Consider the following 115,343-nt stretch of genomic DNA (forward strand, 5'->3'; position numbering starts at 1 on the left):
TTTGAACGCTCGACCAGATCGACGTCGGACAAGTCGAAGATAGATTTGAGCAGCATCCGAACCGGATCCACCGCGGTGCGTCCGTTATCGTGGCAATAGTTGACGTGCAGCTCTTCGTAGACAAAGCCAAAGTCCACCAACTCGTCCATTCTGCGCAGTAGATTATCTTTGGGAACTACCAGATTGTAGAGTTCCATATATGGGCTCAAAATAAAGCTTTGTTGCTTCGGGAGCACAGAGATCACCAGCCTTTGATGAGATACTTTGATTATATCGAAAAAAAGAGACAGACTCTTCAAAAAAATGAAGAATGGTCTCTTTCAGGACTAAGGGACTTTTTCAGTGGCCTCATTATCTGCTTGCGTTATTTATACTTATGTTCACATTTTCTGACCGTTTTTTCATTGAAGACGAATCGATTAGGAATATAATAAGCATTGTCGGCTTTTTCCTTATGCTCTCTATATTTTTTAGAGTCAGACAAATTCAAAAAAGGGAAGACAATGCGAATAAACGCGATTAGGATAAAAGCAATTGCACAATGTACAGATATTGCAGCGCCATCCCCACCCTGCAGCGGCTAGTCCCAGATAGCCCATTGTATGGACATTCCTTCAAGGTGGACGGCAGCACTTTTTTGCCTCAGCCGTTGAAACTCCCGTAATAGGCTGTCCTCACACCTTCGTCTACTTGCTATCTTTAATTAGATTTCCCTTAAAAATGTAAAAAGCCCCCATATCGCCGAGGGCATGAACATAGCGTATCCGATTTACAAGGCGCTCTTCATTTGATATTTTTGGCCCGTGATTTCTTCAAACTGATCCGGAGAAATCTTGCCGAATTCGCAAAACTTGCCGATGTACAGCGGCTCTTTCGGTTCGATTTTGTAAATCCCCATATCATAGTAGCGTTTAATCGTTGCGAACCAATCCATGTTAAATCACTCCTTTTTCGGCTAGTTGCAACAGTAACGTTGCATGATCTTGCGTAAGCTGCTCGTTCTTGGAATCCAGTTCGGCATTCTGAGCATGCAGCGCAGTTGTATGTTCAGAATGTTGCTCGCTCTTCGCTTCGAGCTCGGCCACATGAAGCAACAGCTTGGCATTCTCCACTCGAAGCAAGTCAAGCTCGGATGGCACTGGCTTAGGCTGTAAAGCTTCGATTTCTTCTTGCGACAGGCCATTGCGCCAAAAGGAAGGGCCGTCTACCAGCAGCAGCGGCTTCGGTTGCGAGTCCTCTTCTTCCGGGTCGTACTCGGCCATGGCCGCGATATATTCGGCATATGCAGCCTCGTAGTCCGACATGGCTTGTCTGTAGCCTTGGACGTCGAATGTCGGTTCATAGAGACCGTCTGGAAATGGAATTGCAACGGTGTAACCGACAAGTACCGTTTCCGGTTCGGCTGGCTGCTCGTCGTTCGGCTGCTGCGCTTCTAGCACTTCTTCCTCATCTCGCTGGACAGGTTCCCGCCGATCAAAAACGCCCGTCACGGAGTCCGCAACGAGCGTTGGGTCGAGATATTTACCACTTAGGTCGGTTAAGATTGCTTCTTTCATTTTGCGTCCTCCTTATTATTTGGCTTGAAATGATACCCTATCTAGATAAATGACAGTTCCGGTAGAGTTCCATACTTTAACAGAACCGTCAATATTAATTTGTACATTACAGATTTCCTTAGTCCCTCCAAACGTCGCCACGCATTGTTCGCTCATAATTTCCGGTCTGTATCCGACAGGCAATTTAAACAACACTGTTTCATTTGGAATAGTTTCGAGACTTTTTACACGACCTCTAATGTGGACGAATCCTAGTGAGTCTTTCACGTACTGCGTACTAGCTAGTTCAGTCAGGCCGTTCAACAACGTCGGCTTAATCCACTGCGGAGCATCCTTCTCCGCCTTCTGCGACTCGACCACCGCTAGACGCCGTTCCATGTCCCCCGTATGCTGCACCAAGTCCGATACAGTAGCGCGCAGGTTCGCCGCTATGCTGCCTGATATAGGAGCCGCAAGCGTTGGTTCTAGCATCGTGTATGTTACGTGATAGACTGCGGTAGGGTCGTAGTAGGAGTTGCTTAGATAGGCCCTTTCGTTACCATAGGCGAGACTTATGTTTTCTACCGTCCACCTCGAATCCTTGGTTGCACCTTCGTAGATATTTATAATTTTGTTTGCTTTATGCTGAAAGCGCGTAGATTCCCAAGTAACAACCCCGTTATTTATAAACCAACTATCATTCTCCGAATAATACGAAGGGTTCGCCTTCTCCCGCAGCACAATACCGCTTCCCACCTCGACCATGTTCGCTCCCTTGCACAGTGTCGCGCCTGTTTCGTAGTTTGCCACTGGTTCGACGGTTGGCTTGGCTTTAAGGTATTGGAGACGGTAAGGCGTGTATACGTTACCTACTCCATCCGTTCCTGCAAGCTCGGTAGGTAGTACAGTTACAGTGCTCCACCCGGGATTTGCTATTACATTTACAGGGTCTGTAATTTTCCCCCAGCACCTTGTGCCAGTCCCGTTATAAAGCCCCGCCGTTTCCTGTTGACACATCCGCCAGCCCATGAAATACGCCTTAATCTCGTCTGCATCCGGTGTATAGTCTGGCCCCCATCCGCTGTCGGCGTTAGGTATTGTGACGTAAAGGTACCCTGTGGCTGGTTGTATCTGAAACTGATCCGGCCCATTCCCGGCACCGTCCATATAGACAGGATTTCCGTCATACTTTGTCATGTACTGTTGTATGCCCACCGAATTGACAGGTACTAAATTCGCAACATACACTCGTTTATGGGTTGACCAGCTCACATTGTACTTCCAATTCCAGTCTCCGCTGACAACCATCTTGCCCCACTTCCCCAACGTATATGGCAGCCCATCGTCCCCCACAAATAATGTATCGGGATTGCTGCCGTCTACCGGATGAGCTGCGAGCTGGCATTCTGCTGCCCATATGGAGCGTTGCTGTGGCGCGAATGGCTTCGCTTCGGTGTCGACGACCAGCATTGGATTTCGGAATGTGAAATCCCCTAGTTTCTCGCGATTGCTCAGGTATACACGTACCCTATTATATTCCCCCGTATTAAATGTTCTGCTCTTATTCGAATAGGGAGATATAACTTTTGTCCCAGTTACGTCATGGATACCAAACTCCCCATTCTGTGTCTCACAAGACAGGTAGTATGTTGTGTTTGGCAAAACGTCTATCTCCGAAAATAAAAGAGTGTGGGTTTTTGTTGCCGTATAAGTTATTGCATACGGGTCAAGTGATGGTCTCGCATCAAGTATCGTAATATTAAAGCTCCACTCCGTAAACGGCGGCAGCAGATTCGCCCCTGTAATCCCCACATATGGATTGTGGACGTTTGTCATACCGTCTACGTATGGGTAGCGTGTAGCGACTTGTTCAGGAGTCAGCGACACGCTCACGTCATACTCCGCCTGTGTGATCTCATAGCAACGCACGCCGTCAACGTTACACGTCACTGCACCGTCTCCCATTGTGCCGACTACAATTGACATTTCCGGACTATTAAGCTTGGACGCATCGAATGTCGCGTGAATCGTTTGCCACGTCCCTAATAGTTCCGCGTTCGCCGTGCCACTGCCAATTACTGCGCCTGCACCGCTTTGTTGTAGGTTCATAACAACCCTGCCGCCTGCCGACGAATGCGTAAGTAAGACGTCAACGGCAAACATATATTTCTTTGTCCGATCTACCGCGAAGGCTCCGTTTATGACGAATGACGTTTCTCCTGCCGTCTGCGTGATCTTAAACGTCGCGTCACCATAGCGCTTTATGGTGCTATCGACAATAACATTTCCCGCGCCGCCTGTCCCAAAAAAGCCGATTTTATCGCACCGACCGTTACGGCCTAGCAAGTTGACGAGTGTTCGTCCCCTGACACTTCCAAAATTAAACGGCGTCTCATTCTCCACCTCAACCACTTGCACGCCGGGGGAGAGCGTCAGCGCTTCGCGCTCCGCCACATGCGCATCCTTCAGCCCCTGCTCGATGCGGTTCAAATCCTTTTCCGTCACGGTATCGTCGTATTTCCAATCCGTCTTTGCCTCGTATGGCATTAGGCCACCTCCTTCACTGTAATCGGCTGCTTGATGATGGTATCGGACGTGAGCGGGATGTAGACGGCGTTCGATGTCAGCACCGCGCCATCGGCAGCCCGCAGCTCGATCAGCGATACGCTGTCAACCGAACCGATAGGTATCATGTATTCGAGGTTTACGATGCTCTTGGATACCTTTTTCACCGTAAATTCCGTAATTTCGTAGGTTTTATTGAGCACAACCTTGGCGATCCGCGTATTCACATGGTTTGCCAGTTCACTCAAAAGCGATGGTTCTATCATTTCATCTGCACCTCCGGTCCACGCTCGGCGAACGGCGATCGCCCCAGCTTCCACGTCGTCGAAAGCCGTGTCGTCCGTTTCAGGTCCGAGCGGAATATATTCTCTTGTACACCGACGCCCGATAGGAGCGCCGTCTCCTGCTGGTAGACTAGGTTCGCCGGCTTGATCGTCCTAACGGTGTGCCCCACTTCTTTAAATACGGCGGCATCCGTAATATTAGCTACAATCCGCAGCAGGAAGGCTTCTGTATCCACGACGGCACGCGCCTTATCTTTGCCCAGCAAGAAATCAAGCTTCTCCTGCAAGTACCGCACGGTAAACGGGGGCTTGGTCGTATAGCGGTTAATGATGCGTCTGCGCCGGAACTCCAGCGTCTCTGCATCACGGTCCGGAAGGATGCTCAACATCCGTTCCCGCCGCGCTATCGCCTCCTCGCTCGCCGTCATGACGAACTGATCGGCAAATAGCCTTTGCACCGCAGCCAAAAGCTCCTCTTTCTCCTCATCCTGCGCTTCCATCAACAGAACCATTTCTTTAATGTCATGGTAAAGGTCAGGCAGCAGCCCGATTAACTTGTCAGCCATTCAAGGTCACCGTCCCCAGCACCGGGATCTCCTCGGCATTCAACTCAACATTGGAAGCCATGCCATTCAGCTTGGTGTCAGCAATGTCCGCAATCCCTTTAATGGTCAAAATGCGCGCTTCCAGTTGGCTGACGCGTACGATTGTTCTTTCTTCCTCTTTCCATGCCGTCCGCAGCGTCCGCAAGTAATCAGAAATGACCTTCTCCACGTCGGACTTCACTTGCGGAACGGCAACTCCCGCATCGAGCGTGAGCGTCGTCGACACATTGATGCCGACAGAGGCAGCTCCTTTAATCGTAACTGCGTGACCGATAGGGGCAAATCCCAGTCCTTTGCCTTGATTCACTTCCGGATCGATCAGAGTCTGAACCTCCTTCACCAACTCAGCGGACGGGGAGTCAAAGCTGCCCGAAATGATGGTGCACTTTACAGTGCCTCCGCCTTTCCATACCGGAAATATTTTCACGCCGCCGACGCCGGTAATGGAGGTTACCTTTTTCTTATAATCAGCCACATTTCCCCCAAATGGCTGCTCATTCACAGCCTCGAAGAAGCGACGCCGGAGTGATTCATCCGATTCCTCGTCTTCTCCCGGTGCGATTACATCCGCAAGCTCGGCCCGTGCCAATTGATCCACATAATCCACCGGCATAAGCGAACCGTAATACTCGTTCCCTTTCGAGCCTTTCGCTTCGCTTTCGAGGACGAACACCCCCGCCGACAGCCGCTCGACGACTGCATAATTATGTACTGCCGTAGAAAAACGGGAACGCAAAGGAACGTCAAACGGTTCGCCCACGGCATCATAAAACAGCCCTTTCCGCCGTGCCGCAGTCGCTTGCTTCCGTTTCACCCCGTATTCAGCCGTCCGCCGCTCCAAGTATTCACCGCTCGACGTATCTGCATAAGAAAGCTCATTCTGCACATGTAGCTCCGTATAAGCCTGTGCAAGTTCAACGGCAATAGGAGCAAGCGCATCGTAAATAATGCTGCCTTCCCGCTTGTCCACATCGCCCGGAACGCGTTCCAGCATGCGCTCCATGATGTCTTCAAGACGAGGCACCGCCCATGCTCCTTGATCCAAATCAGCCATTCATCTTCACCTCCTTCGAAATTTGCAGCTTGCCTAAATTTGTCTCGACCGTAAACCGCACGTGCAGCGAATCCCCCTGTTGCTCAAAAGCGAACTCATCCACCCGCAATACACGGTCATCCTGCATCAGCGCTTCGGTAATGGTTCTCTGCAATTCGGACTGCACGAAGCCGAGGCTGTAGCCAATATGCGCCCGCAGTTCAGAGCCATAATCAGGGCTGTAAATGAGATGCGCAAACCGCTCCGTCAGCAGTATCTTCAATACCGCCTGCCTCAACGCTTCCAATCCATCCGTCATGCCAGCAATACGCCCTGATTCCGTATCCAAACGATATGTTCTGGTAGGCTGCTCCGCATAGTCCAGCACCATCGAAGCAGCCTCTGAGCCCGTACTGTATTTCGGAATCATGCTTTCACCACCCTATCGAGCGCGACATAGCTCTGTCCGCCCTGCATGCGTGCCAGCAGCAGACGGTCGCCGGCGCGCAGTCCTTGACGGACTGCAATCTCCTCCGTGCCAACGCGCACCTTATATTCCTGAAGCTGTTCCGTTATGACCAGAGCAGACGCTGGCAGCGTAAACCGCTGATCAATCTGGACCTGAAGCGGGGATACGCTCAGCACCTCGCCATACAGCAGCGCGACCGGACTCGAAGCCTCCACCGCGCCCGCGCCGGCTTTTTTAATAATGTCCAGCATCATTTTCATGTTCTATATCACCTTCAACGTTAATGACATCTTATGCCCTGACCCGCTCCATTCCTGAGAGCATTCGTCAACCAGCATGTACTGTTCCATGTCTTGTTCCGGCGCAAAAATAGGGATGTACATTCCGGCCCGAATGTGCACATCCCCTACAGCGTTTACTTTCATCGTTTTTTTCTCACGGTTGTACAGCTTCATCAACGCTTCCAAACGCTCCTTCATTTGAGCCTTGTTCAGATTTTCGTCGATTTTTTTATATAGCTGTAGTTGTCCCCATTTCGCAATATTTTTGCTGTCCTGCATAATGTATACCTCGCGCTTGCCTGTAGCCTCGTTATCACGGAACAGCTTTACGCGGTTATACGTTTCGTCATCGATGCTTGCCTTATAGGATATGCCAGTCATCTGGCTGCCCTCGCCCACGATGCGGTCCGTCGTCCAGCTTTTGGCGTCGCGCAGCGTCAGCTGCCCGAAATCGTCGTACAGCACAAATATGTTTTTCGTCGCTATCAGCGTCATGTCGAGCGCGCGGAGAATGATATCCAGCAGCTTCTTATTGTCCTGCAGCAGGCTCGGAATTTTATGCTTCGTGTCGGCAAGTTCACCAACCTCAAGTTGACAATCTTTGGCGATCCGCTGAATCACCTCCGTGGCGGTCACATTCTCAAGCACGTACGTATCGTTCGTCAGCAAGTAGCGGATTTGGTCAAATGCGGTCAGCTTTACTTTATCGCTCTCGTCCGTTTCCACGCTGAATACATACCCGTAAAAGATAGCCGCCCCATCCGCCCACACGCGCACGATGTCGCCATTGTTAATGGTAAATGAACGATCCTGAAACAGCGCTCCCTTGATATACGAAATCGACACGCTCGCCGGCTTGCCTGAGCGAGACGTCGACCACGACATATCGGTAATCAGCTGAGACATATCCCACAGGGTGCCATTGCGGTTATCGATGTGCACCTCCATCCAGTCCGTCACCTCCTAAAGTACCGTAGATACCACTCACTTTTTGGGAATGCGCAAAATGCGTCCCGGCTCCAGCTCGTTCATCATTTCATCGTTCCGTATGCCGTTCAGCCTTTGAATTTCAATAAGCTTGCTCTCATCGTTGCAGAGGCTTTTGGCTATGCTCCACAGCTTATCTCCCGCCTGAACTGTATATTCGGTTGGTCCTTGCCGTTCATCAGCGCGTGCTTGCGGCGCTTTTTGCACCTTGACTTCCGCTTGGCCATTGCCCAAAACCTTCACTTTTTGCGCAGAATAGAACTTATATTGCTTCAGCGACAGATCATACTCCAGATCGCCTACACTTCCTGCCGCTTCCCGCCAGGTGAACTTCTCAATCGCCATCGCCAGATTCATCTGATAAGTCGGTGTCGTCAGCACGAAGCGGATTGGACGCTTGCTCTCCATCCAACTGCGGATCTGGATAACGTAGTCGCTCGGAGGAAGCAGCTTGTCCGGCGGGACATGCACATACGGTGCGGGACCAACTGGAAAGATGCTATTGAACTGAATCGCCGCCGGCTTCGGCGTCTCGATGGCATTCACTTCCCCAAGGCCGATGATATCGAATGACTGCAGGTTCCCCGCTTCGCTGATATCAAGCTGCGCCGGGTTGACCGGCAATTCGATCACCTGCTCCTGATTATTGAAGCTCAAATACATATGGTATCCGCTCATCCGTACACCCCTTCCGCCGTCATCACGAATTCTTCCTCCAGCTTCTGCCCGATGCGGTTAATTAGCGTATCCATATCGAAGCCTTGATGAATGTCGCCCGTGCTGACCTGCACCGTCGGCGTCAGCGTTACGAAATTCTGAATGCTGTCCATTTCCGCCAAGTCGCGCATCATCATCAGATTCTCATCCGAGATGTCTACCTCGCCGCCGATAGCCCCTACTTTTCCAACCTCGCCTACTTTCGGAATTTCCGCAGCTCCACCATTCCACGGATCCACTTTACCTCCAGGCACAAGACCCGACGTGTCCGGAATCAATTTTTTAGTGAAGTCGAGATTGTCTTGAACAAGCTTTTGCCCGCTGAGGAAAGCATCCGTCAGATTGGTTTGATCCATACGGTACTTCGATAAATCCAATACATCTTTATCACTCTCAGGTTTCTCAGGCACAATTTGATCGGAACTCCATTTACCAATCAATTCAAATTTAGAGCCTGTTAAATCATTGACCTTCTCAATAATCCAATTAAAGGCATCAGCGAACGAGTTAATTAAATTTCCTATATAATCGGATACCGTTTTAACTACATCATAAATTAGTTTTTTCCATGCATAGGCTGGATCGATTAATAAATTGCCAAAGAATTCAGCAAAGGAAATCAGCAAATTCCACGCATGGGCAACAGAATTGCTGATAAACGCAAAAAGCACAGCAAAGATTCCAACGACGGCGCCGACAATGGTGCCAGTCGATATTCCAAATTCATTCAGTACACTCATGATCAGGACGAGCGCGCCAATGATGGCAAATAACGGCCAAGCGGCTATCACCCATTGGACAAGCCACGCTACCGCCATGGCTGCAGCAATGGCGCCAAGGACAATCAGTGTGTTCTGCACAAGATTCCAATTCTCGACGAGAAAGTTCACAACGGCAGCCGTTGCACCCGCCAGCATGGTCAACCCTGCTTGTATGCCCGCAAAAAATGGGTCGAACTTTCCTTCTTGAAATGCCTGATTGATGATGTCCAGCACCGGAGCGAACACTTGTATCGCAGTCTCGCCGGCCGCGGCCAACAAGCCATTGAACCGGTTTACCGCCGCTTCCCATTTTTGAATCGGGCTGTCCATCAACAACTCCAGCGACGCTTTGCTCATGTTCGCCTTCGTCATTAACGCATCGAAAGTTTGCAGAAAGCCATTCAAATCGCCGCTTTTGGAGAATGACTCCAATTTTTTTTGTTCTGCGGCGCTTGCCGGCATTTGGAGCTTCTGCAGCAAGCCTTCGCTCTTTCCGAAATAAGCATCCTTCATCAAGCCCGCTGTCTCTGCCGGGTCACCGCCATTCGCTTGAAAGGCAGATAAACGCTGCACCATTTCATTCATGCGGAGCACATCACTCGTATTTTTCGATACCGAGGTTAATGCAAGACCAGATTGCAATGATTTCGCTACATCCTTGCCATTCATCAGGGCCTGTCCCCGCAGCGCTTCGAAGACCGGCGAGCCTTTCTGAGCAGTTCCATATCGGGCATTGAAGCGCGCTCGCATATCTTCTGATTCGGCGGCTCCCTTCACGGCATTGACACCTATCATTTTCCATATGCCCAGCATTTTGGTACCCAATTCGCTGTAACTTTTACTAATGCTCTCTCGGAGCCCTTTAAATATTCCAGCAATGTTGTCCCGCATTTTTTCGTAAATTTTCCCACCATGCGAAATGCCCTTGCCATTGTCATTATCAGCAGGCGAAGGCTGGCGTAAAGGCGCTTCGGCTTTCAACGTTCGGAGGTATACAGAAACCGCTAACTGATTCATGGCATCAACCGTTTTTCGCCACGTATTCTTTGCAAGCTCCATCGTTTGTTCCAGTTCTTTCTTTATTCTCGTATCTGCTCGGGCAAAAGCGGCCGTAAACGATTGCATAGACAGGACCGGACCCGAAAACGCCAACGTTGCTTGTGCATTCATGTTCACTTCCCTCCTTCTGTCCGCTAAGATGAAGAGAGCGGTTCCCCATTTGCACCTGACAGCCTCATTCGATAGCTGCTCTTGTACGCGCCAATTGTGGAACCGCCGCCCTGTCTCCTGCGGTTCATCCATCGTGTTCTTTAGCGCTTCTTGCGCATGCTGCGCTGCGCCTTGCGCTCCTCTTCCACGCGGATGTCAATCATCGCGTAGACGGCGGCGCGTTCGCGCGCCGGGAGCGCCAGCAGCTCATGCGGCAAGATGCGAAGCTTATGGAGGGCGTAATAGGCATAGTTCGCCTCGCCGTCGCCCTCCCGGATTAGTTTTTTACTTCACCGACGAGGTCGTTCATGTCCTGGTTAAAGCCGTTCAGCGTCTGTACCTGCTGCAATAACGCCGTGTATTCTCCAGGCAGCAGCATTTTGCGCAGGAGCGATTCCGCACCCATAACGCCATACGACTGCTGCAGCTCCGAATTCTTCAAGTCAGGATAGACGACGCTCGCCACAATCAGCTTCGCTGTATATTCGTTGAAGTCGATTTCCGGCGTAACGACGCCGCCCTTGCCCTTCACCTGCTTCGTGGCCGCCTTGCGGCATTGCTCGTTCTCCACTTCGCTCATGCTGCGCAGCGTCCAAGCAACCGGTTCCCCCTCTTCGTTTTTGAAGCGGGTTGATACCGCAAACGACATCTCCGTATTTGGTTCGGCATTTTGGGCAAAGAAATAGCTTAATGTGCTCATAGTTGTTTCGCTCTCCTCATCTTTTTGTTATTTTAAATTACACAGAAGGGTTAGAAAAGTTATTTAAAATATCGACATCATCAAACGTAAATTCCACTTCTTCCTCCAGCACGTCACTTTCCGTATCGAGCTTCGCCATGACGACGCTGTTCAGGTTGACATTTTTCAACGTGACGGTCTGTGCTCCAATGGAAGAGGTCGGGTCCTCGTTCGTCACTTGAATCGTGAAATTCGTGTCTTTGCCGTTCTTAATATATTCCAGCATCATCTGACGGAACAGCGGTGTCATATAATAGATGGTCATGCTGCCCGTTCCTGACCAGCCCGCTGTCTTGTGTTGCGTAGCGCGGCTGCCCAGCGTCTTAATCTCCGCCTTCTGCTTCTCGATCTTCGCTTCAAGTGTTTTGATATAGAACATTTCTTCATTCTTGCCGTTGATTTGCGCAAATGCGCTGCCCTCGCGACCGGAAATCGTATCTTTTGCTTGTAAGAAACCCATCTTACTTCACCTTCACTTTCATATAAATTTTCTCTACTGCGTCCACCGGCTGCACCGTCAATTGAATGGCGATGCTGTCCGAAGCTTCACCTTGCACAACCAGCACGTCCGTCTGCGCGTCAAAAGGCTGAATGGCATTTAATCGCTGCAGTTGATCCAAATAAGCAATGCACTCCGCGCGGAACAATTGGCGTCCTTCTTCGTTGTTGTTCGTTTTTCCAACATATGTCGTTTCGAAAATACGCTTCAAATCGTTTGCAATGCCGTCCAAGACGCGAATGACACGGTTTTTGGAGAACGGCTGCCCTTTATCCGGCGAATAAGAAGTCAAGCTGTTGATATCCTGTTCCACTACCGCGCGTCCGCGCTGATGAACAAACACGAACTCGCCCTTGCGCAACGCATCTTCCACTTGGCTGTTCGTCATGCGGATATCGGCATCGACCGCATCCTCGTATGCGCTATACGTCAGCGACTCGTTCATTGCCGCCGCTGCCGTCGCCGCTGCGACCCATGCGGTTGCCTGCGCCGCGTTCAGGACGGTGCCGTCCGCGAGCTTGACTCCATTTTTGACGCTAATGACACCTTCGTTGTCTGCCGTCGGATACTGAGCCATAACCGCCTGCACCTTCTTGCCCTCGTCTTCGCGCATTCGCTTCACAAATGCCGCATATACGGAACACAACGCCGCGTCTGATGAAGTTAGCGCGACCGTATGGAAATCATGGACGGCAATCGCGTCGAGGAAGGACATATGCTCCGCATTCGTCACGCTGCCATCATCGCCTCCGGTGAGCGGAAGTCCCGCAATCGCCTCAATCGCTCCCGCGCCTTCGAATTCCACCCAAGCACTCGCCGTCAATTGTTCGGCTTGCGTGACAGTCTGGCTGTCCACCGTACGTCCGCCAACTTTCGTAATGACGTCCACCTTCGTATCGTCGTTCACGTTCGGCTGCACCACAAGCTGAATATCGTTGCCGCGCGCGCCGCCGTAACGAGCCTTCACCTTCAGCTCTTTATGAGCGGCTGCCGCCTTGGCCCCTTCATTCAAACGGTACAACAGCACCGTCTTCGCCCGCTTGAACGCTTCACGCACAAGCAGCGCTGGCTTGTCCGTTAGCTCGTAGCCGAGCTGTTCGAATACCGGCTCCCCCGCATGCAATTCCAACACTTGCTTTGCCGGTCCCCAGCTCAGCTTCAACGGCAGCGCCACAACGCCCCGTTCTCCAATCGCTCCTGTAGGAGCGGCATCCGCTTGAAAGCGCACATATACGCCCGGTCTTACCTTGTTCTGAGTCATCCATGTTCCTCCAGCCATCACTTTACCTCCTGAATTAGAAAATGTTGTAGCAGCGCATTCACTTGCGCCTTCGTGTACTGTTCGTTCTCTTGCAAGAGCGCGTGCAGCATGTCCCGTTCGCACGCGCTCCATTCCTTCGCTTCCAGCCACTGTCCCTTCGCATAAGCGATGTCCGGGGCAGCGGACTGCGTCTTACGATCGTACATCTCGCGGTTCTGCATCTCGAATGCGTCCCTCCTGCTTCATCGAATTCATCTTGCTCGCATCTTCCCGCGAACGCGTCAGCCTGAGTTCATACTGAACCTGAAACCGCAGCGTTCGCTCCACGATCTCATGCTTCCAGCTCGTTCCCCGGCATAAGCTCCCATCCACCTCAATAAGCTCCAGCACTTCGTACAGCGCATCAGCCGTATCATGGACGGAAGCATCCAAGACGGCGGGATAATAATGAACTTCGACCGCTGCCTGCGCCAAGTAACGGCGTTCACCGACACGTTCTCGTTCGCCCCGCACGAGCTTGACGATAAAGCACGGCGCTGCCTCATCCATCCGCTCCTCCGCCTCCAGCACAGGGATGTCCGGGAAGCGTTCCCGCACCCGTCTCATCACTCCTTGCCGAATATCGTAGCTCCGCAAGCCTTCACCTCCTGTTCGCATACGCAAAAAAACCGTCCAGCAGCTTAGCCGCTAACGGTCTTCTATTGCAAGGCTGCCCTGCCATATGCCCACAACCTCACACTAACATATTAGCACGGTGCCCCGTCCAACGGCGTGCCATCATCCGGCCATCAAAGGGACACGCATCGAACTGGCCCAGCTGCAGTATGTATTCGGAAAGCCTGGTTCCACATTTCCGTCAATCCTCAAATACTTCAAGCCCAAGCATGAAGGCCAGCTCCATTACGGCCCGTGCTTTAATGCGGCGGAACGTGCGCTCGCTGACGTTCAGCTCATGGCATAATAAGTAATCCGGCTTGTGCGCGTAAGGATTCAGATAGCAGCATTCAATGACTTCTTTTTCCGCTTCACCAAGGTGCGCGACCGCCTTCATCACATTGTCATGCACCGACTTCATGTAAGCTTCCTTGTCCACATTATGTACAGCAACCGCCTCAACAGGCTTGCTCACCTGGTTCGTCGCTCCATGGAACTTCGGTTCATAAGCGGACGTCATTCTCATTTCCCGCCGCACGACTCCCGCGCGTTTGTACAAGCATGCCAAGGATAATTGTTGCTCCACCTGTTTTCGCGTCGCCGTCCGATTTACTGTTGCCAACATCGCCGTCACTCCTTCATTTTTTCGTTTATAATACCAACACAAAACTAAATTTGTTACTTTAAACAACTATATAACTGCTAGGAATGGTTCTCTTTTGCTCGGAAAAGCACTTGAGTTATTGTAAACAACTATATACAATAGACGTTGTTCATTATAAACAACTTGCGAATCATGTTGCGAACATTTGTTCCTATATGATATACTGCAAGCATACCATGCTCATAAAATGAACGTCAATCCTGAATTTATGAACATATGCGAAAAATAAGGGTGATAACAATGTCAGAGACGAACAAAGAACGTGTAGGTTCTCGCATTAAAGAAATGAGGCTCAAGCAAGGCTTATCTCAAGACGATGTTGCGCACGAGCTTGGCATGAAGCGGGCCAACGTAGCCAATTATGAGGCGGGGCGCACGACGCCACCGAGCGACATCATCGGGCGGATCGCCGATCTGCTGCACACGTCAAGCGACTATCTGCTCGGACGCATCGATAATCCGATGCCGTTGACCGTCAGTCCGCATGAATCCATACCGGAGTGGGCCACGTGGAAGGATAAGCGCGATTTCCGGAAATTGCTTGAAGAAGATGCGGAGATTATGTTCGATGGCGTCCCGATCGAAGAGGATGACCGCGAGCGGGTCATTCAGGTGCTGGAGGCCTTGTTCTGGGATGCGAAGAAGAGAAATAAGCGCAAGCTGAATCGAACGCAACATACCGACTAACTTATCCGCGAGGTGCATCTCATGGATGTAGAGAAGATTGTACGATCGTTAATTCGAAAATATAAAACGAACTGCCCTTTTCAGCTTGCACAGCACGTTAACATTCAAGTTCAGCTGACGCATCTTGGCAACTCGACGCGCGGCTTCTATTTCCGCAAGCTTCGCCGCCGCTATATTGTCATTAATTCAGATCTACCGTTTGAATGGCAGCGCTTTGTGTGCGCGCACGAGCTCGCTCATGACCGGCTCCATAAGGGAGTCGGCCACTTTTTTATCGAGCGGCATACATTGTTTCAAGTTGGCAAATTCGAACGGCAAGCCAATCAATTTGCGCTGCAGCTTCTGCTGGCGGACCAAGAATGCATGGCTGGCGAGACGCGGGAAATGTACTGCGCACGCAATGGCATTCCGCCGGAAATGGCAAAGTTTCTTCCAATCGAATCCGATCGAGAATAAGCGCGGGATGCGAAGGTATGGATCATACTTCGTATCCCGTTTTTTTGCGCCTCTATAATGCGATGATGACCGGAACAAATGCCGTCACCCTTTCCTGCCTACTCCACATAGTATAGGGTAAAGCCGAAGTATGGGTGTATGCTATCAATCAGAGAGGTGAGACCATTTACATGAAGGCGCTTGTCACCGGGATCTCCGGATTCGTCGGAAGTCATATGGCGGAATACTTGCTTGATAATAACGTGGAGGTCATCGGCACGATTCGCAATCGCAGCCGGATGGAGCATATTCTCCATATTCAAGATCAGGTTCACCTTGTGGAGTGCGAGCTGCGCGATCCTTTCTCCGTCGAATCGCTCTTGACGCAGGAACGTCCCGATCTTATTTTTCATTTGGCCGCGCAAAGCTTCGTCCCTACGTCATGGAATTCTCCTGTCGACACCATCCACAACAATGTGGCCGGACAGTTAAATATTTTTGAAGCGGTGCGACGGCTGGATCTGGATTGCCGCATTCAAATCGCCTGTTCCAGTGAAGAATACGGCCATGTCGAGCCGGACGAAACGCCGATTCGGGAAGAAAATCCGCTACGCCCGTTAAGCCCCTACGCGGTGAGCAAAGCGGCACAGGACTACCTCGGTTACCAATATTTTAAAAGCTATGGCCTGCATGTCATCCGCACCCGGACCTTTAACCACACCGGGCCACGCCGCGGGGAGCAATTCGTGACGTCCAACTTTGCCAAGCAGATTGCTGAAATCGAAAAAGGCATTCGCCATTCAAAAGTATCGGTCGGCAACTTGAATGCGAAGCGCGACTTCACCGATGTGCGCGATGTCGTTCGGGCTTATTGGCTCGCTCTGGAGCATGGCGAAGCGGGAGACTGCTACAATATTGCATCGGGCTCCTGTGTCACAATCCGTGAAATGCTCGACATGCTGCTCTCCATGAGCACCGTCTCGATTGACATCGTACCAGACCCAAGCCGCATGCGTCCTTCGGATGTTGAAATATTGCTCGGCGACATGACCAAATTCTCGAATCAAACGGGCTGGAAGCCGGAGATTCCATTTGAGCAGACATTGCGAGATTTGCTCAACTACTGGCGCGAGCGTGTATAATCTTCTATCGCATGAGCGCATTCGTAAATAACGCGAAGAACCGCCTTCTAGTTACAGAAAGGCGGTTCTTCGCGTTATTTATTGTTTTAGCTAGTCGCTTAAAAATATATGGAGATAACTATCATTTCCGTGCCTCAAACGTAAACGTTTGCTTTTCGTGATCAGGCTCTGCACCGTACTGGTAATTTGCCGAGCAAACAATGTCTTTAAATCCGACACTCTCCAGCAGCAGCCTGAACTCCTCGATACCATACCAACGAAGAGCAAACCGTTGCAGCTCCGTCTGAAGCAAGTTCCCTTTTCGCCATTTTTCATATTTCAAGTAAGATACCCAATGCTGACGGAGAAAATCAACCTCGACCACTTTTTGCTCCATCGTAATCACATCACCGGAAGGCAGTTCATGGGTTGTCGTATACACGTTGCCGCATGCAAAATCCGTACCGGTATAATCAGGCAGAAAAATATCGACAATAAAACGACCGCCTGGCACAAGATGTTCATACATGCATTTCATGGCGTTGATCGACTCTTCCCGCTTCTCGATGAGCAGAAAGCTGCCGGTAGGCATTACGATCGCTTCATACTTATGAGGCAGGGAAAAATGCTGTAAGTTTCCTTCATATAATTCGGCGTTCAAGCTGCGTTCCGCCATTCGTGTGCGGCACACCGCCAGCATCTCTGGAGAATAATCGATGCCGTCCACCGTCATACCGGCTTCCAGCAACGGAATCAGCATGCGGCCGGTTCCAACCCCAGCCTCCAAAATGCGTCCACCGCAGGATTGCAACCGTTCGCGATAATATTCGATGTCCCCATTAATGGAATGTCCAACCGGCTTGGTGAACTCATACACTTCCGAATTAAGCGCTCCGTAATAGCTAAACATATTTTTTCCCTCCGTATTTGAGGAACGGAAGAAAGGTTATTTTAAGAACGTGGTCGTTCTCAACTCTTCCGCACCTTGAATAAAATGTTCGCTTGCAAAGAGCTGACTGTCATCTGAATCACTCGCCTTCTATGGTAATATTTATAAGTATAATTGGTTGCGAGACAAATTACAATTGCGGTTACGTTTCTATTTCTTTAATGATGAGTCCAAAAGTCCTTGATAATACAACCGCTTGCTCAGGGGAAATGATGCAGCCCTGCAGATCTTCCAGCGTTGCGCCCAGTCCATCAAAGGGGCAGCTGCTTATATCAATTCCTGCCAATTTTGTGCCAGACATTTGAGCCTGATCCAAATTCGATTCACATAACTCCACTTTCATTAATTCCGATCTGTAAAAATCGGCGTTGCACAAAGACGTGTTTTCGAATTTCACCTGCTTGCAATTGGCAAAACGAAAAGTCGCAAAATCCGCATAGCAGTTATGAAACAATACATTTCGCAAAGTCGATCCTAGCAAATTCAGCCCTAAAATTTTGCAGTCATTCATTTCCACTCTGTGCATGATTGCGTCACTTAAATCTATATTAGATAAATCACATTTTTCAAAAATAACGTCCGTTAGTTCAAGCTTATGAAAGGTGATTTGGTCAAACGTTACATTTTTAAAAATGATTTGATCAAAGCAGACTTTTTCAGCTGTCTGGTTTTCAATCACTTCATTTTCAATAACCCTCAACTGAAAAACATCTTCGGTATAAATGTTTCTATCCGTAAAAGTAAAAGGCTCCATATCCTTAGGCATATTAGGCCGCAGTACATTTGCGTTTTTCCGATTCTTCTTATCCATGCGTGAATCTCCTTGTTTCATCATATTAATCTATTATGTATTTCGATGTAACAACATTGAAAACCATATTGTTCATTCTAATCCTAGCACAAAAGAAGACTACCGATTAGCAAACTGACTGGGATTCTCTTTATCCTCCCCTTTGCTCCATTCTCCCCTTCCATCAGAAGCCTCTCGCTCAGCGAACACTCCCGTTCACTACCATCATGATCGCCTCGCTCCATACTAAGATACACGAATCATCCCGCGCCTTTTCCTCAGCGTTATTTCTCCTGACTATATGGGAGATTGGACATAAGAGCCATACACAGAGGACCGTCAACATGTTCTCGTTTGAAAAAGGAAAAAGAGGCTATATCACCCCTTTGCCCCATTCTCCCCTTCCATCAGAAGACGACTCGCCCAATGAACCCACGTTCGCTGCCATCATGATCGCCCCGCTCCATACTAAGGTACATGAATCATCATGCGTCTTTTCCTCAGCGTTATTTCTCCTGACTATATGGGAGATTGGACATAAGAGCTTTTACACAGAGGACGGACAACATTTTCTCGTTTGAAAGGGAAGGGGTTGCTGCTATTTTCTGAATGTAGGGGAGAGTGGCGAAAAGGAGCGAATAGCGTCCCTTATCAGGGAAGGGCAAAGTGATATCAAGGCAAAGCGTATGACATTTTCACCCTCAATTAAAGAACATCCTAATATATTAAAAAAGCCTTGGAACACCAAGGCTTAAAAGGGTAAAGGTTATGAAGAAAAAATTGGTCCTGACACAAGTTGCTCTTGGAGCGGGTGATGGGAATACTCAACATCTGATTCTAACTGAGCCTTCGGCTCAACTTAGAGGTAATGTTGACGCGCGTCCTACTTGGGATAATTCACCGAAGTATTCACGGACGGTTACTCAACATCTGATTCCAAATGAGCCTTCGGCTCAACTTAGAGGTAATGTTGACGAACGTCCTACTTGGGATGATTCACCGAAGTATTCACGGACGGTCGAACCCGTGGGTTCGCTTCCTAACACAAGATGTTACTGGAGCGGGTGATGGGAATACTCAACATCTGATTCCAAATGAGCCTTCGGCTCAACTTAGAGGTAATGTTGACGCGCGTCCTACTTGGGATAATTCACCGAAGTATTCACGGACGGTCGAACCCGTGGGTTCGCTTCCTAACACAAGATGTTACTGGAGCGGGTGATGGGAATCGAACCCACGCTGTTAGCTTGGGAAGCTAAAGTTCTACCATTGAACTACACCCGCAAAGTACAAAAACACACTCAAGCTAAGAACATCCCAGACTGGAGTGTGTGACAAGTTAGAAATTGATGGTCGGGACGACACGATTTGAACATGCGACCCCTTGGTCCCAAACCAAGTGCTCTACCAAGCTGAGCTACGTCCCGACAGGCGTTAAGATGTCAACAACTAGTGACAACAATGAATATATCATATTTCACGCCGTTAAGCAAGCGATTTATTGCAATATTTATTGCAGCGCCCGATCGTCCCCGCTTAATTATCCACGAGTCCGTGCTCCAGCGCGTAACGCGTCAATTGGACTCGATTTTCGAGATGAAGCTTTTGCAATATGTTCTTCAAGTGATTTTTCACCGTATGCTCAGACAGTGAAAATTGCGCAGCAATCTCTTTGTTGGATTCGCCCTTGGCTACTCGCTCTAATATTTCACGCTCGCGCGATGTAAGCGGCGTCGCGGCCGGAGGCTTATTCGGCCCTTTGGACGAGAACTCCTGCAATATGCGGAAGGCAAGCTCCTTCGACATCGGTGCCTCATCTATCGCAATTGCGCGCAAATATTCGTGCCAAGCGGAAGGCTGCAAGTTTTTGAGCAGATATCCCTGCGCGCCTTTTTTCAACGCTTCGAATAAATGAGTGATATCGTCAGATACGGTCACCATCACGATTTTCACATACGGAAATCGCTCTTTAATGCGTTTAGTCGCTTCAAGTCCGCCCATCACCGGCATCGAGATGTCCATCAAAATCATATCTGGCATTACCGTTTCCGTCATAGCGAGCGCCTCTTCGCCATTTACCGCTTCTCCAACGATAACAAAGGAAGGATCGATGGACAGAATGTCCCGCATTCCTTCACGGGCGTGCGCATGATCGTCTGCAATAAGTACGCGAAATGCGTTCTCCGGTATCGAATTCATGGTTAAAACCTCCTTTTTATTCGTCACGATTCTAGTCGTTCTTCTTTGCATACGCGCAGCACCGTTCCCTGCGCCACACGCTCCACATGCAAGCTCCAGCCCATATTGCGGGCACGGTCCCGCAGCATTTTCAAGCCGAACTTACCCGACTCCGCGAACGGATCACTCTTGAAGCCCGCCCCGTCATCCCGGACTTCACAATAGAAACCGCCGGGTATCCGTTTCCCTATGACCTGCACCGTCTTCGCATCCGCGTGCTTGCGCACGTTCGTCAGCGCTTCCCGAACACAGGAGAACAGCGCGATCTTTTCCTTTATCGAGAGTGCTTCCTCCGGTAAATCCCATTGCACTTCGACCTGCCACTCCGTGTCCTTCTTGCTGTCTTCAATCATGTGCATCAATTGCAAAGACCATGAGAAATCCGCTTCTTTGGGTGCCGTTCTTAGGTTGGCAATCGCTTGACGAACATCGTCATAGACATGCCGCACCGTCTGGCGCAGCTTGTCCAGCTGCTCCTGCTTCTCTTCCGCAGACGCGGCCTCCAGCCGATCGATTTTGACAGATAACATGAACAACGATTGCGAGATTCCATCATGAAGTTCCTGTGCCAAGCGCTCCCGTTCTTCAAGCGCTGCCTTGGTCTGCTGCTCCCGGCGCAACGTCGCCTGCGTATCGTCCAGCAGCTTGAACAATCTGGTCAACAGCGTGGCAGACACGATAAAGACGATGACGGGAGCGAGAATATTGCCCATATCCATCGACAAATAGGGCAACAAGAAAGAGTGACGAACATACTCCCATAAGCCGATCGTAATCGTCGGTATCCATAAGATGAGGCGTTTAATCATTTTGTCGCTCACGGCGCTTCCCTCCTAGCCCAAACATAAAAAGCATGAGGCACATCCTAAGAAGGACCGTCATGCTTCAGTGAAGTTGCCGACATGATGCTATATCCGCATCCATAATGACTACTGCGGTGGGGCCGTGGACTCTCGCACTATAATTTCTGGATTAAGCTTCAACGTGGTGCTGCGTTTGTTCACGCCGTTAATTTGCTTCATCAGCACATCGACCGCCATTTTACCCATTTGAACAGCTGGCTGGCGAATGGTCGTCAATCTTGGCCTCAGCTCGGAAGCAAGTGACTGATCGTCATAGCCAATGACCGACACGTCATCCGGAATCCGACAACCCGCTTGCCGCAGTGCATTTATGGCGCCAATCGCGGTGAAATCATCGGCTGCGAACAGACCCGTCGGCATTTGCCCTTGCGCTAACCATTTCTGGACGATGTCGTACCCGGATTGAATGGTGAATTCCCCTGGCTCGATGGAGAACGGCTCCAGCCCCTCCTCTTTCATCGCCTGCATGAAACCCCTTTCACGTTCGATTGCACTCAGGAAATATTGCGGTCCTTGAATATGGGCAATCGAGCGGTGCCCCAGATCAATAAGATGCTTCGCCGCTTCATATCCGCCCTTGAAGTTGTCGACTGTCACACTGGACACCGCCGGATGATTCTTTTGGTTGTCGATGAGCACGAATGGAATTTTTCGTTTCTTCAATTCCATTACATAAGGCTCCTCATCAACGGCTGCTAATATGAGCAGGCCGTCTACGCGATCCTCTTGAATGAGATAACTCCCCGCCCCCTCTTCCAAGGGATGGTTCGCTACAGACAAGGCCAAATAGTATCCATGATCTCTTAAAAGAACCGACACTGTCTGCACGATATTGTCTAAATATGAATCCTGTAGCGTGGTTACAATCATGCCGATTACGCCCGTTTTTCCTTTCGCTAAGCTGCGTGCCGCCGCATTGGGATGATAGTCCAGTTCTTTCATCGCCTGCAATACCTTTTGACGATTTTTTTCTCGAACGGTACTGGCGTTGTTCAAGACACGGGATACCGTCACAACGGACAAGCCAGCTTTTTTGGCCACATCAAAAATACTGACTTTCATAGCCTTCTCTCCTCATAGCTTCATCGTATTGGACAGGCTTGCAACATCTAGTATAAATAATAACCAATTTAAAGCGTTATTCCAATAAAATATCCTCTTATTTTGAATATACTTTTTCTTTTCTGAATAAGTATGCTCAGACAATATAAGCTGTGCCGTTCTGCCAGCTGTCGAGAAATCCTGAAACGAAATGAAATGGCTTCCGTATGATTATAAAAACAGGACCCGCAGGACACCCTTAAATTGTGTGTTCTAAAAGGTAGCTGGGATATATCGTGATCAACAAGGGACTTTTTGAACGACCTCTTAAAAGGGAAAAGGAGATGATCGTTTCATGATCGTAGTAACAACAGAGCGAATTGCTAATTACGAAGTGACCGAAGTAATGGGCACCGCCTTTGAAGCGGTATAAGCAATACGATAATCCACTGGATGCGATCGGCGTGAACGGTGATTTCGTTCCGACAAAAGAAATATTCATCGACCCTCGCGACGGGTTCAAATATCAAGTGTACTACAACCCCAAGTCGGGGGAGCGCAAATATGTGCGCATGACATAATGATATCTAATACGGAAGAGCGCCGCACCTATATCAATAGGAGCTGCGCTTTTCTCACATTCCACAGTCTTGATGGGATAACATCTATCGAAGCCTGTGGTAAGATGAGCGACCGTGCTTAGAGGTGGGTATTAGCGTGATCAGATTGCTGGTTACTCGCTTACCTTCCCCTTTGCTTCATTCTCCCCATCCATCAGGAGACGGTACGCTCAAGCACGACGCAACTGCCATCACGATCGGCTGCTTCATGCCATAGTATACGACATGGCATATGCCTTCCCCATTGATGTTATCCTTCCTGAGCTTATGGGAGAATGGATATAAGGACCATTACACGGATGCCCGACGATATACTCTCGTTTGAAAGACAAGCAAGGGTCCATTCTGAATGAAGGGGAGAGTGGAGCAATGGATAGAACCAGCACACCTTCTCCGGGAAGGCTCACATTCAACAGCCTTAAATACAAAGCGACCGCCCTCTCTCCGGTACCGGAGCAGCAGGGCGGTCGCTTCATTAGGTTACGTTATCATTCCGGGCGTTTCTGGATTTTCTGACTGAAATTCACTTCTGGCGTCGTCATCTGGTCATAGAATTGCAAATATTTGTCCCGATCTTCCGAAGCAAGCAGGGCCATAGCCGAGCGCGGATGCTCGTCAAGCGTGCCCGTCACTAAGTAAGGGATAAGATAGCCCCACTCCCATTTCTCGCGTGTCTGCAGCATGAAGTTCTCAATGAAGCCCAACACCGGACGCAATTGATACTTGCTGTTCTTCAAGTGGGTCAACAGCAATTCTGTTGGACAGTTCCCCGCACCGCGGCCCATGCCGTACACCGATGCATCCAGCAGTTCGACACCGATTTCCGCCGCAACGAGCGTATTCGAGAAAGCAAGCTGCATATTATTATGCGTGTGTACACCAAGCCGTTTGTTAGGCAAATGTTCTTTAAATTTATTTACCAAGTAATGAATATCATTATGATCAAGGCTGCCGTAAGAATCGACGACATAGACCGCATCTACCGGACTTTCTTTAATCATGGCGAATGCTTCCACCAAATCGTTCTCCATCACATTGGACAACGCCATAATATTCAAAGTTGTCTCATAACCGCGCTCATGGAACACGCGAACCAAATCAATCGCTTTGTCGACATCCTTAATGTAGCAAGCGATACGAATCAAGTCGAGCAAGCTTTCGCTGCGCGGCAAGATGTCGTTCTCATCCACGCGACCGATGTCAACCAGCGCTGAGAGCTTCGTTGTGCCTTTTTGCGGAATGACTTTTTTCAAGAAATTGTCGTCCAAAAATCGCCAAGGACCTGCTTCATCAGCGCCCTTTAAGAGCTTCGGCGAATTTTTGTAGCCAATTTCCATATAATCGACGCCCGCTTCATTCAATGAGGCATACAGGCTTTGCACAAATTCTACGCTGAAGTCCCAGTTGTTCACAAGTCCGCCATCGCGAATAGTGCAGTCGATAATTTTGCAGTGATTCGTTTTCATCCCGCTATCTCCTTTTCAAAAATAATTTTCTCTCCATTCTAATGGAAACTTTCACATAAAGCAAAGCAAAATAACCTATCTTTTGCATCTATTTGACGTATATCGCTGAACATTCGCGCAAAATATGTATTTTCCATGACAAATGTCACATGCTTTTTATAAATCATATGGTAAGTTCAATTTATTCTCAATGATAAAGATTATCATTCCAAATTGCAAATTTCTTCAAGATATTTGAAAAGCTGTAAACTGATAGAAAGAGGGAATTCCCGTGAGTACACAGACATCGACTGCTGCTGAAATCAACACCACTCTATGTGAACTCAAGCCTGGACAACAAGCTTGCATCTGCGATTTGACCCGTGTCCATTCGACGATATTCCAACGTTTGCTCGATCTGGGAGTGGAAGAAGGATCTCATGTGCATATGAAGCGCACCAGCCTATTCGGCGGACCGCTTACGCTCGAAGCCAACGGACAATTGTTCGGCATCCGGCGGAGCGTTGCCCGGCTCATCGGGGTGAAGCACACATGACAACCTGGACGACGGCGCTTGTCGGCAATCCGAATACCGGCAAGACTTCCCTATTTAACGCGCTAACCCGTTCCTACGAATATGTCGGCAACTGGACTGGCGTCACCGTCGAGAAGAAAGTTGGACAGCTTCATCGTCAGTCTGGAGCGTTAATAGATTTACCTGGTATTTATTCACTGCACCCGATGTCCCGTGACGAGGGCGTAGCCGTTCAATATTTGCTGCATGAAACCCCGGATACTCTCTTAAATGTCGTAGACGCTTCCCAGCTTGAACGTAATTTATACCTGACCGTTCAACTATTGGAGTATGGCGTTCCAACCTATATCGCATTGAATATGAATGACGTCGCGGAAGGTCGCGGCATCCACATCGATCCGAAGAAGCTGTCCGCAGCGCTTCAAGTCAAGGTTATTCCGGTCAATGCCCGGCGCAAACATGGCATATCAGACATCATCGGGCAGCTCCAGTCTGCGAATTCCGAAGCCACCGCCCCGAAAGAACCATTATCGTTCCAGCTTCATTATGGAGATAAAGTGGAAGCGGCAATTACGCAAATGAGCGCCTTGCTTCCCGAAGCAAATGTGCCTCTTCGTTGGGTGGCGCTGCAATACTTAGAGCGCAATGAGACGGTTCAACATTGGGTGCACAACAGACTTGATTCTGCTCAACAGAGGAAGCTGGAGTTGATAGGCGAGGAGACCGAGAACCAATTGCGTGCGCATGGACAGGCATTGCACTTGGCGCAGCATCTGCGGGCGGTTCGCAACTCCTTCATCCGCGAAGTGCTGTCATCCTCAGTGAACATGAATGAGCGGAAGCCTCATACGTTAACCGAGCGAATTGATGCTATCGTCACCAACCGTTGGCTCGGCATTCCGATATTTATTGGCATCTTGTACTTGATGTTCAAAGCGACCTTTGAATGGATCGGCACACCGCTCTCAGATGCATTGGATGCCTTTTTCTCGGGACCGTTAACCGTTGGCGTCTCGTCCTTATTAGATTCCATCGGCGCCTCGTCCTTTACCCATGCGCTCTTGGAAGAAGGCATTATTGCCGGTGTGGGCGGCGTGCTCGTCTTCGTGCCGCAAATTTTCATTTTGTTCTTGTTCATCTCTTTTATCGAAGACTCGGGTTATATGGCACGCGTTACGATCGTCATGGACCGATTGATGGAAGCTGTCGGATTGAACGGCAAAGCGTTCATCCCCTTCGTCATCGGCTTCGGCTGCAATGTGCCTGGGATCATGGCCGCCCGCACGATCGAACAGCCGCGGGAACGGCTCGTCACGACGCTGCTCGTACCGCTCATGTCCTGCTCGGCACGTCTATCGGTCTATGCCCTATTTGCCGGCGTCTTTTTCGAAAGTCATCAGGCGCTTGTCGTCCTCTCGCTTTATTTGCTCGGCATCGTGCTGTCCTTGCTGCTGGCGAAGCTCTTCACGAAGCGGATGATGAAGGAAGAACAAAGCGTATTCGTCGTAGAGCTCCCGCCATACCGCATGCCGCAATGGCAGACCCTGTTCCGCAACACATGGGAGAAAGGGAAAGGCTTCGTCCGCAAAGCCGGAACCTTCATTCTCGGGGGATCGGTGCTGATCTGGCTCCTTACGTATGCGGGACCGGGCGGATTCGGCGTGGAGATGGACGACAGCTTCTTGGCCTACATCGGCGGCTTGCTTGCACCGCTGTTCATTCCGCTCGGATTCGGAACTTGGCAGGCTGGAGCAGCTTTAATTACCGGTTTTTTGGCCAAAGAGATTGTCGTATCAACCATGAACATCATCTATCATGCACCTGATGCAGCGCTGCTGGAAGCGCAAATTGCCCAAGCGTTTACACCGCTATCTGCCTTTACGTTCTGTGCATTTATCCTGCTGTACGTCCCGTGTCTGGCAACAGTCGGAATATTGCGCAAAGAGACATCTTCATGGGGCTGGACAGCATTTGCTATCGGATATTCCTTTGTCATTGCTTACATCGTTGCGCTCCTCATTACCGGTGTCGGGCGATTGCTCGGCTATGCTTAAGAAGAAGGTGATATACAATGCCATGGATAGAAATCGGATTAGTTGCCGCTATCTTTGCCTATGCCATATGGATGGTTGTCCGTCACGTTCGAAAAAGCAAGCAAGGAGCATGCGCCTCCTGCGCGCTGAATCGCTCCTGCTCGTCGGCATGTTCCGCCGCCAAGCCACATGCAGACCGGAGCAGCCTTGATCACGGCAACCTTCCACAATAATAATGCACAAGGGTGAACCATTCCTTCAGGAACGATTCACCCTTGTCTTATTCATGCGCTGCTATGTTATCCCTGTTATCTATAGTGTCGTCAGCGGGATATGGCCTCCCCGCCTTCTGCGAATCTCCTCGATCGTCTCCATGAAGCGCCGCTCCACTTCGCTCAGATATGCGTCTCCCTTGCGAATATACACGACCGACACCTTGTTGAACGGCTGAGGAATACGGAACACCCGCAGGGCGCCTTCCTCCTCTAATTTGCTGATTGCCGCCCGTGGTACGACCGTGATGCCGAGTCCAGCAACCACGGTGCCGATAATCGTCTCGAGCGTACCGAACTCCATGACTTTCGTGGGCGAAATCCCCTCTTGTTGCAGCCATTGCTCCAACTTGGCACGATAACCGCATCCCTTGCGGAATACAAGCAGCGGCCGATGCAGCAGATCGCGCACATAATAATCCCGAATCTGCCCCTCCATGACGCCGCGGCCGCAGACGAGCACCAGCTCCTCGTCGAATACGGGATGCTGCTCCACATTGGCTGCCGTCACCGGTCCAGAGACGAAGGCGCCGTCCAACTTATATTCAAGCACCTCTTCCGTCAACTTCTCTGTAACGCCAGTCATTAACGAAAGGTCTACCTTTGAGTATTTCTGATAGAACAGACTGAGGATATCCGGCAAGCCGACGACGGTCTCTACCGAGCCGATAAGCAAGGAGCCGGAAGGGTCATCCGTATCTTGGAACGCCTTCGTTATCTCGTTCATCAGCTGAGTCATGCGCTCCGCATAATATAGCAGCTTGCGCCCTTCCGCATTCAGCATCATGCCTCTGCGGTGACGATGGAACAGCGGGTGGCCGAGCTCTTGCTCCAGCAAGCGGATGCGGGCCGTTACATTGGATTGAACGTAACCCATTTCCTCGGCAGCACGGCTGACACTGCCATGTTCGACAACTGCCATAAAGATATGAATATCACTTACGTCCATGCTGATGACTCCTTCATGACTGATCCTTCACAGTAAGTGTGAGCTATTATTCTAAGTGATATCTTAAATCACTTTCAATTGTTTTACAAGATACTAAAATAGTCATATGATGAATTTCGTTGAGTTGCAAACATCAGGACCGTACAGTAGGAGTGAACATTCATCATGAGTAAGAAACATTTCTGGCAAGGAGCGCTATTCTGCCTCTTCGCCGCTGTTGCGTGGGGCGCCATGTTCCCCATTGCTGAGAGCGCGCTGCATCATATTGATCCGTTCTGGTTCTCAGGAATACGTTACCTTGTCGTTGGCTTGCTGTTGGCTGTTATTCTTGGTTTAAAAGAAGGAAAGCGGGCTTTCCGCACCGAAGGCCGCGGCTTGAAGCTGTGGGTGCTCGGTGCACTCGCTTTTACCGTATATAACTTCGGAGTATTCTGGGGACAGCAACAGCTTGGCAAGTCAGGCGTGCTGCTCGCTTCGATTATGGAGTCGTTCATGCCGATGCTTGCCGTATTATTCGTATGGATGGTCTCCCGCAAGCGTCCGAATAGTTGGACCTTAAGCTGTGTCATCGTTGCTTTCATAGGTGTGCTCTTCGTCGTCACGAAAGGGGATTTCGCAACACTTGCGAACGGCGGCTTGCAATTGCTGCCCCTGCTGTCGGTGTTCGCCGGTGTAACCGGCTGGGTAATCTTCACCGTGAGCAGCGATCAATTCTCGGGTTGGTCAGCGCTGCGATTCTCGGCACTAACCTCGCTATACGGCGGAGTCACTACGTTTGCCATCGTATTGATTATGACGGCACTTGGAATCGTCGATACGCCGGCTGTCAGCAGTATCGTTACTATTATGCCTGAGATGCTATTCATGATTGTCGTCGCCGGATTGCTGGCTCTATTAAGCTGGATTCAAGGCATTCAACGATTGCATGCCATCAACGGGATGCTGTTCATCAATTTTGTGCCCGCGACCACCTTTATTATTTCTGTCATTCAAGGCTACTCCATTTCTGGAGCGGAGATGTTCGGAACACTGCTTATCGTGTGCGCGCTCATCGTCAACAACGTGATTAGCCGCCGGTCGCCTGCAGAGCAAACTTCAAAAGTTGCAGCTACGCAGAAATCGGTTCACGGACGCCTTCCGAAGAAGCATACACACGCTCCGACAGGATGACTATCGAACTACGATAACAAACTAGACTTCACATAACCCTACAAGTGAGTGCTACCTCTACAAGCAACAAGGGAGAGACCCAATGGTCTCTCCCTTGTTGTATATTCGAATCCATATATATTAGTAATGCGCGAAATGCACGTCTCTACTGCGCAAGCACCGTTTCCGTAATCGTGCGCACCATAACCCCGGTCGCTCCTTTTGGATCGACACCGCGTCCGCTGGCCAAGAAGGCCGTACCCGCGATATCCAAGTGCACCCAAGGCAGATCATCGGCGAAGGTGCCCACGAACAGCCCTGCCGTAATCGTGCCTGCGCCGCCTGGAATGGCATTGCGAACGTCAGCTACGTCGCTCTTCAGCATATCCCAATATTCTTGGTTGGAAGGAAGCTCCCATACCAGCTCATTCGTGCGCGCCGCAGCCGCTTTGAACTGGCCGAAGAACTCTTCGTTGTTCGTTACGACGCCAGTCGTAATGCTGCCAAGCGCCACACCGACAGCGCCCGTCAACGTTGCGACGTCGATCAGCTTACTTGCGCCAAGCTCCTTCGCATACGTCATACCGTCTGCAAGGACAAGACGGCCTTCTGCATCCGTATTGAGCACTTCAATGGTGCGTCCGCTGTAGGAAGTCAGCACATCACCAGGCTTCAACGCATTGCCCGCAGGCATATTCTCTGCCGAAGCGACAACACACAGCACGTTCGCTTGCGGACGAATGCGACCGATCGCTGCCATCGCGCCCAATACCGCCGCTGCACCGCCCATATCGCAAATCATCTCGTCCATATTGCCCGCACGTTTCAAGGAAATACCGCCCGTATCGAACGTAATCCCCTTACCAACGAGACCACAGACGTCTGTCCATTCGTCCTTGCCTTGATATTTCAATACTATCATGCGTGGCGGATTCACACTGCCTTTGCCGACGCCGAGAAGACCGCCCATGCCTTTCTCCTCGATATGCGACTCATCGAGAACGTGTGCCTCGAAGCCGCTGTCCTTCGCAAGCTCAAGCGCCGCTTCTGCAAGCGTGCTTGGAACCAATACGTTCCCCGGCAGATTCGTCAAATCGCGGGCAAACGTCGTACCGTACGCATATGCGTTGCCGCGTTCTGCGCCCTCTGTCCAAGCCGCTTCGGCAAGACCTTCCGCGCACAGCGTGAACGATGCGAATGCATGCGCCGGCTTTGCATCTTTCTTATACGTGACGCGTTGATAAGCGCCTAACATAAAGCCTTCCACCATCGCGTGAGCCATCATCTTCGCATCTTCCGCCGAAGCCTGCACGAGCTCCTGCGGAATGATAACGGACACGCGGCCAAGACGAAGCTTCACTGCTTCTCGAGCCGCTTCCGCCAACATCAAACGCACTTGCTTGACCGTTAACGCTTCCTCTTTGCGGCCAACGGCGATAAGCACAGGCGCATGATCTTGTCCCGTTGGAACAACATACGTCTTGCAGCAGCCTGCTTCGAACAATCCGCGGCGCACCGCTTCCGCACATGCTTCTGCACCAGGGAAACCTGCCGCCTGCTCGAATTCCGCTTTGGTACCGATAACGACTACGGCGTCCGCGTCAACTTGATTTGATGCCGAGGCTTGTACTTGAACCTTAACATCTTTCAACCATGTCACATTTGCTAGTTTCATTTATGTACCATCCCTTTGTATAAAAATGATGATGCCAAATGCCCTCCATATTGTACCACAAGTTCAAATCGGGTACGAGACGGAGGACCATTTGCCCATTCAAAATGACTTCAACCTCGGGATGATGTGTTATCCGACATTACGCCAACGGCAGTCGTATGATAAATTCCGTCCACACCTCTTCCTTGCTGTCAACCGTAATCGTTCCCCCGTGATTTTTAATAATCCGGTAGCTGACTGACAATCCGAGACCGGTGCCTTCTTCCTTCGTAGTGAAAAAGGGATCGAACAATCGATCTAACGTCTTATGATCCATGCCTTTGCCGTTGTCGTGAATCTTGATGGACACATACATTCCTTCTTGTTGAGTCGAGATGCGAATGAGTCCTTTTCGCTTGGTGTGAACGTGGTCAATCGCATCGATGGCATTGCGAATCATATTTAGAATGACTTGCTTAATTTGCTTGACGTCAATTGATACAAAAAGGGAGCCTGCCTCGGGATGATCCATCAATTCGATTTCGCAGCCTTTCATGAGCGCGTCGCTTTCGGTGAGGAGGACCACTTCTCGAAGGAGGGATGAGATAGGAACTTCTGAGGTCATCGGAGCTGAAGGTTTCGAAGAGTTCAGAAATTCGAAAATGATGTCGTTGGCCCGGTCAATTTCAGCTAAAATAATCCGAGCATACTCTTCTTTTCCCAGTTGCATCAAATGCGGACGCAGCAATTGAATAAAGCCGCGAATAGAGGTCAGTGGATTGCGGATTTCATGGGCGATGGCCGCTGCAATCTTGCCGAGTATGGCCAGTTTGTCATTTTGATAAGCGGTTTGTTCGATTCGCTTGAAATCCGACACGTCTTTGATGCTGAACAGGTAGTCGCCATCCATCTGGTCTCCGTATGTTACAGTAACAAGATAATGTCTATCATTTCGGTCAGAGAATTCATGATAGCGCTTTCTTGTTAAAATGGTATCTTTGTACAGTCGCAAAATCATTTTACGCTTGTCCCTCTTTAAAAGCGGGTGGAAGAGCAATTCGCGCAAGGAACATCCGACCAGCGCTTTGCGGGGAATGTCGAGCAGCTTCGCCGTCTCTACATTGATAAAGGACAGTACCCCGCTGCTGTCAAACAGCACAATTCCGCTATCCATCTGTTGCAGCACATTCTCATACTTATTGCGTACGCTCTGGGTGGAGCACAACGCCTGTGCGGACTGAATCCAAGGCTCGCGAATCGGGTCTAATACCATTGCATTCCCCTCCTTGCTTCCCTGTTCTGTCTTAATAGCCGTAATCCATTCCATGAAATAAATGAACGAACGATTAAGCACCTTGATGCCTTCATCCATTTCGACATGGGATAGCACGGTGAACAACGCTTCCTCATGGATGCTTAATACATCCTGTGGGTTCAATTGATTCGTAGCGCAGGCCGAATCTCTCACTTGCTGCAAGTCTTGATCGCCGCCGTTCAGGATATAGTGCCGCAACCCATTGATGTACCGTTGTTTCCATTCCGATTGATTACGTTCTTCCTTCGCACTCAGCGCATTCAATTGTGACTCACCTCATTATACGGCAACCGTTTCCGTCCCATAGGTTCGTTCCAACAGTACCATCATAGTAAACTTTTGGCAAAAACGTCAACCAATTATTATGTCGAAAATAGACAAATAAACTCGCATCCTCTAAAGGTAATTTAAAGGCGCTGCGCGAGGGTATGCATGTGAAAGAAGGCGAGTTCGTCCGCCTTAGCCGAATCGGCCCAGCATTCGCCAATGCGCTCTAGGACTTATAACAACCATCGCCTTTCACCGTCTGGCATCCGCTGCGATACCAGTCACCTTCAATTTCCTATTTCTGCTTCAATAACTGCGCCTTGCGGCGGCTCATCAGCGCCAGGCGGCGCTTCAACTGAGATTCCCACTGCGTATCGTTCCACTGCTTCGCCAGAGCCAGCAGGTCCAGCGCATTGTCAATCTGGTTCTTCACCAGTTCGAGCGGATCATCATTCTCATGATTGATGCAGTTCTCGAACAGTCGACCGTCTTCCGAAGTGACGTAATCACGGAAATCGACCTCTTCCGCACCGTCACTTTGTGCATATTCCGCCAGTATTTCATACTCATTTTCCACTAAAAAATGCACTTCAATGCGATGACATACTGGGCAAAGCAACAGGGGAACATTATGAATCCGAGTCCGATAATGCTGCAGCGTACCATAGGTCCCAATCATGCTTGCTCCACAACAAAAGCTCATGTTCTCCCTCCTCGCATGGATCCATTGAAGACTAGATTGTTGTAGCTTATTCGCCGCTATCCCGCTCAATTCCTTTTTTTTACTACAACTTCCTTCTAATGACCTATTTCAAGTCCGTGTTCACGTATATCGTCAAGCTGTAACGCATATAGATGTGGAACAATCTCTGAAATGGGGGCTTGCGTATGAAACCGAATGTGCTGTTTGTGTCCTCTAAGCAAATTCACTATTTACGCTACGACGAAGTGAATCATGAATTGGTTGTACACTATGCTACCGGGGAAACGGCGGCCTATCCGTCGGTATCCGAAAGCTGGTATGAGCGATTGCTTCATTCGGAGAACCGGTATGACGAATTCATGCGTCTGACGGAAAGCGTAATGAAGAAACCTGCGGAGAAACATTGTTGATTAAGCCGCTGCAGCTGCTTTGACCCCAATGTTTTTGCGCTTGTTTTCATAGGTTCTCACAACGCTTTTCAAATATTCACAAAACGATCTGACATGAAACCGGACCGGACCGGATATATATGAACCCATGTTATCGAAAGGGGGAGAACTCTCATCCGCTCACCTATCAAGGACAAATGGTCTTCGCGCCAGCATCATTCAGTTATGCATCTTATGGTCAAAGATCCATGCACCTTATTTGCGTACTGGGACATATCCGAGCGTAAACGTGCAGCCACAGAACGACACTACCGCATGAGTTGGTATGAATTCACCAAGAGAATTCGAATATATGCCGTGACGGACCAACGAGAGCTGCTGTCCAGTTCGGTCCAATATCTCGATGTGAATCTAGATCATCTAGAACGTGATGGGGATTCCATCTATATTCATTCCATCGAGCCGGGCCAATCTTATATAGCAGATTACGGTATTCTTAACTCATCATTGCAATTTATACCAATCGCACGCTCAGCAGCCGTTCGCACTCCCCATAATCTCTCGTCAGCATCCACCGATTCGGAACAGACGCCAACACGCATCGTTTCGCTGTCATCTCAAGCTCCGTCGTCCGACTCGTCCTCACCCTTTGAACAATTCTCAACCTACACGCTATATCCGAATCGAGAAGGAGTCCGTGAATGAAGGGAACTATACTGTATCCGTCAGATGCGCCAATGCAGAATCAGGGACAGATTGCCCTTATCCTGCATGCGCATTTGCCTTATGTGCGTCACCCGCATCGACCGAATTCGTTGGAAGAACGTTGGTTCTTCGAAGCAATGATGGAGACGTACCTGCCTCTTATTGACGTGTTTCGCCGACTTGAACAAGATAACGTTCCGTTCCGCATTACGATGACGCTATCGCCCACGCTCCTGTCGATGATGGAGGATAAGCTTATGCAGTCCCGATTTGAAGAGCATCTGAAGACATCCATCCGGCTCGCGCGTTCGGAGACGAAGCGACTTCGCACGAACAACGAGCTGCAGAACGTTGCCGCCTTATATCTTGAGCGTTGGCTCAAATGGTTGCATATGTATCGTCAATGTGGGGGCCGCGTCATCGAGTGGTTCCGTCATTTTGACCAGAAGGGATGGCTGGAATGCATCACCTGCGCCGCCACCCACGCCTTTCTTCCACTCATCAAGCATCCGGTGATGGCCCACGCTCAGATTGAGATCGGAGCACGTGAACACGAGCGGCTGTTGGGACAACGGCCAGAAGGCATATGGCTGCCGGAATGCGCCTATTCCCCCGAGCTGTCGCCGCTCCTGCAAGCAAGTGGAATCCGGTATTTCATGGTCGATCATCATGGATTACTGACAGCACAGCCCCAGCCGCACCGACTTCAATATGCGCCTGCCATGACCGAAGACGGTGTGTTCGCCTTTGCCCGGGACCCGGAGTCGTCCCATCAAGTCTGGAGCAGCTATGAAGGCTACCCCGGAGATTGCGATTACCGGGAATATTACCGCGACATCGGCTTTGATTTGGGCTGGAATGACGAAGCGGAATGGAATTATATCCGCCCCTATATATTGGAGGATGGAGCAAGGCTTAACACGGGAATGAAATACTACCGCATTACAGGAGCGGGCTCGGACAAAACTCCCTACCGTTTGGATTGGGCTCTGCACAAGGTGCGGGAACACGCCAAGCATTTCTTGGACAGCCGCGAGCGTCAGCTGGTTCAAGCGCAGTCATGGATGGATCGGGCGCCTCTCGTCGTCTGCCCTTATGACGCAGAATTGTTCGGCCATTGGTGGTTTGAAGGGCCGCTGTGGGTGGAAGCCTTGTTCCGCGAGCAGCACGCCCGCGGGGAACAGCATGAGCAGCGGACGAAGTTCGTCGCGCCAAGCGACTATATTGCAGCCTACCCGGACAGCGAGCAGACGGATCTGACCTTCAGCAGCTGGGGGCGCGGCGGATACGCCGACGTATGGCTGCAAGAGCGCAACGACTGGATATATAAGCATCTTCATCATGCGGAAGATCGTCTGCTGCAGTATGCACAGCGGCTGCGGGACAGCTGGGGGTTCAGACCCGTGCAGGAACGCATCATGAATATGGCGTTGAAGGAATGGATGCTGGCTGCCAGCAGTGACTGGGCTTTCATCCTGGATGCCGGCACGGTGACGGAATATGCCGCCGAACGGACCCGACAGCATCTTGGGCGCTGTCATTTGCTGTTGGATATGCTTGAGCAAGGGGTGTATGACCTGATTCAGCTAGAGAAGATGGAGGCGGAATATCCATGCTTCAAGACAGCCGATTATCGCCTTCTGCTTCCGGATTCCAGCTCGCCGAGAAGGACAGATATGCCGTTCTACACCGTTCTCCAGCCGCTTCCTCCCCCCCCTTCCACAAGTCCCAAGGCGAAAGTCACCCTCATGCTGGCGTGGGAATTCCCGCCTCTCATCGTAGGTGGCTTATCCCGGGCTGTGTACGATCTGTCCCGCCATTTGGCGGAGAAGCAGTGCGAGGTGCATGTGGTCACGCGTGAAGTCCCGGACGCTCCATCCTATGAGTTGATGAACGGCGTGCACGTGCATCGCGTTGCCCTTATACATTCAGTCACCCCTATAGACTTTATGGATTGGGTATTCCAAATGAATGCGGCCATGTCTGACGGAGTAGATGCGCTGGTGAGCAGGGGGTTAACCTTCGACTTCCTTCATGCCCACGATTGGCTCGTCTATCCTGCTGCCCAAGACATAAAGAGCACATTCGGCTGTCCGCTCATCGTGACCATTCACGCGACCGAACACGGGCGCAACCACGGCCGAATTCAAGGTGAGCTGCCACAGCGCATTCATCAGATGGAATATCAGCTTACGGAAGAAGCAGAGCATGTCATCGTGTGCAGTCATTCTATGGTGCAGGAGGTCGAGCAGATCTTCTCTTTGCCGCGCCGCAAAATAACGATGATTCCAAATGGTGTCGAAATTGGAGCGGAGTCTGCTGCGATACAAAACTTATCCGGAGCAGCCGTTCCCGCATCCGGGCCCCCGCTTCTGTTCTATGTCGGACGGCTCGTATTTGAAAAAGGCATACACGTGCTCATTGAAGCAATGCCCCGCATTTTGCAGTCCGTACCGGATGCCAAGCTTATTATCGCAGGTACCGGTCCGATGAAGCAGGAGCTAGAAGGCCAAGTTCAAGCTATGAGCTTGGGGGAGCAGGTTCATTTTGCCGGATTCGTTCAAGACGACACGAGAGATGCGCTAATTCAATCCGCCCGCGTCTGCGTCTTTCCGAGTCTGTATGAACCGTTCGGCATCGTTGCGTTGGAAGCCATGCGCTTCGGCACGCCGGTTGTCGTATCCGACACAGGCGGATTGGCAGAAATCGTGGACCATGGCGTTGATGGTTATAAAGCACTGCCAGGACATATTGAATCCCTCGCTTGGCATGTGACCGACATGCTCTTGCATCCAGAGCTCGCGGCGGAGATGGCTGCCACAGCGCTATACAAGGTGCGCACGCAATACGATTGGAACACAATAGCCGTGTCTACGAGACAAGTATATGAAGGAGTGATCGCCCGATGAAAGCCGTCATCATGGCTGGTGGAAAAGGAACACGTCTGCGGCCGCTTACGCTAAAGACACCGAAACCTATGGTACCGTTATTGAATCGCCCTTGTATGGAATACATTATCGAGCTGTTGAAACGGTACGATATTCACCAGATCGCGGTCACGGTTCAATACTTGCCTGATGTCATTCGCAACTATTTCGGAGACGGGTCTGACTTCGGCGTGCAGCTTCAGTATTTTGAGGAGGGCACTCCGCTCGGGACAGCCGGAAGCATCAAGAACGCCTCCTCCTTCCTAGACGAGACCTTCATCGTAATTAGCGGCGACGCCTTGACTGATTTCAATCTGCGTCAAGCCATCCAATATCATAAGCAGAAGCATGCACTCGCCACGATGGTGCTGACGCAAGTCCATTCCCCGTTGGATTACGGCGTGGTCATGACAGATGAAGAGGGGAAAGTGACTCGTTTCCTGGAAAAGCCAAGCTGGAGCGAAGTATTCAGCGACACGGTAAATACCGGCATTTATGTACTGGAGCCTGAAATATTGTCGTGGATTCCGGAACGGGAAAGCTATGATTTCAGCCTGCAGCTCTTCCCTGCCCTGCTGCGGGAAGAGAAGCCGCTCTTCGGCTATGTAGCGAATGGATACTGGTCGGATGTCGGCAGTCTGCACCAATATCGCCAGACGCAGTTCGATATGCTTGACCGGAAAGTCGAGGTGCGCATTCCGGCTTCCGAACCGATGCCAGGCTTATTTGTGGAGCATGGGGTGCGCCTGCCTTCGCGGATACGTCTCAGCGGACCGTCCTATATCGGAACAGGCTGCACGCTGCATCCTTCCTCCGCTGTTGGGCCTTATACGATCCTCGGTTCTGGGAATGTGATTCATCCGTACAGCTCGCTGGAACGAACCATCGTATGGGATGGCAGCCTTATAGGCAGCCACTGTGACATCCAAGATGCGATCGTGCTGCACCGCACGCTGATTGGCAATGATGTCCACATTCAAGAAGGAGCCGTCATCGGGCACGGCTGCGTGTTGGGAGATAAGTCTCATATTCGCTCTCAAGTCAAATTATGGCCGGACAAAAAGATCCAACCTCACAGCACGGTTCATACTTCGTTGATATGGAGTGAAGAGGTGCCTGCCTCCCTCTTCGGCGGCAAAGGGATTGTCGGCAGACCGAATGGAGACATTACCCCCGAATTTGTCGGGAAGCTTGCAGCCGCATATGGCTCCGTTCTCCCCTCCGACGCTGCGATTGTCCTCGGTTCAGGAATGCATTCCTTTGATACGCTATTAAAAAGCGTGTTCGCCGCCGGCCTCCGTTCGCTCGGCATCCATGTCATCGACATCGGCGTTGCCTCCATGGAGTGCACTCGCTTTGCTGTACAGACGCTGAAGGCCGACGGTGCGGTTCACGTGCAGCTCTGCGTGGCTGGCAACGATGTGAAGAATGAACAAGTCTTTATACAATGGACGGATGCCCAAGGTATGCCGATGGCCAAGAGCCTGGAGCGCAAAGTAGAAAATGCTTATTTACAAGAGGATTTTGCAAGAGGCGCGACAGATCGGATTGGACGATGGAAAGGATATGATCATGCCATCCCGGATTATATCGAAGCGCTGCGCCGTGCGGTCGATTTCGAACTGATCCAGGATGCTTGTTTTTCCATCATCGTACAGTCCTCGCCGTCCGAAGCTTCCACAACGGAGCGCTTCGCTTCCATGCTGGGCGGAACGAGGGTACATACCCTATCTGCGCAGCCAAATCCAGCGGCCATCATCGAGCATGTCCGCAATGTTCAGGCTCAGATAGGCGTCATGTTGAATGAAGACGGCACCTTCCAGCTCGTTACGGACGAAGGAACGATCATTCATGAAGACACGCTGCTTCCCCTCATCGTGCTCGCCTTGGCGAAGTCAAGCATCAATGCGAGCGTAGGCGTTCCTGTCAGCGCTCCGATTACGCTAGAGCAAGTCGCCGTGAAGAGCGGAATCCGCATCATCCGGACGAAAGAGCCGCTGCGCGCCCGTATGGAAGCAACGAATGGGCTGCCCTTCTCCCCGTTCGCCCATCGTTTGTATGCGGTGAGTCTCATTTTTCAGCTTATGGCAGCCGAACAACGCTCCTTGCGCGAGCTTGTTGCAAGCATGCCGTCGATTCATGTGGCGAAGGAGCAAGTCCCTTGTGCCCTGCACGAGAAAGGCGGAATGATGCGGGAGCTGATGGAATGGGTCCGTCGGGAATCGGTTCAGGCAGAATTTCTGGATGGGGTTCGCATTCAATCGGAAGAAGGCTGGGTTCTCATTCAACCGGATCAGGATGAGCCGCTGTTTCATATTATCGCGCAGGCGGACAGCTCCATGAAGGCGCAAATTCTGGCTCATGAATTTGCGGGGAAATTAACGTATACACAACCTTTGATAAGGAAGTGATGACGTGCCTAGACATCTCGTCGTAGGAAACGGAAAATTCCTAGTCAACTTGGATGAGCATACCTATATACGTGATGTCTACTTCCCTTATGTAGGCCAATTAAATCACGTAGGCGGTTACCGCTGCCGTGTCGGCGTGTGGGTCGACGGACAATTCAGTTGGTTGGATCACCCGGAATGGGACTTTCGCCTAGGTTACGTCGAAGAGTCCCTCGTTACGGACGTGACAGCCGAACATCCCCGATTAGGGCTGACGTTATATATGAATGATGCCGTCCATCAACGGGACACCATTTTTCTCAGACGAATTCGCATCGTTAACCACCATTCCTTTGCGCGTGAAGTTCGCCTGTTTTTCCATCAGGATCTGGTCATCAATGAAACAGAAGTGGGCGATACCGCGGTGTACTACCCAAATAACGGCACGCTCTTTCATTATAAGAAGGACCGCTACTTCATGTTCAACGGCATAAGCACGTGGCAGGACGGCACACTCGAAGGCATCTATGAATATTCGACAGGCATTAAACGCTTCCACCAAGCCGAGGGCACGTGGAAGGACGCCGAGGACGGACAATTGATGGGAAATGACATTGCTCAAGGCTCTGTAGACAGTACGTTCAGCTTGCGTACCGAAGTGCCGGCTTCCGGTGAGCGAACAGCCTACTATTGGTTCAGCGCCGGAACCAGTCTGGAAGAGGTCGTGCGGCTTAATGAATATGTACGCAGCAGTCACCCCGAACACCTTATCGAGAGGGTAAGCACGTATTGGAAACGCTGGGTGAACAAACAAAGTCGCTCCTTTGCGAATCTCGAACCCGAGCTGATCCGGCTTTATAAACAAAGTCTGCTTATCGTGCGCTCTCAGACGGACGTGAACGGCGCCATCATCGCGGCGAACGATACGGATATTATGCAATACAATCGCGATCATTACAGCTACATGTGGCCGCGTGACGGCGCGCTAGTCGCTCAGGCTATGTCTGCGGCCGGCTACCATGGCATGATTGCGCCTTTCTTCCGCTTCTGTGCCGAAGCGCTGACGTCCGACGGATATTTGCTTCATAAATATAACCCGGATGGGACAGTCGGTTCGAGCTGGCACCCTTATATTCATGATGGCAAGCAGCAGCTGCCAATTCAAGAGGATGAGACGGCACTCGTCCTGTACGCCCTGTGGCAGGATTACGAGCAGCACGGGGATATAGAAATGGCGCAATCGCTCTATCAGACGCTCATCCGACAGGCGGCGAAGTTCCTGCTTCATTACCGTGATGCGAATCTGGGACTGCCGCTGCCAAGCTATGATTTATGGGAGGAGCGGTACGGAATATTCACGTTTACCGCCTCCGCCGTGTACGGCGGCCTTACCGCGGCTTCAAAGTTCGCTGCCTTATTCGGAGATGACGAACGGGCGCAGCGGTACAGCCAAGCTGCGGAAGAGATTCGGGCAGGCATCGTGACCCACTTATGGAACGAGGAGGGACAGCGCTTTGCACGCGGCTTATATCGGCAAGACGGCCAGTGGGCACAGGACACGACACCGGAAAGCAGCATCTTCGGCATTTATGCCTTCGGTGTGCTGCCGGCGGACGACGTGCGTGTATTGTCCACGATGCGGTCATTAAAAGAGAAGCTCTCCATCCGAAGCAGCACGGGGGGCATCGCCCGCTACTATCGCGATTATTACTTTCAACGCTGCTCCGATATGGGCCTCGCTCCGGGCAATCCATGGATTATATGCACTTTATGGTTCGCGAACTATGACATTGCGATGGCCTCAACGCTTGCCCAGCTGGAGCAAGCCCATGACACGCTGCGCTGGGTCGAAGCGCATAGTCTGTCGAGCGGTCTTCTGTCGGAGCAGCTTGATCCGTTTGACGGCAGTCCCGTCTCGGTCGCGCCGCTAACGTGGTCGCATGCTACTTATGTGGACACCGTGCTGAAGTACTTGGCCAAGTATGAACAGTTAAGCAATGCCCTATAGTTAGCATTCAACTGATCTACAAAGCCCCGACGGATAATTCCGCCGGGGCTTTGCTATGTTCGTGCAGATGGATGCGGCAAGCGCAATGCTTACTTCGCTACCAAATGTTTGTCGCCTGGTTTCCAGTTAATTGGGCACAGACCGCCGGATTGCAATGCTTGCAATACGCGGAGTGTCTCTTCAACACTGCGGCCAACGTCGTTATGGTTAACGACTTGGTATTTCACTTCGCCTTCCGGATCGATGATGAACAGACCGCGAAGCGCTACGCCTTCCTCTTCAATCAGAACGCCATAATCACGTGCAACGTTCTTCGTAATGTCGGAAGCAAGCGGGAAGTTCAACTTGCCGAGGCCGTTGTCTTCTTTCGCTGTGTTGATCCAAGCGCGGTGGCTATGGATGGAGTCAACCGATACACCAACGATTTCAGTATCCAATTTCTTGAATTCGCCAGCCGCATCGCTCAACGCAGTAATTTCAGTCGGGCATACGAATGTGAAATCAAGCGGATAGAAGAACAGAATCAACCATTTGCCGCGATAATCGGACAAAGATGCTGCACCGAAGTTTTGTCCATCGCCATTTACTGTCTCCATGTTGAATTCTGGAGCGGGTCTGCCAACTAAACGTTCTGCCATGTTGAATTCCTCCTTGAACTATATCAATAATAATGATTCACGCGGGTTAATAGGCTTGTTGCTGTAGAACAACTTCCATATTGAATGTTATCATTCGATAATAATGATGTCAAGATTATAATCATTATTTATTAATATTAATTATAAAATATGACTAAATTGCGAACCATTCTCAATAGAGTTTACAATGCATATGTATTATATCATTTCTACGCCCATGCATCCCGCTCCTGCCTGAACCGTTGTAATTTTTCGTGCGGAACGTTAATTTTTTGTGAATTCCTCAGAAGCCGCCTACGTTGACACTCGTCTCTCTTTCCTTTGCTCCATTCTCCCCTTCAATCAGAAGTTGCCTGCCTATCGCTTCTTAACCGCAAGAGAATCTTTGCTTGCTTATCGCTCCCTGAGCCGTAAGAATCAAATTTTGACATGCTCATCGCTTACTGAGTCGTAGGGAGATTGAACGAAAGGAGTCTATAAACGCAGTGTCTTTGCAAGGTAAATCAATCTGTTTATAAAAGCAAAGCATGTCCAGTCACATTTATGCGCAAAAAAGCCACTGATTTCCTGATATCCGATCACTTTTTAAGGTAGACTCATGGATAACAATGAGCGTATGTGTTCTTGGAGAATATCGCCCCCTTCACCCTGAATAGAGCATTACTGGTTTGATCAGCCACGTCTCCAATTTTATAACTTATGTCATTGAAATACTGATAATCAACACCTTTTTTTGCACTTTTTCTATGTATTTCTTTTCTTGTTTACGGCTTCATGATCGATTTGATCGCTCTGGCAAAATGTCGAGTATTTCATTGATGTTCAGCCTTTGATTACACTGTCAAGCACTGATCTAAATTAGAGCCATAACAAAAACTACATATACATTTGAATTTCCGTTTACATTCATTTAATAACCACATGACATTCCCCCTCTACAATAAAGGATGTAAATATATAACCAGTTGGAGGGGTAACTGTTGAACAAATATGTACGCAAATCGCTAGTAATTGGTCTGGCACTTCTCATGCTTCCACTTGGCGCGATGCAATCAGGAACGACGCTGGCGAAAGAAGCCGCGCAGCCTCAGCCTGTCTCAAAAAATCTCATCGTCCTGATTGGTGACGGCATGGGACCTGCACAAGTGTCGGCAGCTCGAATCTACTCCAAGAACAAGCTGAAACAACCTCACCTGAATCTGGACAGCATATATGTGGGTCAAGCCACCACCTTCGCTGATAAAGGCGAAGATGGCGATACCATTGTGTCCGGTGAAGTAACAGATTCTGCTTCGGCAGGTACTGCCTTTGCCACAGGACACAAAACATATAATGCAGCAATTAGCGTTTCTAACGAGGATGTTTCCAAGCCGTTTGCCTCGGTCATTGAGGCTTCCAAGACAGTCGGCAAATCAACAGGGCTTGTCACAACGGCCCGTATCACGCATGCGACACCTGCCGTATATGCAGCACATGTCCGCAACCGTGATAATGAAAATGCGATTGCATCTCAATATTTGACATCCGATGTTGATGTTCTGCTTGGCGGCGGCAAACGCCACTTCGTGAGCAAGAAAGAAAAAGGCAAACGTGAAGACAAAACCATTATTCCAGACTTTGAGAAAAAAGGTTATAAAGTTGTATACGATAAAAAAGGCTTGAAATCATTAACGGCAAAGAACAAAAAAATTCTCGGCCTGTTCCATGATTCCCACGTAGACTACGTGCTTGATCGAAAAACAGAGACACCTAGCTTGGCTGACATGACCTCTAAAGCGATTGAATCGTTGGCTACTAATCCAAAAGGCTTTACGATGATGATCGAGGGCGGACGGATTGATCATGCCGGCCATGCGAACGATTTAGGATCTATGATCCAAGAGACGTTGGACTTTGATGCAGCAGTCAAAGTAGCGCTGGACTTCGCGAAAAAGGACGGCAATACTTCTGTCGTAATAACAGCGGACCATGAAACAGGCGGATTCTCGCTCTCACGCGATAACATTTACGAGCTGAACGTGGATGCATGGGATAAACAAAAGATTTCATCCGAGCTCCTTGGGCCACAGCTTGCCAAAGCCGCCACAACAGATGAAGTAAAAGAACTCATCAAGAAATATACCGGCTTTACCGATGTGACAGAGGAAGAAGCGCAATACATTATGGAGGGCGACGGATCCTCTTATAAGCAGGAAGGCGCATTTAACCAAGTGATGGCAAAGCGTTATTTGGTCGGATGGTCCGGACACGGACACTCTGCCGTTGACGTAGGCGTATGGGCCTACGGTCCGATTAGCCAGCTTGTCAAAGGGCAAGTCGACAATACCGATATCGCTAAAGACATTGCTCAAGTTGCAGGACTGGATCTGACGAAGGCTACAGCTGAACTGCGCAGCAAGCATTTGTACCCGAAATTTAAAGTAACCCGTGAAGGCAGCATCATGTACCCTGCAGTGGAATTGGCAAAAGCTCTGCAAATCAAGGTATCGAACAACAGCGCAGCAAAGGAAACAACATTCACAAAAGGAAAAGTAACCTTGAAAGTAAAAGACGGTAACACAGTAACAGTGAACGGCCAGGCCAGCACACTGCCGGCAGAATTAGACCGCAACGTGCTGTACTTAAACCTTGACGCATTCAGCAAATTAACTGGTCAGGCTCTGAAATGGGATTCCTTGTCTGAACGCATTGCACTGAAATAACCATGTTGACTTTGAAAATCGGGTAGGATGGCACACGTCATCCTACCCGTTCCAGTGAGGTGACCTTATGATTCAGCTTCATCAGGCGCATAAGTCTTTCCGTAATCAGCAACAGTTGATCCCTATCCTTGACATTGAACATTGGCACGTATCAGAGGGCGACCAGATTGCCCTTCTAGGTCCAAGCGGCAGCGGCAAGAGCACCCTGCTCTACGTGCTATGCGGGGTACTGCCTGTCGATGAAGGAGAATGTATCATCCGCCACGAGCCTCTGCATCGGATGTCGGAGCTGGAGCGCGATCGCTTCCGCTCCAAGCATGTTGGCATTATTTTTCAAGACTTCCATCTCATCTCCTCGCTTACAGCGAAACAGAACATTGAGCTTGTCTATGAAGGACCTTTGAATGGCCGGGAGCGATATCAGCACATTCAGCAGTGGTTCGAACGAGTAGGCTTGCAGGAGCGTATGAACCATTTGCCTAGCCAATTATCGCGAGGTCAACAGCAGCGAGTAGCTATGATACGTGCACTCATTAACCGTCCCACACTCCTGCTTGCAGATGAGCCGACCGGCAGCCTGGATTACGAAACGGCACACCTCACAATGAATCTGCTGCTGACGCTATCTGAAGAAGAGGGTGCAACTTTAATTACAGTTACCCACGATCAGCATTTAGCCGCACACTATCCGAAGCAAGTACATATCTCAACGATAAATCAACATGCCATGATTCAAGGTCCGGTCAATTGGGGCTCATCAATTGCGACGGGAGCCAAGCAAGCATGAATATATTCCACTTCCTTTGGCGCAACGTCATGCATAGAAAGATACTTTCCATTCTCACGGCATTATCCATCACGCTCACGATTGCCCTTATCATCGTTCTTCTGCAGGCTAGTGAGGGTGTCGAGCAAAGCGCGCAGAAAGGCTATGGCCCATTCGAGCTGACACTCGGTTCGAAAGGAAGTCAGACGCAGCTCGTGCTAAATACGTATTACCACGTCGGTTCACCGGGTGGCAATATTCCGCTCCAAATGCTGCATGATTTGAAGAATGAACAGGAAGTAGCGAATGCATTTGCGATGACAGCTGGCGATTCCTACAATGGGTATCCGATTGTCGGACTAGAACCCTCCTACTTTTTTACGCGCTATAGCGATCATTCGTTGATAGCTGGCGGTATGTACAACAAAACCGGTGAAGCAGTCGTAGGATCCCATGTTGCGAACATGCTTGGACTACACGTTGGTGACACCTTTCACGGGAGTCATGGTCTGGTGCATGGCAGCGGCGATTCGTTTGACACGACATCGGATAATCACGAAGAGCAACATGATGAACCCGATCACGAGCACTTTGAATATCAAATCGTCGGCATTCTCCCTCCGCTCGGCACAGCGGATGACAGGGCTGTATTTACAACCGTTGATTATGCTTGGCACGTCCACGGCATAACGCATGATGAGGACAAACAAATAACCGCCATTCTCGTTCAGCCCAAGTCGCTGCTCGGCGCCCAGATGATTAAAAATAAATATAACCAGCGTATTGATGTCCAAGCGGTCTATACCAGCAAGGCAGTAGCTGATGTCGTTAACGTGGTCGATCAAGGCACAGAGCTGGTTCAGTTCGTTTCCATCCTATGTGTAGTGCTTGCGGCTATTTCCCTGTTGCTGTCCCTGACCTCCGTTGTGACGGAACGAAAAAAAGACGTCGGCCTCATGCGCTTAATCGGCAAATCACGTCAATACGTATGGTCCGTCTTAATTGGCGAAGGCTTGTTCTTAACAGCAATCGGAGCGATAGCCGGCTTGCTGCTTGGACACCTCGTCACCTACTTCTTTGCAAGCTCCATATTGGAATGGAGCGGAGTGCATGTTGATGCGTTACGTTTCGTTCCCGGAGAAGGACGGCTTCTTCTTGGGGCACTGCTTGTAGGCTTTGTCGCTTCGATCGGACCGGCTTGGAAAGTGTATCGTGTCGATTCCCTTCAATTATTCCGTAGTTAGCGAACAGGAGATAGACGACCAACGAGGAAAAGAGGCGAAAAGGAAATGAAAATAACATTCAATAGTCTAGCTGCAGGTTCCATAATAAGCTTAAGTCTGTTGTTATCCGGTTGCGGCCATTATCAACAGCAGTCTGATAGCGCCGCACCTCAATCTTTTGCTGCTGCAGCTGTGGATCAGCAGACATTAGAAGAAGCGACAGCAATAGCACACACAGCGGATACGGCAGCAGGCGGCAGTTCTGGCAGCAGCACCACGGGCGGCGACATCTCAACGAAGCCGCCGCAAGACAGCTTGAAGCCAAATAACCAGACAGACAAAGTCAGTCCGGCGCATCATGCTAATCCTTCGCCTAATGCCAAGCAGCAGCCCCTTACGGGCACTAGTGTGAAGAGCAAGATCAAGCCTTCAACTGCAGGCAATCATAAATCAACTGCTAGTACCGCTCCAGATGCAGACAGCAAGAAAAAAATGGCCGCCGCACAGCAGAACAATGAGCCGAATACTAAGCCGGAGAAGTCCTATTCCAATACGTTGCTCTGGTCTGAATTTTTCGATAACGAGAAACAAGATACGCCTTCAGATAAATTTTGGGAGCTTTCCGGCAAGCAAGTCAAGATTAAAGGCTACATGGGCGAAGTGCTATCATTTGACAAGCATTGGTTCTTGCTCATTCCCGCTCCGGGCGCCGAATGCCCGTTTGACAACGGAGATGAAACCTATTGGAACAAGATTATGATGGTGTTCGTACCTTCCGATACGAAGCTGCGCTATACATCAGGAGCGTTGGAGCTGACCGGAACGTTGGATGCGGGCATTAAAATAGACGAATCCGGTTACAAAACAATGTTTAGGCTGTATGATGCAACGTTTGAAGAATTAAGCGAATAGTTCGAGTTGCTCCTAATTTCCCCCTCTGCCCTTGTTTTCCATTTAATTCTAAACATGGATTTAGGCACATTATAGTTCATGGATTCAAGTATATCTTCCAGATTTTTTTGCGGTAGGAATTCGAACTAGGATGGTTTCGATGGATAATAACGGGGCAGGCTTTACGGTGAAATACCGATTCAGGGTATTCGTGACATACGATTGGAAGGTCGGAAGCATAACGCTCCGACCTTTATCATCAAATCTTATTTCATCGCGGCTACGATTAAATCGCCCATTTGCGTCGTGCCGAGCGCCTTCGACTTGTCTGTTGCGATATCCCCTGTACGGTGTCCTGCGTCTAGCACTTCCTTCACAGCCGTCTCAATCGACTGCGCCGCTGCTTCGTATCCGAATGTCAGGCGGAACATGAGCGCCACGGACAGAATCGTCGCTATCGGATTCGCCACGCCTTGACCCGCGATATCCGGAGCGGAACCGTGCACCGGCTCGTACAGCCCGAAGCTGCCTTCTCCTAGCGAAGCCGAGGACAGCATCCCGATCGAGCCCGTCAGCATTGCCGCTTCGTCACTCAAAATATCCCCGAACATATTCTCCGTCACGATGACATCGAAGCTCGACGGACGGCGCAGAAGCTGCATCGCACAGTTGTCGACCAGCACGTGCTCCAGCTCCACATCTGGATATTCTGGAGCAATGCGGTTCACCGTCTCGCGCCAGAGGCGGGACGTCTCCAACACGTTCGCCTTGTCGACCGAGGCCAGCTTCTTGCGGCGCTTCTGAGCAATCTCGAACGCTTGACGCACGATGCGTTCCACTTCCTGCACGTTGTATACGCACGTGTCGACCGCTTCCTGACCGTGTTCCCCTTCGCGGCGCAACTTCTCGCCGAAGTAGATGCCGCCGGTCAGCTCACGCACGACGATAAGGTCCGTTCCCTCGAGCACCTCCGGCTTCAATGTAGACGCATCCTTTAAGCAGTCGAAGATGACTGCCGGGCGAATATTGGAGAATAACCCGAGCGCTTTACGAATGCCAAGCAGCCCGGTCTCAGGCCGAAGCTCCTTCGGGTTGCTATCCCATTTCGGACCGCCTACCGCGCCCAACAGGACGGCATCCGCTTGCTTGCACTTCTCAAGCGTCTCTTCCGGAAGCGGGGTTCCTTTCTCGTCGATTGCAATACCGCCGAATAAGCTGTGGCTCGTCTCGAACGAATACCCGAACAACTCCTCCGCACGCTTTAATACTTTTTCCGCTTCTTTGACGACTTCCGGCCCGATGCCGTCACCTGCGATAATGGCGATCTTCTTCACTTCTGCCATGTCTGTCACTCCTCGTTCATTGTCGTTACCTCAGTTGTAACACAAATGAAAGAGGTTGGCTAAGATATAAAAGCTATCATTTTTATAGGAAAAAACTATGAGTTAAATTTCAGCTCATTTGTACCAACGGTTATGTCACTCTTAACAAATAACCATTTGGATTAAATGTAAGATGAAATTTATGTCTGCTTTCATCCACTATGAATTGGTCGTTCTCCGTCAAAAATTGTTGCACGGCTCCCATGGGGCCAGGAGCCCATATGGGAGCGACTGGATTTCCCCCGATGATAGTATCTTCTACAATCATGTAACTCCCAACCGTTACCAGGTTATTATATAGTCTCATTTCAGTGAGAACGTGCGGTGCTGTATGATCGGAATCGAGAATGACTAATACGACATCGGCAGGAGATATAAATTTCTTTACTTTATTAACGATTTCAGAAGAGGTCGTGTCACCTATTAAATAAGTAATTCTGCCATGCTCGGGTCTTTCCATTTCCTCGATATCGATCGTAATCACCTTGCCCTTGCCTAATAGATCACACATATGGGCTAAAAACAAGGCGCTTCCGCCTGCATTCGTTCCGCATTCGATAATTACATCCGGCTTGATATTAAATAGAATTTCCTGGTAGTTAAATAAGTCTAGCGGACATTTAAGTACGCGGTGCCCGAACCAATATGTGTCCAACCATACTTCACTATCAAAATAATGATGATGGAAGGACTTTACGCAATCGTTCATTGTTTCTTCCCCTTCCCCGTCAATTACATTTTCATATCTTTTTATAGCAATGTATGAAAATTATAATTACTTCGTGAAAGAAATAGATGAACTTGTACTCTATCACCTAAGCCCAATCTCCTGTCTAGGCCAAGATAAAGCCCAAGCCTATCCACTCGAGAAATGTGTATCTCTGTATCCTATACGCCGTCCCCCCGCTTCCGGATCATTCATAGAATATCTTAATATCGTAAGCTTCATAGAGTTAACAAGAAGAATATGTTTATCGGACTGCCAAGTCGAGCTGTATCCAGAAGATGCCGACCTCCCCTCCCAACATAGGACGGAACAAAGCTCACCACAAAGTAAGACAACGAGTCTATTAACGGAGGGAAGAGAAATGTACCCAATCCCTGACCAGTTCTACGCAAAAACGATCGACTGGGCTATAACTTATTCGTTAAGCAACAATTACCGCTTTGAGGACGTTTACAAGGTAATATACCCGAAAGAAATGCTTCAGCTTCAGGCCCCCAAAGGCCTGGACTCTATCCGTTGGCCTACGTTATGCAGCTTCGACGAAGCCTTCGTGGCCGTTATACCGAACGGACGCGTCGTTACGGGGAATTGTTATGTCGTCACACCTGACAATAAACGGCTGCTCGATGTAGAATACAACTACCCGTACGGTATTCAGGAATTGCCCTTCCCGGAATATCGGGCGGAGACCGTGGCTACCCTCATATGGGGTTGGAACATTCCCGAAGTCGATTACACGCAAGCCGTATTCGGCCATTGGTTTTTTGATATTTTACCGCGCATTCATCTGGTGGAACAGAGCGGGATCGCAATCGATAAATACTTAATCGGCAAACTGACCCATCCTTTTCAATATGAATCCTTGAATATGCTCGGTATTCCAATGGATAAATTGATACAAGTGGACAAGAATGACTTTCATCTTATGGCAGACAAGTTGGTCGTCCCCGCAGTGCCTTGGATATTGGGCAAGAGTCCTAGATGGGCCTATCAATTTATACGACATCGATTGAAGGATAACCATTCAGTTCAACCCGTAAACGGTTATGAGCGAATATATGTAACCCGGCAAGATGCGAATGCGCGCTTTGTCCTGAATGAAGACGAAGTCATGAATATGCTGCGCGCAAAAGGATTCACACGTATCGTGCTCACTCCGTTGACTACCCAAGACAAAGTAGCCATTTACTCGTCTGCACACGCGATTGTCGCTCCGTTCGGGAGCGGAAACATTAATTTCGCTTTTTGCAATCCCGGAACGAAAATCGTGGAGCTCACGCCGCACACCGTGACGGATGATTACTTCTGGAAGATAAGCAATCATGCGCAGCTAGACTACTACGAAATCGTATGCGATATCGGATATCCGCCCAGACATATAGGAGGATTGGACAATATGATCGTTGATATCAACAAGCTGCGGCAAGTGCTTGAACTGGCTGGGATATAAGTCGGATCAGCCCCCCTCATCAAAAAATTGAGCGGGGGAATTTTGTTTATACTCCCAAACTAGACAGTGTTCCAACACTAATTTGTAACGCTTATATTCATATTTCATAGTATTTTCTAAAATAAAATTCCCCCGTAGTTCACCCCTGCATCAAGAGCGATCGTAGGTTGGAATTCCTCTAGGACTTTCCTCCATATAGCGGAGATCTTCGGTTGAGTTACTCCATTGTGCGACAGCAAAAATTACCCCTAAGTTCATTTTTGTTGGTGTAAATGACATTCCCCGATTCCGGCAAAACAATCTTCTCCATAAATCTCACATCCACTCTCTTTAATAGGAACTCTATATCCTATAACTCGGAGCTATTGCTCTGCTATTATCATTTGCCTACTACTTTGTATTTGTATATTTGCCGCTCGCTGGACGCCATCTTTTTGATCTCTTTATTGCCATCTATTTTCACCCATTTTACGATAACCATTTCTTCTGCCTACATCGTCCCATCGCTCCAATCATAACTTACAATACGACATGCGATTGTCAGGAGGGAATGATTCGTGTCCAGCAGACAGAAGACGGTCATCATTGGCGCAGGCGGACATTCCAAAGTTATCATTGATATGCTAGGCTCCAATCCCATAATAGAGATGGTGGGGTGTACGGCCACCACGGGAATGGGCACAGTCTTGAACGTGCCTGTATTGGGCGATGACTCTATCTTGCCGCATCTATATGATCATGGCGTCCGCCACGCGTTTGTGGCGATCGGCGACAACCGAATCCGGCACAGGATGGCGCGTCATGCAAAAGACATCGGATTCACATTGATTAATGCCATCAGTCCATTTGCGTATGTGTCCCCTTCGGCCCAGCTAGGTTCGGGGATTGCCGTCATGCCCCACGCCGTGTTGAATGCGGAAGCGCACATCCATGATAATGCCATTATCAACACGGGAGCGACGGTCGACCATGAGTCCGTCATCGGCGAATCGTGCCATGTGGCGCCGGGAAGCAGTCTCTCCGGGAATGTGCGCGTTAAAGATGGGGCCTTTTTAGGTACGGGAACGAAAGTCATCGATGGCATAACCATTGGCGCCTGGTCGGTACTCGGCGCAGGTTCAGTTGTCATCCGCAATATTCCGGATCGATGCCTCGCTGTCGGCGTGCCGGCCCGCGTTATTAACCAACGTCATGAACCGTACTAATGCGCAGACACGAATGTTGGAGGGAAAATCATGAACAAATATTATTCCATTGCAACTCCCATTTTGAATGGGAACGAAAAGAAATATGTCATGGACTGTTTGAATTCGACATGGATCTCTTCCAACGGCCCGTATCTGGATCAATTCGAGCAGCAATTCGCTGCTTTCTGTCAGACGAAGCACGCGATCGCCTGCAGCAACGGCACGACTGCCTTGCACTTGGCGCTGATGGCTCACGGAGTCGGACCGGAAGATGAAGTTATCGTTCCGACACTTACATTCGTGGCTTCGGCAAATGCCGTAACATACTGCGGAGCGGTACCCGTGTTCGTCGACGCGGAATCCGAGACATGGAATATAGACACCGACGCCATTGAAAGCAAGATTACGCCCCGCACGAAAGGAATCATTGCCGTTCATTTGTACGGACATCCCGCAAATATGGATCCCATCATGCATATCGCGCAAAAGCACGATTTGTTCGTCATCGAAGACGCTGCCGAGGCCATTGGCGCTCAATATAAAGGAAAAATGGCGGGGGCGCTGGGACACACCGCCACGTTCAGTCTGTTCGGAAATAAAATCATTACGACCGGTGAAGGCGGCGTCGTAACGACCAATGATGACGATCTCGCCGAAAAGGTCAGGCTGCTGAAAGGGCAAGGCATCGACAAAAACAAAAAATATTGGCATCCCGTTATCGGATACAATTATCGGATGACTAACATTCAAGCGGCGATCGGATGCGCCCAGCTTGAAAATATCGATTGGCACATCCGGCAGCGCATCCGGGTCGCCATGCACTACTATGACTATCTCCAAGATGACGATAGACTGACCCTTCCGGTTCAGAAAATATGGTCCAAAAATGTATACTGGATGTTCAGCGTCGTGCTCAATCGCTATACGGAACTGCAGCGGGACTCGGTCATGAAATGCTTGAAAGACAATGGCATTGAGACGAGGCCGTTCTTCTATCCGATGCACATCCTTCCACCGTATAAACAAGGTCTGACATTTACTGATTTTCCAGTAGCCAACCGCATTGCGTCCCAAGGCATCAATCTTCCGAGTCACGGAGAACTGACCGAAGGCGATATCCAGTTCATTTGCCGGACGCTAAAAAATGTGTTGTAACCTACCGCTTGAGGAGGAAAAGTCATTGGCACAGCATTATCGGGTCATCCATTTCATACACGCCATGCTGAGGCTCGAAGGATTGGACTTCATCAGAGAGGTATACCGACAGTTCCTCCACCGGGTGCCGAGTGAGGTGGAATATCAACATTATATGAAACTGCTGGCTATGCGGCAGACCAAACAGACGCTGATGGTCCACGTGATGTGCAGCGAGGAGGCGGAACGATTATATCATCAGCCGCCTGCCGGCTTCATTCATCTCCATGATGAGACAGCCGCAAGCATCTTACGCCGCTTTTATCCTTCTGAGCCGTTTTTTTTCGTTCATTCGCTGTACAATGAATTGTTATGCCGCAATCCAGATACGCAAGGAATGCAAGGCCACCTGCACAGTTTACTGGCGGGTATGCAGAAGAAAAATCTGCTTCATGGATTTTTCACGTCAGCGGAATGCCAGCAATTGCTGTCTTTGCCGCAAATTCCTGTACAAGACGACTGGCGGATGGTCGATACGGGGATTGCAGCTTTTCCATCGGGACATCGGATCGGCAATCATATCGGCATCTTTTTGGCTTATCCTCATCCCCTTGCCTTGGACGGTGAGGGAATCGGACGCTTTCTTTACCGGCTAATTGAGGGGTTTTTAATCAACAGACCGGATGTGCACATCCATATCGCCGCCACAGATTACAACTATTTGGATGCTGAAAATACATTCGCTTTATTAAAGTCCCACTTCCCCGGACGGGTTCATATCACCAAATCGAACAATATCGAATCGTTCAATACCAGCGTTCCGGCGGAGGTCTGGATTGTGCCTATCGTTTCACTTGAACTGGCGATGTTTTTAAAGAAGCCTTATATCGTATGTTTGCATGATTTGGTTCATCATCAATTCAAAGACTTGTATTTTACAATATATCCTGAATTTTGCCATCGGGTTGACCGTAATGGCTATCACATATTGAAAAAAGCGGCCGCCATCGTATCCAATTCCAATTATGTCCGGACGCATCATGCCATCGGTGTCGCCGGAATGCCTGCCGAGAAGACACATGTTATCCGGTTGGCCCCGCCAAACAATGAGTACCAGACCTTCAGCTTCATCGACGAAGCCCAATTTAGAATGAAATACCAATTATATTTAGACTACCTTGTGTTTCCGACTGTTTTGCGCCTTCATAAAAACATCGAGCGGCTAATTGCCGCATTTATCAAATTCAGACAATCATTCGACGGTTATCATTCCGGATTGCGCCTCGTATTCACCGATCAGTTGACGAACACTCCGAAGCAGGCGGAAGTCATGCAGATATTACAGCATGTTGCAGATGAAGAAATTCGGAGCAGCATCATGTTTATAGGAAGAATTCCGAAATCCGATCTGCCCTCGCTTTACAAATACGCGCTGGGAACCATCGTCCCGACGCTGTTCGAAGGGAGCTGTCCGTTCCCCATTCTGGAATCATTGACGATGGGCACACCTGTCGCGGCAGCCAATCTTGAGGTTACGAACGAGATCATTACAGATATGAGCGCATTCCTGGCGTTCAACCCATACTCCATCGAAGAAATAGAAGCGGCCATTCGCAGCTTGTGGACGTACCGCCACAAGCTGTTGGCCCGGCAACAGGCCGCGATTAGCGGAGCGATGCAGCGCAGCTGGACAGATGCCGCACATGAATATTACGCCTTAATACAGCATGTCGCCGGCACGAACTAATGGCCGCTTGAACGGCTCATACCGTGCCATAATGCTTCATGTATGCCAGCCGGAATACATGGATATATTTTTTTGCCACATCATCCCATGATTCCGACGGATCGTTCATGCCTTCTACGGCAGAGGCCTTATAATGCGCGTAGTTGGCAAATAACCGACTTAGAGCCTGTGCAATCGAATCCGGCGATTCCGGGTCGAACCATACGATGTCGGCGCTGTGCCTTGCCAGATGCTCCCGCATGACGGGAATATCGGAACAGAGTACCGGGACTCCCAATCGCAACGCTTCTTCTACCGGATAGCTTCCGCCGCCTTCCGATAGGCTCGGCATAATTAGGGCTTGGGCATTCCTCACGAGCGGAATGACATCTGCGTCCGAAATGAACCCCATCGGATACACATCCTCGTCAAGACGCAGCCCGATCCGGTTCATTAATGATATGAGTGTGGGAACATATAAATGATCTGGCCAATGTGGGGGGACGCTGTGCATCAACTCCGTATTGTAGCCGAACAAGACAAGGGGAACTTTGCTGCTTTCGGTAAATTTGGAATAGGCCAGCAGCAGATTATAGTGATTTTTATGCGGTGACACATTGCTTGGGTAGACCACGTATTCCTGTGGAAGACGTAGTGCCAAATCTGCGCTTACCGCAGCACTCGTTAAGTTTGCGGACGGCAGAATGGCATGCTCGACAACATGTGCTTCATTGCATTGCGGCCCGAAATGCTCAATCAATCTTGATTTTACGTGATGAGATGAGACGACGACGGACGTCATGTTGTCTATCCAGTCTTTGGATATACGCCAGCACTGTTGAACGACAGCACCCGTCAAATAATGAGGGACGAAATCCATCACCGTTGTATCGTGAAACGTGCATATCGCCGGAATGTGCACCTTGACATATTCAGGGCCATGCGGCCAGAAAAAGTATACAACATGACAATCTGCAAGCAGCGCATTTCCTTCAGGCGATTGAATGCTGCCGCTAAAATAAACGATATCGATATTCGGGCAGCCCGTAATATCGATTCTTTCTTTGAATCTCGTTTCAGAGGATATGACTAATCTCACCAGATCAATATCTTCCTGCCGTGCCATCGCAGGCAATAAATTGGACAATAATCTTGCCCCGCCGCCCGCGGAAATCAAATTGGCACACCAAATCATAATTCTCATTTTCAACTCTCCCTTGAAGCATTTACAAACGGCTGATTATGCGATCCCCTAATGATTATGCGGCGCGCGCACGGAAGATTCATCGCGATGTCCTGAGCGCAGAGATATTTCACACCAAGAAGATGAATATAGATGGGATAAAAGGAGGGTATGAAGATGGTGCAAATCATATGGCATGGAAATGTATTTGACTCCACGGGGTATGCCAAAGCAGCAAGACAGTACGTGCTCGCCTTGCATGCGCGCGGGGCAGACGTCAAACTAGAGACCTATCCCGGACTCCCCCATGTCGAGCTCCCCCCTGACCAAAGCACGGTGCTGGAACAATTGCGGGTCAAGCGGAAAAGAGCGGCGCAGCGGGTAAGCATCTTTCATTACATCCCCGACTTCTGGAGAAAGAAGCTGCGCCCGTCGTTCGGATTCACGTATTGGGAAACATCGAAAATACCGGACACCTGGGTCAGGCATGCGAACCAGATGAATGCCGTGTTGTTGCCTAGTCTTCACAATATCGATGTTTTTCACCGTTCCGGTGTCACCGTGCCGTTATTTTACGTCCGTCCCTGCCTGTCCGAACCGTATCATCCACCCTCTCTTGAATCTACGCCTTCCTATGTGCGCCAGTTGCCTCCGTTCCGATTCCTGTCGGTCTGTTCCTGGATCGATCGCAAAGGCATCGACCTGCTGTTGAAGGCGTTCTGGCACGAATTTACGGCTGCCGATCCGGTATGCCTGATTATTAAATCAGCGGGCTCCGCAGACATTTTTCATGAAGTGGAGAAGTTGAAGCAAGAACAAATGCTGGCGCATATTCCTGCTCCGGTGTACATTGATTTGGAACTGCGCAGCGAGATGGAGATGGATGCGCTGTATCGGAGCAGCCATGCTTTTGTGCTGCCGAGCCGAGGGGAAGGCGTCGGTTATCCGGTACTGGAAGCGGCCATGAGAGGAATTCCGGTCATTGTGACCGGATGGGGAGGCCATGCGGATTTTTTGAATGAGCATAACAGCTACTTGATTCCGTATCAGCTCGTCCCTGTGAAGCCGCAGCCTTATTATTACGGGTATCAAAGCGATCAACTGTGGGCGGAAGCATCGATCGACTCGCTGCGAAGCAATATGCGGCACGTCATGACAAATTACGCAGAAGCAGCCGTGAAAGGGCAAATTGTCATGCAGCATACTCTGACGCACTTTTCGCCGGATAAGGCGGCGCAGGATCTCATCGACGCGCTTACGAGGATAACCGGCTTCTCCTTCACCTAATTCGAACAAAATTCCAGACCAAATAAAAAAGAGCTAAGGAGCCGCCCTTACCTCTTTCTTTCGTTACATATTTTTCATCATACTTCAGCACTTATTTAGAAAGCTGTTTCTTAATGATCTGCAGGGCTTCGCCGACGTTTGCCGCCTCAATGCTGTGGACCGATCCGTCATATAGCTCGGAAGCATGGTCGTAACGGGAATCATAGTAATGCTCAAGCATGAGCGCTGCCGCTTCCCCGTAATTCTCCAATCGCAGCGCGTCGGCAACGGCGCGCGCTCCAGGCGTATGCATCCGGCGCTGAATGCGCGCAAACGCTTCACGAATCGCTTCCGGGTGCTTGGACGGCTCATAGTCGGCCACAATATTGCTCACCCGCTCCGGAAGCGGCAAATGCACATCATACACGATTCCACGCTGCTTGGCACGCATAAGGAACTCCGGCAGCATGATTTTGCCGAGCCTGCGGCTTTCCGCCTCCAAGAGCACATAAGCGGCATTGTCCAACTGCAGCTGCATCAGTCTATCCAACAGCAGCGCGTCGAACATCTTCTGATTATTCGGCGCCTGTCCGATATGTCCGAACACCGAGCCTCGATGGCCAGCCAGCTCCTCCAAATCCAATACGGGATAACCTTCAGAATGCAAGCGCCGAAGCATATCCGTCTTTCCCGTCCCCGTATGGCCAGCCAGCACGACGCAGGGCACGTTCATTTCATACTGTTCCAACGATTCCTGCACCCAGCGCCGGTAAGAACGAATCCCCCCGGACAGACGATAGGGCTTCAAGCCCATCAGCGTCATGACGGTAGCCATCGTGCGGCTGCGCATGCCGCCGCGCCAGCAATATATTACAATCGGACCATCCAATTGCCTAAACTGCTTATACAATGCAGGAAGCTTGGCCGATGCGATTTCCAACCCGCGTTCTTTCGCGGCCTCCACGCTGACCTGCTTATAGATGGTGCCAATTTCCGCCCGCTCCTCATCGGAGAACAGCGGAATGTTGATGCTCCCCGGAATTGTAAACTCCTTGAATTCCCCGGGCGAACGCACGTCGACCAGCGTCGCCTTATTATCACGCAATGACAAACATTGCTCCAATGCAATATCTTGCATGCCACTCACCTCTTGTTGTCTCTCTCGAAAATATCTCTATTTTTAAGACTATAGCATTGCCGCCCAGAAATCTACTCTACCTTCTATCATGGACAATTAACGAGCCTTCCAAACGAATAAATCACCGCCCTTAGCGCCCACACTCCGTCAAGCGCCGTGCCCTTTTTTCTCCGTTGTTCATATGTAGTAATAATTCTCTTCTGTCATCATTGTCTGTTTTTCAGGAGGTGTTTCTCATTACAACAGTCAAGGCTGTTATTTTGGCTGGGGGAAAAGGGACCCGGTTCTGGCCGTTTAGCCGCTCGCACTGCCCAAAGCAATTTTTGCCGATTCTTCACCAGCAATCCATGATTGCCGACACCCTGCGGCGCATGCTGCGCTACTTACCGCTTGAACATATTTACATCGTATCCCTGGAAGAGTACGTTCCGCTAATCCGGGAACAGCTGCCCGGCTTCCCTCCACAAAACATTATCATTGAACCGATGGCCAGAGATACGGCCGCTTGCATCGGTTTATCCGCGCTGCACATGCTGATGGCCGATGAGGATCCGGTACTTATCACCTTGCCTTCCGATCATTATATATCGGATCCAGATGCGTTCCATGAGGCGCTGCAGTCTGCTGTCCGGCGAGCGGAGCAGGAGCCGTGCGTCGTCACGCTGGGCGTTCGGCCGACCCGTCCGGAAACCGGTTATGGATATATCCGTATTCGTACCGATCACTCCGACTCAGCGGAGGAATGCGCCAGAGAACAAAGGGCGGAACAAATAACGGCCGTGGAAAAATTTATCGAGAAGCCTCATCTGTCCGTAGCGCAAAAAATATTTTCTGACGGATGCCACTATTGGAACACGGGCACTTTCATCTGGAAAGCGTCCACTATTATGCATTTACTGAAGCTTCATCTACCCGATCTGCACGATATATTAATGGAAATGAAAGACTTCATGCGCAACCCGACTGACGGCTCAGAGACGCTTGCAGTGCTGTACGGCAATCTCAACAAGCAATCCATCGATTACGGCGTCATCGAGAAATGTGAATCCATCTATATGATTCCCGTCCATTACGGCTGGGACGATCTGGGCAATTGGAACGCACTGGAACGGACGGAGCAGCCGGATGAGCAGCACAACGTCATACACGGGCTCCATCAAGGATTGGATACGAACCGCTGCATCATCTATGGAACCTCGAATCAAATGATTTCAACGGTAGGGGTCGAAGATATGGTCATCGTCGCAACCGATGACGTCCTGCTCGTCTGCCATAAAGAACGAACCCAAGATATTAAAAAAGTTGTAGAACAGCTGAATCAACAAGGTTACCGCATATTTTTATAGACTGTTGGCCGTCTTGAGGGGAGGAAGCACATGAACGGCGAGATGTATATCCGCAACATCGGGACCGTATTCGAACCGACAGGTTATGCGAAAGCAAACCGGCATATTTTATTGGAACTTATAAAAAGAGGTGTGCGTCCCCAATTCTCCCCCATTCATCCCGAAGTCGTCAAAGTGCCGCTATCCCCTTCCGTTGAGGCCGAATTGCACGCGCTCATGCACACTCCTCTGCCGCAGCATCATACGGTTATGGTCCACTACCCGGCCATCCATTTCGTCAAAAATGCGCAGCAATTCACGATCGGCATGACGATGTTCGAATGCAACCGTCTTCCTTTCACTTGGGTGCGGCGATGCTGCAGCATGGATGAGATCTGGGTGCCGTCCACCTTCAACCGGGACACCTTCATCCAATCCGGCGTCCCGGCGCATAAAATCCGGGTCATGCCATACGGCATCGATCCGCTCATGTACTCCCCGGGCAAACCACCCCTTCCCGTTCCCGGCAGACGGGACTATGCCTTCTTGTCAGTCTGTTCGTTCGATAACCGCAAGGGAATCGATATTTTGCTGACATCCTTTTTTGAAGAGTTTTCCGAATCAGAGGATGTCTGCCTTATCATCAAAACGCGAGCCTCCTCCGAAGAGGAGATCGGAAGACAGCGGGCATATGTGGATTCCATCGCCTTCAAGACATCAGGGCGGGCAAGATCGTCCGTCATCCTGCTGTCAGCCATCCATAGCTGGACGGAAGAGGAGCTGGCCATGCTGTATGACAGTGCGGACAGCTATGTCCTCGCCACCCGCGGCGAGGGCTGGAGCATGACGGTCATGGAAGCGATGGCGTCGGGCTTGCCCGTCATTACGACCCGCTGGTCTGCCCATCTGGACTTCGTGAACGATATGAATGGCTATCTCATCGCCGTGCAAAGGTTCGTCCCCTCACATCAGACGAACTCAAGGCTGCTCTGGGCCGTTCCGGATAAACATCATTTGCGGCAATTGATGCGCCACGTCTACGTCCACCGGGAAGAAGCCGCGGCCAAAGCGGACCTTGGCCGGCAGACGGTAAGCGGGCAATTTACGTGGGAAGCGAGCGCTGCCCGCATGCTGCAGCGCCTGCAGGAAATATCCGCCCGGTAAAAGGGGTTGTTCGAACACGCACTAAAAGGAGAGATTACAGCACCATGATCAGCGTCATTGTTCCGACCATCCATCATACCGAACTGGTGAAACAATGCATACACAGCTTCATCAACAGCGTCCATGATCTGCCGTATGAACTCATTGTAGTTGATGACGGGAGTCCGCCCCATATTCAGCAGAATCTGGCGGATTGGGCGGCCCCCCTCAATGTGCATGTTATCGCCAAGCCAAGCAACGAAGGCTTCAGCCGTTCAGTCAACCTCGGTATTCAACACTCGCAGGGAGAATTCGTGCTGCTCGTCAACAACGATGTCGTCTTTCATGAACCAGGGTGGCTGCATCATATGCTGATGACGATGCATAGCTCTGCAGACATCGGCATTGTCGGCGCCCGTCTCTTATACCCGAACCTGACGATTCAGCATGGCGGTGTGGTCCCGACCCATAAAGGCCATTTCGATCATCGCTTTCGGGGGCAAGCGGCCGACTTCCCGCCCGCCTTGGCCGTCGAGGACCTGAATGCCGTCACCGGCGCGCTGATGCTCGTGCGCAGACAGCTCTTTGCCCAGATCGGCTTGTTGTCGGAAGAATACTTCATTGCCTTCGAAGATGTCGATTTCTGTTATCGCGCCAAACAGCAAGGTATACGTGTCGTCTATTGCGGAACGGCTTGCGCCCTTCATCTTGAAGGCTATACGAGAGGCACGAATAAAAATAACAAGAATCGGTATTGGCGGCAAAAAGAGATGGAGGCAAGAAAAAAATTTTGGATAAAATGGGGAGGGAGCAACGTCCGATGACTGCACCGTTCGAAGTCGTGTACGTGCTTGAGCTGACCGGATTGTCCGGCGGCATCCGGAATGTGCTGGAACAGGTAAATCGCTTGCACGATCAGGGCGTAAAGGTTCATTTGTTCGCGCTTGACAAACAGCCTGCCTGGTTTCCGTTGAAGATTGCCGTGCAGCGGTTTCCTAGCTATCCGGCCATGCTGCGCACGTTAAGACGAATGAATTGCATCAAAATCGCCACCTGGTGGAAAACGTTGGCCGTCGTCTGGCACAGCTGCGACCGAAGACGCGGCGGCAGCGGTGTACCGTTGTACCTGGTTCAAGATATAGAGGAAAGCTACTACCCGAACTGGAATGACATGCAGGAGCGGGTGCGCAATACGTACCGGGTGCCGGTGAACATGATGACCATCGCCGACTGGACGACCGGACAACTGCTTGAACGGTTTCAGCGGCATGCCAGCAATATCTCCATAGCGGTGGACTTCGACTTGTATAAGCCGAACCGCACTCACGACTACGATCCGTTCCGCATTCTTGCCTGCAGCCGGCGAAGCCAGCATTTGAAAGGCTTCGACATCACGGTTCACGCGGTCAAGGACGTATGCGCCAAGCTGCCGCAAGCATCGCTGGTCACCTTCGGCGTAGAGCCCCCCTATATCGACGGTATCCCGCAAATCCATTTTTCCCATCCGAACGATCAGCATGTAGCGTATCTGTACGCCAACTGCGGCGTATTCGTACAAACATCGTACCACGAAGGCTTCGGACTCCCGATTCTCGAAGCGATGGCGTGCGGGGCTCCGGTCGTGACGACCAAGGCGGAAGGTAATGAAGAATTTTGCCAAAATGGCTTGAATTGCATACTGACGGAAAAAGGGGATGCCGCCGGAGTGGCGCAAGGCATTCAGCGCATACTGACCGATCCGCAATTTGCCGCATTCATAGCATCAAATGGAATGGCCACGGCACAGCAATACAATTGGCCGCGCGTCATGAACAGCTTGACGAACGTGTTTCATTCGTTGGTTCCGCAGCTGCAGCACTGAGAATGGAGACAACCGGCATGTCTGCTCCCGTTTTTTTCATACACCGAGGCAATGAGCCCTATTTATCAACCAGCTTGCAGCAAGCGAGATGCAGCAATCCACATGCAGAGGTCATTCTTATCGGCAAGCCGGCGAACCGGGGCCATGGCGGTCCGCATATCCGCCATGCGTTCCTCGGCGATTATTTTGCCGGCGCCGCCCATTTTTCGAACGTATATAAACACGACAGTCCGAACACTCGAGAATATAATCTGTTTTGTTTCCAACGTTGGTTTGTACTGCGGGATTATATGAGCCGGCACGGGATTACAGAAGGATATTATTTGGATTCCGATGTGATGCTGTATGCAGATATGCGGAACAGTCATCTTCGCCGTCATCCGTTCGAGCTGTGCTGGACGACCTACATTCATATTCACCCGCTGAGGCAATTGTGCGATATGATGATGCGCGCGTTTGCCGATCCGGACAGCTTTGCTCATTTGCGCCATCATACAAAGCAGCTTGGCCACCCCGCCGTTTCCGACATGATCGTCTTCGATCTGTTTTACAACCATATGCTAGGGAACACAAGAACGTACGGCTTCCATCAAGATGGTCTATACGACTACAATCTTCACCATTGCAGCGGATTTGAAATGCAAGGCGGCTTCAAAAAGATATATTGGTGCGGCGGCATCTTATACGGCAATCTTCTCGCGGAACATCGGTTTCTGCGCATAAACAGCTTGCATTTCCAAGGAGGCGCCAAAATCTATATGCCCCATTTCCACACGCCGCATCTGCCATCCGGGAGAAATGAAACGTTCTATTTCCACTATGGCGCACGGACTTGGGTAACTTCGGATCATGTAAAAGCCACTATCGAGGCCTTTTGAAGATGAGCGACCGCGTGTTCCGTTCGTGCAGTGATGCGTTCAGAACTGAGGGGGTACGCTTCATTCATTCTTTTGCTTCATTCTCCCCCTCTTTCAGGAGGCGGCAAGCCATAGAATGACTATGGTTAACTTCCGCTACCAAATCAACCGCTTCATGGTACGGTATCTATATGAAAGGGCATGTGTTTCTGCTCCCCGCCGTTATCCTTTCTGACTAAATGGGAGAATGGCGCTAAGAGCCATGGTACGGAAGCCCGACAACCTGTTTTCATTTGAAAGATATGCCAAAATAGCCCCAGCCTGACATGGTCAGGCTGGGGCTTTCCTCATCAATGGCTATAAGCTGCTTCGTCAATCATCGCTTGAATTCCCTCCTGCAACCCGACTCTGCTCGACCATCCCAGAGCGGTGAGCGGTTCAATGTCCGCCTGCGAGTGCATCATTTCATGCTCCCGGTACGGAAGCGCCCCGAACTGGAGCAAGGTCTGCGATCGGGCCAAGCGGTGGACATGCCGCACGAATTCCCGAACCTCGATCGCCCTTCCGGTGCCGAGGTCATATTGCCGGAACGGCTCGGAATCACGTGCTGCGCTGCGCCTCAGCAATAGCGCATAAGCATCGGCCGCATCCGCCACATAGATAAAATCACGCGCTTGCAGCCCCGGTGTCAGCTTCAATTCCGGCACGTTCGCGACGCAGCTCCGAACGACGTAGCTAGTAAATTTATCGTCATTATCAAGCGGTCCGAACACATGCTCCAGCTTGACGTTGATGAAGCGGACGGCGCCCTTAAGCGCCGCCTCTCTGCCCCATTCGGCAAAGTGCTTCTTGGATAACGTATAGCCAATTAAATATTTATAGTCCAACGGCTCGCGGTTGATGAACGTATCCGTGTTGAGAAACAGCTTGGCGCCATTACTTACGGCCGTCTCCAGCAACCGCAGCGGAAATGAGACATTCGCCTCCATTAATGAACTGAACGGCGCCTCATCGCGTCCGTACAGGGTTGCCGCATGAACGACGGCGTCAATCGGGGCATGCTGCGCAACAATCGCCTCCAGTTCCGCCCCATCCAAGTCCGCCGTTGCGATGTCAGGCAGCACCCCGCTGATGCGGCGGCAGTCAGAGAAGCTGCGTTTCAGCGCGATGACATGATGACCGTCGCGCAGCAGCGCCTTGACGATGTAGCTGCCCAAGAACCCTGTCGCGCCCGTAACGAGCACTCGCAACGCATGTTCAGCCTTGCTCTCCAGTTCTATTCGCTCCATGGCGCGTTCCCCGTATTCCACAACTGCTCGAGATGCTTCTTGTCACGCAATGTGTCCATCGGATGCCAGAAGCCGGTAAGCGGAAACGCCATCAGTTCGCCGTCATGAGCCAATCGCTCCAACGGTTCTTGCTCCAACACAGTCTCATCTCCGTGAATATATGAGAAGACTCCGGGATCCATAACGAAAAATCCGGCATTGATCCATCCTCCCTCTCCCTGCGGCTTCTCCTGAAATCCAGTCACCTGATTATCTTGTATTTGCAATGCGCCAAAGCGCCCGCCAGGCAGAGTTGCGGTTACAGTCGCCATTTTCCCGTGAGAGCGGTGGAACTCGACAAGCTTAGCAATGTTGATATTCGCCAAGCCGTCTCCGTAGGTCAACATGAACGGTCCATCCCCAACGTACGGCTGGACGCGCTTCAGTCTTCCGCCCGTCATCGTATCCGGCCCGGTATCCACCAGTGTCACCCGCCAAGGCTCGGCATTGTGTTGATGAATAATCATCTGATTCTGATTGCTGAAATCAAAGGTCACATCCGAGCGATGCAAATAATAATTTGCAAAATATTCCTTGATCATATAGCCTTTGTACCCGAGGCAAAGAATGAAATCATGATACCCGTACCGCGAGTAGATGGACATAATATGGGTAAGGATGGGCCGATCGCCTATCTCAATCATCGGTTTCGGTCTGACATGGGACTCTTCGCTAATCCGTGTGCCGTAACCGCCAGCCAATATAACGACTTTCATTTCTTTACTTCCCCCTTTTCGTGAAGGGCGAGCCTGTACGCTATATGCCGCCGTATAAGTCAATCTGCCGCAGGCAGACCTGCTGTATGTCGCAGCCGGCTTCATAAGCGCGCACCCAGTCCGCAATATGCTGAATGGCTTGCTTTACAGTCCATTTCGGATGCCATCCGAGCTCCGCCTTCGCTTTGGAACAATCTAATTTCAACATGTTCGCTTCGTGAACATCGTCTTCGCCTTCGATTATAATCGGTGTATCGCTCCCCCATGCCGCGCACAGCGATTCGGTGATCGCCAGCACCGTCTCGGCGCCGCTGTCGTCAGGACCGAAGTTCCAGCCCCCGGCATATGCCGCTCCATGCTCGTACAGTTTTTTCGCGAGCAGCAGATATCCGCCAAGCGGTTCCAATACATGCTGCCACGGGCGGACGGAATGCGGTCTGCGGAGCCGGATTGTCTCACGTCGCAACAGCGCGCGCACAATATCGGGCACGAGCCGATCCTCGGCGAAGTCTCCCCCGCCGATGACGTTGCCCGCCCGGGCCGACGCCACGGCAACGCCGTGCGAGCCATATCGATCCGGATGAAAGAAAGAATTGCGATATGCTGCGGTCACGAGCTCGCTGCACGCCTTGCTGTTCGAATACGGGTCGTATCCTCCCAATCGGTCTTGCTCGCGGTAACCCCAGATCCATTCGCGGTTGTCGTAGCACTTGTCGGATGTGACATTGATGCACGCTCTTACCGGTATTCCTTGATGAACAGCTGCGCGCACTGCTTCCAGCACATTGACCGTCCCCAGAACATTGACTTCATATGTTTCTGCCGGATGAACATAGGAGGCACGGACCAGCGGCTGGGCCGCCATATGAATGACAATGTCCGGCTGGGCCTCCGCAAGAGCTTGGGTCAATGACTCCCGCACCCGCACGTCTCCGATTACAGAGTGGACAAGAGATCCGATGCCGCAGCAAGCAAATAAACTGGGATCCGTTGGCGGCTGAAGCGCATACCCGGTAACACGTGCGCCGAGACTGTGCAGCCACAGGCACAGCCACGAGCCTTTAAATCCCGTATGACCGGTCACGAATACGTTTTTGCCTTTCCAGAAGGACTGATCACTCACCATTTCCCCTCCCCTCTTCCCAATCCAATCTCGCATATAAATTCTTTAAGCGCGTGTTCAAAAAGTCGGTTTTCAGCACCGAGAAGGTTGCAAGAGCTCGAAGCGTCTGCTTACGAAGCGAGTTTTGCTCCGCAAAACTTTTTGAACAACCTCTTTAACTGAGTTTCCCTTTGAATCTTTGTTCCCGATACCACTCAATCGTACGCTCCAAGCCGCTCGCCAAGTCGGTTGCCGCTTCAAATCCGAAGGCTTGCTTCGCCCGCCCGACATCGAGCAGCCTCCGCGGCTGTCCGTCTGGCTTATCTGCATCCCAGACGATCGTTCCGTTATAACCGGTCAAGGATTGAATGAGCGCGGCGAGTCCGCTAATCGTAATTTCCCGGCCGGTACCGATATTTACCGGGTCCGGACCGCTATATAACGCCGTTGCCTTCACAATCGCTTCCGCGGCATCCTCGACGTAAATGAACTCGCGTGTCACTGTGCCTGTTCCCCAGAGCGTGATACTCTCTTGTCCTCGCTCCATTGCATCCACGCATTTGCGGATAATGGCCGGAATGACGTGGGATGTTTCCAAATCGAAATAATCTCCCGGTCCATACAGGTTGACGGGAAGCAAATAAATGGAATTGAAACCGTATTGTTCGCGGTAGGCATGCGACTGCACCAGCATCATCTTCTTGGCCAACCCGTAAGGGGCATTCGTTTCTTCCGGATACCCGTTCCACAGTTCGCTTTCCTGGAACGGAGCGGGCGTATGCTTCGGATAGGAGCAAATCGTCCCGATCGCGACAAACTTCTCTACCTGGAACAGACGCGATTGCTCGATAAGCTGCGTTCCCATAATAAGGTTGTCGTAAAAAAACTTGCCGGGATTTTTCTGATTAGCGCCAATCCCCCCAACAACGGCAGCCAAATGAATGATGATATCAGGCGCGCAATCGTTCAACATTTGAACAATATCCTGCCCCTTCCGCAAATCGTAGCAGGCGCTGCGCGGAACAAAGACGGATCTGCATCCGTACTCCTCTAGTTTGCGGACGACATGTTTGCCCAGGAATCCTGATCCGCCAGTCACCGCTATCCTCTTTTGCGCAAGATTCATCTGACATTCACATCCTTTTACCGGGTATGCATGAACATCCTCTTATAGCATTGGAACGGGACGCCGATTCGCCAGCACCCATCTATTCGCTACATCCGCTCCCTTTTTCAAATGATGGATAAATTCATATTCCTGCTGCGACAGCGGAGCAATGAGATTAACTCTAAAGCTCAACTGGCGTAAATCGTCGCTTCCGCCTCGAGCAGCAGGCACGAAGTGCTGGTCGGCGCTAATGTCTATTACCGTTCTCGTGCTAACCGCATCGATCCGCAAATCGATATAGAAGCTTCCGTCCACGACAGTCACCCGCTTCACCGGGATGCCGTTCACATGGACCGTAAGATGCAAATCCCCGTTTATACGTTGATACGTTCCATGGCAGATCAGCCGTTTGCACGGTTGATCCGGTGTCGTTTCTATAGTTGCGCGGTAGTGGGGGGGAGCCCATCCATCCTCATATCCGTTGGTGTCGGCAATGCGTGGATAATGCCCGAAGAGCGGATATTTTTTGACGAGTTCAGCCCACCACAGCAGACCGTTCTTGAAAAAATGAATAATAAGCTGGCTCAAATAATTGTTCGATACGGTGCCGTAATTTTTCACGCTTGCCGCCAATATTTCCGGCAAACCGATCTCCGTGTAGCCGACGACCGTCTTGCACGAGGAATGCATGCGCGAATTCGCCAGCAGCTCTTCTATATATCCGATTGGATGATGCTTGGAAATACGCATCCACAAGTCATAATCCATGCAGAACTGCAACTGTTCGTCAATGCCTCCCAGGCTGTCATACACGTCTTTGCGCACAAACGATGCCGGTTGGCATACGATACAGCATTCGAATAAGCGCAGCGATTGATAGGGCTCCACGTGATAGGGCTTCAAGAAACGATTGGATTCGTCGGTATAGTTTCCTCTGCCGTATACCATCCCCCAATGGGGATGAGCCTGCAGAGCATCCACCGCCTTATCAACCGCTCCCGGCAAATACGTATCATCTGAATTCAGCCATCCGATAATTTGGCCTTGCGCCAGTCGCAGTCCTTTGTTAATCGCATGGGATTGCCCTCTGTCCGGTTCCGACACATAGCGGAAGCGGTGTCCGCAGCGCTGGCTGTACTCTTGCAATATAGCAACGGTTACGTCGCTTGAGCCGCCGTCGATCACGATATGCTCGATATTCGGATACGATTGTGACAATACGCTTTCTATTGTCTCGCGGATAAAGGCCGCTTGGTTAAAGGAAGGCGTAACAATGCTTACCATGGGCAGAAGCGGATTGAGCACCGGTCATAACCTCCAAACCATCAAAATCGTTGTGTCGTTTCTTCCTGAGTTGTTGAAACGTTATATATATATGAAATCTGGATGATTCTGCCACGGCAAGCATATACAGGCTCATTGAAAGTTTGTAATTTTTGGAGGGGAATGCGTTGTCTATTCCATAGGCTGCGTCATGCAATCCGAATCATATGTACCCATGCTGCATGAATGTGGCGCCGACGCCATACTTGAGACGGCGCCATTCCGTGACCCCTCACCACGTATTCGCCGTGGAGGGCCAGCTCGCCTTGCAGCATGGACTAAGCATTACTCGCTGGGTAGACTGCCGGGAATGGAAGTCCGCAGTACGGTAGCGCAGTCTTCAATCGGCCTGGTATTCGATTCCCGCAAACACTGCATTCCACAATTCATCGCTCTGAGCATCCCATTCGGCGGGAATTTCCAAGGCGCAGGTATGCGCTAACGGCCACCCGCTTTCCACAATCTGATAGGCGGATCCGGGATTAACGACCAAGAGGGTAAACTGATGCTTGACGATGGAAGCCAGAGCAGCCTCCAATTCGACCGTTTCTTCATAAGAAGCATTCAGCCGGAAGAAAAAAATCCACTCGCACCGCTCCACTTTGTCGAGAAAGCGGGTTATGCGGCGCTGCAGCGTTGCTTGAAAATCCGGATATTTCACAGGAATCCCCTCTACTCCGTCTGAACACAAGAAATCATGCACCGACTGCATGCCGTAAATGCAATCGCGCACCGAGAAGTTATGTCCGTTGAATTCCGTCCCCTCCACCACAATATTGGCGGGATGCATAAAATGAGCGAACCGATTGCGCAGCAGCGTGCACAAACCCGGAACAGAGTTGGAGTACATCCAATCAATAACGCCACTATAAGGCCGCAGCCCATATCGCTCCATGCGCTGGGATGGGTAGCAATTCGAGCCGAGGCTGTAAACGGCGTTATAAGTCCGTTTGATGTCAGACAAGCGCATAAAATCCCCCCTTCACTAAGGCATATTGAACGGCGTCATATATGTTTCCTGCGCCATCTTGCCGCCCCACTTCAGCTCGTAATACCGTTCATAGAGCGGCCACGTCGTATCGACGATAAAGTTGAAGCGCGAATCCGACTTTCTGGTGGAACTTCCGTGATGCTCTACCGGCAGTCCTGTAAACACTTCGTCGTAGCCCGCCAGTCTTAGTCTGCGGTGATAATCGATATCCGCGAAATAACTGCTGAATATCGTATCCCAAGGTCCCGCGGCCCGCACGGCCTCCATGTTGTAAGCAGCCAGCGCGTCGAAATTCGTCAAGGCAAGCCCCCACTTGCGTCCGCTGCTCTGCAGCTCCTCCAGCACTCCAAGAAACGCCTCCGGCGTGCCCGGATGCGCTTCAGCGTCGGTATGCATGTAAAATACCGCATCGGCTTCGCGTTCGGCAGCCACCCGTTGGAACCAGTTCATGGATTGGGTAAATGTGAGCGGGACGGGAGGTTCGTATACGGTCACGCTCCGTGACAGGCCGGTATCGTGCTTCAACTCGCGCTCCGCCGAATTATCGAGCACGAATATATGCCCCCAATACGGACGGATACTATCGATGGCCCGGTATAACAAGTCCTTGCGGTTGACATACGGAATTCCCACGATGTAACGCATGCTGACCACTCCTTTTCGATCACGCACTTTTTAAGAGGATGTTCCTGAAGGTTCATGGATGTTCATATATGCTGCACACGGTCCGCAATTCGCTTGGCGGCATTCGTCCATGTCCATTGCGACAGCACCTGCTGTGCGATGACCTGACTGCGCTCTTTGACCGCCTCCCGGTTGTCATATACATAGCGCATGAGATGTGCCAAATGATCATAGTCAGGCTCCGCCCATTGGAAGTTGGTGTAATATGGGCATTTGGCTACTGCCGGCACCAACCGTTTTACACGGACGGGGAATCCAGTCTGCTCGTTCAAGAAGTCCCGCTGTGCGCTCCAATCGGTCGCGATCACCGGGATCCCGCACGCCATCGCCTCCAACAGCGGCATTCCCCAGCCTTCTCCTCTGGTCGGCAACACAAAACAATCAGCGGAACGGTACAGGCTGCCGAGCAAATAAGCAGGAATCGTCTGGTTATAGACAATCAATATTTTGGATTCGACATGTTTTAAATTCAATTTTCGAATTTCCGCACGCACATCGATGTCTGGATCTTTATTCGTTATTTTGCAGACAAGCAGCACATCGTCATGAGCGAATTCATTGGCAAACGTGCGCAGCATTTCCGCCGGCGCTTTTCGTTCCCCCCATTCAAACACGCTTAAAAACGTATATTTCTCCGAAAAGCGAAACGCTTGTATCCCTGGATTGAAATAATTCGGATCGATGCCTAACGGCACGATATGGATCGGCACGCGGACGCCGCTATTGCGGAACGTCTCGACGTTAAAGGCGGACGGAACCCACACTTCATCCATTCTATTGCACTGCCGCACCCATTCCTCCGGCAATCCGTCGACCTCCAGCATCGTATAGCCGACTTTGTATTTGCCTTCATTTTTAAAGAAGACGTCTCCTTGACCATAGACGACTTCCGGAGCGGACGTATCTCTTTTGCGCATGCTGAACACATTGATACGGTAGTCGTCGCTCATCTGCGGCTCCACCGTCTGGAACGGCGTTCCCGGACCATAGACGTACCGGTAATGCGTTTTTACGCGAAGCTCGTCGAGTGCTGTCATCATATTTCTTGAAGAGTTGGCATAACCGCTTGATAAATTCGCAATGGAATGCCAGTTCAGCTTATGAGTGTACTGCTCCTCCAAATAGTTGGCCCATTTATCACGGAATATGCTCTGCGACTGCATGAACAATTGATTGAAATCGACGTTGTTCACTTTGGTCGTCGTATTTTGCGAATGAATGAGCGTTACCCGTCCGTCATATACGATCCGGTAGCCGTCTGCAATTGCTCTAAGGCAAAAATCAGTATCCTCAAAATAAGCAAAATAATCGAGATCCAATGTTCCGATCGCATGGAGCAGTTCCCGCTTCAAATAGGCGCACGCAAATACAACTCCTTGCACATCCCGTACGCCTTCATACTGATTGATGTCCGTTTCCAGTCCGCCAAGCTGCTGGCCCCAGCATGTTTCCGCGAAGATATACGTTCCTGCGTGCTGCAGCTTAGCATCGTCACCCCGCAATCTGCAGCCGACAATTCCAATGTCCGGCGCTGAATAAGCCGTCTCCTGCAGCCTCTCGATCCAATCAGCCTGCTCCACCACAATATCGTTGTTCAGCAGCACAATGTCACTGTCCGGATCACATTGCGCAATCGCTAAATTATTTCCGGCCGTAAATCCGCTGTTCCGTCCATGTTCAATCAGCTTCACCCACTGAATTTCCCGCAAATAGGGCACAGTCTCATCCGTGCTGCCGTTATCGAGGACCACGACGTCAACCAGATCGTTATCCGCCAGGCGGGCAAGAGATGAAATGCATTGCTTCGTATGCTCTAGACCGTTCCATGTCAAAATGACGACAGAGACTTTGCGGCGCAGTGGCAGCGCAGCGGGATAACGGCTTTCAACCTTCTTCGGCGTATCCTCATCGATTTCGAACTCGCCGAATTCGAGCGGTCCGTTCAATCTAGGCATTTGCGGTGAAGACAGCAGCAGCTGGCACTCCGGCGACACAAGCACACCCAAAATTATCGAAAGACGTGACCTGCCGTTGCGCAGTAAGCTTGCATAATGTTGCAACGCCTCATGCTCCACTTCCCGGCACAGCAGCTCCGCGTACAGTTCTGGAACGAAGGAAGCGGAATCGATGGTAAGCAAAGAATAGATACGGTGATAAATGCGGGGAGTGACACCCTGCAAGCCGCCTGCGCCTTCCTTGGTGTATATTTGCTTTAATTCCCTGCTGCGCAAGAAGGTGAATGCAATCGATAATTTCGTATGTCCGGAACGAAGCAGCCCTGTAAAGTGGCTCACGCCGATAATCTCCGGCTCTTTATTCAACAGTTGTCTGTACAATTCCGTAACGTATGCTTCCTCTTCCAATTCGAACATCTGGTGTAACTTTTGGATGATGTTCAATATCGATCCCTCCAACACACTGCGGATGATACGGTCATTTGGATCCAGTGTATTAGCACAGCCCCTGCCTTGCCTGTGCATTTACCCGTGACAGGCGCTTTATCACTGAATCTAAATGCAAGGATAGCCGCTATCCATCCTATTCTGTTCACACGCTGAATAAAATGATATCAAGGGATGACCTGCAGGCAGGAGGCGGTTGAAAATGGAACAGCGATATTTGGTGGCAAACGACTATCAAATGTTTATCGTTAAGCCTGCGAACCGCGGGCTCGTCATAGAGACGTTGGATCATGTATGGAAAGAGTACCGGGAGCAATTTGTGCTTGAATATGCAGACCGTCTTTATGACATCTGTCAGGACGATAAGCAGTATGTTCATATCGTGTACGCGGATTGCTTTCAACAGCTCGTTCATGCCCGGATTGCGCCTCACGACAGCACAGTGCTCAAATGCAAACTGGACGGCGATTTCACAGCTCTGGCCGATCTGAAGATCACATGCTGCGCCAACCAGCTGCATCTCGCGCTTCGGTTCCCCGACCGCATCGATCATTCCGTGCTGTCTGGCGTCCATTGGTCGATGCCCGAATCCATCGTTACAGAGCTGCCTGTCCGCTCGATTCAGCTTATAACGGACGGGGACTCGATATGGCTGGCTGGCAGCGTGGTGCAGCATGAGCGGAAGCAGCAAGTCCGTATTTGGCGCTTCCATCAGGCTGCGGGAACATGGAACTTGCTTGACGGCATGTTCACATTGCCGCATACGGATGCGCATGGGCCTGTCTTCATTCAGATCTCACCCGATTGGAACGACAGTCTGCATGTGCTTCTTATTCATTTTCCGCATGGAAAGCTCTCCTTTCATTTCTACTCGGCAGCTGAAGGATCGGAATCGGTCAAGGTGGCAGAAGGCAGCATCGCCATAACTCCTGCTCGCGTGGAATGTGCGGTCTGCGCCGTGGACCGTGAACGCCTCCGCTTTTTCTGGATCGCAGAGGGGGGCATTACTCACATTGACTACAATATCGCACACGGTTCGTGGGGAGGTATCGATACAGTTCACGCAGCCCATCCCGTTGCATGGCGCATCATATCCGCTCTGGAGACCCGCAACGGTTCTGCGCCGTATTGGCTGTCTGACGGCAATCATATCGGCAGCTTGTTTCAGTTGAGCGGTTGGGGCGTTGAATCATACCGTGCCGCCAGAAATTTCGGGCACAGCATGCGCTTTGCCCGCCACGCGCTCTCCACCGCCGATTCGTTGACGAAGCGCCGCGATCAGTTACATGGAGAATGGGAACGGCTGGACCAGACACTACGGTACTGGCAGCAGAGACAATCAGGTCTGGAGCAGCGGCTATCCGTGCTTGAAGAGGAAAAGAACATCCGCCGCGCGCTGCAAGTTACTACATTGGCCGATAAGCTGCTTGCAAAGGTGGTGCAATCTCCCATTCTCCAGCCTGAAGTTGTGCCTATGAAGGAAACAAACAAAGAGCAGGAATTGGAGCAAACCCATAATCATGCTGCGGAATCCGTCCATCAATCCACTCCTGATCCCGTACAGTTCAATGTTTACTATCCTTCACGATATGAAGATGCAACCCGGGCATCCAGCTTCAAGAGTAAAGTGGTCGATCTCCTATCCAAAATGACAAAAATCCGCTAACAGCGAGGTGATGACAATGAATCACTCCCCTTCTTCCGTGTCGGTCGAATGCGTGCTCCAATCTGCCGCCGACATCGATGTAACCATGCGGCGCGTGACCTTGTTCGTGAACGTGCTGTTCCGTAATACGGGACAGCAGCCAATTGAACAACCCCGCATCGTGATTGCCGTTTCTCCAGAGCGCGCTTGTGAGATAAGCGGAAAGATCTTGTCTCCCCAATTGATTCACACGCTTGCCGTCTATGTAAAGGGCGGCAGACAGTCCGGATGGAAGTTCACCGATGATAATTGGTTTCGGTCCGGCAAAGCGAGCGGAGAGTATAACATCGAATCGATTGGACCTCTAACGCTGTCTCCGGGCGGCGGATGGACAGAAATGAAAGATTTGCAAATCGAATGTGATATGGACAAACTGACGAAGCCCTTGACGGTCAACGCTTTTATTTTGGCGCAAGAAATCAGCTTTACCGCCCTCAATTCCATCTGTATCAGCATGAGCATATAAATTGTGCGAACGACTATACAACTTCCTTTCTTCTGATGAATACAGTAATAACGGAATACAGGCAATACACCATATGTGGGCTAGTTACGGCATAATGCAATAAGGAGTGAAGAAATGAGAAATATCATTAAAAATTTTGCTGCCATTTGCGCAGCAGTTCTTCCTTACGAGGAGCCTGTATACGAGTTCGGCGCTTATCAGGTCGCGGGTCAGGAAGGCTTTGCCGATCTGCGGCCTTATTTTCCAGGCAAAACGTATGTCGGATGTGACATGCGTCCAGGTGTAGGTGTTGATCTCGTTCTGGATCTTCATCACATTGATCTGCCGGACCAGACGGCAGGACTTGTGATTTCACTGGATACGCTGGAACATGTGGAGGATCCGCGGCTCGCGTTGTCCGAAATCTACCGCATATTGAAGCCAAACGGGATTGCCATCATCAGTTCGGTGATGAATTTCCCGATTCATGACTATCCGGCTGATTATTGGCGCTTTACGCCGCAAGCATTTGCCAGCATATTGAAGCCGTTCGATACCGTCATTACAGATTACGCAGGAGAGGAAATATTCCCGCATACCGTAGTCGGCATAGGCATCAAAGGAAATGCAGTTCCTCCAGAGAATATTCAACTGTTGCAGCATCATTTGAATCAGTGGAGACAAAACAGCTATCATCAGCATTGAGTTAGTGATGGCAAGCGGTGAACCAGCATGTATGTACCTGGTGGCCATGGGGGGTAAAGATATTGATTTATTTCTGGAATCAAATCATACATCCGATCTTGCAGTTGACGAAGCCGAACGACATTGTAGAAATCGGCTGTGCGCAAGGATTAAACACTACGAACCTGTTAAGCTACGTCAATGGAGCGGACAGCGGACGCCTCGTCGCCATCGATCCTTCTCCTCAGTTCGATGTGAGGCGAATGAAGCAGCAGTTCGGGGATAAGTTCGAAATGCTGCGGGGATTCAGTCTGGAACTCCTCCCGCATATCCACCGGTGCGACGCCGTGTTTGTGGACGGGGATCACAATTGGTTCACGGTATATCATGAACTAAAGCATTTAGAACGGATGGAGCGTTTTCCGATCGTATTTTTGCACGATTTGGAGTGGCCTTACGGGAGAAGAGACATGTACTATTTCCCGGAATCCATTCCTGCCGAATTCCGGAAGCCCAGTGCGCAAAAAGGCATCCTGCCCGGTGTCAATGAGCTGGTGGAAGATGGTCATAACTCGTCTGTTCATAACGCCGAGTATGAAAATGGGGAGAGAAACGGTGTATTGACCGCGGTAGAGGACTTCATGGCGGAATCGAAGCTGCCTTTGCAATTACACAGAGTACACAGCCAATTCGGCCTTGGTGTCATAATGCCTGACGACTCAGACATCTACCGCCATTATAATGAAGTGACCAGACACATTATCGCGCAATCTGGTCTATAAGAGGTCAACATCGAAGCCGCAGATGTCCTTCGACGTCTGCGGCTATTGCTTGCTCTATTATTGCTGTATGAACATCTGTACGTACATCGTGCCGTACGGACCACCCGGAACAATTCCGATGCCCACTTGATTGAACTCCTTCGTCATGATGTTGGCGCGATGCCCTTCCGAATTCATGAGCGCAAGATGAGCCGCCGCAACCGAGCGATTGCCGGCAATATTCTCAGCAGCTTTCTTGTATGCGACTCCCCCGGACTGCATCATCTTGAACGGAGAACCGTAAGTCGGCGAATTATGGGAGAAGTAATGGTTATCGACCATATCCTTCGCCTTCAGGCGGGCCAGCTCCATCAGCTTGGCATTCGGCTTCACCGACTGCAAGCCTGACTTGGCTCGCTCTTGATTCATCAGTTCAATCATTTGCTGCTCTTCGGCAGACAATGTGATACCTGTATTTCCTGGCGTAACCGGAGCCGGGTTAACGACTGGCGGCTGGACGACAGGAGGCTGGACAACCGGAGGCTTAACTACCGGCGGTTGGACGACAACCGGCTTCTCCGGTGTAGGCTTGGAAGGCTGCGGAGTTGGCACAGGCTTGCCGATGGCACTGTCATAAGCCGCCCCCTCCTGCTTCAGACGGTTCATCGTGGCATTGTCGATGACACCGGTCACGCGGATACCATGCTTTTGCTGAAATTTCTTCACAGCCCGCACAGTGTAGCGATCATACTTCGTGTCCACTTCCACATACCATCCCAGCTTGTGAAGCAGCTGCTCTGCTTCCAATACTTGCGGGCCCTGATCCCCTTGCTTGAGCTTCAAGCCGTCTGCATATCCGATCGATGTCAGAGAGGCGGACAGGAGCGCAACTACAGAGAGCGTCGTGAACAGCTTGCTTTTCCTCATTTTTCTTACCATGTTAAGGAACTCCTTTCTATTATCTTCTATTTCAGACTAATAGAAAGGAATTAACCTAACAACGATCATTATTTGGAAATTCATTCTTCTTTATTTAATTAGCGCTTTATTATACAAAACTAAGTAATGCCATTATTTACTATATTTTCATTGCGATAGGCCCATTTGCATCATAATAATTAAATTGCGAATCGACGCTAATTGCCTGTTTATGCCCCCACTTCTGATTAAATATGATTTGGTTTTGACCATACAATGACATCTCAGTCAGTCCGAACTGTTCGAGCCATGCCGAATAATCTGATTGTGACGAAGTTTGTGAACCGACATGGTGAACGTAAACACCGATCGTGAGCACTTTATATCCCCGATATATGGATTCAAGGCAAATATCCATATCATAATAGTGGTGAATCGGATACTGATTCGCGATACCTCCGATTTCAAGAATGAGCTCTTTTCTTATGATTAAGCACATCCCATCCAGCACAACGGAAGGGACGTAATCCTGCAGCATGCGTGTTCCGTGAACTTCGGCATTGATCATGTTGCTTGTAAATGATGTGCGGAATCCTCTGCAATCCATTGAATGCCCTCCGCCGAAGCCGGCAGCTCCGACAGAAGAAACCTGTGCCAACACCCGGTTGATCTTCACATCAAAATGCGGCTCTAAAATAAGGAGATCATTATGGAGATACATAATATAAGTTGTGTCCAACACCTGCCAAGCTTGATTCATGGCAGGGATGACCCCGATGTTCACTTCATTGCGGATGTAGTAATCTCCGAGAGCCTGAAGTTCTGGCTGGTATTCCAAGCTAGAGCCATTATCAATAATCAAGATCGGTATATGTTGGCTGGAATAGGCTCGTATATAATGGATGCACTGCCTTGTCATATCCAATTGATTCAATACTAGTATAGCAATGCCGAATAATGATGAAGACATCTTTCTCCCTCCTTCAAGATGTATTTATTGTTCTTATAATCCTGATAATGAGAGAATCGCTTGAATTTGCATATCGACAGCATCATGTTTCGGAACGATAATGCCGAGCCCGCTATTAGAATAGGCTTGATGAAAGCTTAGATTCAATGGCGTTTGCTTTAAAAAGTCCTCGACCGCCGTGAGCACGCCGTTGCGTTCCCCATTTTCATAGAGCGCATTGTAGAGTATGCTGTTCGCCCCTCCGACTTCCAGCAATTCCGATCGGCCGTATTCCATTCCCTTTTGGGCATGCGGATGAAGATATGCAGGCGGTATCGACTCAGGGAAGTAATACATATCCCTTCTGCCATATGGCCATTGCGTGTCGTGCAGCAGCACGACAGGGAATTTCCCGTCCTGTGAGGCCATTGCCTCAATCAACTTCAATTCATGATATACGGTATACCAATTATGGTCCCCGTCGATAAGAATGGAATCGTACTGTCGCAAATGAGGGAGAATTTCTAAGCTGTAATCCATAATCATATGAAATTCCTTGTGAAAAAGTCTCTTATATTCCTGAACGTCAAACCTAGGGGACGGATCAATAACGAACAATTCACCGGTTACGGCACGGCAATACTGCAAGAGATGACTTGTATTCCAACCATTCTCCGCCCCGATTTCCACAATCTTCTTCACACCGTACATTTGCAAGAGAGGTAATATTATTTTTTCCCAAAATGCAAGCATTTCTCGCTCACCTCCGTAAATCATTGTATTCTATTACTTCATATTGGTATAAACATTCATGCCACTTTTAAAAAAACGGCATTTGCTTGTCCAATTGAAACAGAAAAGAGCCCACTGCCACACATGGGCAGCGAAACCCTCTTTTACTATTCCATCCCTAACGTTCTGATTTCATTCCGCGTTTATGCTGAGTATCAGCATCCCTCTTCCTCATGGATGGTGCATACATGAGGGTGCTTCCGGCAATCATCTTCGTCGATGACGACAGGCCCGCAACCATTGTCAGGATCAATCGTTAATACGTCGCCTTGGCAGAAAGATCTGTCAAAGGTCAACGTAAGCCAGAGCAAATTGTCCGGTTCACTCGGTGGAATGCATTTACCCCACCCGAAGATTTCTTCAAAGTCGAGATGCAGGCAGCATGTCGGACAATCTAACACAATCGTTTTTGCGCAAAATGTGGTCTGTACTTTTACTTTGACGATACAAGGAACTTTACATTTGTGTCGATTGTTATGATGTCCGTGATGTCCGTGATGCCCGTGATTACAGCACTTGCACTTATCACGGCAATCGCAATGATGCTTATGTTTGCACTTATCGTGACAGTCGCAGTGGTGCTTGTGTTTGCATTTATCGTGACAGTCGCAGTGGTGCTTGTGTTTGCATTTATCGTGACAGTCGCACTCATTATGGCGGTCATTATGTTGATGGATTTTACATTTTCCCTTCAAATTATCATTGGTCACGGTAATATCAAGATCACACAAGGGTTGTTGCGTCTCATTTCGCAATATGAATTTAATGACGTTCTCGCAGTCAGCGGACACGTGCAGCGTGCGGAACACAAGCTTTCGTTTTAATGGAATCGTCATTTCCTGCCTCCTCCAATCCGACTTTCTAATCTATAAGTATGCCGATCCAACGATACAAGTTTGTGCGAATGATTCTAGCAATTCATCCATACCATTCATTCTGGCTACTCATACATTAGTAATGTGAAAGGACAACACCACACCAAGTCCTTTAACAAGCCTAAAGGAGGTTTTTTTATATGCCAATTATCCCCATTCAGCGGCTTACCAGCAGCACAGCCAACGTAGTCAGTGCAGCGGACAAAGCAACAGCAGCCGCTTTGGCACTGGCCGGTGCGGCCCCTAACGTAGTGAATGTAGGCAACGCGCCATTGATCTGGCCTGAAATTCGGAAATTCGACAACGACAATACCGTATTTGCCGCTGCTGCGGACCCACAGGCCGTATGGACGCAGCCGACATTCATCCCTGGAGAAACGCACGGCTTTGCGGCAGTGTCTATTACGGTTCCTTTGACGATCGGTATCATCAATGATTTTCTGATCGCATTGACCGTATTTGCCGACAACGCCGTGACCGCACGGATTCAAGCCGTGAGCACGCTAGGAATTAGCTTGTTCCCGGTTCCTGGACTCGACGTCGACTTGAACGCCGGCTCGTTGAACCCAGTCACGGGTATTACTACTGATGTTGCCAACCCTTATAACTGGCAAAAAGTCCGCTTCTACTCGATCCCAGCTTCCCTCGGACTAATTAGTATCGCGGTTGGCGTACGGTTCGTCTTCTCCTTCCAAGTGACGAACTATCTCACCAACGGCGCCATCAACACGGCTGGCTTGGCCTTCTCAGCCGATATTTATCAAGCGACTCCAATCTAATCTATGGCAACTGATTCGGCATCTGAAAGATAGCAACAGCCATACCCGCTCTTCATGCGGGTATGGTACTCTCATGTTTTGACATCTTCATTGGATAGGAGGTTTGCAAATCGTGCCATTGCTACCGATTCAGAGACTAGTAAGCCATACCGCGACCGTAATCGGCGCATCCGACAGAGAGACAGCTGTTAGCCAACTGTTGTCCGGAACGGTTCCAAATGTCGTCAAGCTGGGCAAGCTGTATGACGAGAACAACGCCATCGCCAGGCTATTTAACGACGGCCCCACTTTTCTTCCAGGTCCCGATCCGCATATTGTGAAATATGCTGCTGCGAATCAAGATAACTGCCATCAAGGCTATGCAGCGCAATCCCATCCGATTAACCTAGACCTATCGAACAATTTTCTTATTGTGCTCATAGTGTACAGCGCAGCTGAATTGCATAGCCGTGTTGATATTGCAGATTTAGAGTCCCTAAACCTACTGCATTCTTCTCCTCAGCCGATGAACCGGAAAAGAAAATCCATACCCATTTTCTCCTCCCTGAATGCAGACAACCACAGCCGCTCACAATGCTTGCGAAGCTACACGGTGCCGGTTGTGTTCGATGAGGCGTGGACGGGTCTGGATGTCAAATTCGTCTTTTCTTTTGAACCTGCAGATGAACGCGCTGTTCTCCCGGAAGGGTTCGCTTTTATTGCGGAAATCTATCAATCGATACCCTTGTAGTCTATGTACAACAAAAAAACGGTCCCTTATCTTGTTGTAAAGATAAGAAAACCGTTAGGAAGGCACAAGCCAGATCGGCTCATGCTGCACGTCTCCCCCCGTAATACGGTAGCTGCGGACGCGCGGTCGCAACCGATTCAACGACACGATGAGATAGGAGCACGGATATACAACATGTTCAATATCGAATATGGACGGGTAAGGGTAACTATTCGGATGGGAATGATATATTCCCAACAACTGTTCATTATGCTGTTTCATTTGCTGTAAAGCGGTCACCACTTGTTCCATATCCATAGCGAACGATACAGGGCTTTGATTGACGTTCCGTATGTTCCAGCAGCGTCCGACTGTCCCCTCACTTCCGGACAGCAGGCCGCAAGCTTCAAGCGGTTTCTCTTCCATGCAATGATGGACCATCTCACGATAGGCTCCTGCTGCAATTCGAATGTAGCCCATATTACGATTTCTGAGCCCTTTCTCTCTCTAACGTCATCATATCGAACGGTTTTGGCGCCTGCTTTTTCTCTTGCTTTTGAGACATCTGATTCATGTAGCTGAAAAAAGACGTGTTGCGGCGCTTTTCCTCGTCGGATGGCCCCCGCTGCTTCCTTACCGTCTGCGCTTGCAGCCATATAAAAGTCGAATACGTCGGCGCCTGCTTAGAGCGTGTATCCTGCCCCTCTTCTGCAATAGGCTCCGACCCGCTCTCGGCTTGTCGTTCCGAATCGATGCGCTCCTCTGGTTCTATGTTGACGGTGACAATGTGAACAGCCTCGGCTTCATTCTCCTCACTTGCTTCCAGCACGGTTTCCGGCAGTAATTCTGAATCCGAAGCGGCGACAGTATGTGTCTCATAGTTTTCATAGGTTTCATAGGTTTCATTTTCTTCATTTAGCTCAATGCCTTCAATGCCTTCAATAACTTCATTCACTTCTTTTTCTTTATTAACCTCAATTGCCTCATACACTTCTTTTTCTTCATCTGTTTCATCCGCCTCGTGCATCTGCCCATCCATATCGGCCGCATTCGGAATGTCAGCCGCCTCAGCAGGTTGGCCTGCATCATCTGCGGCTGCATCTGCTGGGCCTGATTCCACTGTTTCCATAACGCTGTGCTGTTCCGCAACTGCTGAATTAGCCGATTTTTGTTGAGCGGCAAGGCTAGCGTGCTCCATCCACTGCAGCGTTCGAATGAGGTCAAGAACCGGCTGCTTCGCAAAAAATGAGGTGGCCGTGCAGACAATACTTCGTGACAGCCGCTCCAACTCCAGCGGAGACAACGCGGAGAGCCTTCCGTACGTTAAAGCAGCCATCGGCATGTTGTGACCGGATAATGGAGATATATAGTTCGTTACCTTCTTCCAATTCAACGACACTCCACCGACAGGCAAATCAGATAGCTTCACAATGTTTTGGATAAGTAAGTGTGCCAGCTGTTTGCTTGATTTCATCTGCTGCACAAAAAAATGGGCTGTCACCTTATTCTCATCCGGCTCAGACTCTAATACCGAAAGCCAGATACTCGGCTTTGCTCCGTTCAACTCAGATAAGCATGCCTTTCGTTCTTCTTCCGTGTCAACAATCCATACTTGCAGCCCCGCTGCTCTAAGCGCTTCACTCGTGAGCATGAGCAGTCTGTCCTTAACCCGCTTACATTTGCTTTCCAACACGACCTGATGCCCTGATAACGGATTGACAATATTGAGCGTATCGTTTTCTTTGTCCAAATGAAAAGTAAACGAATGCATGCCAAGCAGCTGATACACATCGGGAAGCATCGTGACGGATATTGTGCAGAGCGGTTTGGTGCTAATTTGGATTTTCATCTGTTCACCCTCCGATCTGTTCTGGTGTATGGCCATAAACATACACTTGCTGAGGATGTTCAAAAAAAGGCCCATTTTTCTAACTACACTTATAATATGAAGCGCAGAGAGAATGGTTCCGTATCGGACGCATCCTGCAGTTTCTTTATTTCTGCCAGCACTTCGCATTCCGTTTGTTCCAACACCCGGCACTGCTCTATGAGCTGCTGCAGCGACATTTCTTTTGCCTCGTTGCCGCTGTCCAACTCGTTAACGGCTGACTGCAGCCCCTCCACCTGGCTCTCGAAATGCCTGAATAACTGTTCCATCTGCAGGCCGTAGTAAGCAAACCCGGTGTCAACGGGCAGCAAGGCCTTCAACGCAGAGAACGAGTTCAGCAAATCAATCTCTTCTATCGGCCGGAAGTAAGGGGCCCCAAGTCCGAGCAGGAGCACCGGAACGATCCGGTCTGGCTCACTTATGACACTCTGGACGATCGAAAGCTGTGACTGCGGCGAAAAATGAATATCGCTAAAGGGCGACCAGCACTCCCCATAATCCGTCGAGTACGCAGCCGCGATACGCCCGCTCTCTTCAACCAGCAGCAGCAGCAGCATTTCTCCCCTACATATAAAGTAGGGCTGCGGCTCCGCATCTTCAAATCGAACCGATAGCGGCATGCACGATCCAGAAATTCGCGTCGGATTGGCGTAGTATGATGCAGCCGCCGAACCGCTGTGAATAGTCCATGCCGCATGGGGCCTACCGCCATCATCGACGGATAAGCCAATGCTCCACCGTTGGCGGACCTGTGCAGCAGCGAAGAGACGCATCCACATCTCGCTCGCATGCTCGATATCCACTTCAAGCAGCTCAAGAGCATGATGCTCTTCGTCATCGCTGCACACATGGAACAAGCCGTACAACTTCCCATGTTCGCTTACGGCAAATAACGCTTGCCCGACACGTTGGCCCGTTTGACCCGGACGCGTATCAGGAAACGCAACGGAGCGCTCGCGCCACACTCCTTGGTGGCAAGATTTCATAATGAACGTCAACGCACCTTGCTCTGTCACTATGTAGCAAATATAAAGGGCAGACCTATACATGAATAAATGCGGGAACCCGCCAGTCACGCGGCGTTCTATGCACCGTTCCTGCTGCAGTCCCGTATCCAGAGAGCATTTTAAATAGTACATACCCGTATCGCATTGCACCAGAACATGAACTTGATTCTCGGAAGGGATCGCGCAAAATTGTCTGATCGGCCCGTGTGCCTGCCATGTCATGAAGACCGGCGGCTCCTGCAACCGATGCACCGCATGCTTCAGCACCCCGTTGCGGTCAATGCCGAGCCAATGAGTGCCGTGCGTCATTCGAAAAAGGACATTCCTCAGCACCTGATATCCCTCCAAAAAATTCATGGGGTTTCGTCACCTTTTTATTGTCTCCTCCATAGACTGTATTGAATTTGAATTCTACAAAGGAGGCCTGAAACATCAATGGAGAGCAAGTTGGTTCAAGGGCAGACGACACCCCCCGAATATTTGCCTTTACCCTCTTTGGAATGTATAGAGGTTCCTAAAGTATTCGATTGGGTGTTGAAAGTGACCCAAATTGTCGACGAATCTACAGTCGATCCAATGTCCTGCTTACCACTTCCGACCTCGTTCAGAATCGAGGTAAGAGTAGTTGACGTCGACTGCGAAGAGAAAGTTGGTTCTACGAGAGAAAACGTAGTTGTCACGGTCGGTGGCACTCCAGTGACGTTGCAACGGGTAGTCATGAGAAAGTTCGGAACGTATGAGGTAACGATTATCGACACCTCGGTTATCCCGAACGTTGTACACTGCAAATATACGAAGAACTTCGTGCGCTTCGAAAAAGTGCTCTTGTGCGCTCCTCCGGGAACCGTCATCGATTGCCATATCGTGCCGGATGCAACAAGAATCGAGTTCTTGGATATCGTAAACAACACGTTCGTCAACGTCGATATCGTGATTTGCCAAAGCATTCAAGTGAAAGCTAACGTCAAGCTGATGGTTGAAGCGGAATTATGCCAGCCGCGCGCTGAAATTCCGATTCCGGAAAATCCTTGTGTGGTCACGTTCCCTCAACAATGCCCTGACGTCTTCCCTGGTGCGCCTTATCCGTTCCCTGGATAATTTAAATGCTGATCGCTTGGGGTGGTGGACCAAACCATCCCTTTTTTAATCTTTCATCCTTCCTTCACAGGCAAGCAAGGAGGCGTCTATGAAGCTGTATTATATTGCTTCTGGCTACCGGAGACCGATTGATATTCTTGATAATGCGCTGATGAAAGCAGTTGGCGGACACAGTCGCGAGGCGAAGCTATTCCTGCTCAATCGGACTCCCATTCAGAACTTGCTGCCCGAAATCCGCCAATTCGCTCCAGATATTGTGCTTACGCTGTGCGGACCGAAGTCCTTTCTTCCTCCAGAATTGATTCGCGCCATCCGGGCTCTGGGCATTCCGACAGGCGTCTGGTTCGTGGACGATCCGTACGCGATCGACAACGCGTTGCAAGTAGCGCCGCATTACGATTATGTGTTTACGATTGATTCCGGGTGCATCCCCTACTATGAAAGGAACGGCTGCAAGCGGGTATTTCACCTGCCGCTCGGAACCGACTTGGACATTTTTCGCCCATATGCGGTTCATTCTTCGTACCGGAACGACGTATGCTTCATCGGAACGGGCTACGACAATCGGCTTGCTTTCATGAAGGAAACACTGCGGTATGTCAACAGGGATGTCCGGGTACAGCTGGTCGGTCATTTCTGGGAAACGGTCGACTGGTCAGGCGGCTGCGTGCCAAGCATCCGGAGCAAATGGATTAATTTTTCGGAAACGCCGCGCTACTTTAATGGTGCCAGCATCGTATTGAACATCCACAGGAGCGAAGACGATTCGCTAATCGACAAGAACAAAGCCGGGGCTCCCGCCCATACCATTAATAACCGCACATTCGATATCGCAGCATGCCGGGCTTTTCAGCTTACCGATTACCGGCCTGATCTGGAATTATTCTATGCGCCGGGAGAAGAGATTGGCTGTTACCATTCCCCGCAGCAGTGCGCGGATCTCATCCATCACTATTTGAACGAACCCGAGAAACGGCAGGAAGCAGCGGCTAAAGCCTATCTCAGAACATGTGCCCAGCATACCTTCTCACATCGGTTGAACAGCTTGCTGCACGATATCACGACCTAATGTTTAATCACTCGATCCATAATTTATCATATGCTATCATCATTTTGAAAGATGCAGACGACCGCCTTAATTGGCGGACAAATCAGCAGCAATCCAACCTAACGTACGGTTCAAAAAGATCACTTTTCAGCACCGTGAAGATTGCAAGAACTCGACTGCCTTATAGCATAAAAAAAAAGGCAAGCAGTTGCCTGCTTAGCCTTTAACAAACGATTCAAGAATCCCGGCCGCCCCGGCGATAGCCAGCACGAGAACGAGAGGATACGCAATAGCTGGTATAAGTAAATAAGCTGCTCCCACTGCAGCGGCAGACCATACCCCGACACACCAATAACAGGTTAAGAGCTTGCGCATAAATGCGTGAAAACGTCCGCCTTTTTCGTCAATTACGGCATAAATGGCGCCCGTTTCGTCGGTGTGGAACCGCTCCTCCACAAACGGGCGGCGCAAAAATGCCGTTATTTCATCGAACACAATCAATCGCGTCAAGCGGTAGCTTGCCAAAAACAGCAGCATAAATGTCAGCCAAGAGATGTCCCACATCAGCAGTTCCCTCCATGTCCTGCAAAACATACCGGATCAGTTCATTGTATGTCTCCCCGTCCAGAACAAGAACTGAATACATAGCCGCGTTCAACGCGCTTGATATGAATATTAAGGAGGAACCTTGCGATGTCTCTTATGATTATTCAATCCGACGAACAGCTCACGCAGCTCATCCAGCAATCCGATGCCAGACCATTGTTTTTATACAAACATAGTTCGCGTTGCGGGTCGAGCCGGGTCGCTCATGTCGCGCTTAATCATTTTATATCGCGCTATCCGGACGTCTCTTCCCGCTTCACATTCGGCGTTATCCGGGTCGTCGAGGAAAAGGATCTGTCCGATCGGGTATCCCTCGGACTCGGAATCCCTCACGTATCTCCGCAAATTATTTTAATCAACCAGCAAAGGGTCGTCTGGCACGCCTCTCATCAACAGATTAATTCCAACCAATTGTGCAAAGTAGCTCTTCATTTTCTGCATGCGCCTGAGACGCGTGGAAAAATCTATATTGACTAACGCCTATTTGCTGCTGATATTGCCGACTACGTATCCCGTTACGGTAATTACACCCGGATGCTCCGCAACGACTTCGCCGATGCAAGCTGCCGCAATGCCTTTATCGTTCATCGCTTGCAGCAGGGCTTCCGCGTCTGCCTCTGCCACGGATAACAGCAATCCGCCTGAAGTGACGGCATCACACAAAATCCACTGCGATATTTCATCCAAGCGCCCGTCAAAGCGGATGTTATCCTTCACATGATTGAAGTTGTTCTTCGTTCCGCCAGGTACAGCACCCTGCTCCGCCAACTCGCGCACGCGCGGAAGAACCGGAACGGACTCTGCATAAATATGCAGACCTGTCTGGCTGCCCTGCGCCATTTCCGAACCATGCCCGAGCAAGCCGAAGCCGGTAACGTCCGTGCAGGCGTGAACTTCATAATCCGCCATCACTTCCGCCGCCGTCTTGTTCAGCATCGTCATCGTCTTCGTCACGAGCTCGATTTCCTCCGGCTGCAGAAGCTCGCGCTTGAGCGAGGTGGTCATAATGCCGACCCCGATCGGTTTCGTTAATACGAGCTTGTCTCCTGGACGAGCGCCAGCATTGGTGAGCACCTTATCCGGGTGTATGATGCCAGTAACAGCCATGCCGAATTTCGGCTCCGCATCATCGATGGAGTGGCCTCCGACCAACGTAGCTCCCGCCTCCTTCACCTTGTCTCCCGCTCCACGCAAGATTTCTGCCAAAATGGACTTATCCAGCTTCGAAATCGGGAATGCGACAATGTTGAGCGCCGTCAACGGCTTGCCGCCCATCGCGTAAATATCGCTAAGCGCATTGGCTGCCGCGACCTGGCCGAATGCGTACGGTTCGTCCACAATCGGCGTGAAGAAATCGACCGTCTGCACGATCGCTAGCTCGTCGTTCAACCGGAACACGCCTGCATCATCGCTTGTGTCCAAGCCGACGATCAAATCGGGATGCTTCTCCGTCGCGGGAAGCTGCCGCAGCACCTGCGCCAAATCTGCGGGGCCAATCTTACAGCCGCATCCTCCTTTGCTGGACAAAGTCGTCAAACGGACATTAGGTTGTTGCTCCATCTTTCATCATCCTCCTAATTATAGGCCAAAACTTCATGTAATTATTTTACCACATTGTGTTGTCCGGCTTAGAAATGAATTGCCGTACCATTCCGATTCCATTGCGGCATAAGAGTCAGATATACTTTTTTTTCTTTGACAAAAACAGAATTCGTTGTATACCATATAGTAAAGAATGATCATTAATTATTTGTAAGCGCTTCCCGATATGGATGTAAATATCTCCACCTTTATACATATAATACATGTTCAAGATTCGCTTTATAATTAATAGGGCACTTTTTGAACTGCTGCATATATAAGTTCAAGGGGGTTGACGGGAATGGACATAATGATTGTCGAGGATGAAGCTTCTGTCCGCGATATACTCAAATCTTATTTTCTCAATGAAGGGTGGAAGGTGCATCTGTCCTGCGACGGCGTAGAAGCTTTGAAGAAAGTCCAGTTATACAAATTGGATTTGGTCGTGCTTGATTTGATGATTCCTGGGATTCCAGGAGAGGATGTGTGCCGCAGCATTAGGCGGATGTCTAACGTCCCCTTAATTATGATTACCTCCAAAGCGCGGGAAGTCGATATGATCCATGGCCTCAATCTGGGAGCCGACGATTACATTACGAAGCCTTTTCGCATGAAAGAAGTTATCGCTCGCATCTATGCCCTGCAGCGCAGAATCAATAGTATGAACAGCACCAGCCGCAGCATTCTGTATTTTAATCGCCGCAGGCTCATGGTCAATTTCGAATTGGAAGATGTATTCCTCGATGGAACACCGGCTAATCTCACGACAACCGAATTCAGGACGTTAAGCATTCTCGTGAAGAAGCCGGGAAAAGTGTTTAGCAGGCACGATTTGTCCTATGAAGTGCAAGGCTACCGCTTTATCGGAGACGGACGCGTCATGGATGTACATATTATGAATATTCGCAAAAAAATAGAAGAGGATCCGAAACGCCCCCAATATATTGTTACGAAGATTGGCTCGGGATACAAATTTAATTACCAGCCGGATGATGAACGATGAAGCGACTCGTTTTGACCAGATTCAATACCCGCACCTCCATGTTCATCTTCATGTTATGCATCTCCCTCACATCACTGATCTGTCTCTACTTCGTATTGATGCATCTCTGGAAAGAACAGTTCACTACATATAAGCAGCAAGCTTTGACGGAGCACACCTATCATTTGTCCTATGTCATTCGGAACTTCATGTCCGAGGGACCACTTGCCGAAGTAAATAACGCTCAATTGCGGGAAGCCTCCAACCAATTCTCGGCTCCAATTCGCTATTATGCTCCTGACCGCAAGACGATAAAAGTTAACATTATGACGGAAGACGTACTGGCCGTCACTCATCCTTATGAAGTGGAAGTTCCTATCATTATCAATGGGCGTATAGACGGATATTTGCATGCTTATTACGATTTGGACACCGGATTGTATTCACCCGCTATCGTGCAATACGAGCAAGAGCTTCTGACCCGAAGCCGCAATACGCTCGGCCTGTTCATATTAGCTGCACTGCTTCTCTCTCTGTATGCCTCACATCGCTGGAGCCGCAGCATCCATCAAGCAGGACAGTTTGCCGAATCTATCGTTATCGGTAACCGTAATACGGTAATACCGCAGTGCGGCACAAGGGAAATGGCGAGCTTGATTGCGACAATCAACAGCCTGCTCGCTGAGTTCGATCGCCAGGAAAGCTGGCGCACTCAACTGATGCAGGATTTAACGCATGAGTTGCGCACTCCGCTTACGGCTGTGCTTTCCCGCTTAGATGCTATAATTGATGGCATTTATCCATTGACGAAAGACAATATGCTCAGCATTTTGACCGATATTGAACGATTGTATCGGCTGATTGAGGATATGGAGAAATTATCGGAAGCGGAAGGCGCCCGCTTTGAGCTGAATCTGCAGCCATTAGAGATGACGCGAGTCGTTAGAGGAGTGTATGAAGGCTTTTTATTTTTATCTAAGGAAAAAGAAATAAAGTTTGTCTTTGAGAAGCCTCACACTCCTTGTTTTCTGGATGCCGATCCGGACCGGATGGTACAAATATTGTCCAACGTCATTTACAATGCGATCAAATACACGCCGCGCGGAGGCAGCGTCGTTCTAGGCTTATCATGCAATCAAGGGGACACGCTCATCTATTGCCGTGATAATGGGATCGGCATTACCGCTGTAGATTTGCCGCACATCTTTCATCGATTTTACCGGGCAGACAAATCTCGTTCACGTGACAGCGGTGGCTTGGGGGTAGGTCTAAGCATTGCCAAAGCATTGGTTGAATCTCATCGGGGAACTATTTGGGCGGAAAGCGAGCAGGGCGAAGGTTCGACGTTTTGGATTCGTTTTCCGGAACAAAACAGGTTGAACCTATAGTTGAACACATAGTGGAAGAGCAGGCAAGGACACGTAAGGGCACGCAAGGAGCACGCTAAAGAGCATACCGAAGAACAAAATCTGTATGTGGAGCTAGCTTCTATTGGAAAACATACAGTGAAATGTACGGATTGGGCGGTTACACAGCACGTTGATTGTATTTTGTACAGTGGATTAGACTGTTGTTCGGCAATTACGGCGGAATTCATGTCAAACCATTGGATCAATTCCAATGGAACCTGTCTGCAAGGAGACATACGTGCTATTTCATTGTACAGAATCCAATGGAACTTGAGCCAGGGGTTCCCGGCCAAGCCTCTGGATTGTTTTTTCCCGTAGAGGAGATGAGCGTTCCCGTTGAACATGCAGCCCATTTCAGCCTTGCATAAATGAGTTACATGACATCCCTTTTCCACCAGTAGAATATGAGCCGTTACAGCCTTCATCGGGCGCTTCTGTCTTTATCTAAATAAACCATTTATCGGAATATCTTTTGCCAATCTAGGAGGAAGTTATGCCACTCTTTCAATCATTCCGTCTATTACGCCACAACCTCAACATCCTGCTCATTCCTATAACTCTAGATCTTATCGTGCTTGCCGTCATGATAGCCACGACCGGATGGCAGCTGCATTCGCAATGGAGTTATCGTATCGTGCTAGAAATGGGCCTCCCGTCAGTCTTTCATTTATTTAACATTCCTTTAACTTGGGCGCACGTTATCGTCATGCTCGTATGGGCATTTGCGCAGGGCGGTTATATTAAGGCACTCGTCTCTATTATCGAAGGACAGCCTGTCCGTGCTGCGCAAGTGGTGAAGGACGGCCTCAAGTACTGGGTTCCGTTTGCCTTTCTGAACATTACGGTACTGCTTGCCAAGGCTGCCGCCTCTTCCCTGCTCATCATTATGTTCGGTTCGATTGGCGCTGCCGCATCGCTGCTATTATTCATGGTCATGCGGGTCCTCGCCGTATATTGGGAATTTACAGTTGTTGTCGATAATGTCAATTTCGATACCGCGTTCCGCCGAAGCATGAAGTACTTTAAGCATAACAGTCTATCTGCGATCGGGATGGCGCTCGTTATGTTTGCCTTCTCCGGGGCGGCGAGCGTGCTGGCCAATTACTTTGTGATGCCTGCTGCCGTAATCGTAACGATGTTCGTGTATAGCTTCATCATGTCCATCATCCAGTTGGCGCTAATGCTTACCTTGCGAGAAACGAAGCGATAGCCTTAAATACGGTGCAACGTTTTCAAAAATAGGCTCGAACTTGTATTCGCCTAATTGTCTTGCCGAGGCAATGATTACGTTTTGGCATGCAAAATAGACGGAAGTCCAGCAGCATGTTCTAAAGTACCCGAATACGATATCAAAACATGAATGAGGGGGACTGATCCATGATAAAAGAGCATGCCGCCTTTCCTTCCAAACCACATGTCCCAGCAAGAACTATCAAGTGGGATCACTATCGTGAACTAAAGAACGACAGCACGATTAAAAGGCATCTTCCTGCCACAATGAAACTGAATAAACAATCTCTATTTTCCATGCTGTCGGAGTATACATCGGTATATTTAAAACCTAATCGAGGGGCGTTTGGTGTAGGAGTTATAAAGGTTCAGAAGATGGTTCATAAGAAACAACCGCGTTTCCTTGTCCATGAGGGATCCAGGCAGAAAACATTTTATTCGAGGAATCAGGTATACGCATTTGTTTTGGCAAATATGGTGAACAAAGATTATTTGGTCCAGCAAGGCATAGACCTGCTCCGATGGAACGAACGCCCGTTTGACCTTCGGTTGATGATCAAAAAACAAAGTGATAACACTTGGCTAAATGAAGGGTTTGTCGGCCGCGTCGCTCATCCGAAAAAAATCGTAACGAATATCCGCAGCGGCGGAACTGCGGTGTCCATCGATGACTTATTAGCTCCATATACCAACGTAACAAGTAAAATAGAGACCAAAAAAAAGTTGAACCTATTGGGAGAGCAAATATGTGAGCTGCTGGAAAAGAAATATCCTGGTATTCAGCTTTTTGGGGTTGATCTAGGACTGGATCAAAACTTAAAACCATGGATTATCGAAGTGAATAATCGGCCGGAAAAAATATGTTGGAAGTGCATGCTTGATTTGTATAAAAAGTCTAGCGAAAGCAGCCATTTCATATTTCATTGAGCTTCAGGACGAGTACCAGAAAGCGGCTCTCCATCAAAAAAGAGCTCAAACCGACTCCAATCAGCTGAGCTCCTTGCATCCAACAGTTCTCTTTCAGCCCCCTCCGAAACGTTTGCTTATCTACATCGTAAGTCACCGTTATGTCCCGCTCTCTGACATCGCCACCTTGATGGCGGCCTGCGCCTCTTCCTCCACCTTCCGCAGAAACTCTGGAATGTTCATATCCGATTTCGCGAATTCGGGCAGCTTATCATACAGTTTCACATAGCTGTTCCATACGCTTTCCCTCGCTGGAGGCGGTGCGAACTGATGTTGGAAGTAAGCGGCGATATTTTTGCCTTCGTACCGTCTGTTATCGGCCGCGAATTGGGCGTTTATCGACTTGTCGCCCGTAATGACAGACGGGGTTCCCGCACGGGCAAGCGTCTATTGATATTCTAGAGAGACGCTTGCCATAATCCATTGGAAGGCAGCCTCCTTCTTCTCACTGAACTGGTTTATCGTGAAAATTTGGGTGTTCGGCGTCGGAGCCGTCTGTTCCATCTCCGGCCAAGTCAGCATCGGAACGACGTACATATTTTTCTGGAAATCGAGCGCTTCCTCCTCGTTGCCGCCGAACCAGGTGAAGTAGCCGTGCCAATCAATATGCATTGCGACCGTCTTTTCACTTGAAGCCGGAATTGTTCTCGTCGAACAAGCCGGGAATGCTGAAGCATGGCTGCCGCCGTTTATTTTTTCATCGCTGAAATAATGCGGGCGATATACGAGTCAATGTAAGAGTATTTTTGCAAGTGAATGTGGGAGAATTTGTGAGAGTAGATGCTAGATATGAGAATAGATGTTGGAGTAAATATGCGGGTAGCCGGATCGTGCTGCTGAGATGAGTCGTTCAGCTTTATTTTTTCGCCATCATTTCTTTCACGACACTTGTATATTCCTCCTTCATCTCTCTCAAATAGGTCGCGACGTCTTTGTCTGGCATCTTAACGAAATCCCGCGCCTTCTGGTTGATGAAATCGTCATAGTGAAATGTAATCAAAGGTCCGTACGAGGAGTAAGTCGAAATATTCGCTAACTTTTGTTCAAATACAGGGTCAATATTATATTGTTTGCCGCTCTCTTCCATATGCAGCGCAGCATATTGGTCTGCCGCTTCCTGACTCTTAATCGTCGGCGGGCTGCCGGCGCGGGATAAGGCAAGCTGTCCATCCTGTGATGCGAATTGGGCGATCACGGCCCAAGCGGCATCTTTCTGCTTGCTGTGCTTGTTGATGCTGACCGACACCGACGGGGCCGTCGGACCGACATCCGGATGATCCGGCCATACCGGCACGGATACCATGTCGAACTCCAAGCCTTCAACAGCACTGTTCAGCGGAAGATGAGGAAGTTGGCCAACATACATGGCTAGATTCTGCTCGTTGCTGAAGCTGTATTTATAATCGCTCGTGTCAATCATGCCCGGAATGTTCCGGTATCTGTCCAGAAGCTCAAAAAATTGCTTAAACGCCGATTCCTTCGTAAACAGCACTTCTCCGTTCTTCGGATCGGTTCCGTTAACGCCCAATTGAGAAAATGCATGGGAATAATAGCCGAAGGACAAGCCTTTGTACTTCACTCCGTCACGTTCAGCAGTCACTTGCTTCGCCAGCTCGAGGGTTTCGTCCCACGTCATTCCATCCCGCGGATAATCAATACCGAATTTATCGAATATGCTCTTGTTGTAATACAGCGCTTTTTGGCTGCCTTCAATCGGCAGGCCGTATAAGAGCCCTGTACCATCTGGATCAAGCGCACGTTGAACCTCGACGACGCCATCCCGGAATACAGAGAGATCATAGTTGCTCTTCTCAATATACGGATCGAGCGGCTCTAGCATATCGAGCTCCTTCAACATTTCATACCCTTCATGCATGACATACAAATCAGCTATTTCACCCCGTGCATTCAATTCCTGCAGCCCTGCCGGATCCAATGAAGCCTCTGACTGCTCTAGCGTAATGTTGGGAAACTTCAGTTCTGGAATTTTGATTGTCAGTCTGCTTCTGTTCAGCGGGTGCGGGGGTATCTTCTGCAGTTTGTCCGCTGCATCCTGCCAGTAGTGATACGAGCATGAGGATCGCGACAAGCAGCATAGAAACGTTCTTTTTCATCGCCACGAGCTCCCTTCGTCAGACAACGATTATTTGATATTGAAATGTTCGGCAGGACCGGCTCTGCTCATGACGCAAGCAAAGCCGGTATGATGATGTGAGTGGAGTTAAGTGGAGTTAACACGAGAAGTCTGTTTGAGGATAAAATAAGATATTAGTTTTTGTTTTTCATTTCTTTAACGGTTGCAGCGTATTCTTCATCCATCTTTCTGAGGAAGCTCTGCGCGTCGTCCCCCGACTTCAAGAATGGGCCAACTTGGGAACCGACGTAATTCGTGCCGTACAGTAAAATGTCCGGACCGTATGGGCTGTATATGGCCGGCTTGGCTTGCTGGAGCGAGTAGATCCCCTTGACGTTCATGTCTCTCTTCAACACGTCCGCCGCAAACTGTTCGAGAATGCTCTGATCGCCGGAGACGGATGGCACGTCCTTGCGGGTCATTCGAATTTGCTGCTCATCGGTCAACAAATATTCCAGAACGTCGAGAGCTTCGTCGATATGTTTGCTCTGCTTGCTAATCGCAATCGTGAGCGGCAACGTCGAAGGACCAACACCTGGCAGATCCGACCATGCCGGGAAGCTAACCACTTCGTAATCCAATTCTTCCGGATAGTAAGGAATCGTATTGGCGATAAGACCAAGGCTCATCGCAACCTCTCCCTTAGTAAAATCATAACTGATATCCGGCTCCCAATTACCCGGGATATCTGCGATTCGCTTCGCCAATTCTAAAAATCGGCCAAACGCCGGATTTTTGGAAAATTGCGGTTCGCCTGTAGCTGGATCCGTCCCATTTGCGGATAATTGAGTCATCGCTTGCGACATAAAGTTCGTCGCCAATCCCCGATACTTAATCCCGTCCCGTTCCCCGGTAACTTTCGCGGCCAGCTCGACGACTTCATCCCATGTCATTCCGTCCGTAGGGTAAGAGGCGCCGAACTTATCAAATATCGTCTTGTTATAGTGGAGCGCCACCGCCACGTCTTCAACAGGAATACCGAGCAGACGTCCTTGACCCTCCGGATCGCGCGCACGCAGCGCGTCCATAATACCAGGTCTTATTTTGCTGAAATCGAAGTTGCGTTCCTTCAACAAGTCATCCAATGGCAGCAGCATATCTTTCTCTTTTAAAATGTCGAAACCGTCTGTCGTCAACACGATGTCCGGAACGACGCCTTGCGCGAACAACTCATCGAATTCCTCTTTATTAGCGAATTTCCCTGTCGCTTCAATATCGATGTTCGGGAATTTATCCTTGGTTCCTTCCAATATCCGTGCCTGCACCTGCTCTTTGCTCCATGGCGCCATAAAAATGAGCTTGACCGGATCTTTGTTTCCTTCTTTCGCGGTCACTTGGTCTGATTTATGCTCCGTTTCTTTGGCCGATGTTTCCGCTGCATTTGCTTCTGAGGCAGTCTGTCCGTCCTCCCCGCCGCCCGATCCGCATGCTGATAAGATTAAGGTAAATAGTAGAGTAAAAATTAGGAGTAAGCCGAGTTTGCGATTGTTCATTGTAATTTCCATCCCCTCTTGTTATTCACTCAACGTCCATAGCGGAACATTGGGCTGCGGTAAGTTCAAGCTGTCGATAGTAGTTCGAACATGTTCCGAATAGTCCCAACCCCAGCGGTCGAAAAATTCCAGTAAGTTATCTCCGCACACCCGAGACACCATCTCCACGAACAAATCGATCTTCTGCTGTTCTGTGCGCGGCAATTGGTCCTTCGGCAGCTCGCGGTATGCGATATGAAGCCGAGTGAACATATTCCAACCATAAGCGAATTGCAATTGCCGCATCATGGCCAGCCGCTCGAACAATCCGATGTCGGTAAACTTCTGCTTACCGTCAATCCGGTTCAAGAACGCCATCGCCTTTTCAAAATAGGAGCGCCCCTCTTTGTCCCTCTCTTCCGTCAGGCGAGACGGATTGCCGTAATAGTCCTGGATGAGCAGCGAATAAATGTTGACCGACACCTCGACGATGTCTTCCCAGAACCAAGGCAGCTGTTGATATTCATGACCCATCTCATGCCAGAATCCCCAGCCGTGCTTAAGCGAGCTGAACTTGTCAAAGGTAACCGCTTCTTCGGCAGCAGGCTCGTTCGGAATCATGATCGGATGCCCGGAATGCATATATCCGGCGCTAATCTGCACGTCGGCGGCTATCCGGTGCGGACGATCCGGCGTGCGGTGCGGCATCGGCTTATCCGGTCCGAGACCGACGAACTTATCGTATTGGTCGATCATGTCATCCCACTTCAACATGAGCTCCTCCGGGTTCTCCACTCGCCGGACGACGTCTGAAGGCAGCGTCAGGATGACTTTCCTGCCGCACAGTTCGGCATAAGGTGCGTCATAATGGCGAATCGTCCCCTGCCATTCCGCCACCGTCGTCTTGCCTAGCTCGAAGTATGGCGCATGAACTGCTCCGCTAACCGCCACCTGCGCCTTGAAGTCCGCCTGCGCCTTCGTCGGAATGAGGTATATCAATCCGCCGTACGGACTGCTCAGCTGATTGATTCCCGGGGCGAGCGGCTTCCGCAGCGCGACGCTCGGAGCCCGCTCCCACGTTAGCAGATGCCCCAGCTCATCGGTATGCGCCCCAATCTGCACGTCGAGATGCTCCACACCGTCCGGCACCTCGATCGTAATCCGTTGCCCCGCTGGCGCGTACAATCCGGTACCTGCCCAATAGCCGGGCGGGACGAGCATCCGCAAATAGCTGAGGTCCGCGTAGTCGAAGTCGACATCGACGAGCTGCTCGTGCACGACGGGCGCGTCATCGCCAACGTTGCCGGGGAATACTTCGGCATATGGCGAACGGACGCCGTCCGGATCGAGACTCACCTGCTCGAACGCGTACTGCAGCAGTACGCCTGTGTATGGCTGACGCTCTTTCTCGAACGGCAGCGTGATGTCCATCTCCACCAGCTCCGCTGCGGCGATGATCTCATGATAGAGCCCGAGCCCGCATTCCGGCGTCAACGAGCCGACCGTGCCATCAATGAGACCGAGCAGCAAGGACCATTTCTTCTTCACGGCTGCGTCCGCAGCGCCGATGCTGACATCATCAATGGAAAGCGTGCCGTTCTCGATCGCCTTCACCTGCCCGATTAACCGTTGCACATGGGAATCGTTCGCCTTCTCCGGCGTCAGGATCGGCAGCGCTTGCGGCAGCTCCCAGATGACGTTGTTGCCTAAGCTGATCCCTGCCTTGTTCAGCAGCCGCTGCAGCGGATAATCCCGCACTTTGACCGGACGATCGCCCGCGAGGAGCTGGATCTCTTCCGACGGTTCCCATTCCAGCTCCCAGCCCTTCGTGTGGACGAGCAGGCTGCCGCCCTGCTGCACATACTCATCTAGGCAAGGGAGATCGTCTTCTTTCATACTCCGATCAGCATAAGCGACGGCATACTCCGGAAGCTTCGCGGCGGCTGCCGCCCAACTCGGCACGCGCGTCACCTCGATCGGCAGTTCACCAGCAACGTCGAACATTTCCTCCGAGGCCGTCGTGATAATACGCAGCGGCCCTTGTCCCGCAAGAGTCTTCCGGTAGCGGCCGCTCTCTCCCGTCAGCCAATGCAGCACATTGGCGACGAACTCTCCGCTGCCCGGCACATCGCCGCCGCGACGATTGAATCCGGTTTCAACACCGGATACGAGGATACGGCCTTGACCGTATCTCGCAGCGGCTATGACAGGGAGGCCGTCGGGATCGACGGCGGCCGTGAACGCGTCCCCTCCTACGGCGGCCGCAACCCCGCCATATACTTTGTTGCGCACTGGAATGTCAGTTACTCCGTCATACAGCAAAGCTAAATCCTGCTGCAGCGTCTGTTCCAATACCCGCTTCATTAATGAACCAGCTCCTTTTTTATTTGGGGTCTACTCTACTAATCCTGTACGCTCCACGCTTTCCACGAAATAGCGCTGCGCAAAGAAAAAGATGAGCAACGGAGGCAACAATGACAAGAAGCTTGCAGACATCTTAATCGCTTCCACTAACACAAGCGGCGCTTCCTCACTCGCCAGCATACTGCTGATGCTGGCGTCCACCCTCGACATTTGCGTCGCCAGCGGCACGAGTGGAGATTGGCCAAGGAACATTCTCGGATAATACGTATCATTCCATGTCCAGACGAACGAGAACAGCGAGACGACAAGTATAGCCGGCTTCGCCAGCGGGAACATCACTTTCCAATAGAACTTAAAGGCGCTGGCGCCATCGATCTTGGCCGCTTCCTCCAGTTCCTTCGGCTGGGTCGTATAGAACTGCCTGAAAATGATAACGAACAGCGCTCCCTTAATGCCAAAGCCGAAGATGGATGGAATAATGAGCGAGAAGAGCTTGCCCTGCAATCCCAGCTTCGTATACATAATGATCATTGGCAGCACGATAACTTGCGGCGGGATGATGAAGGCAAGCACAAGCAGGAACATAAGCAGCTTCTTAAATGGAAACTGCATTCTCGCAAGCGCATACCCCATCAAGCCGCATGCGACGACATGGAACAAGGCGACGAGCGTCGATATGCCGATACTGACGAAGAGCGATTGCGAATATTTGAGCGCCGTCCATGCCTTTTCCAAATGACCGAAATACAGTTCATGCGGAATCCACGTCACCGTCGGATCGTTCAAATCCTTCTCGTTCATCACCATCTTGACCAGCATTTTAAAAATCGGGTTCAAGTAAATATACGAAGTCACTAGCAGAATCCAATAAATAAACAGCTTGAACAGCAATCCCCGGTTCACTTCACGCCCAAGCACGGCATAGCGAACCGTATGGAGTCCATCCCGTGCCCACCGTTTCTTAAGCTGCGTCGCCTTCCATTTCACTGTGTTCACTTTTCCGATCATTACAATCCTCCTCACATCGTTCCCGCAGCTTCGCCGTATCGTTCAGCCCCATCCTTATCGGCTGCGGGCGCTTCTGTTCATCCGCAAGAACAAGAGCAATAAAATGGCCAGGAACAGGACGATAACGACAAAATAAATCCAAGCCAGTGCGCTGTTGTACCCGTAGTTGCCGGTATTAATCAATTCAATGACCGGATTATACGGAAAGGTGAACATATCGACGACGGTATAGATCAAGTTCAGTAAAATGAATGGTGACATCGCTGGCAGCGTAATCTTCCAGAATACTTCCCACGGCGTCGCTCCGTCGATGCGGGCCGACTCATAGGAAGACTTCGAAATCGTCTGTCTTCCCGCCAAGAAGATTAGGATTTGCACACCGGAATACCACAGAACGAGCACAAAGCGGTTCAGTACGTCTTTTACCGGTTTGGCCCAAGAACTGTCGCTTAAAAATTGATCTAAATATTCTCCGATAGAAAACCGTTCCAGAAACCCTAACGTTCCTTCTCCCTGATTCACGAATTCCGTCAAAATGTGGCCGGAAGTAAATATGATAGGCAAGAAGAATACGACCCTGAACAGCATGCGTCCCGGAAAATCCTGATTCAGCATAATGGCGATAAACAAGGAGAACACCAAAATAATCGGCACCATAATGACAATTTCCTGGAAAAATGGAATCAAATTGTCGTATAAGGCAGAGCTTCCGAACAATAGCTCGCTGTAGTACTTGAATCCTTGAAAATCGTACTTCAATCCGGTCGGCAGCACCGTTACTTTGTGGAAGCTCATATAGAGCGAGAATCCTAACGGGAAAGCCATGAACAACAGAAATCCGGTAATCCACGGGGCGACGAATAACAGCGCCTCCAAGTGGCGTGACGTCTTTGCCTTCATCGTCTTTTTACTGCGCATGTTCAGCCTCCCCCCGGCAGGACGGCAAAGTCTTTGGCATCGACTGTGACACCGTCTTTTTCGTACGGTACGGCATTGTAATTCACGATAATCCGCTTGCCGTTCGCATACTCGGTCTCATTGACACCTTCTTCCAATGTGCGATGGCCGGCGATAAACTCATTCTGCACATCGCCGAGCGCCTCGTTGAAGCGGCTGTACTGCTTCGCGATCTCTTCGGCCCAGTCCTTGTAATATGTGCTGTAGTAATTGAACAGCGAACGTGTGCCGATCAATTCCTGCGATTGAGCATGCGTGAGCATAAAGGCAGGAATGGCGCCGTATTCAATATTTTTCAATAAATACGTTCCATAATTGTCCGTCACGTTGGCATACCATGAGGAATAGGTCACCAGGCCGTGCAGAGCAATCTGAGCAAACGGTACGGTCTCATCGAGGAACAAGTCGAACGAATTCTCATCTGACAGCCCATGAACATGCTCCACATACTTCAAGGCATAGAAATTACCGTTCGTGACGTCTGCCGAGCCCAGCTGTTCCTTCGTCTTGGCGAAGACGTTCTCTTGTATCTTCCGCGCATCCTTTCGGGTTGCCTTGTACCGTTCGTTAAAATCACTGTTCAGAAACGCTCCGATTCCATACCCGAGCGTTAAGCCGTCAACCCCTAATTGCTTCGCTTTAGCTAAATCCTTCAGCATAACTTCTTCCATAAATCGCGGACTGACGAGCGTCGATTTCCCCTCATGTTCACGGAATTGAATGACGACCGCGCCGAGATCCTGCAATCCATCTCTACTGCTGCGGAATCCATCCCGACCGCTATTGTTGAATGTGTAGGAAGAACCGTCCAAGGTGACGCGGTGCCCTTTCGCATGGGCAAAATCGATGAAATGACTCATGCCGTCATTGCCGCCAATTCCGCTGTCTACTGGAAAATGTCCGCCGTTCTCGCTGAACCCGCCCTTCTGCCAACCGGAGTAGGCGATGGACATCTTCTTCACACCGATCGATGTCAATTCATTCACGACTTCCTCTGCCTGCGTTGTCGTGGTGAGCGGTTCATACGAATCCCACAGAAATCCTTTGCGCGAGTCCGCCCCGAGCAAGTGAACCTGCAGACTGATGTTGTCGTCCTCCGTCTTGATCGGGCTCAGACCGGCGTCTTCCATCAGGAACTGCCGGAAGCGAGATGCCATGCCGACATAGTCAGACGCTCCGCGGTCAAGGAAATAATAGCGTACGGACCGATCTCCTTCCGTACGCGCTCTGCTGAATGTCTGGAAGCCATTCAGCTTCCGTTTGTCAGTCGGTTGAAAGAAGCGCTGCCGGTACGTGAATTCCGCCGTCGCCCAGTTGTATTGGTTCATTGACTTGGACGGCGCGGCCAGCACGTTGGCATATTCGGCCCCTTGATCGATGACAGCGAGCAGCGCTTGTTCTCCCGACTTGATGCCGAATACAGGCATTCTGACCGGCTGCCGAATCGAGAACGAGTTGTTATTGTTGCTGAACGCCAAGTCATCGCCATATATCCGTTCGAAGTAAAAGTTATTGTTCGGAGGCCGATCCCTCTTGAACTGTACAAGCGTTCCCGGGCCATCCGGGATGAACAGATAGCCGTTCTCCTGTTCGGAGGTGGCTGAGCCTAGGAACGGATACAAGCGTATCCCTGTAATGCGGGCGTCATTGTCTTTCTTTTTCTTATTTTCCGCTTCGAACTGCTTCATCTCTTCCGCAGTCTTTCCGTCCTTGAAGCCTTCCTCCAGTACTTTCGTCTCGACATAGTCGTCCTTGAGATTAACTTCAATAGGAATGATGAAGCCAATCTTCGGCATCGAGAAGGTTAGCCGGAATCCGTTCTCCGTCAATTCAAATTGTTCAATCGTACTTTTTTGATCTATCACGTTCGTCTCTTTCACTTGATCCTTGCGCACGTTGAATTCGACATATTTGATGAACACGGGCGACTGCATATGCTTCTTCCAAGTGTCTGTGTTCTCTTTATCCTTCCATCCTTCCGGACTCGGGAACGATCGCCATACATTGTCGTCACGTTTATCCTTCACGAGAAAATGGCCGCTGTTCTGATGGACCAACAGCTGCAGCCGCGTATTTTCCGCAGCCAATGTGAACTGGTCATCGGACGGGAAGATGCGGGCATAGCTATTTGCGCCCTCGGTTTTTGCCGCCGACTTTGAAGACGAGGCAGTCGTATTAGACTTCTCTTTGCCTGCTGCAGGCTGGCTCTCCTGCGTAGCCGCGGCGTTGTCAGCTTGATCGCCAGCCAGCTTCTCAGCCGCTGTCGCGGCACCAGCCATAGAGGCGTCTACCTGATTCGGCTGCTCCGCTTTGTTCTCAGCCGCCCCTGGATATGACATCAAGGTAAAGCTGGTCAACGTGACTAGAAGGGCGACTGCGAATATTCGTTTTACATTGTTGAACGGCTGCTTCACATCGACACCTCCTGATAAATCGTATAGAAAAAGTTCTGCAACTCGGATGACAGCCCCGTCATAATGGAAATAAGGACCCACGTAATAAGCATTGCAAAAGCGGTCAGAGACACGTTCGCAATCGTTTCACCTACACCGTAATTTTGCAGCGATTGAATTTTCCAATAGAAGAGCAATGCGCACCAGACGAACATGCCCATTTCGAAAAAGCTGTAAATCGATTGCTCGCTATGCGTCATCACATTAGACAAAGCTGCGAGCGGCAAGCCCAAGAGCACAATCGGGAACAAGGCGTAAGCGCTGCCGATAAACACATCCTTAAATCGTGCTTCCCCTTGGCGAATACTGCCGATTAAGTAATTGCACACGACCCATGTTAACCACGTAACGGCGAAGATGATGAGAAAAGCAATGCTGCGCTCATTGCTCGGAATCGGCATAAATACAAAGCTTGTAAAATACTCCTTTACCAACAATACAGCCGCAACGAGCACGAGGATGATGCTTGCGCTTAAGTAGCTCCCCTTAAAGCTGTAACGCAAATCGGTAAAGCCGTCGATAGGATGCCGCAGTATCGTAAATGCATGCTTCAATTGCTGCAGCAATGGTTTCCGGAACCAAGAAACACTCTTCTTGTCTTTATTCCGCCAGAACAACGTGAATTTCTTCTTCCGGCTGCCTGCAATGAGCGTCAGCAGGACAATAAGAAAGAACGCGTTAGCCACATAAGCGAAGTTCTGCTGGAACCATTGCAGACGAAGCTGCCAGAACGTATCGGAATACCCATCCCCATCCCCAGCCAGCTTGAACAGATCAAGCGCTTGCTTGTAATCTTCCTGATGATAAGCAGCTTGCGCCAGACCGCGATAAGCTGGAGAATACAGCGCATTCAGCCGCAGCACTTCTTTCCAATGCTGCTCGCTTTCTTCATATCTGCCCTCCTGTGACAATGCTGTCGCCTTCTGCAGCATCATGCCGAATTCAGTAGGCTCCAATACATGGATTAAGTTTTGAGAATCATCCAAAATGAAGAGCGCATTTTTCGAGTTCGTTGCGACAGATACCGGGCTCTGGCTTATGCCAAGCTGCGGTGTGCCGAATGTGACTGGTCCAACCCAGAAAAATAGCATTTCACCGTTCGGCCCGTATTGGGTTACCGAATTGGATATTTTATCAATGGCGACCAAGTTGCCGTTCCGATCGACCGTAATATCGGTTAAGCCCGACTTCTGTTCTTTATCGGTACTCGTCGGCTGACTGCGATTGCGGTTGCGGAATCTCGAGTCAAGCCCGAACTTTTTATCTGTCCATTGATTTTCACCACGGATGTTCAACTTCTTCACTTGCTCTTTCTCCGTAGCGGATACCGTATAGATGAACCCTTGATCATCAATGTGAATGTTGCGAATCGTCGTCGGCAGCGTGCGCACTTGCCGGCTGAGCTGCTCTTCGGTATAGAATGCCTTGCGCACCAGATCCATAAGCGACACTTCCGTTAAGTTCGTACCGTAAAATCCGTAGAAATTTCCCTCTGGATCGAGTTGAATCACCCCTTGATAGCTGCCGTTCGAAATGACGTACATGAAACCTCTGCTGTCCACAACCAGATTGGTAGGTTCATAGTGAAACGTCTCATCGATGAATCTTGATTGCGGCCGTTCAAATTGCTGCAGCAATTTCCCTTCCCGATCCAGTGTGACAATCCGCTTATTGCCTGTATCCGCTATATAGATAGTACCGTCCTTCGTGACAAACACACCTTGCGGCGTCTTTAGACCCTCTGCACGAATGTCCCGGATGAACTTTCCCTTGCTATTCAGATGAACAATTCGGTTATTGTCCGTATCCGCAATATAAATTTCGTCCTTCTCATCGATGAACAGATCCTGCGGTCGCTTGAGCGGAGAATATTCCCGGAGCGCCTCTCCCTTCTCCGTTCTCGTTACATAAATATCGTTACCGACCACTTTAGCTGGATAATAGGCAGCTTGACTCGGAATGGTGCGGTTATATCCGTCTTTGCTAAACGTGACGTAGGGCGGTTCCGCTGCGGCCGTGTCAGGAAATAAGACGGCAGCCATCAGCGTAAGTGCAATTCCAAGCAGAAGCAGCCGTTGTTTCTTCCCTCTCTTGTCCATGTATTAACCTCCGTTATAACCCTACTTGATTCCTGAGTGTGCCATCGTCTGGATAACTTTCCGCTGCGATAGCAGGAAGATGATCAGGTTAGGAATAAACATAATGAGAGATGCCGCAGCCGCAACCCCCTGCCTTGCCACGCTGTTGGCTAGATTGGACGTCAGCGATTCCACGTAGAAAGGCAGCGTTTTCATTGCATCGTTCTGCATGAACAAAGCCGACGTTTCCGAATTGCCCCACGCGGTCTGGAAGGAAAGAATCGTAATCGTCGCCATCGCAGGCGTGACGATAGGAATCATAATCCTCATAAAGATTTGCCATTCCGAAGCGCCGTCCAGCTTAGCCGCCTCCATCAATTCATTCGGTACTTGATCCATGAATTGCTTCAGCAGAAACACCCCGACCGGAAGCGCCAATATCGGCAGCACATGTCCCCAATACGTATTCATGATGCCGAGGTTCTTCACGACAATATATCGCGGTATGCCCATCGTCTCGACCGCAATCATAATCGACAGCAAGATAACGCCGAATATAACTTTGCGTCCTGGAAACGGATGCTTCGACAAAGGATAGGCACATAAAGCGCCGAGGATGACCATGCCGACGGTCGCAAGAACGGTTACGATCACGCTGTTAAGAATGAAGCGCGTTACCGGCAAGAACGTATCCTGTGAGGCATTGAGCAAATCGATAAAGTTTTGCCACGTTCCTTGCTTCACAAAAAATGTCGGTGGAAATAAGAATAATTCATGCAGCGGCTTAAATGCATGGTTAAAAATAAACACAAGTGGAAGGAGCATAAATACCGACAGCAGCGTCAAGAGAATGAGCAGAAATATTTGCGTTGCGTCCATATTGCGAAAATCGCTGCGATACAGTGACCAGGTGTGCGAGAGCGAGCTGCGTATTCGCCGGAACAATGACATCCTACTCATCCTCCTTCGGCCCCAGCAGCATCCATAAGAATCGGCTAAGCAGTATGGTAACAATCAACAGTACAATCGATACGGCACTTGCATATCCGAGCTCCAAGCGAGTAAAGCCGAAATCATCGATGTGGTTCATAAAGAGCTGTCCGGAATAATCCGGTGTCGGGTTCATGCCTGATAACTGCGTCCCGATTCCCCCTGCCTTCAACGTACCGACGATAGCCATGACCGCGGCGAACAACATTTGCGGCTTCATCATTGGAATCGTGATATACCAGATTTCTTGCAGTCTGCTGCGGATGCCATCGATTCGCGCCGCTTCGTACAACTGCTTATCCACATTCAATATTCCGGCCAATATCGCCAGAAATCCAAGTCCCATACTTGACCATATCGAGACGATAATCATAATGATCATCAAATAATCTTTATCTATCGTAAATAGAACCGGCTGATCGATGAAGCCCCATTTCAGTAAGAAGCTGTTAATATATCCGGTACGGTCCCCGGTAAACATAACTTGCCAGACGACAACCATCGCAATGCCCCCGGTTAATGAGGGAGCGTACATTGCCAAGGCGTACCATACACGAATCGTGGATGGCAATTGCGCGATCAGCCACGCGAGCACGAAGGCGAGCACGTAGCCGATCGGGCCGACGAACAAGGCAAACTTGAATGAATTGGGGACGACATGCTTCAAAAAGATAACGTCCTGTGAAAATAGATTTTGATAATTCATCCATCCGGCCCATTTTGGGAACTCAATGGAGTTAAAATAAGTGAAGCTCAAGCCGATGCCCGTGATGACCGGAACAATGACGAACAGAGTAAATACGATAAGAAATGGAGCAACGAACAAATAGGACAACCGAAACTTCCATACTTCTTGCTTCAAATGGCTCAACCTGCACCCGAATTTCTCCGATAAACGTGGGCGGTCTACGGATAGCGGCTGCTGAATGACGGGTGGCACTTCATTCGACAAGTTGATCGACCCCTTTCCACGGTTCATTAATACGCGGCAGATTCAGCGATCTCAACACTTCACCGTTTGGTCCGACAATTTCAAATTCTTGCTGCTTCCGTGCAAGTTCTCGCTTGATTTCCTTAATTGCTTTTTCCAGCGAGATGCGTGAGTTTTCAGAGTCGACGACCGTGCGGTTCCAAGCGAATCCCAATTCACGATCGGTCATATATCCCCCTGGCACTTGCGGTATTTCTTTCGTCCATTTCCATTGCTCCAAAATAATTTTCAAATCGTCCGGCTTCCACGGCATATTGGCGAACGCCTGCACATTTGACGTGTTCCAGCGGAACGATTCTCCATGGTACTGTTCCAGATTGAGACCGAATTCGGTCTGTGTCTCGGTCGACGTGTACCATTGCAGAAACTCCCACGCTTGCTTCTGCTTCTCCGGGGACGCATTTTTGAACAGCATCGCGTTCGAAGGATTGGAACCGCCCGACCATCTCACGAATGTGCCGTCCGGCTTGCTCGTGCCGGGTACCGGTGCAATCGCCCAATCATTAGCGATTTCCGGAGCTGCTACTAGTAGCTGCATATACATATTGAAATCGGAAATACCGATTGGAATGTCCCCGCGTCTGAATTGGTTGTAGAAGCTTTGCACCACACGTTCAATCCCTTGAACGTTATAGAAGTCGGTCCACATTTTATAAGCTTTGAACGCCTTCGGGGAATCCAGTCCTGTCGACACCCCCGACTGCGAATACATTTCAACGTCATTCTGGAACATAATTGGCGAATAGTCGGCAGAATCCATGTAGAAGTTATATTGGTTCTGAAGTAGTGTCGGAAGAATCTGGTATATATCGTCCCACGTCTTAGGGATGTCTACGCCTAATTGCTGCAAAATATCTTTGCGATAGAACAGTACTTTGAAGCTGACTGTTTCCGGAACACCGTAATAACCGCCGTCATAATATAACGGCTGCAGCATCCCCGGACTATATCGGGAGAAAAATTGCTCTGCTCCGGGCATCTCGCTTAGATTCAAAGCCGCATTCCGAAGTGCCATATCGAATGGCACGTTCGCGGGGACACCCAACGCGACATCAGGCATCATGCCTGAAGCATTGGCCAGCGTCAGCATCTGCGCGTTCTGAATCAAGTTGATATGCACTTTAATGCCTGTCTCCGGTGTAAAGCGGTCATTGACCAGCTGCTGCAGTTCATCAACGTAATCCCGTCCCCACACCATCCACACGTTCAGTACATCATCAGACTTGTCGTCGAATCCCGTGCGATCTTGGAACGAATAGGCGAGTGATTGAAACATGCCGCCCATTTTACTCCAGAAGCCTGCAGTCATGCTCGGAAGATCGGCATCAATTGGTGCGACATAGATCTGATCCAACTGCAAAGGACTGTTCATCAACGTAGCCCGGTTCGATTCGAGCGATTCCTGAACAGCAGCTATCCGATCCTGAGAATACGGAATTTGATTAGGCTTCTTCAAAATGCTCTTAATATCTTCCGCTCCGTTCTTCAGCATTTGCGCCACATCATCGGTACGCGGATTAATTTTCTTCATTTCTGCTTGTAAATAGATGAACTGTTCTCGAATGGATTCCATACGTTCCGTCAGACCTGGAATATCTTTATCCACATTCCACACCCGGTACTTGTCTTCCCGATTGCCGGTCACCATGCGCAACTCAAGCAAAATCGAGCGTAGTTCATGCGAAATATGGTTCATTTGAATAATGATAGGCATGTATGGAGCATAAGTCGCCTCCATCGTCAGCGTGTGCTGCCCTTTCGTCAAGTAAAAGGCATATGGTTCACCTTTACTGTCCTCTATCGTCATCCCTTGCCAATCGGAGTCATAAGGGAATTGCACATGTTCCATTTCACGATACGGAATGCTGCCATCAATATAAACCGTGCGGAATATGGACATATTTTTGACGGTATTCTGATTAGCGCGCAGCGCCAGTTTGTATATGCCGTCCTCTGGAATGTCGAGGATCCAGGAGACCGCTTGCCCGCCTTTCATCCATCTCGATCCGCCGAGAGTATTGTAAGTGATCGCATCTAACGATTTGGGGTGTGTAAACGGATCGCGATCATATACATTTTGAATGGAGGTTGAATTTTTCACACTGTATTGATCGGCTTCGATAGTAAGCGCTGTCCCGTCCCGCTTCGCGGATGCCGGATAGGATTGCTTTACTTCATCATACGAAGCGATAGTGCTAGGGGCTTGCAAAGTAAACTTCTCAAATGCGATCGGCTGCTGCAGTATTTCAAGCCGGATTGTATTTTTCCCTTGCTTTAAATACCATTGAATCGGCGTGGAATAAGCACCATTCGACTCCGTCAATGCCTTCTCTTTCCAGCCCGTAACCTCTTTAACTTGCGGGCGTATCTGGTTGCCTAACGCATCATAGCGAGCTGGCTGGATATCGCGATATTCACGCTCAAACACAATCGAACGCGACTCATTAAATAGATATTCACCGTTAATGCGGGCTGACAACATTACGGACTGTCGGCTGCCGCCGTCTTGTTCCTTTAACGGATAATAATCCGCTTTCATTTCATATAGTCCCGCCCGACTCACTTCCACTTCATATTCGATCCATCCCCGTTGGTTGGACCATATTAGCACATTGTTCTTACCTTCATAGGAGCCTGTCGTTACATCGGCATCATCTGACTTCGCCGTAAATTGCGAGGCTGTAATCACCACTTCACCTGTTCCGGGTTGAATACCGTCTGCTTGCCACTGCTTGAGCGTTTCTTGATAATAAGGCTCAATTTGACTGTTGTCAGCAGAGGCAAAAATATGAACCGCTCCACGATTCGTGGATGTAGATGAGCCGGAATCCGCATACACAGACCATTCACTCGAATTAACCGTGAGATACACGATGCCCACGATGATTAGCAAACCGATGACAAATAACCCGTATTTCGCCTGTCGACCCTGTCGACTACTGCGTTGCGTCACGCCTTCATCACCTCTCAATCCGTCAGAAGCATTTCCGTATCCTTATTGAAAAACAATGCCTTTTCCATATTAATCGCAGCCGACACCTGGGATGTGTCTTCGCAATGGAAGCCCTCGCTGGCACGGATGACAAGCGGCCGGTCTTGCTTAATATCAATGTGGTAATAACGATCGGAGCCGACAAATTCGTTAAATTGCAATATGCCCGTCACTATGGAATCCGGTGAGGCTTCCATTCGATGAGGTTCAAAGCTGATATGCTCAGGACGGATCCCCATCACAACGGTCCGCTCTAGCAATCGGTGTTTTTTGATAGCGCTTGCATGTTGAGGAGCGAGGCGGATCGCGAATCGATTCGTATGAAATTCCAAGTGTCCATCTTGTTCTTGCAGTTTTCCTTGAATGAAATTCATCGGTGGATTGCCGATAAAGTTAGCAACGAACATATTGACAGGCCGATTATAGATAAGTTCCGGCGTATCGACTTGCTGTACGAGACCTCTGTTCATGACGACGACCCGATCACCCATCGTCATCGCCTCAACCTGGTCATGGGTCACATATATAGTGGTCACTTCAATCTTCTTATGCAGGCTAATAATTTCAGAGCGCATCTGCACGCGCAGCTTCGCATCCAAGTTCGACAGCGGTTCGTCCATGAGGAACACTTGCGGTGTCCTGACGATCGCTCGACCGAGCGCCACGCGCTGCCGTTGTCCACCGGATAATTCACGCGGCTTACGCTCCAAAAAGTTCTCAATTTCAAGCACTCGTGCCGCCCGCTTCACCGCCAAATCAATTTCATGCTTCGGCTGTTTCCGCAAGCGCAATCCAAAAGCGATATTTTCATACACGCTCATGTTCGGATACAGTGCGTAGTTCTGGAACACCATCGAGATATCCCTATCCTTCGGAGGTATGTCATTCACTACTGTATCGCCGATATAAATATCGCCTTCTGTCACATCCTCCAACCCTGCCAACATGCGGAGTGTCGTTGATTTTCCGCATCCGGACGGCCCGACCAATACGATAAATTCCGTATCGTCTACAGACAAGTTGAAATCGCTTACAGCAATCTCTTTATATTTGCCATAACGCTTATACACATGATTAAACAAAATATTTGCCATCACGATCCCTCCCGGTAAGAAATATATTACTAAGAAAGCTGTTAATTTGGTGTTAAGAAATATGTAAGCGCTTTCTAAATTGGCGTTGCTTGCTTTACTTGCTTGCTTTTATGCCTCATCGAACCTAGTTCGTTTCTCTCCCCCTCCTGCGAAGGTATTGCTCCAAATAGCCCTTTTGTCCACTATCCCATCTATTCAGAAATAGAGCACATCATGTAGTTAATTCCCCTTTTTAGTAAAAGAACGAATCTATTTACATATTGCAATATCATCATCTGTCGTAGAAATGACGCAGTCCTTGCTCTCAACGCATCATCATCTGTTGCAGAAGTGCGCAATCCCTGTTCGCAGCAATTTCACCATCTGTCATAGTAGTAACGCAATCCTTGTTCGTAACGTATCATTGTCTGCCGTAGAAGTAACCGAGCCATATTTGCAGTTTCATCATCCGTCGCATGACTGGACTAAAACATGTGTCGAAGCTTCCTTGCATACAAAACAGACCATTCGCATTCAGAATGATCTCTTTAGCATCAAGTACGGCAGTGACGCAATGCTACAACTTTAATTGGCTCGCTTAACTGACATACTTAACTATATATCCTTATCAGTTGAATTGCTGATATTTGCACAATTGAAGCACTAAAATATAACTGTAAACGGAAGCTTCGTAATAGGTTCAGCTTATTGTCAGATTTAACAATTGTAAATTTTAACTAATAACTAGCTTAAAACAAGACATTTTCCATCAAGCAGCGTGTGTTATTCTTCCTATCGTTCTTCCACGGCGTCTCCACGCTAACGCTATAAAGGTGTTGACGGACAAGCATTGTGCCGCCAACCGCTCCCATATGGATACATGTTGCGATTCAAGATTGTAGCGATAGCAGTATTCGTCCAGATAAGCTTGCAAATATTTACCTCCCAAGCCGTGAAACGTCTTATTGATCCAAGATCGAGCTTGATCGGCGATGTGACGAAGCACATCAGGTCGGCGAAAACGGAAATGGTGCTTCATGATGTTGATCTTGCTTGTATTCGAAGATACGTGCTGTGAGACAAAGGCCGTCCGCCCGGCAGTCAACAGGCTCTTGTCGGACAACAAATGATTGCGCAATACTTGCTTCATTTTCACATAGGTGGGGCTGTTATCAGGGTTGACGGAGGCAGCAATCAGATACGGATGCTCCTTCGGGTGCAGCTCAAATAAAGGAGTGTGCTCCGACCCATAGTATGTCAAAGCGGCACGAACGTCATGCTCAAGCGGACACTCGGCATCTGCAGCGCCCATGACCGCTCTAAGCTTATGCAGCATTGCCCAAGCCGTCTTGTACGTCACTTGGATGATCACACTCAGCTTCACTGCATTAATCCCCTCATCGGTTCTTGAAATGAGCCAGATGGCAGCCAACCACTTCCTGAGATCCGTACGGCTTCCTTCCATCACAGTGCCGGCAATAAGTGAGCATTGATGACGACAGGAACGACATTCATATAGCGGCAGCCTACGTGATCGTATCGTATACGCCTCTCCATGGTTGCAGCGAGGACAGACGAAGCCATGAGGCCACTTTCTCCGAAATATCTCTTCTACGCACCTGTCCTCAGAATGAAAATACGCAAATAATTCCTCCAAACTCTCAAATGACATCTGCCCCGTCATATTCCCACCTCCTCAAAAAGAGAACGTTTGTTCTTGATATACAAATTATAACAAACAAATAGTGATGTTTCAAGTAGGACGCTTCACATCTGCATGTATCATTTCAGTACCGAGCCATTCATTACGCCATTACGTGATCTGAATTATTGGGAGAGTGAACAAAAGAACATTTCAACGAACCTTCCTTTGCCAATCTGAGTTAGTGGGAGAGTGGACAAAAGGACATTTCAACGAACCTTCCCTTGCCAATCTGAGTTAGTGGGAGAGTGGACAAAAGGACTTACTAAGAGATAGAGCCGGGTTTCACACTAGAAATAGTTTTTGAGGAGTAACTGTAAATAGAATGACCGTCTAACAAAAACAGACTGCCCCACGGTCAACAAGTTGTGGGACAGCCTGTGGTTGCACTTGATTGTATTCCATTGCGTTCATGTATCGCATCCGATCAAAGCTTTAAATCAGCCCGATCTTGTCACGACGGTTGCCGGCGCCTATCTTCCGCTTCTCGATTAGGCGATTGAGCGCGTCGACGTAAGCGCGGGCGCTCGCCTCGAGAATGTCGGTGCTGACCCCTCTGCCCGTAACTGCGATATCATTTTGGGCAAGCACGACATGCACTTCCCCAAGCGCATCTTTACCGTGCGTAACCGATTTAATGGAGTAATCGGACAGCTCCACTTCCTCTTTCGTCGCTTTATCGATTGCCATATAGAT

The 115,343-nt window shown here is 49.9% G+C and carries 105 protein-coding genes, 2 tRNA genes and 1 pseudogene (1 of these 108 running past the window's edge); 41 read left to right on the forward strand and 67 right to left on the reverse strand.

Annotation, left to right across the window (positions count from 1 at the left end; translation table 11 throughout):
- From LQV63_RS18620 to LQV63_RS18705, 18 genes and pseudogenes are all read right to left on the reverse strand, one after another.
- Positions 1-236: pseudogene (locus LQV63_RS18620) on the reverse strand (IS5/IS1182 family transposase); the annotation flags it as partial.
- A 533-nt stretch (positions 237-769) separates the two neighbouring features.
- The gene (locus tag LQV63_RS18625; RefSeq protein WP_233697852.1) at positions 770-934 is read right to left on the reverse strand and encodes an XkdX family protein; all 165 of its coding nucleotides are present in this window, start codon (positions 932-934) and stop codon (positions 770-772) included.
- 1 nt (position 935) lies between these two features.
- Positions 936-1,556: a hypothetical protein gene (locus LQV63_RS18630; protein WP_233697853.1), complete on the reverse strand. Its 621-nt coding sequence runs from the start codon at positions 1,554-1,556 to the stop codon at positions 936-938.
- 15 nt (positions 1,557-1,571) lie between these two features.
- Positions 1,572-4,082 carry a hypothetical protein gene (locus LQV63_RS18635; protein WP_233697854.1) on the reverse strand — a complete coding sequence of 837 codons (2,511 nt, stop codon included), beginning with the start codon at positions 4,080-4,082 and terminating at the stop codon, positions 1,572-1,574.
- Positions 4,082-4,366 carry a ketopantoate hydroxymethyltransferase gene (locus LQV63_RS18640; protein WP_233697855.1) on the reverse strand — a complete coding sequence of 95 codons (285 nt, stop codon included), beginning with the start codon at positions 4,364-4,366 and terminating at the stop codon, positions 4,082-4,084. The genes LQV63_RS18635 and LQV63_RS18640 overlap by 1 nt, the downstream gene beginning before the upstream one ends.
- Positions 4,363-4,950 (reverse strand): putative phage tail protein, encoded by a 588-nt coding sequence (locus tag LQV63_RS18645; RefSeq protein WP_233697856.1) that lies wholly within the window; start codon positions 4,948-4,950, stop codon positions 4,363-4,365. Before LQV63_RS18645 ends, LQV63_RS18640 begins: the two co-directional genes overlap by 4 nt.
- Positions 4,943-6,043 (reverse strand): baseplate J/gp47 family protein, encoded by a 1,101-nt coding sequence (locus tag LQV63_RS18650; protein WP_233697857.1) that lies wholly within the window; start codon positions 6,041-6,043, stop codon positions 4,943-4,945. The genes LQV63_RS18645 and LQV63_RS18650 overlap by 8 nt, the downstream gene beginning before the upstream one ends.
- The gene (locus tag LQV63_RS18655) at positions 6,036-6,452 is read right to left on the reverse strand and encodes a DUF2634 domain-containing protein (protein ID WP_233697858.1); all 417 of its coding nucleotides are present in this window, start codon (positions 6,450-6,452) and stop codon (positions 6,036-6,038) included. Before LQV63_RS18655 ends, LQV63_RS18650 begins: the two co-directional genes overlap by 8 nt.
- Positions 6,449-6,751 carry a DUF2577 domain-containing protein gene (locus LQV63_RS18660; RefSeq protein ID WP_233697859.1) on the reverse strand — a complete coding sequence of 101 codons (303 nt, stop codon included), beginning with the start codon at positions 6,749-6,751 and terminating at the stop codon, positions 6,449-6,451. The genes LQV63_RS18655 and LQV63_RS18660 overlap by 4 nt, the downstream gene beginning before the upstream one ends.
- Positions 6,752-6,754: 3 nt before the next feature.
- Entirely contained in the window at positions 6,755-7,720 is a 966-nt protein-coding gene (locus LQV63_RS18665) for an XkdQ/YqbQ family protein (RefSeq protein ID WP_233697860.1), read from the reverse strand.
- A gap of 36 nt (positions 7,721-7,756) precedes the next feature.
- Positions 7,757-8,437, reverse strand: a complete 681-nt coding sequence (locus tag LQV63_RS18670; RefSeq protein ID WP_233697861.1) for a LysM peptidoglycan-binding domain-containing protein — start codon at positions 8,435-8,437, stop codon at positions 7,757-7,759.
- On the reverse strand, positions 8,434-10,407 hold the full coding sequence (locus LQV63_RS18675; protein WP_233697862.1) for a hypothetical protein: 1,974 nt from the start codon (positions 10,405-10,407) through the stop codon (positions 8,434-8,436). The genes LQV63_RS18670 and LQV63_RS18675 overlap by 4 nt, the downstream gene beginning before the upstream one ends.
- 316 nt (positions 10,408-10,723) lie before the next feature.
- Positions 10,724-11,146 carry a phage tail assembly chaperone gene (locus LQV63_RS18680; RefSeq protein ID WP_233697863.1) on the reverse strand — a complete coding sequence of 141 codons (423 nt, stop codon included), beginning with the start codon at positions 11,144-11,146 and terminating at the stop codon, positions 10,724-10,726.
- Between the two features lie 37 nt (positions 11,147-11,183).
- Positions 11,184-11,645 carry a phage tail tube protein gene (locus tag LQV63_RS18685; protein ID WP_087433390.1) on the reverse strand — a complete coding sequence of 154 codons (462 nt, stop codon included), beginning with the start codon at positions 11,643-11,645 and terminating at the stop codon, positions 11,184-11,186.
- A 1-nt stretch (position 11,646) separates the two neighbouring features.
- On the reverse strand, positions 11,647-12,963 hold the full coding sequence (locus LQV63_RS18690; RefSeq protein WP_233697864.1) for a phage tail sheath family protein: 1,317 nt from the start codon (positions 12,961-12,963) through the stop codon (positions 11,647-11,649).
- Positions 12,963-13,166, reverse strand: coding sequence for a hypothetical protein (locus tag LQV63_RS18695; RefSeq protein WP_233697865.1), 204 nt, complete (start codon positions 13,164-13,166; stop codon positions 12,963-12,965). Before LQV63_RS18695 ends, LQV63_RS18690 begins: the two co-directional genes overlap by 1 nt.
- The gene (locus LQV63_RS18700; RefSeq protein ID WP_233697866.1) at positions 13,138-13,581 is read right to left on the reverse strand and encodes a phage tail terminator family protein; all 444 of its coding nucleotides are present in this window, start codon (positions 13,579-13,581) and stop codon (positions 13,138-13,140) included. The genes LQV63_RS18695 and LQV63_RS18700 overlap by 29 nt, the downstream gene beginning before the upstream one ends.
- Positions 13,582-13,801: 220 nt before the next feature.
- Positions 13,802-14,224 (reverse strand): ArpU family phage packaging/lysis transcriptional regulator, encoded by a 423-nt coding sequence (locus LQV63_RS18705; RefSeq protein ID WP_233697867.1) that lies wholly within the window; start codon positions 14,222-14,224, stop codon positions 13,802-13,804.
- Positions 14,225-14,503: 279 nt separating this feature from the next.
- On the opposite strand from LQV63_RS18705, the gene LQV63_RS18710 reads away from it, so the two are divergent.
- The 3 genes from LQV63_RS18710 (at position 14,504) to LQV63_RS18720 (ending at position 16,527) form a co-directional block, all read left to right on the forward strand.
- A complete protein-coding gene (locus tag LQV63_RS18710) occupies positions 14,504-14,950 on the forward strand; it encodes a helix-turn-helix domain-containing protein (protein WP_019421736.1) in 447 nt (148 codons plus the stop codon).
- A 21-nt stretch (positions 14,951-14,971) separates the two neighbouring features.
- The gene (locus LQV63_RS18715) at positions 14,972-15,406 is read left to right on the forward strand and encodes an ImmA/IrrE family metallo-endopeptidase (protein WP_233697868.1); all 435 of its coding nucleotides are present in this window, start codon (positions 14,972-14,974) and stop codon (positions 15,404-15,406) included.
- 170 nt (positions 15,407-15,576) lie between these two features.
- Positions 15,577-16,527: a GDP-mannose 4,6-dehydratase gene (locus LQV63_RS18720; protein WP_019421734.1), complete on the forward strand. Its 951-nt coding sequence runs from the start codon at positions 15,577-15,579 to the stop codon at positions 16,525-16,527.
- A 121-nt stretch (positions 16,528-16,648) separates the two neighbouring features.
- On the opposite strand, the gene LQV63_RS18725 is transcribed toward LQV63_RS18720, so the two are convergent.
- The 7 genes from LQV63_RS18725 to LQV63_RS18755 form a co-directional block, all read right to left on the reverse strand.
- Entirely contained in the window at positions 16,649-17,416 is a 768-nt protein-coding gene (locus tag LQV63_RS18725) for a class I SAM-dependent methyltransferase (protein WP_233697869.1), read from the reverse strand.
- Between the two features lie 181 nt (positions 17,417-17,597).
- A complete protein-coding gene (locus LQV63_RS18730) occupies positions 17,598-18,266 on the reverse strand; it encodes a pentapeptide repeat-containing protein (protein WP_233697870.1) in 669 nt (222 codons plus the stop codon).
- Positions 18,267-19,455: 1,189 nt separating this feature from the next.
- A tRNA-Gly gene (locus LQV63_RS18735) sits at positions 19,456-19,529 on the reverse strand.
- A gap of 66 nt (positions 19,530-19,595) precedes the next feature.
- A tRNA-Pro gene (locus LQV63_RS18740) sits at positions 19,596-19,672 on the reverse strand.
- Positions 19,673-19,781: 109 nt separating this feature from the next.
- Positions 19,782-20,444: a response regulator gene (locus LQV63_RS18745; RefSeq protein WP_019421387.1), complete on the reverse strand. Its 663-nt coding sequence runs from the start codon at positions 20,442-20,444 to the stop codon at positions 19,782-19,784.
- A gap of 23 nt (positions 20,445-20,467) precedes the next feature.
- Positions 20,468-21,304, reverse strand: a complete 837-nt coding sequence (locus tag LQV63_RS18750) for a sensor histidine kinase (RefSeq protein ID WP_233697871.1) — start codon at positions 21,302-21,304, stop codon at positions 20,468-20,470.
- A gap of 108 nt (positions 21,305-21,412) precedes the next feature.
- Positions 21,413-22,408 (reverse strand): LacI family DNA-binding transcriptional regulator, encoded by a 996-nt coding sequence (locus tag LQV63_RS18755; RefSeq protein WP_019421389.1) that lies wholly within the window; start codon positions 22,406-22,408, stop codon positions 21,413-21,415.
- Between the two features lie 398 nt (positions 22,409-22,806).
- Here LQV63_RS18755 and LQV63_RS18760 point away from each other — a divergent pair, with 398 nt between their 5' ends.
- Positions 22,807-22,968, forward strand: a complete 162-nt coding sequence (locus LQV63_RS18760) for a hypothetical protein (protein WP_233697872.1) — start codon at positions 22,807-22,809, stop codon at positions 22,966-22,968.
- A gap of 527 nt (positions 22,969-23,495) precedes the next feature.
- On the opposite strand, the gene LQV63_RS18765 is transcribed toward LQV63_RS18760, so the two are convergent.
- Entirely contained in the window at positions 23,496-24,473 is a 978-nt protein-coding gene (locus LQV63_RS18765; RefSeq protein ID WP_233697873.1) for an aldolase catalytic domain-containing protein, read from the reverse strand.
- 271 nt (positions 24,474-24,744) lie between these two features.
- Between LQV63_RS18765 and LQV63_RS18770 the strand changes: the two genes are divergently transcribed.
- Complete coding sequence (locus LQV63_RS18770; RefSeq protein ID WP_233697874.1) at positions 24,745-25,008, forward strand: FeoA family protein; 264 nt, start codon at positions 24,745-24,747, stop codon at positions 25,006-25,008.
- Complete coding sequence (gene feoB / locus LQV63_RS18775; RefSeq protein ID WP_233697875.1) at positions 25,005-27,041, forward strand: ferrous iron transport protein B; 2,037 nt, start codon at positions 25,005-25,007, stop codon at positions 27,039-27,041. The genes LQV63_RS18770 and feoB overlap by 4 nt, the downstream gene beginning before the upstream one ends.
- A gap of 38 nt (positions 27,042-27,079) precedes the next feature.
- On the opposite strand, the gene LQV63_RS31830 is transcribed toward feoB, so the two are convergent.
- Both LQV63_RS31830 and LQV63_RS18785 read right to left on the reverse strand, forming a co-directional pair.
- On the reverse strand, positions 27,080-27,235 hold the full coding sequence (locus LQV63_RS31830) for a hypothetical protein (RefSeq protein WP_325175902.1): 156 nt from the start codon (positions 27,233-27,235) through the stop codon (positions 27,080-27,082).
- A gap of 97 nt (positions 27,236-27,332) precedes the next feature.
- Entirely contained in the window at positions 27,333-28,241 is a 909-nt protein-coding gene (locus LQV63_RS18785) for a LysR family transcriptional regulator (protein WP_019421396.1), read from the reverse strand.
- A gap of 165 nt (positions 28,242-28,406) precedes the next feature.
- Between LQV63_RS18785 and LQV63_RS18790 the strand changes: the two genes are divergently transcribed.
- Positions 28,407-29,411, forward strand: a complete 1,005-nt coding sequence (locus LQV63_RS18790) for a DMT family transporter (protein WP_233697877.1) — start codon at positions 28,407-28,409, stop codon at positions 29,409-29,411.
- Positions 29,412-29,556: 145 nt separating this feature from the next.
- Here LQV63_RS18790 and LQV63_RS18795 read toward each other — a convergent pair whose 3' ends face one another.
- The 3 genes from LQV63_RS18795 to LQV63_RS18805 form a co-directional block, all read right to left on the reverse strand.
- Entirely contained in the window at positions 29,557-31,065 is a 1,509-nt protein-coding gene (locus LQV63_RS18795) for a leucyl aminopeptidase (protein WP_233697878.1), read from the reverse strand.
- Positions 31,066-31,204: 139 nt separating this feature from the next.
- Positions 31,205-32,623, reverse strand: a complete 1,419-nt coding sequence (locus LQV63_RS18800) for an ATP-binding protein (RefSeq protein WP_019421399.1) — start codon at positions 32,621-32,623, stop codon at positions 31,205-31,207.
- A 298-nt stretch (positions 32,624-32,921) separates the two neighbouring features.
- Positions 32,922-33,329 carry a hypothetical protein gene (locus LQV63_RS18805; RefSeq protein ID WP_233697879.1) on the reverse strand — a complete coding sequence of 136 codons (408 nt, stop codon included), beginning with the start codon at positions 33,327-33,329 and terminating at the stop codon, positions 32,922-32,924.
- Positions 33,330-33,514: 185 nt separating this feature from the next.
- Here LQV63_RS18805 and LQV63_RS18810 point away from each other — a divergent pair, with 185 nt between their 5' ends.
- The 5 genes from LQV63_RS18810 to LQV63_RS18825 all read left to right on the forward strand — a co-directional run bounded on the left by LQV63_RS18810 (position 33,515) and on the right by LQV63_RS18825 (position 41,748).
- Entirely contained in the window at positions 33,515-33,739 is a 225-nt protein-coding gene (locus tag LQV63_RS18810; RefSeq protein ID WP_019421401.1) for a KTSC domain-containing protein, read from the forward strand.
- 213 nt (positions 33,740-33,952) lie between these two features.
- Positions 33,953-34,423, forward strand: coding sequence for a DUF4912 domain-containing protein (locus LQV63_RS32105; RefSeq protein WP_407672942.1), 471 nt, complete (start codon positions 33,953-33,955; stop codon positions 34,421-34,423).
- Positions 34,420-37,332, forward strand: a complete 2,913-nt coding sequence (locus LQV63_RS18815) for a 1,4-alpha-glucan branching protein domain-containing protein (protein WP_233697880.1) — start codon at positions 34,420-34,422, stop codon at positions 37,330-37,332. Before LQV63_RS32105 ends, LQV63_RS18815 begins: the two co-directional genes overlap by 4 nt.
- A complete protein-coding gene (locus LQV63_RS18820) occupies positions 37,329-39,761 on the forward strand; it encodes a sugar phosphate nucleotidyltransferase (protein WP_233697881.1) in 2,433 nt (810 codons plus the stop codon). The genes LQV63_RS18815 and LQV63_RS18820 overlap by 4 nt, the downstream gene beginning before the upstream one ends.
- Before the next feature lie 4 nt (positions 39,762-39,765).
- A complete protein-coding gene (locus LQV63_RS18825) occupies positions 39,766-41,748 on the forward strand; it encodes a glycoside hydrolase family 15 protein (protein WP_233697882.1) in 1,983 nt (660 codons plus the stop codon).
- 89 nt (positions 41,749-41,837) lie between these two features.
- Here LQV63_RS18825 and LQV63_RS18830 read toward each other — a convergent pair whose 3' ends face one another.
- Complete coding sequence (locus LQV63_RS18830; protein ID WP_019421406.1) at positions 41,838-42,386, reverse strand: peroxiredoxin; 549 nt, start codon at positions 42,384-42,386, stop codon at positions 41,838-41,840.
- A gap of 1,028 nt (positions 42,387-43,414) precedes the next feature.
- Between LQV63_RS18830 and LQV63_RS18835 the strand changes: the two genes are divergently transcribed.
- The 4 genes from LQV63_RS18835 (at position 43,415) to LQV63_RS18850 (ending at position 47,989) form a co-directional block, all read left to right on the forward strand.
- A complete protein-coding gene (locus LQV63_RS18835; protein WP_407672943.1) occupies positions 43,415-45,088 on the forward strand; it encodes an alkaline phosphatase in 1,674 nt (557 codons plus the stop codon).
- A gap of 67 nt (positions 45,089-45,155) precedes the next feature.
- Positions 45,156-45,875, forward strand: coding sequence for an ABC transporter ATP-binding protein (locus tag LQV63_RS18840; RefSeq protein ID WP_233697884.1), 720 nt, complete (start codon positions 45,156-45,158; stop codon positions 45,873-45,875).
- The gene (locus LQV63_RS18845; RefSeq protein ID WP_233697885.1) at positions 45,872-47,098 is read left to right on the forward strand and encodes an ABC transporter permease; all 1,227 of its coding nucleotides are present in this window, start codon (positions 45,872-45,874) and stop codon (positions 47,096-47,098) included. The genes LQV63_RS18840 and LQV63_RS18845 overlap by 4 nt, the downstream gene beginning before the upstream one ends.
- A gap of 45 nt (positions 47,099-47,143) precedes the next feature.
- Positions 47,144-47,989: a hypothetical protein gene (locus LQV63_RS18850; RefSeq protein ID WP_233697886.1), complete on the forward strand. Its 846-nt coding sequence runs from the start codon at positions 47,144-47,146 to the stop codon at positions 47,987-47,989.
- 245 nt (positions 47,990-48,234) lie between these two features.
- Here LQV63_RS18850 and leuB read toward each other — a convergent pair whose 3' ends face one another.
- Positions 48,235-49,311 carry a 3-isopropylmalate dehydrogenase gene (gene leuB, locus LQV63_RS18855; RefSeq protein WP_233697887.1) on the reverse strand — a complete coding sequence of 359 codons (1,077 nt, stop codon included), beginning with the start codon at positions 49,309-49,311 and terminating at the stop codon, positions 48,235-48,237.
- 130 nt (positions 49,312-49,441) lie between these two features.
- Positions 49,442-50,059: a CmcI family methyltransferase gene (locus LQV63_RS18860; protein ID WP_233697888.1), complete on the reverse strand. Its 618-nt coding sequence runs from the start codon at positions 50,057-50,059 to the stop codon at positions 49,442-49,444.
- Between the two features lie 379 nt (positions 50,060-50,438).
- Here LQV63_RS18860 and LQV63_RS18865 point away from each other — a divergent pair, with 379 nt between their 5' ends.
- From LQV63_RS18865 to LQV63_RS18880, 4 genes are all read left to right on the forward strand, one after another.
- Positions 50,439-51,527 carry a glycosyltransferase family 61 protein gene (locus LQV63_RS18865; protein WP_233697889.1) on the forward strand — a complete coding sequence of 363 codons (1,089 nt, stop codon included), beginning with the start codon at positions 50,439-50,441 and terminating at the stop codon, positions 51,525-51,527.
- Between the two features lie 557 nt (positions 51,528-52,084).
- A complete protein-coding gene (locus LQV63_RS18870) occupies positions 52,085-52,732 on the forward strand; it encodes an acetyltransferase (protein ID WP_019421415.1) in 648 nt (215 codons plus the stop codon).
- 30 nt (positions 52,733-52,762) lie between these two features.
- The gene (locus LQV63_RS18875; RefSeq protein WP_233697890.1) at positions 52,763-53,869 is read left to right on the forward strand and encodes a DegT/DnrJ/EryC1/StrS family aminotransferase; all 1,107 of its coding nucleotides are present in this window, start codon (positions 52,763-52,765) and stop codon (positions 53,867-53,869) included.
- A 25-nt stretch (positions 53,870-53,894) separates the two neighbouring features.
- On the forward strand, positions 53,895-55,595 hold the full coding sequence (locus tag LQV63_RS18880) for a DUF4214 domain-containing protein (protein WP_233697891.1): 1,701 nt from the start codon (positions 53,895-53,897) through the stop codon (positions 55,593-55,595).
- 16 nt (positions 55,596-55,611) lie between these two features.
- Here LQV63_RS18880 and LQV63_RS18885 read toward each other — a convergent pair whose 3' ends face one another.
- Entirely contained in the window at positions 55,612-56,778 is a 1,167-nt protein-coding gene (locus LQV63_RS18885; protein WP_233697892.1) for a glycosyltransferase, read from the reverse strand.
- Between the two features lie 156 nt (positions 56,779-56,934).
- Here LQV63_RS18885 and LQV63_RS18890 point away from each other — a divergent pair, with 156 nt between their 5' ends.
- The gene (locus LQV63_RS18890) at positions 56,935-58,044 is read left to right on the forward strand and encodes a glycosyltransferase (RefSeq protein WP_019421419.1); all 1,110 of its coding nucleotides are present in this window, start codon (positions 56,935-56,937) and stop codon (positions 58,042-58,044) included.
- Between the two features lie 91 nt (positions 58,045-58,135).
- Here the strand turns inward: LQV63_RS18890 and mnmH are convergent, their stop codons facing one another.
- Positions 58,136-59,161 (reverse strand): tRNA 2-selenouridine(34) synthase MnmH, encoded by a 1,026-nt coding sequence (gene mnmH, locus LQV63_RS18895; protein WP_233697893.1) that lies wholly within the window; start codon positions 59,159-59,161, stop codon positions 58,136-58,138.
- Between the two features lie 260 nt (positions 59,162-59,421).
- On the opposite strand from mnmH, the gene LQV63_RS18900 reads away from it, so the two are divergent.
- The 5 genes from LQV63_RS18900 to LQV63_RS18920 are packed head-to-tail and all read left to right on the forward strand — an operon-like array spanning position 59,422 to position 64,368.
- Complete coding sequence (locus LQV63_RS18900; protein ID WP_233697894.1) at positions 59,422-60,507, forward strand: mannose-1-phosphate guanylyltransferase; 1,086 nt, start codon at positions 59,422-59,424, stop codon at positions 60,505-60,507.
- A gap of 30 nt (positions 60,508-60,537) precedes the next feature.
- Positions 60,538-61,650: a glycosyltransferase family 4 protein gene (locus LQV63_RS18905; RefSeq protein ID WP_233697895.1), complete on the forward strand. Its 1,113-nt coding sequence runs from the start codon at positions 60,538-60,540 to the stop codon at positions 61,648-61,650.
- Between the two features lie 44 nt (positions 61,651-61,694).
- Positions 61,695-62,453 (forward strand): glycosyltransferase family 2 protein, encoded by a 759-nt coding sequence (locus LQV63_RS18910; RefSeq protein WP_233697896.1) that lies wholly within the window; start codon positions 61,695-61,697, stop codon positions 62,451-62,453.
- A complete protein-coding gene (locus LQV63_RS18915) occupies positions 62,450-63,490 on the forward strand; it encodes a glycosyltransferase family 4 protein (protein WP_233697897.1) in 1,041 nt (346 codons plus the stop codon). Before LQV63_RS18910 ends, LQV63_RS18915 begins: the two co-directional genes overlap by 4 nt.
- 17 nt (positions 63,491-63,507) lie before the next feature.
- Positions 63,508-64,368 (forward strand): hypothetical protein, encoded by an 861-nt coding sequence (locus LQV63_RS18920; protein ID WP_233697898.1) that lies wholly within the window; start codon positions 63,508-63,510, stop codon positions 64,366-64,368.
- A 329-nt stretch (positions 64,369-64,697) separates the two neighbouring features.
- Here the strand turns inward: LQV63_RS18920 and LQV63_RS18925 are convergent, their stop codons facing one another.
- The 8 genes from LQV63_RS18925 to LQV63_RS18960 all read right to left on the reverse strand — a co-directional run bounded on the left by LQV63_RS18925 (position 64,698) and on the right by LQV63_RS18960 (position 73,998).
- Complete coding sequence (locus LQV63_RS18925; RefSeq protein WP_233697899.1) at positions 64,698-65,636, reverse strand: NAD-dependent epimerase/dehydratase family protein; 939 nt, start codon at positions 65,634-65,636, stop codon at positions 64,698-64,700.
- Positions 65,624-66,391 (reverse strand): glucose-1-phosphate cytidylyltransferase, encoded by a 768-nt coding sequence (gene rfbF, locus LQV63_RS18930; protein WP_233697900.1) that lies wholly within the window; start codon positions 66,389-66,391, stop codon positions 65,624-65,626. Before rfbF ends, LQV63_RS18925 begins: the two co-directional genes overlap by 13 nt.
- A gap of 40 nt (positions 66,392-66,431) precedes the next feature.
- The gene (gene rfbG, locus LQV63_RS18935; RefSeq protein WP_233697901.1) at positions 66,432-67,517 is read right to left on the reverse strand and encodes a CDP-glucose 4,6-dehydratase; all 1,086 of its coding nucleotides are present in this window, start codon (positions 67,515-67,517) and stop codon (positions 66,432-66,434) included.
- Between the two features lie 151 nt (positions 67,518-67,668).
- Complete coding sequence (locus LQV63_RS18940) at positions 67,669-68,619, reverse strand: GDP-L-fucose synthase family protein (RefSeq protein ID WP_233697902.1); 951 nt, start codon at positions 68,617-68,619, stop codon at positions 67,669-67,671.
- A gap of 42 nt (positions 68,620-68,661) precedes the next feature.
- Entirely contained in the window at positions 68,662-69,906 is a 1,245-nt protein-coding gene (locus LQV63_RS18945) for a glycosyltransferase family 2 protein (RefSeq protein WP_019421430.1), read from the reverse strand.
- Between the two features lie 358 nt (positions 69,907-70,264).
- Entirely contained in the window at positions 70,265-70,894 is a 630-nt protein-coding gene (locus tag LQV63_RS18950) for a DUF1796 family putative cysteine peptidase (RefSeq protein WP_233697903.1), read from the reverse strand.
- Positions 70,895-70,909: 15 nt separating this feature from the next.
- Entirely contained in the window at positions 70,910-71,560 is a 651-nt protein-coding gene (locus LQV63_RS18955) for a glycosyltransferase family 2 protein (protein ID WP_233697904.1), read from the reverse strand.
- 62 nt (positions 71,561-71,622) lie between these two features.
- Positions 71,623-73,998, reverse strand: a complete 2,376-nt coding sequence (locus LQV63_RS18960; RefSeq protein ID WP_233697905.1) for a glycosyltransferase — start codon at positions 73,996-73,998, stop codon at positions 71,623-71,625.
- A 205-nt stretch (positions 73,999-74,203) separates the two neighbouring features.
- On the opposite strand from LQV63_RS18960, the gene LQV63_RS18965 reads away from it, so the two are divergent.
- The 4 genes from LQV63_RS18965 to LQV63_RS18980 all read left to right on the forward strand — a co-directional run bounded on the left by LQV63_RS18965 (position 74,204) and on the right by LQV63_RS18980 (position 77,617).
- Positions 74,204-75,667, forward strand: a complete 1,464-nt coding sequence (locus tag LQV63_RS18965) for a hypothetical protein (protein ID WP_233697906.1) — start codon at positions 74,204-74,206, stop codon at positions 75,665-75,667.
- Positions 75,668-75,683: 16 nt separating this feature from the next.
- Positions 75,684-76,172 (forward strand): D-Tyr-tRNAtyr deacylase, encoded by a 489-nt coding sequence (locus LQV63_RS18970; protein WP_233697907.1) that lies wholly within the window; start codon positions 75,684-75,686, stop codon positions 76,170-76,172.
- Between the two features lie 114 nt (positions 76,173-76,286).
- Entirely contained in the window at positions 76,287-76,856 is a 570-nt protein-coding gene (locus LQV63_RS18975) for a class I SAM-dependent methyltransferase (RefSeq protein WP_233697908.1), read from the forward strand.
- 62 nt (positions 76,857-76,918) lie between these two features.
- Positions 76,919-77,617 carry a class I SAM-dependent methyltransferase gene (locus tag LQV63_RS18980; RefSeq protein WP_233697909.1) on the forward strand — a complete coding sequence of 233 codons (699 nt, stop codon included), beginning with the start codon at positions 76,919-76,921 and terminating at the stop codon, positions 77,615-77,617.
- Between the two features lie 57 nt (positions 77,618-77,674).
- On the opposite strand, the gene LQV63_RS18985 is transcribed toward LQV63_RS18980, so the two are convergent.
- The 3 genes from LQV63_RS18985 to LQV63_RS18995 all read right to left on the reverse strand — a co-directional run bounded on the left by LQV63_RS18985 (position 77,675) and on the right by LQV63_RS18995 (position 80,216).
- The gene (locus tag LQV63_RS18985) at positions 77,675-78,535 is read right to left on the reverse strand and encodes a CAP domain-containing protein (RefSeq protein WP_233697910.1); all 861 of its coding nucleotides are present in this window, start codon (positions 78,533-78,535) and stop codon (positions 77,675-77,677) included.
- Positions 78,536-78,674: 139 nt separating this feature from the next.
- Positions 78,675-79,484: a glycosyltransferase family 2 protein gene (locus LQV63_RS18990; protein ID WP_233697911.1), complete on the reverse strand. Its 810-nt coding sequence runs from the start codon at positions 79,482-79,484 to the stop codon at positions 78,675-78,677.
- 33 nt (positions 79,485-79,517) lie between these two features.
- A complete protein-coding gene (locus LQV63_RS18995; RefSeq protein ID WP_233697912.1) occupies positions 79,518-80,216 on the reverse strand; it encodes a class I SAM-dependent methyltransferase in 699 nt (232 codons plus the stop codon).
- Between the two features lie 503 nt (positions 80,217-80,719).
- Between LQV63_RS18995 and LQV63_RS19000 the strand changes: the two genes are divergently transcribed.
- The 3 genes from LQV63_RS19000 to LQV63_RS19010 all read left to right on the forward strand — a co-directional run bounded on the left by LQV63_RS19000 (position 80,720) and on the right by LQV63_RS19010 (position 82,639).
- Entirely contained in the window at positions 80,720-81,079 is a 360-nt protein-coding gene (locus tag LQV63_RS19000) for a hypothetical protein (protein WP_233697913.1), read from the forward strand.
- Between the two features lie 191 nt (positions 81,080-81,270).
- A complete protein-coding gene (locus LQV63_RS19005) occupies positions 81,271-81,909 on the forward strand; it encodes a hypothetical protein (protein ID WP_233697914.1) in 639 nt (212 codons plus the stop codon).
- A gap of 112 nt (positions 81,910-82,021) precedes the next feature.
- Positions 82,022-82,639, forward strand: a complete 618-nt coding sequence (locus LQV63_RS19010) for a histones H3 and H4 (RefSeq protein ID WP_233697915.1) — start codon at positions 82,022-82,024, stop codon at positions 82,637-82,639.
- A 54-nt stretch (positions 82,640-82,693) separates the two neighbouring features.
- On the opposite strand, the gene LQV63_RS19015 is transcribed toward LQV63_RS19010, so the two are convergent.
- The 3 genes from LQV63_RS19015 to LQV63_RS19025 form a co-directional block, all read right to left on the reverse strand.
- On the reverse strand, positions 82,694-83,098 hold the full coding sequence (locus LQV63_RS19015) for a M67 family metallopeptidase (protein WP_233697916.1): 405 nt from the start codon (positions 83,096-83,098) through the stop codon (positions 82,694-82,696).
- 1 nt (position 83,099) lies between these two features.
- A complete protein-coding gene (locus LQV63_RS19020; RefSeq protein ID WP_233697917.1) occupies positions 83,100-84,467 on the reverse strand; it encodes a hypothetical protein in 1,368 nt (455 codons plus the stop codon).
- 89 nt (positions 84,468-84,556) lie between these two features.
- Complete coding sequence (locus LQV63_RS19025) at positions 84,557-85,870, reverse strand: hypothetical protein (RefSeq protein ID WP_233697918.1); 1,314 nt, start codon at positions 85,868-85,870, stop codon at positions 84,557-84,559.
- 78 nt (positions 85,871-85,948) lie between these two features.
- Here LQV63_RS19025 and LQV63_RS19030 point away from each other — a divergent pair, with 78 nt between their 5' ends.
- Together LQV63_RS19030 and LQV63_RS19035 are read left to right on the forward strand one after the other, a co-directional pair.
- Positions 85,949-86,611, forward strand: a complete 663-nt coding sequence (locus tag LQV63_RS19030; RefSeq protein ID WP_233697919.1) for a BMQ_0737 family morphogenetic spore coat protein — start codon at positions 85,949-85,951, stop codon at positions 86,609-86,611.
- An 88-nt stretch (positions 86,612-86,699) separates the two neighbouring features.
- Positions 86,700-87,680, forward strand: coding sequence for a CgeB family protein (locus LQV63_RS19035; RefSeq protein WP_019421447.1), 981 nt, complete (start codon positions 86,700-86,702; stop codon positions 87,678-87,680).
- Positions 87,681-87,875: 195 nt separating this feature from the next.
- Here the strand turns inward: LQV63_RS19035 and LQV63_RS19040 are convergent, their stop codons facing one another.
- The gene (locus LQV63_RS19040) at positions 87,876-88,223 is read right to left on the reverse strand and encodes a DUF1360 domain-containing protein (protein ID WP_233697920.1); all 348 of its coding nucleotides are present in this window, start codon (positions 88,221-88,223) and stop codon (positions 87,876-87,878) included.
- A gap of 129 nt (positions 88,224-88,352) precedes the next feature.
- Between LQV63_RS19040 and ytxJ the strand changes: the two genes are divergently transcribed.
- Positions 88,353-88,742: a bacillithiol system redox-active protein YtxJ gene (ytxJ, locus tag LQV63_RS19045; protein WP_233697921.1), complete on the forward strand. Its 390-nt coding sequence runs from the start codon at positions 88,353-88,355 to the stop codon at positions 88,740-88,742.
- 3 nt (positions 88,743-88,745) lie between these two features.
- Here ytxJ and selD read toward each other — a convergent pair whose 3' ends face one another.
- The gene (selD, locus tag LQV63_RS19050; RefSeq protein WP_233697922.1) at positions 88,746-89,825 is read right to left on the reverse strand and encodes a selenide, water dikinase SelD; all 1,080 of its coding nucleotides are present in this window, start codon (positions 89,823-89,825) and stop codon (positions 88,746-88,748) included.
- Positions 89,826-90,147: 322 nt separating this feature from the next.
- On the opposite strand from selD, the gene LQV63_RS19055 reads away from it, so the two are divergent.
- From LQV63_RS19055 to LQV63_RS19070, 4 genes are all read left to right on the forward strand, one after another.
- Complete coding sequence (locus LQV63_RS19055) at positions 90,148-90,849, forward strand: response regulator transcription factor (protein ID WP_233697923.1); 702 nt, start codon at positions 90,148-90,150, stop codon at positions 90,847-90,849.
- Positions 90,846-92,216: a sensor histidine kinase gene (locus tag LQV63_RS19060; protein ID WP_233697924.1), complete on the forward strand. Its 1,371-nt coding sequence runs from the start codon at positions 90,846-90,848 to the stop codon at positions 92,214-92,216. The genes LQV63_RS19055 and LQV63_RS19060 overlap by 4 nt, the downstream gene beginning before the upstream one ends.
- A 514-nt stretch (positions 92,217-92,730) precedes the next feature.
- The gene (locus LQV63_RS19065; protein ID WP_233697925.1) at positions 92,731-93,447 is read left to right on the forward strand and encodes a hypothetical protein; all 717 of its coding nucleotides are present in this window, start codon (positions 92,731-92,733) and stop codon (positions 93,445-93,447) included.
- Positions 93,448-93,614: 167 nt separating this feature from the next.
- Entirely contained in the window at positions 93,615-94,394 is a 780-nt protein-coding gene (locus tag LQV63_RS19070) for a YheC/YheD family protein (RefSeq protein WP_233697926.1), read from the forward strand.
- 138 nt (positions 94,395-94,532) lie between these two features.
- Here LQV63_RS19070 and LQV63_RS31495 read toward each other — a convergent pair whose 3' ends face one another.
- Positions 94,533-94,658: a hypothetical protein gene (locus LQV63_RS31495; protein ID WP_019421456.1), complete on the reverse strand. Its 126-nt coding sequence runs from the start codon at positions 94,656-94,658 to the stop codon at positions 94,533-94,535.
- A gap of 45 nt (positions 94,659-94,703) precedes the next feature.
- On the opposite strand from LQV63_RS31495, the gene LQV63_RS31500 reads away from it, so the two are divergent.
- Positions 94,704-94,835, forward strand: a complete 132-nt coding sequence (locus tag LQV63_RS31500) for a hypothetical protein (RefSeq protein ID WP_019421457.1) — start codon at positions 94,704-94,706, stop codon at positions 94,833-94,835.
- Here the strand turns inward: LQV63_RS31500 and LQV63_RS19075 are convergent.
- From LQV63_RS19075 to LQV63_RS19140, 14 genes are all read right to left on the reverse strand, one after another.
- Positions 94,821-95,045: a hypothetical protein gene (locus LQV63_RS19075; protein ID WP_233697927.1), complete on the reverse strand. Its 225-nt coding sequence runs from the start codon at positions 95,043-95,045 to the stop codon at positions 94,821-94,823. The two genes, LQV63_RS31500 and LQV63_RS19075, sit on opposite strands and share 15 nt — an antisense overlap.
- A gap of 244 nt (positions 95,046-95,289) precedes the next feature.
- Complete coding sequence (locus LQV63_RS19080; protein ID WP_233697928.1) at positions 95,290-96,522, reverse strand: ABC transporter substrate-binding protein; 1,233 nt, start codon at positions 96,520-96,522, stop codon at positions 95,290-95,292.
- 179 nt (positions 96,523-96,701) lie between these two features.
- Positions 96,702-98,060 carry an ABC transporter substrate-binding protein gene (locus LQV63_RS19085; RefSeq protein WP_233697929.1) on the reverse strand — a complete coding sequence of 453 codons (1,359 nt, stop codon included), beginning with the start codon at positions 98,058-98,060 and terminating at the stop codon, positions 96,702-96,704.
- Positions 98,061-98,081: 21 nt separating this feature from the next.
- On the reverse strand, positions 98,082-100,403 hold the full coding sequence (locus LQV63_RS19090) for a M60 family metallopeptidase (protein WP_233697930.1): 2,322 nt from the start codon (positions 100,401-100,403) through the stop codon (positions 98,082-98,084).
- 30 nt (positions 100,404-100,433) lie between these two features.
- The gene (locus tag LQV63_RS19095) at positions 100,434-101,411 is read right to left on the reverse strand and encodes a carbohydrate ABC transporter permease (RefSeq protein ID WP_233697931.1); all 978 of its coding nucleotides are present in this window, start codon (positions 101,409-101,411) and stop codon (positions 100,434-100,436) included.
- 54 nt (positions 101,412-101,465) lie between these two features.
- The gene (locus tag LQV63_RS19100) at positions 101,466-102,329 is read right to left on the reverse strand and encodes a carbohydrate ABC transporter permease (protein WP_233697932.1); all 864 of its coding nucleotides are present in this window, start codon (positions 102,327-102,329) and stop codon (positions 101,466-101,468) included.
- A 2-nt stretch (positions 102,330-102,331) separates the two neighbouring features.
- Entirely contained in the window at positions 102,332-104,782 is a 2,451-nt protein-coding gene (locus LQV63_RS19105) for a DUF5696 domain-containing protein (RefSeq protein ID WP_233697933.1), read from the reverse strand.
- Complete coding sequence (locus tag LQV63_RS19110) at positions 104,779-106,920, reverse strand: YIP1 family protein (protein ID WP_233697934.1); 2,142 nt, start codon at positions 106,918-106,920, stop codon at positions 104,779-104,781. Before LQV63_RS19110 ends, LQV63_RS19105 begins: the two co-directional genes overlap by 4 nt.
- Positions 106,921-106,941: 21 nt before the next feature.
- Positions 106,942-107,850: a carbohydrate ABC transporter permease gene (locus LQV63_RS19115; protein ID WP_019421472.1), complete on the reverse strand. Its 909-nt coding sequence runs from the start codon at positions 107,848-107,850 to the stop codon at positions 106,942-106,944.
- A gap of 1 nt (position 107,851) precedes the next feature.
- Positions 107,852-108,841 (reverse strand): carbohydrate ABC transporter permease, encoded by a 990-nt coding sequence (locus tag LQV63_RS19120; RefSeq protein WP_233697935.1) that lies wholly within the window; start codon positions 108,839-108,841, stop codon positions 107,852-107,854.
- The gene (locus LQV63_RS19125) at positions 108,831-111,833 is read right to left on the reverse strand and encodes an extracellular solute-binding protein (RefSeq protein ID WP_233697936.1); all 3,003 of its coding nucleotides are present in this window, start codon (positions 111,831-111,833) and stop codon (positions 108,831-108,833) included. The genes LQV63_RS19120 and LQV63_RS19125 overlap by 11 nt, the downstream gene beginning before the upstream one ends.
- Before the next feature lie 14 nt (positions 111,834-111,847).
- Positions 111,848-112,966 carry an ABC transporter ATP-binding protein gene (locus tag LQV63_RS19130; protein ID WP_019421475.1) on the reverse strand — a complete coding sequence of 373 codons (1,119 nt, stop codon included), beginning with the start codon at positions 112,964-112,966 and terminating at the stop codon, positions 111,848-111,850.
- A gap of 748 nt (positions 112,967-113,714) precedes the next feature.
- Positions 113,715-114,629, reverse strand: coding sequence for an IS1595 family transposase (locus LQV63_RS19135; protein WP_325175903.1), 915 nt, complete (start codon positions 114,627-114,629; stop codon positions 113,715-113,717).
- A gap of 453 nt (positions 114,630-115,082) precedes the next feature.
- Positions 115,083-115,343 carry the 3' end of a 2-isopropylmalate synthase gene (locus tag LQV63_RS19140; protein ID WP_233697937.1) on the reverse strand. Its footprint extends 1,290 nt past the window's final position, so 261 of the gene's 1,551 nt are visible here — the last part of the coding sequence; its start codon lies beyond the right edge, outside the window — the gene reads right to left on this strand; its stop codon occupies positions 115,083-115,085.

The organism is Paenibacillus profundus (genome assembly GCF_021369635.1).
GTDB classification, from domain to species: domain Bacteria; phylum Bacillota; class Bacilli; order Paenibacillales; family Paenibacillaceae; genus Paenibacillus_B; species Paenibacillus_B profundus.

What these genes read in the sequence shown, in the direction of transcription:
- LQV63_RS19005 (WP_233697914.1), top strand. Translation starts at nt 81,271, where the DNA reads ATGCCAATTATCCCCATTCAGCGGCTTACCAGCAGCACAGCCAACGTA.
- LQV63_RS18975 (WP_233697908.1), top strand. Translation starts at nt 76,287, where the DNA reads ATGAGAAATATCATTAAAAATTTTGCTGCCATTTGCGCAGCAGTTCTT.
- feoB (WP_233697875.1), top strand. Translation starts at nt 25,005, where the DNA reads ATGACAACCTGGACGACGGCGCTTGTCGGCAATCCGAATACCGGCAAG.
- LQV63_RS18715 (WP_233697868.1), top strand. Translation starts at nt 14,972, where the DNA reads ATGGATGTAGAGAAGATTGTACGATCGTTAATTCGAAAATATAAAACG.
- LQV63_RS18705 (WP_233697867.1), bottom strand. Translation starts at nt 14,224, where the DNA reads ATGTTGGCAACAGTAAATCGGACGGCGACGCGAAAACAGGTGGAGCAA.
- LQV63_RS18925 (WP_233697899.1), bottom strand. Translation starts at nt 65,636, where the DNA reads ATGGAGCGAATAGAACTGGAGAGCAAGGCTGAACATGCGTTGCGAGTG.
- LQV63_RS18685 (WP_087433390.1), bottom strand. Translation starts at nt 11,645, where the DNA reads ATGGGTTTCTTACAAGCAAAAGATACGATTTCCGGTCGCGAGGGCAGC.
- LQV63_RS18815 (WP_233697880.1), top strand. Translation starts at nt 34,420, where the DNA reads ATGAAGGGAACTATACTGTATCCGTCAGATGCGCCAATGCAGAATCAG.
- LQV63_RS19020 (WP_233697917.1), bottom strand. Translation starts at nt 84,467, where the DNA reads ATGAAAATCCAAATTAGCACCAAACCGCTCTGCACAATATCCGTCACG.
- LQV63_RS18695 (WP_233697865.1), bottom strand. Translation starts at nt 13,166, where the DNA reads ATGCAGAACCGCGAGATGTACGATCGTAAGACGCAGTCCGCTGCCCCG.
- LQV63_RS18680 (WP_233697863.1), bottom strand. Translation starts at nt 11,146, where the DNA reads ATGAGCACATTAAGCTATTTCTTTGCCCAAAATGCCGAACCAAATACG.
- LQV63_RS18755 (WP_019421389.1), bottom strand. Translation starts at nt 22,408, where the DNA reads ATGAAAGTCAGTATTTTTGATGTGGCCAAAAAAGCTGGCTTGTCCGTT.
- LQV63_RS18630 (WP_233697853.1), bottom strand. Translation starts at nt 1,556, where the DNA reads ATGAAAGAAGCAATCTTAACCGACCTAAGTGGTAAATATCTCGACCCA.
- mnmH (WP_233697893.1), bottom strand. Translation starts at nt 59,161, where the DNA reads ATGCAAGATATTGCATTGGAGCAATGTTTGTCATTGCGTGATAATAAG.
- LQV63_RS19090 (WP_233697930.1), bottom strand. Translation starts at nt 100,403, where the DNA reads ATGAAGCGGGTATTGGAACAGACGCTGCAGCAGGATTTAGCTTTGCTG.
- LQV63_RS18910 (WP_233697896.1), top strand. Translation starts at nt 61,695, where the DNA reads ATGATCAGCGTCATTGTTCCGACCATCCATCATACCGAACTGGTGAAA.
- LQV63_RS31500 (WP_019421457.1), top strand. Translation starts at nt 94,704, where the DNA reads ATGTTGGAAGTAAGCGGCGATATTTTTGCCTTCGTACCGTCTGTTATC.
- LQV63_RS18940 (WP_233697902.1), bottom strand. Translation starts at nt 68,619, where the DNA reads ATGAATCTTGCGCAAAAGAGGATAGCGGTGACTGGCGGATCAGGATTC.
- LQV63_RS18710 (WP_019421736.1), top strand. Translation starts at nt 14,504, where the DNA reads ATGTCAGAGACGAACAAAGAACGTGTAGGTTCTCGCATTAAAGAAATG.
- LQV63_RS18795 (WP_233697878.1), bottom strand. Translation starts at nt 31,065, where the DNA reads ATGAAACTAGCAAATGTGACATGGTTGAAAGATGTTAAGGTTCAAGTA.
- LQV63_RS18905 (WP_233697895.1), top strand. Translation starts at nt 60,538, where the DNA reads ATGAACGGCGAGATGTATATCCGCAACATCGGGACCGTATTCGAACCG.
- LQV63_RS18635 (WP_233697854.1), bottom strand. Translation starts at nt 4,082, where the DNA reads ATGCCATACGAGGCAAAGACGGATTGGAAATACGACGATACCGTGACG.
- LQV63_RS18955 (WP_233697904.1), bottom strand. Translation starts at nt 71,560, where the DNA reads ATGCGTTACATCGTGGGAATTCCGTATGTCAACCGCAAGGACTTGTTA.
- LQV63_RS32105 (WP_407672942.1), top strand. Translation starts at nt 33,953, where the DNA reads ATGGTCAAAGATCCATGCACCTTATTTGCGTACTGGGACATATCCGAG.
- LQV63_RS19025 (WP_233697918.1), bottom strand. Translation starts at nt 85,870, where the DNA reads ATGAATTTTTTGGAGGGATATCAGGTGCTGAGGAATGTCCTTTTTCGA.
- LQV63_RS18805 (WP_233697879.1), bottom strand. Translation starts at nt 33,329, where the DNA reads ATGAGCTTTTGTTGTGGAGCAAGCATGATTGGGACCTATGGTACGCTG.
- LQV63_RS18790 (WP_233697877.1), top strand. Translation starts at nt 28,407, where the DNA reads ATGAGTAAGAAACATTTCTGGCAAGGAGCGCTATTCTGCCTCTTCGCC.
- ytxJ (WP_233697921.1), top strand. Translation starts at nt 88,353, where the DNA reads ATGTCTCTTATGATTATTCAATCCGACGAACAGCTCACGCAGCTCATC.
- selD (WP_233697922.1), bottom strand. Translation starts at nt 89,825, where the DNA reads ATGGAGCAACAACCTAATGTCCGTTTGACGACTTTGTCCAGCAAAGGA.
- LQV63_RS19110 (WP_233697934.1), bottom strand. Translation starts at nt 106,920, where the DNA reads ATGGACAAGAGAGGGAAGAAACAACGGCTGCTTCTGCTTGGAATTGCA.
- LQV63_RS18865 (WP_233697889.1), top strand. Translation starts at nt 50,439, where the DNA reads ATGTACCCAATCCCTGACCAGTTCTACGCAAAAACGATCGACTGGGCT.
- LQV63_RS18730 (WP_233697870.1), bottom strand. Translation starts at nt 18,266, where the DNA reads ATGGATAAGAAGAATCGGAAAAACGCAAATGTACTGCGGCCTAATATG.
- LQV63_RS18920 (WP_233697898.1), top strand. Translation starts at nt 63,508, where the DNA reads ATGTCTGCTCCCGTTTTTTTCATACACCGAGGCAATGAGCCCTATTTA.
- leuB (WP_233697887.1), bottom strand. Translation starts at nt 49,311, where the DNA reads ATGGCAGAAGTGAAGAAGATCGCCATTATCGCAGGTGACGGCATCGGG.
- LQV63_RS18970 (WP_233697907.1), top strand. Translation starts at nt 75,684, where the DNA reads ATGAATCACTCCCCTTCTTCCGTGTCGGTCGAATGCGTGCTCCAATCT.
- LQV63_RS19015 (WP_233697916.1), bottom strand. Translation starts at nt 83,098, where the DNA reads ATGGGCTACATTCGAATTGCAGCAGGAGCCTATCGTGAGATGGTCCAT.
- LQV63_RS19085 (WP_233697929.1), bottom strand. Translation starts at nt 98,060, where the DNA reads ATGAACAATCGCAAACTCGGCTTACTCCTAATTTTTACTCTACTATTT.
- LQV63_RS18890 (WP_019421419.1), top strand. Translation starts at nt 56,935, where the DNA reads ATGGTGCAAATCATATGGCATGGAAATGTATTTGACTCCACGGGGTAT.
- LQV63_RS18720 (WP_019421734.1), top strand. Translation starts at nt 15,577, where the DNA reads ATGAAGGCGCTTGTCACCGGGATCTCCGGATTCGTCGGAAGTCATATG.
- LQV63_RS19030 (WP_233697919.1), top strand. Translation starts at nt 85,949, where the DNA reads ATGGAGAGCAAGTTGGTTCAAGGGCAGACGACACCCCCCGAATATTTG.
- rfbG (WP_233697901.1), bottom strand. Translation starts at nt 67,517, where the DNA reads ATGGTGAGTGATCAGTCCTTCTGGAAAGGCAAAAACGTATTCGTGACC.
- rfbF (WP_233697900.1), bottom strand. Translation starts at nt 66,391, where the DNA reads ATGAAAGTCGTTATATTGGCTGGCGGTTACGGCACACGGATTAGCGAA.
- LQV63_RS19135 (WP_325175903.1), bottom strand. Translation starts at nt 114,629, where the DNA reads ATGACGGGGCAGATGTCATTTGAGAGTTTGGAGGAATTATTTGCGTAT.
- LQV63_RS19065 (WP_233697925.1), top strand. Translation starts at nt 92,731, where the DNA reads ATGCCACTCTTTCAATCATTCCGTCTATTACGCCACAACCTCAACATC.
- LQV63_RS18765 (WP_233697873.1), bottom strand. Translation starts at nt 24,473, where the DNA reads ATGAAAACGAATCACTGCAAAATTATCGACTGCACTATTCGCGATGGC.
- LQV63_RS18965 (WP_233697906.1), top strand. Translation starts at nt 74,204, where the DNA reads ATGGAACAGCGATATTTGGTGGCAAACGACTATCAAATGTTTATCGTT.
- LQV63_RS19095 (WP_233697931.1), bottom strand. Translation starts at nt 101,411, where the DNA reads ATGATCGGAAAAGTGAACACAGTGAAATGGAAGGCGACGCAGCTTAAG.
- LQV63_RS18625 (WP_233697852.1), bottom strand. Translation starts at nt 934, where the DNA reads ATGGATTGGTTCGCAACGATTAAACGCTACTATGATATGGGGATTTAC.
- LQV63_RS18820 (WP_233697881.1), top strand. Translation starts at nt 37,329, where the DNA reads ATGAAAGCCGTCATCATGGCTGGTGGAAAAGGAACACGTCTGCGGCCG.
- LQV63_RS19130 (WP_019421475.1), bottom strand. Translation starts at nt 112,966, where the DNA reads ATGGCAAATATTTTGTTTAATCATGTGTATAAGCGTTATGGCAAATAT.
- LQV63_RS18995 (WP_233697912.1), bottom strand. Translation starts at nt 80,216, where the DNA reads ATGCTTGCATTTTGGGAAAAAATAATATTACCTCTCTTGCAAATGTAC.
- LQV63_RS18675 (WP_233697862.1), bottom strand. Translation starts at nt 10,407, where the DNA reads ATGAATGCACAAGCAACGTTGGCGTTTTCGGGTCCGGTCCTGTCTATG.
- LQV63_RS19040 (WP_233697920.1), bottom strand. Translation starts at nt 88,223, where the DNA reads ATGTGGGACATCTCTTGGCTGACATTTATGCTGCTGTTTTTGGCAAGC.
- LQV63_RS18840 (WP_233697884.1), top strand. Translation starts at nt 45,156, where the DNA reads ATGATTCAGCTTCATCAGGCGCATAAGTCTTTCCGTAATCAGCAACAG.
- LQV63_RS18745 (WP_019421387.1), bottom strand. Translation starts at nt 20,444, where the DNA reads ATGAATTCGATACCGGAGAACGCATTTCGCGTACTTATTGCAGACGAT.
- LQV63_RS18830 (WP_019421406.1), bottom strand. Translation starts at nt 42,386, where the DNA reads ATGGCAGAACGTTTAGTTGGCAGACCCGCTCCAGAATTCAACATGGAG.
- LQV63_RS19070 (WP_233697926.1), top strand. Translation starts at nt 93,615, where the DNA reads ATGATAAAAGAGCATGCCGCCTTTCCTTCCAAACCACATGTCCCAGCA.
- LQV63_RS18650 (WP_233697857.1), bottom strand. Translation starts at nt 6,043, where the DNA reads ATGGCTGATTTGGATCAAGGAGCATGGGCGGTGCCTCGTCTTGAAGAC.
- LQV63_RS18660 (WP_233697859.1), bottom strand. Translation starts at nt 6,751, where the DNA reads ATGAAAATGATGCTGGACATTATTAAAAAAGCCGGCGCGGGCGCGGTG.
- LQV63_RS19035 (WP_019421447.1), top strand. Translation starts at nt 86,700, where the DNA reads ATGAAGCTGTATTATATTGCTTCTGGCTACCGGAGACCGATTGATATT.
- LQV63_RS18725 (WP_233697869.1), bottom strand. Translation starts at nt 17,416, where the DNA reads ATGTTTAGCTATTACGGAGCGCTTAATTCGGAAGTGTATGAGTTCACC.
- LQV63_RS18640 (WP_233697855.1), bottom strand. Translation starts at nt 4,366, where the DNA reads ATGATAGAACCATCGCTTTTGAGTGAACTGGCAAACCATGTGAATACG.
- LQV63_RS18875 (WP_233697890.1), top strand. Translation starts at nt 52,763, where the DNA reads ATGAACAAATATTATTCCATTGCAACTCCCATTTTGAATGGGAACGAA.
- LQV63_RS18860 (WP_233697888.1), bottom strand. Translation starts at nt 50,059, where the DNA reads ATGAACGATTGCGTAAAGTCCTTCCATCATCATTATTTTGATAGTGAA.
- LQV63_RS19060 (WP_233697924.1), top strand. Translation starts at nt 90,846, where the DNA reads ATGAAGCGACTCGTTTTGACCAGATTCAATACCCGCACCTCCATGTTC.
- LQV63_RS19100 (WP_233697932.1), bottom strand. Translation starts at nt 102,329, where the DNA reads ATGCGCAGTAAAAAGACGATGAAGGCAAAGACGTCACGCCACTTGGAG.
- LQV63_RS18810 (WP_019421401.1), top strand. Translation starts at nt 33,515, where the DNA reads ATGAAACCGAATGTGCTGTTTGTGTCCTCTAAGCAAATTCACTATTTA.
- LQV63_RS18885 (WP_233697892.1), bottom strand. Translation starts at nt 56,778, where the DNA reads ATGAGAATTATGATTTGGTGTGCCAATTTGATTTCCGCGGGCGGCGGG.
- LQV63_RS18950 (WP_233697903.1), bottom strand. Translation starts at nt 70,894, where the DNA reads ATGCGCTTGTCTGACATCAAACGGACTTATAACGCCGTTTACAGCCTC.
- LQV63_RS18785 (WP_019421396.1), bottom strand. Translation starts at nt 28,241, where the DNA reads ATGGACGTAAGTGATATTCATATCTTTATGGCAGTTGTCGAACATGGC.
- LQV63_RS18985 (WP_233697910.1), bottom strand. Translation starts at nt 78,535, where the DNA reads ATGGTAAGAAAAATGAGGAAAAGCAAGCTGTTCACGACGCTCTCTGTA.
- LQV63_RS18850 (WP_233697886.1), top strand. Translation starts at nt 47,144, where the DNA reads ATGAAAATAACATTCAATAGTCTAGCTGCAGGTTCCATAATAAGCTTA.
- LQV63_RS18990 (WP_233697911.1), bottom strand. Translation starts at nt 79,484, where the DNA reads ATGTCTTCATCATTATTCGGCATTGCTATACTAGTATTGAATCAATTG.
- LQV63_RS18670 (WP_233697861.1), bottom strand. Translation starts at nt 8,437, where the DNA reads ATGAGCGGATACCATATGTATTTGAGCTTCAATAATCAGGAGCAGGTG.
- LQV63_RS18665 (WP_233697860.1), bottom strand. Translation starts at nt 7,720, where the DNA reads ATGGAGGTGCACATCGATAACCGCAATGGCACCCTGTGGGATATGTCT.
- LQV63_RS19075 (WP_233697927.1), bottom strand. Translation starts at nt 95,045, where the DNA reads ATGCATATTGATTGGCACGGCTACTTCACCTGGTTCGGCGGCAACGAG.
- LQV63_RS18690 (WP_233697864.1), bottom strand. Translation starts at nt 12,963, where the DNA reads ATGGCTGGAGGAACATGGATGACTCAGAACAAGGTAAGACCGGGCGTA.
- LQV63_RS19115 (WP_019421472.1), bottom strand. Translation starts at nt 107,850, where the DNA reads ATGTCATTGTTCCGGCGAATACGCAGCTCGCTCTCGCACACCTGGTCA.
- LQV63_RS18915 (WP_233697897.1), top strand. Translation starts at nt 62,450, where the DNA reads ATGACTGCACCGTTCGAAGTCGTGTACGTGCTTGAGCTGACCGGATTG.
- LQV63_RS18655 (WP_233697858.1), bottom strand. Translation starts at nt 6,452, where the DNA reads ATGATTCCGAAATACAGTACGGGCTCAGAGGCTGCTTCGATGGTGCTG.
- LQV63_RS18835 (WP_407672943.1), top strand. Translation starts at nt 43,415, where the DNA reads ATGCTTCCACTTGGCGCGATGCAATCAGGAACGACGCTGGCGAAAGAA.
- LQV63_RS18845 (WP_233697885.1), top strand. Translation starts at nt 45,872, where the DNA reads ATGAATATATTCCACTTCCTTTGGCGCAACGTCATGCATAGAAAGATA.
- LQV63_RS18645 (WP_233697856.1), bottom strand. Translation starts at nt 4,950, where the DNA reads ATGGCTGACAAGTTAATCGGGCTGCTGCCTGACCTTTACCATGACATT.
- LQV63_RS19055 (WP_233697923.1), top strand. Translation starts at nt 90,148, where the DNA reads ATGGACATAATGATTGTCGAGGATGAAGCTTCTGTCCGCGATATACTC.